Here is a 102,848-nt window from a genome sequence, read left to right as displayed (position 1 = left end):
ATGCGGTGATGTATGACAACAGCACCCACAACAACATTACCTTGGGCGGCAACACCTACGACAACAGCACGCACACCGGTGGCACCACTATCACCAACGTGGCGGATGGTGTCGCGCCAAGCGATGCGGTGAACTACTCGCAACTGACCGAAACCAACACCAACGTCACCAACCTGGGTGATACCGTCACCAACCTGGGCGATACCGTAGACAACATCTACAACACCGGGACCAAGTACTTCCACGCCAACTCCACCGGTATCGACTCTGTTGCGTCTGGTCTGGATGCGGTGGCAATCGGTATGGGTGCCATTGCCAGCGCTGATAACAGCGTAGCTTTGGGCGCGGGTTCTCTGGCCAACGGCAGCACCTTGTCTCACCAGGCGTATCTGGTTGGCGGGACTGCACGAGGTGAAGTGAACGTGGGTAATCGCCGTATTACCGGGCTGGCTGCGGGTGCAGACGCAACGGATGCCGTGAACGTGGAACAACTGACTTCGGTCATGAACCACTACTACAGCTTCAATAACGTTTCCATGTCTGATGCCAACTTCAATAACGATGGCGCCACCGGGGCCAACTCGATTGCGGCAGGTATCAACGCCGCCGCGAGAGGGGTCGGTGCGGTTGCTACCGGTGTGAATGCAATGGCAAATGGCGATCATTCAATCAGCCTGGGCTATAGCACCGTGGTTAACGGTGCACGTTCGGCGGCGATTGGTGACCCAACCGTGGTGAACGGTGATGACAGTTACTCACTGGGTAACAATAACCTCATCGACTCCAACAAAGTCTTTGTCGTCGGCAGTAACGTGAAAGTCGATGCCGGATTGGATGGCGCAGTTGTTTTGGGTGACAGTTCAACGGCCAGCGCTGCTGTGGCAACGACGGGTGTGAACCTCAATGGTAAAGACTATGCGTTTGCCGGTATTGCACCGACCAGTTCGCTCAGCGTAGGGGCAGTGGGTGCAGAACGTACTATCACCAACGTGGCCGCAGGCCGTCTGAATAAAGACAGCACTGATGCCATCAACGGTTCACAACTGTTTGCTACCAACCAGGCGATTGATGGCCTGCAAGGCGGCAGCGTTCAGTACGATAAGAATACTGACGGCAGCGTGAACTACAACAACGTGACCATGGGTGGCGACACTTATGACAACAGCACACATACCGGTGGTACCACTATCACCAACGTGGCTGATGGCGTCGCGCCAAGCGATGCGGTGAACTATTCACAACTGACCGAAACCAATAACCAGGTGAGTATCAACACCACCAACATCGCGGGTAACACCACGGCGATCACCAACCTGGGCGATACCGTAGACAACATCTACAACACGGGCACCAAGTACTTCCACGCCAACTCTACCGGCACGGATTCTGTGGCCTCGGGTATTGATGCGGTGGCAATCGGTATGGGCGCAGTGGCAAGTGCCGATGGCAGCATCGCGCTGGGTGCCGGTTCTCTGGCAGATGGCAGCACCATGGCTCATGAAGCCTACCTGGTTGGCGGCACGGCGAAGGGTGAAGTGAACGTGGGTGACCGTCGTATTACCGGGCTGGCTGCCGGTGCAGACGATGCGGATGCAGTGAACGTGGCACAGCTGAAACAAGTTGCCACCGAATCGGTAGCCGATGTCGTTAAATATGACAACAGCACGCATAACAATATTACCCTGGGTGGCGACACCTACGACAACAGCACGCATACCGGCGGTACCACCATCACCAACGTGGCGGACGGTAAGGCTCCAAGCGATGCGGTGAACTACTCACAGCTGACCGAAACCAACACCTCTATCACCAACCTGGGTGATACGGTGACCAACATCAACAACAAGGGCACCAAGTACTTCCACGCCAACTCTACCGGCGCGGATTCAGAGGCGACAGGTATCGACGCGGTGGCAATTGGTATGGGCGCAATCGCCAGTGCTGATGGCAGCATCGCCTTGGGCGCGGGTTCTCTGGCCAACGGCAGCACCTTGTCTCATCAGGCGTACCTGGTCGGCGGGACTGCACGGGGTGAAGTGAATATCGGTGACCGTCGTATAACCGGGCTGGCTGCCGGTGCGGACGATGCGGATGCGGTGAACGTGGCACAGTTGAAACAAGTGACCACCGAATCGGTAGCCGATGTCGTTAAATATGACAACAGCACCCACAACAGCGTGACCCTGGGTGGCGACATTTATGACAACAGCACGCATACCGGTGGTACCACCATCACTAACGTGGCGGACGGTAAAGCACCAAGCGACGCGGTTAATTACTCTCAACTGACCGAGACCAATAACCAGGTGGCGATCAATACCACCAACATCACTAACAACACCAATGATATTAATGGGTTGAAGGATGATGCGTTGCAGTGGAATGCCGGCAAAGGTGCCTACAGTGCCGACCATATGGGTAACGGCCCTGCCAAAATCACCGATGTAAAAGCTGGAGACATCAGTGCCGACAGTACCGATGCGGTGAACGGTTCGCAGTTGTTCGGTCTGCAAACTGAAATTACCAACATCAACAATGGTAAAGGGGTCAAGTACTTCCATGCCAATTCAACGCTGGCTGACTCTAAAGCGGTGAGTGCGGAGTCTATCGCGGTCGGTGGTAATGCGGTGGCAACGGGTACCAGCTCTATCGCCATGGGCAGCAATGCTCAGACGACGACGGATCACTCGGTAGCCATCGGTGGTTCTAGCAGCGTGAGCGGCAAGTCTGGTACTGCCATCGGTGATGGTGCCTCTGTGACAGCCGATAACGCTGTGGCATTGGGTGCTGGCTCGGTAGCGGATCGGGTTAACTCGGTTTCTGTCGGTTCGAAAGGCCATGAGCGCCAGATCACCAACGTGGCAGCGGGTACTGAGGATACCGATGCGGTGAACCTGGCTCAGTTGAAAGAGGTGTCCGGTAATATCACCAACATCGACAATTCAGTGAAGCAGAACAGCACGGATATCACCAATATCCAGAACGGTACCGACGGCATGTTCCAGGTTAAGAATACTGACAACCTGCCGAAACCGAGTGTGACCGGTAATAACTCGGTAGCCGGTGGTGCGGGCTCCAAAGCGTCGGGTAACAGTAGCATGGCGGTGGGGACATCCTCCACAGCGTCAGGTGCCAACTCCGTTGCTCTGGGTAACTCGTCCTCTGCTACGGCTGATAACTCGGTTGCTCTGGGCTCTGGCTCGGTCGCCGATAGAACCAACAGCGTATCCGTCGGTTCTGCCGGTAACGAACGTCAGATCACCAACGTGGCAGCGGGTACCAAAGGCACGGATGGCGTTAACGTCAATCAGTTGACCAGCGGTATCAACGAGTCGAAAGACTATACCAACAGCAAGTTTAACGACCTGAAAAACCAGGTTGACAAGCAAAACGACAAGTTGGAAGGCGGTATTGCCGGTGCGATGGCGATGGCCAGCATGCCACAGCCATACTCACCTGGGGCCAGCATGTTCAGCATGGGCGGCGCCAGCTACGGTAGCCAGGGTGCAGTCGCCATGGGGGTGTCAACCATTTCCGACAACGGCAAGTGGGTGACCAAACTGCAAGGGACCACGACCACGCAAGGGGATGTAGGTGTCGCAGTAGGGGTAGGTTATCAATGGTAATAGGTTGATTTAGTCGATAACCGAAATGTAACAGCTCTGGTGGCGGTAACGTCACCAGAGCAACAGTAAAAAACTCTTGAATTAGGCGGACTTATGTTTTCTCGTGCAAAAAGTGCTCGTGTTGTTCTGGCAGCAGCCATCGTGCTCTCCATGTCAGCATGTACCAGAAGTATCAGCCAGGTAGATAGTGCCGGGCATACTGCCAGCCCGGTGTTCCCACAGATGGACAGCGCAACCCGCCCAGAGGGGAGCTACGTTAATCTGGCTAACCTCAATGCGATCAAACCGGGTATGACCAAAAACCAGCTCTATCAACTGATCGGCACGCCGCACTTCTCTGAAGGCGTATTCGGGGTGAAAGAGTGGGATTACATCCTCAAGTTCAGAATGGCCAGCGGCAACGATCTGGTTTGTCAGTACAAGGTGGTGTTCGATAAGGATCTGATCGCTCAGTCCTTCTTCTTCCAACCGGAAAATTGCCTGGATCGATTGAAAGCTGCGCCTGCTGCGGTGGTAAAACAAGAGGTTCCTGCAACGCCGGTCACTTTCAATGCCAACATGCTGTTTGGTTTTAACAGCGCGGTGTTGTCAGCAGCCGGGGTGAATGAACTGACGGGCTTTGCTAACAAAATCAAGCAAACCAACCTGAACGAAAAGAGCATCCTGATTATCGGGCACACCGATCGTCTGGGGGGCGCAGCCTATAACCAGCGGCTTTCTTTACAGCGTGCCGAGTCGGTGCGTGACCTGTTGGTAGCAAACGGCATCAGCCGCCAGATTATTCAGGTGGAAGGTGCCGGCTCCTCCCAGCCGTTGGTCGCTTGCCCGGGTAAAAAATCGGCCAAAGTGGTTGAGTGTTTAGCGCCAAACCGCCGGATCGTGATTGAGTTCACCAGTAAATAAGTCATTCAGGACAGTAAGATGAAAGCGAAATTTTTAGTCAGATCTGCCGTATTACTGCTAGCCAGCGTTTGGGGTTTTAGCGCTCAGGCAGCGAGCAGGGATTATGTGGTTTCTTATCCTACCGCCTCACTTATCAGCGAAACGCTGCTGGAAATGACGCCATCGGTCAACAATGAACGTAATGACCTGATGATGAAATTGGTGTGCGATCTGGCTAGAAATGAGAAGAGTCAGGCTGAGGTAGAGACCTTCCTGCAAAGAAACGGTGTCGACGTCAGCCAAATTCCTGAAAGTGGTAATGCCTTGTCGTTGTTGGTTAATGGTGAAAATCAGAAACAGAAAGCCGCGTGTGCCAGCTATATTGCCACCTCGGTGATCGTAGCTGGCGATAATAAGGGCTTGTATAAAGCGGTGAATGTCACCAATAAAGACAAAACCCTCAGTGTTAAGCAAGAGATCGACCAGGATAAGCTCAATCAGGTGATGCGTACCCGAATGTCGATTGCCGAAGCCAACGCCGAGTTTTATTCGTTGATGGCCAATGCCCTGGCGAGCAGAGGCGCGATGAGCTACGCCAGTTACAAGAACCAGATATTCGATATGTTCTCCGAATTGGCTCCGTTCTATCTGGATCGCGTTAAGCAACTTTATGCGGGCAAAAAAGGGGATATTACCCTGTTAAGCCTGTCAAAGGGGGATTATCGCGTGATGGATGACAAGGGGTATGTGATGTCTTTCTCTCAGGGGGCGGTTGATCTGGAGGTTAAAGGCATTACCTGGTTTGGCAACGGCAAGATGTTAGGTAAAGAGTATTATCTGGATGTGCCTTATTTTAGTCAACCGGCGGCTAGCGCCGAGCCTAAAAGCAAGGCATTAAAAAAACGTAAGTAACATCTGCACCATAAGGAGGGTTGTCGTGGGTAGTCATGGCGACCCTCTCTCTTTACCCATCATCATGTTAATAATATCATTAAGTACCGGGTCGTCTTTATTGCTACGGTGTATATGGCAGCAAATGCTGAATCTATCATCGTCGAAGTCATTACAAGGCAGATAGCGCATTGAGAATAAGTCACAAAATAAAGGGGCGATAAACTCAGGTAGAATACTGATGGCATCAGAGTTCGCAGCATGTAACACGGCATTGATCAGTGAATCACTCAGATAAATTCTTTTGATGTTTTTTTCGGTAAACCAGGAGAGTAATGGGTTTTCCGCCGAATTTAATCCGTCGCGGCTAATCCAACCAAATTTATTTTCCTTTGCCAACTGGCTCAGTTCGACCTTATCACCTATTCTAGGGTGGTCCTTCCTAAACAGAAAAACTAACTTCATGTTAGATAATGTTTTTTTTATAATGGAGCGGTCGTTGCCCCAAGAAAAACCAATATCTAAATCAATTTGTTTATTCCTTAACAGTTCCAGACATTGTTCTCTGTCATTAGGGTAGGAAGTGAATTCGAAGGTATAACCATTTTGGTATCTTTTATCCTTAATCATTTGATGTGACAGCCAAAAATCAAAAATTGAATTGGTTCTGATGCGGATGGTTCTTGAGCGGGATGAGGGGAGAGCATTGCCTGCAAAATCGAGCGTATTTAATGTCGTATTAAGTTCGTCGAGCAGTGGTCGGGTGTTATTGTAGAGGTTCATTGCCAGCAGGGTGGGTTTGACGCCACTGCTGGTGCGTATCACGATAGGGTCAGAAAAATGTTGTCTGAGTTTATTGAGTGCATAACTGATTGATGAACTGCTTAACCCAAGCCGTTCTGCGGCAAGCGTTGCGCTGCTTGTTTCGATCACAGCAGCCAAGATAGTGAGCAGGTTTAAGTCTAATCCAGGGTTTTTGCCGTTATACGTCATGTTCGCCATTAAACCTAACCTTTTTATCTGGTGCCGGAGAGCGTTTTTACTTCTGCCAACGTTGCTCTCTTGCTGCTGTTTAACCGTTATTGTTGATGACTAGCAGTATAACATTGAAGTTGGATGTCATTGGTAACAAAATGAAATATAAACTTACATGTGGAGGCCCGTGTACATAACACATTTAACTGAAAGTATAGACGGTGTAATCAGTCAGATAGTATGGATTTTCAATCATTATATTTAACATTCTGATTAAAAAAGATAGCAAATGGGATAATACGTATCATTATCAATGCGTTTCTAAGAAAATTCCTGGTTGAATTATTTGGTTAAATGATTGATTTTATTGTGTTTTTTGAGAATTAAAAAACACATTTTTAGTCTCTGGTTTGCCGATAACGTCTTTGTCACGTTTAATAAAGCTCTCAAACAGGCTGACTAACTGTAAATTTTATTTATAGGATTTTTCCCATTTTTAATAAATGCATTCTTAATGACTCTATTGAGCTATTGAGAGATAGTGTTCAAAATGAAGGGTAAACCACAATAAAATTTCTTCGTTAGCCAGGATGCGCAGTTTTACTGAAAATGGAAAGATGATGATAAATATTATCATGTTTAGTGATTGTGACTTGATTCGTTACGCGTTTGACAAACTGGTTGACGATTTGGTCTCTTCCAATAAATACCTTGGCAAAGAAATTAATCTGACGCTGTGTAAAAGTGTCTCCAGCGTGACGGACGAGGTGATACAGAAAGAAAACTCCATGGTTATTTTAGACATGGATGAAGTTTTTTACTCCGAACGTATTGACTTTATTAATAAGCTGAAGGGAAATAACCAGGGCAGCGTTATCGTTACCTTATGCAAAGATGACGATGACAGCGACAGTTATCAACTGCTGTCACTTTTTTCTGATGTAGTCTTGAAGAAAAAATCTGATATTGAAACCATCACCCTTACCATAGAAAAATTGTTGACCAAAATGGGTAGCCAATTTGGCGAACTGCATAATGTTATCAATCATATCGGCAGCATGCGTTTCTTTGCGCTGACGAAAAGAGAGAATGACATACTGAAACGGATTTTATCTGGCATGAAGAATAAGGAAATTGCTCAGGAACTATTTATCAGCAGTAAAACAGTGGGTACACATCGCTCTAACATTTATAGCAAGTTCCATGTTAGAACCATTACCGAACTTTATTTTAAATTGAAATCAGATTCATTAATTAGGTAGTCAGGGATGTAATGTTATTGTAAATCCTCGAGGGATGAAATGAATAACCTGATGCTCATCAGTCGTTGCCAGTACCTATTGCTGGGGCTTAAGTATTTGTACCAACAAGAAACCGAGGGGGATGGCGAGTGTTTGCAGTACGACTCGTTAAAAGAATGTGAGGCATTCAACCTTAAAAATACGGCGGTGATTGTTGATATTCGTGATGATTATTTTGAGTCATTCCGCTTGCTACAGTCTTTCCGTTGTAAAAATCCTGATGCGAAAATTGTGGTGATATTATCTTGTCACTCAAGTATTTATTTTAAATTGACCGTCAACGGACTGGCCAACGGGATTGCTACTATCGACGATCCCATCGATGAACTGGTCGAACTTATCTTCTCGGTTTCTGGCGATGAAAGTATTATTACTCAATCTATTTTAAAAGAGAGAGACAGTTCCACCTCTAATCAAGTGGAAAAGATCTCCATGACCCCTTGTGAAATCACCGTGTTTGATTCCGTCATGAAAGGGATCAGCTTGACGACGCTGGCTTGCCTCGATGGTCGAAGTATTAAAACATTGAGCCATCACAAACGTAACCTGATGAGAAAGTTTGGTATTATTACCAACCTGGAGCTTTACCGGTTGGCCAAGGATCAACTAAGAATTTGACCTTCTCACCAAGGCCAGTTTGCCTGAGGGCAATTTTGTTCAATACTCTCCCCGCGTAACCCGGCACGCTGGCACCTGTAACTCTCTTACAGGTGCTAACTATGACGCTATACCTTTCGATGGCCGCTTTTGCGTTGGCCTCCTCCATAACTCCCGGTCCGGTGAACATCGTGGCACTTAGCTGCGGAGCGCAGTTTGGCTTTACTACCAGCCTGCGGCACGTGACCGGCGCGACCTTGGGTTTCACGTTATTACTGGTGTTGGTTGGCTTGGGACTGCATGAAGTGCTTGCCTGGTGGCCATGGCTGACAACCGCGATCCTGTGGGCTGGTGTCGTGTTTCTACTTTATATGGCCTATCAGCTTGCCGTGGATAACGGGCGGCTAAGCCAGGATGCACAGCGGCAGGCCCCTTCTTTTTGGTATGGCGCGCTGTTGCAATGGTTGAATCCCAAGGCCTGGTTGGCGTCGGTTGCCAGCATGGGAGCCTTTGTGGGGGACGGGGAGATGCGGCTGTTATGGCTGTTTGCCGGGCTCTATTTTGTGATTTGCTACCTGTCGATAGCCTGTTGGGCCTACGCTGGGGCGATGCTTAGCGGCCTGTTACAGCGGGCGCACAACCTGCGGCGTTTTAACCGCTTGATGGCGCTGCTGCTGGCGTTCAGTGCCTGTTACTTGCTGGCCGAGGGGATCTGATACTGGCCGGGGGTGGCTGCCAGCAACTGTTTGAAGGTGCGCTGAAAGTGTGCCTGATCGGCAAAGCCGCTTTCGCTGGCCGCGGCGGCAATCGACAAGCCCCGTTTCAATAGCCGCTGGCCGTGCTGTACCCGCTGATTGACCAGATAGGCATGGGGCGTCATGCCGTAGCGTTTCTTGAATGCACGGATCAGGTAAGAAGGGGAGAGTGCCGACGCCTGGCAGATTGCTTCCAGCGTTAGCGACTGGGTGCAATGAGCGCGGATAAACGCCGCCGCCGTTGCCAATTTTGGGGTCATATCCTGCTGCGTTTGCGAAGACTCGCCCAGCAACTGTGGCAGGTTACTGAAGTAATCCACCAGCGCGATCTGCTTTTCCAGGTGACAACACAGTGGATCGGTCAGAACGCCGTACAGTTGATTCAGGCCGTTAAATAGCGCCGGATCCTGGCTGATAATCTGCTTAAACGGCATAAAGCCGCTGCCAGCATCCTGCTGTAGCGTTGCCAACCAGTGCTGATCGATATAAAACATGATGTAGGACCAGCGTTGATCGCCAATCGGGTTGCAGCCATGCGCCTGCTGCGGGTTGATGATCACCACGTCACCGGTGCTAACCTGTAGGTGCTGGTCGCCATTAACGTAGGTGCTGGTACCGGCGGTGATGGTGCCAATACAGAAGAACTCATGGCTGTGCAGCGCATAACACAGCTTGCGGCCATCTTCGACGGCGCGGGCTTCAACGAACGGCAGGCGCTCATCGCGCCAGAATTGGGGGGCATAGGTGCTCATCGATTCTTCTTTGGCATGTTGACGGATAGGCTTTGTTATAGCGTAGTTTGTATGATGCGGTCGAGAGGGAACGGGATAATGATAGTGAGGTTGCAGCGGATGGTTTTGCCGCCGGTGGTGATGGTGGTTTGTGCTGTTGGTATGGCGATAACTCGTTGGCTAGGCGAGGGGAGTTGGCAACAGAACCCGCTTATTTTATTGGCCGCTGGCGTGTTGGCAGTGGTTGCCGTGACGATCATGATCGGCGCCAGCTATGCTTTTCATCGGGCGGGCACCACGCTGCATCCACAAAAATTTCAGCAGGTCAGCGCGCTGCTGGTCACCGGGATTTTTCGTTTCAGCCGTAATCCCGTGTATCTGGGGCAGATCCTGCTGTTGGCGGTTTGGGGGCTGGTACTGGGAGGCATCGGCGTCTGGCTGTGGTGGGGACTGTTTTTTGTCTATCTGGATCGCGTGCAGATCCCGCGTGAAGAGGCGTTTTTACGTGGCAATTTCGGGCAAGACTATCGGGTGTTTTGCCGCCGTGTGAGGCGTTGGCTTTAAGTGAATATTTCAAGTTTGTTCCCCTCACCCCAACCCTCTCCCAAAGGGCGAGGGAGCCAGTGTGGAGCCGTAGTCAGGAGCAGAGGTTAATCTGTAGAGTGTGGCAGAGGTGTTAAGTTGTGGCACGCTCAATCCCCTCTCCTTGGGGAGAGGGTTAGGGTGAGGGGCTTTGATACTGATGCAGGTGAAACTTACTCTTCGTTTTCGCTACGAGCCATCATCTGCCGCTGGTGCTCATCACTGGCGGCCTGGATCTCTTCCAATACCGAGTCAACATCAGCCCGTTTGGTGGTTTCGACAAACTTGCCGGTCAGCTCGGTCTCCGGCGTCAGGTTGCCTTCCTGGTAGAGCGCCCAAATCTCTTTGGCATACTTGCTGCCCAGCAGCTCTGGCGCATACTGGCCGTAATAGTGCGTCATGTTGTTAATATCGCGCTCAAACATGCTTTTGGCATGGTTGTTGGCGGCGGCATCCACTACCTGTGGCAAATCGATAATCACTGGCCCGTTCTTGTCCATCAACACGTTGAATTCTGACAGATCGCCATGAACCAGCCCGGCGCAAAGCATGCGCACCGCGTAGTTCATCATCAGGGCGTGATCGTGCAGCGCCTGCTCCGGCGTTAACGTTACGTCGCTCAGGCGCGGTGCTACCAGCCCTTCTTCATCGGTGATCAGCTCCATCAGCAAGACACCGTCCAGGCAGATATCCGGCTGTGGCACGCGTACGCCAGCTTTCGCCAGCAGATACAGCGCATCCACCTCGGTATTCTGCCAGGCTTCTTCCTGCTGCTGGCGGCCAAATTTGGAGCCTTTGCTCATGGCACGAGCATCACGGCTGTTGCGCACCTTGCGGCCTTCCTGGTAGTTCACGGCCTGCTTGAAGTTACGTTTGTCGGCTTCTTTGTAGACTTTGGCGCAGCGGATGTCATTACCGCAACGCACGATAAATACGTCGGCTTCTTTGCCACTTTTCAAACGGCGGATGACGTCGTCGATTAAACCATCATCAACCAATGGCTGGAGTCGTTTTGGAATTTTCATGCAGCCTTGTACCCTATTTAGGCTCCGCTGTGAATATTTGCTTATGCTCTAAACGAAAAATTAGACCAAAAAAGCAAAAATGGGTTTTGCCGCCGGGGGGGTACATTGCCGCCCCGGCGGACCTTACGCTTATTCGGCAATCACCCAGACGCTGACGCTGCCGCCATTGACCGGGAAGGCCGCGCTACCGTGCTCATCCGTCATGATATCGTCCTCGCGGTTGCCGAGGAAGTCACGCCAGGATTTATGGGCAAAATTTTCGCCCAACTCGATGGTTTTACTGCCTTCGGCCCCGTTGGTCATCACCACCACGCAACCCGGTTCTTCGGCAGTGCCACTGCGGCTGAAGGCGATACAGTGCGGATCGTCAAAATAGTCGTTCTGCTCGCCATTGGCAAAGCGCTGACGTGCCTGGATCAGCGTCTCCAGTTCGCCAATCACCGGCATTTCAATCTGATATTCCTGGCCATCATCGCCTTGATCGGTATAGCTGGCACCATACAGGTCTGGATAAAACAGGCAAGGAACGCCTTGCTCGCGCAGCAGGATCAGGGCATAGGCCAGCGGTTTGAACCAGGGTTCGACCGGGGCTTCGAGCGATTGCAACGGCTGGGTATCATGGTTGGCCACCAGGGTTACCGCATGAGCAGGATCGGCGGCGACCAGCGTATCGGTAAACAACTGCGACATATCGTAACTATCGCCCTGTTTTGACGCCAGATGGAATTTCAGCTGGAGCGGTACGTCGAACAGCATCACCTTACCATCGACCAACTCTAAATACTGTTGTAATGCCGCCAAATCGTGCGACCAGTATTCTGCCACGATAAACAGATCGCGCTGTGCCGCGTCGCGCACGTGATCCGCCCAGTCTTTAAAGAACCAGGCCGGGATGTGTTTGGTGGCGTCTAACCGGAAGCCGTCACAAGGCAGGGTTTCCATCAGCCAGCGCGCCCAGAATTTTAACTCTTCGACGACCGCGGTGTTACGAAACTCCACGTTGGCCCCCATCAGATAATCGAAGTTGCCGTTTTCGTCATCAACCTGATCGCTCCAGCCTTCTTCACCATAGTCATTGGCAATCTTGAAGATGCCTTTGTCTTCCGGCTGTTCGATATAATCGACGCCGCTGAAGCATTTGTAGTCCCAGATAAATTTGGAATAGGTACCCTGGCGCCCAGGGAAGGTGAAGCGGGTGTAGGCCAACGCGTCGAGACCTTCTTCGGCTATATCGTTACGGTTATCTTCATCTACCTTATAGACGTGCACCTGCTCTTTTTCATCGGCGCCGATTTTGTGGTTGAATACTACGTCATAAAGCACCCGGATTTGGTGTTCGCGCAGGCGATTAACGGCCTGGGTTAACGCCTCTTTGTCGCCATATTTGGTCGCGCGGGTGCCTTTTTGCTCAAACTCCCCCAGATCGAACAGGTCGTAGCTGTCATATCCCACCGAATAGCCCCCAGCGGCCCCCTTATAGGCCGGCGGCAGCCACAGATCGGTCACGCCTAGTTCGGCCAGGGCTGGGGCACGCTCGGCGACCTCTTGCCAGAGCTTGCCGCCGTCAGGGTAGTACCAATGGAAAAACTGCAACAGCGTGGTCTTTTTCGTCATCAGTCAGCATCCCGATTCATCAGCATAAGAGTATGTCAGGCTTAAGCATGGGCCAGTTTTGGCAAAAGGGAAAATCCGCAGTGCTAGCCTGTATGCAGAGTAGCCTCTTGGCGCAGGGAGAGTAGAGTCGATTTGCCTGCAGCCCGCGAACTGTGAGCCGTTTCACCCTACCAGCGTCTCAGTTATGTGAAGATATAACCGGTTGATAACAAAATACTAACGTTAACAGGGAGTCGTGATGATGGATTACCAGATGGGCGTTTCCGCGCTGGTAACTTTGGCGGTGATCGCCCTATGGGCAACGTCGCGTTTGCCGGAGTATCTGGTTGCGTTGTTGTTTTTTGCTGTGGTGATGATATTGCAGTTAGCGCCGACGGCGGTGGTGTTCTCTGGGTTTGCCTCCTCGGCATTCTGGCTGGTGCTGAGCGGTTTTGTATTGGGGACGGCGATCCGTGCTACGGGGCTGGCCGATCGGTTGGCCAACCGTATTTTGCCGCTGCTGGCCGGTTCCTGGCCAAGGCTGGTTGGCGGAGTGGTGGCCATCAGCTATGCGCTGGCCTTTGTCATGCCGTCGAATATGGGACGGATTACCCTGTTGATGCCGATCATCATGGCGTTAGCCGAGCGTGCCGGGTTGGCGGAAGGATCGCGTGGCCGTTATGGGCTGGCGTTGGCAGTTGGGTTTGGTACCTTCCAACTTTCGGCCAGTATTCTGCCTGCCAACGTGCCTAATCTGGTGATGAGCGGGGCGGCAGAAAGCGCTTACGGCATTCACTTTACCTATCTGTCCTACCTGTTGCTGCATGCGCCGATCCTGGGGTTGGCAAAAGGTGCATTGCTGACGTTATGCATCTGCTGGCTGTTCCGTGCCAAACCACGGCCGGTAGCAAAAACCACCGGGCAGAGTGCGCTTAGCGCAGCGGAATGGCGATTAATCGCGCTGTTGCTGATCACGGTGTTGCTGTGGATCACCGACAGTTGGCACGGTATTGCGCCCGCCTGGGTAGGGCTAACCGCCGCGTGCGTTTGCCTGTTGCCGCGTATTGGCTTTCTGACGGGGGAGCAGTTTGCTGCCGGTGCCAACATTCGCACCTGCCTCTATGTGGCAGGGATCCTTGGGTTGACGGCTTTGGTGAGCCATTCTGGGTTGGGGGATTGGTTAGGCACTGCATTGCTGAATGTCATACCGCAGACCCAGGATCGACCATTTACCGCCTTCGGCATGCTGATCGGCATTACGACGCTGCTGAACTTTGTGGTGACGGCCAATGGCGTACCGGCACTGTTTACGCCGCTGGCGCAGGTTTTGTCAGAAGGGAGCGGCTTGCCGTTAACCACGGTATTGATGACGCAGGTGATTGGTTATGCCACGCCGCTGCTGCCGTATCAGGCATCACCGATTGTGGTGGCGATGGGGATGGGCAAGGTTCCGCCGCGTGAAGGGCTGAAATTATGCCTGCTGCTGGCGCTGTTAACCTTTGGGCTGTTGGTCCCGTTGGACTACCTGTGGTTCGGGCTGTTGGGCTGGTTTGGCTGATCTCGCAACAGCAAAAGGCGGCACCAAGGCCGCCTCTTTGCGTAAAACGATTTAACGATTAATTATAGATGATCGCGGTGCCGTGCAGTTTATTGCTACCGGTTGTAGCGATGATCTGGAAGGATTTAGCACCAGCGGCATCCGCTTTGGCTGCCAGTCTGTTTTCCAGCGAGGTCAGGTCAGAAGCGCCACTCACGGAGATAACCCCGGATTTTTGCAGTTCGGCCGGTTGGCTATTGACCAATTCTGCGGCGAAACTACCGAAAGATACTGAAGCGAGTGCGATGGCTGCGAGGGTCATTTTCAGGTTTTTCATAATGGTTTCCTATCTCTACGTGAGCAGTAAAAGTTGTTGTGTTATGCCGTTTAATTACTTAACGGTCGATAACTTAATGTTAGGCCCCTGCTCGGGAGATTGCAAATGTTTTTTTAGTGGTCGTTAATTAAATTGTGCTGTCGTGGGCTATCTGCTGAGGCGCTTGATGATGCTGAATTAATATAATGCATTGTTATTTAATGGTTATTGTTATTTTTTGACGATTTTCTTCTGCCGGTCGGCAAGACACAGGCCGGATTGGAGAGGATTTGTTGCCCGATTTGGGGCATGATTGGCCACATTGCTTACCGATCGCTAATTAAACGTTGCTCGCTTATCATCAGCGGCGTACTATTTTTTATACCGATCGATAATTTATTTATTGCGCCCGAGTTGGGCGACCGGGAAAGTGAGGGTCTATGAGTATCAATAATGAAGAAGCATGCGCGAAGAAATCTCGCGGCAGGCCGAAGCAGTTTGATCGCGACCAGGCCGTTGAGCAAGCGCTTGAGCTGTTCTGGCGTCATGGCTATGAAGCTACCTCGTTAGCCGATCTGGTTGAAGCGACCGGAGCCAAAGCGCCCACTTTGTATGCCGAGTTTGGTAACAAAGAGGGGCTGTTTCGCGCCGCGGTTGAGCGCTATCTGAGCCGCTATGTCGAAGGCTACAACCACCTGCTGGCCCAGGAGTTACCGATCGCTGACATCGTTGAAGCCTATCTGCGCACGTCGGCAGAGGTGTTTACCGATCCGGAAAACCCAGCCGGTTGCTTTATGGTTTGTGCCAACGCCGCCTTGTCCGACGATTCCAACGATCTGGCCGAGATGCTGCGCAACAAGCATCATGCGCAGGAAACCAGCCTGAAAGCCTGCTTCGATCGCAAAGTAAAGCAGGGCGAGCTGCTGGCTCGTACCGACACCGCCTTATTGGCGAAGTATATTATTTGCATGATTGCCGGGATGTCGGCGCAGGCGCGCGAAGGGGCCAGCCGAGCAGATTTGTTGCAGCTGCTTGAAACCACCATGATGGTGTGGCCGCGTTTGAGCCAGGTGGGCAATAAAGTTTGAGCTGCGGCTAAACAGCCCCTCACTCGTTGCGAGCAAGGGGCCGTTTTATCTTGCTGCCAGCCGCATATGCAGCAATGGGAAAGGTTTGCCTTGGCCATCCAGTTCGCTGCGGCCAATCACCACGAAGCCATACTGCTGATAAAACGCCAATGCCTGCGGATTTTGCTCGTTCACGTCCAGCAACAGCTCGCCATACATAGCCTCAGCCTTGGCCAGTAGGGCTTTACCCATACCTTCGCCACGCCGCTCGTCATCAATAAACAGCATTTCCACCTTGTTGCCATCCAATCCGATAAAGCCGCATAGCTCGCCAGTGGGATCTGCGGCAACCCAGACGTTTACCGCCGGGAGGTAGTCGTTGAGGACTTGCGGGTACAGGCGGGCAATATCCTCTTCCTTCAGAAAATGGTGGGTAGCGCGTACCGAACGCAGCCAGATTGCTGCCAACTGTTCGTTATCCGCAGCCATGCGTGTTCTTATCGTTATCATCGAAATTCTCAATCTATTGTCATTGTTCGTTAAGCTATCTACATAGCGAGTTGAGCAGTCTCGGTCCCTCACTATGATAAACTGCGACATAGGCCGTGGACAGAGGGATGGAAGTGATACGTGCAGCGATAGAGAAACAGGTGCTCAGCCTGACCGGGCTGGCACTCGGCGGGATTGATTTTGAAAATCCGGCGGGTGACCCAGGGCTGTTTGGCCCGCAGTCGGTCACCTGGCAGGTGCATGGCGACTTTACCTCGATGCTATGCGGCGGCGTTAGCGCGCTGCTGTTGCAAATGTTGCACCCGCTGGCATTGGCGGGCGTGTGGGATCATTCCAACTTTCGTGAGGATATGCTGGGCCGCCTGCGCCGTACCAGCCAGTTTATCTCCGTCACCACGTTTGGCCCCAGTGCGGAGGCGCAACGCCTGATCGACAAAGTCAAAACCATCCATTTGCAGGTCAACGGAAGTGATAATAATGGCCAGCCTTATGCCGCCAGCGATCCGCATCTGTTGACCTGGGTTCATGTCGCCGAAAGCAGCCGTTTTCTGGCTTCGCATCTGCGTTATCGCAACCCACACTTATCTCCTACTCAGCAGGATACCTATTACCGCGAAGCTGCTCGCGTAGCGGAAGCCTTGGGGGCTGGCAATGTCCCTAAATCCCGTGCGGCGGTCGACGACTATCTGCAACAGATGCGTCCGCAGTTGGTCTGCGATGAACGCACTTTGGAGGTGGCGCGGATCCTGCTGACGGCTCCGGCTCCCAGCGCGCTGGCGCGGCCGTTTGGCACACTGGTGATGCAGGCGGGGATCGATCTGTTGCCGGATTGGGCGCAGCAGCAACTCGGATTTACCCCAGGGAACATCAGGCGTCGGTGTGTGCGTATTGGCGTTGGTGGTGTAGGACGGGTGCTGCGTGCTTCGGTACGAAATGGTTCTTACCATCGGGCGATGCGGCGGATGAATAAGGCTGCAGCGCCGCAATGTTAGCCTGCTCCTGCACTTTTGAGACTATTGCACGTGATCCCGATTAGCGATGCGTTCTACACTGGCCGAGAGAAATATTCTATTTTTAGCGTGCAGCCTGTTTCTGCGCCATCAACCCTTTGAGGTGATATGAACGAGTCAAACGTACTTGCTGAAGTGAATAACGAGAACCAGACGCTGGTCGCGGTAGTTCAGCAAGATAGCCGTGCCGCCTATTTTTATATCTACCCAACGGAAGAATACAGTGAGCGTTTCAAGGTGCGTGCCTGCTGGCTACGTAACCTGGGGACGGCTCCGCAGCAGGAAGATCGTGCCGCACTGGAAGCCGGGCAACCGCCAATGCTGGCGGCAGAGTATTGCCGTAATCTGGAAGGTGAGGCGCCGCTAGATCCCGCCGGGCTGATGGTGATCTGGACCGAAAGCGACGATGGTGCGGCCCTGTGGTATCACGGCCAACTGTTGGCCGTCATTCCCGGCTGGAGTTTATACATCGATCACTCGGTCTGTTATTCCGCCAGTTGCATCAAAGAAAATGCGTTGGCCTATCCGCTTGGCTCCGCTTCCACCAATACTCAATATGCGCTGGCGGAAAATACCCGGCAGTTCTGGCGGAGCTGGCAGCGGGAGGAAGGCAACCCCTGGCCAAAAATGCAGAGCGATTACCAGGCTCGGTACGAACAACACTTTGGCCCTTCGGTAAAATATTACGCCATCGACCAGGGTAAGTGGCCGCCAATGGCCATCACTCAGCATGAGCGCGACGGGATCTACTATTTTCTGACCATGGGAGCCAGCATCCGGCCAATGCCGTGGGTGGAAATCCTGTTCAATGACGAGGCAGCCAAATACCGCCGGATGGAAATGGCGATCGCCATTGATGGGCAGTATATGACCGAAGAAAACGCGGTGCAGATGGCCAGTGCGCTAGCCGGATTTGCGCATGTACCCTGGGCGAACCTCACCTGGTTTGGTGAAGGACATACGCTGGCTTCGGCGGTCGCTCCACAAGGTTATGAAGGCTATATTCTCTCTTCATCGTTTTACCCCTATAGTGAACATCTGGTGTTGCCCGCGCAGCATGGTGATACGGTGAATATTTTCTGGGCCAGCCCGGTGTTTGCCGCCGAGCGAGAGTTGGCGCAGGCGACACCAAACGGTGGTCACGAGCTGGTGAACAGGCTACGTGAGCAGGGCGTCGATCACATCTTCCGCCCACGCCAGCCGCTAGTCTAACTCGTGCTGGCATTGTCAATTTAACGATCCCTTTTGGAGCCAGCCATGAAGTCAGCGTTGTTAGTCATTGATGTGCAGCAGGGCCTGTTCGTGCCACCGCCAGCAGAGGCCGCAGAGGTTCTCCTGCGGATTAACCAACTGAGCGAGCGTGCTCGGCAGGCGGGCACCCCGGTGATTTTCATTCAGCATCAAACAGCGCATGAGGAGTTGGCTCACGGCAGCGAAGCCTGGCAGATCCACCCGGAGTTGCAGGTGAAAGCAGGCGATCACCGGGTTGATAAAACCACGCCGGATTCATTCTTACGCACCAATCTGGGCAAGCTGCTGATTGCCGAAGGGGTCACACAGCTGGTGATTTGCGGCTATTCCACGGAGTATTGTGTTGATACCACCACCCGCCGGGCTGCGGGTTTGGGTTATCCGGTGGTGCTGGCGGCGGATGCCCATACCAGCCACGACAAATCACATGCCAGCGGGCTGCAAATCCGCGCTCACCATAACGCTACCTTGTCGAGTATCGAGAGTTTTGGCGTGAAGATCCGCGCAGTGCCAGCCGCAGAAGTGAGTTTCTGAGGCTGGATGTCATCCTTGACGTGCTTGCTGGTGGGGAGTAACGTAGCCGCATGAATATCTTCCCGCAGTTCACATCTTGTTTTAGCTGGTGGCGCCTTTTCTAAAGGCGGCACGGGTATTCATCCCTCATTTTTAATGCCGCCGGTTTTGGCGGCATTTTTATCTGCGTTGATCCGGCGGTCTGTTTACTTCCAGGAGCAAGGCTATGAGTTACACCATTCTGACGGGCGATCGCGCCACCGGTTCACTGCATTTAGGTCATTACGTCGGTTCACTGCGTCAGCGCGTTGAGCTACAGCATCATCATCAGCAAACGGTGATGGTAGCCGATTTGCAAGGACTGACCGATAACGGCAGCAACCCGCAAAAAATCAGTGCCAACGTGCTCAACGTGGTGGCCGATTATCTGGCTGTGGGGATCGATCCTGCCAAGACCACGCTGTGCCTGCAATCGGCGCTTCCGGCGCTGGCAGAACTGACGATGTATTACCTCAATCTGGTCACCGTCGCACGCCTGGAGCGTAATCCCACGGTGAAAAGCGAAATCATTGAGAAAGATTTTTCACGCAGCCTGCCCGCTGGTTTCCTGATTTACCCGGTCAGCCAGGCGGCGGATATCACCGCCTTTGGCGCCACGCATGTGCCGGTCGGGGAAGATCAGTTGCCGATGCTGGAGCAAACCAACGAGATAGTCCGGCGCTTTAACCGTATCGTCGATCGCGAGGTGCTGGTGGAATGCCAGCCGTTGCTGAGCAGCGTGGGCCGGCTGCCGGGGTTGGACGGGCAGGGAAAAATGTCGAAATCACGCGGCAACACCATCATGCTGGGTGCCAGTGCCGACGAGGTGCATAAGGCGGTGATGAGCATGTTTACCGATCCCAACCATCTGAACGTCAGCGATCCCGGCCAGGTGGAAGGCAACATGGTGTTCACCTATCTGGATGCGTTTTGTGAGGATAAGGCGTTGGTGGCGCAGTTAAAGGATCAATATCGCCAGGGTGGGTTAGGGGACGTGAAGATTAAACGGCTGTTGGAAGACTGCCTGCAAACCCTGCTGGAGCCTATCCGCACCCGGCGAGCCGAGTACAGCGCCGATAAGGGCGAACTGATGCGCATCCTGCAACAGGGCAGTCAGCGGGCCAATCAGATCACCCAAGGCACTCTGGCACAGGTTAAATCCGCGTTGGGCCTGGACTTTTTTGCCCTGGATTAAGCGATACCCCCTCACCCTAACCCTCCCACAAGGAGAGGGAACCGATCAAGTGTGTTTGAAATTGTAGTGACACACCTTGGATGAGGGGGGAGGGCTCAGGCTACGCTGTCGGTGATGGGGTGTTTGACGATAAATACATAAGACAATGCACCGACCAAGGTGACGCAGGAACAGATGGTTAGCGCCAGGCTGAATGAGTTGGTGGTATCAAGGATCCAACCGGTGATCACTGGGGCAAACGAAGCGAACACAAAGCTGGCAAAGTTTTGAATGCTGCCCACCGAGGCGGTCATACGGGAAGTGACCGCCACGTGGATCAGCCCCCAGCAGGAGGTGCCGGCAAAGTGGATGCAGAACAGTGCCATACTGATTAACGCTACCGCGCTGGAGGTGGTAGTAGCCTGAGCCACGACGGAGGTAAAACCGGCGGACAGCAGCATCCCGGCGACGATGCAGATTTTACGACTCTTGAGCGGAGCCATGCCCCGGCGTACCAGGAAATCGGTGACAAAGCCATTAGACAACATGCCCGCAGCGCCAAACAGGAACGGGATTGCCGCCAGCATACCGGTACTTTTCAAGTCCAGATGGTAGGTGGTTTGCAGGTAGCCCGGCAGCCAGGCCAGATACAGCCAGGCGGTGTAGTTGATGCCGCTAAAGCCGATCATCATCCCCCACATGGTGCGGTTCTTGAACAGCGAACGCCATTCCTTGAAGTTCATTGGCTCGCGGCGTGCACTGACGCTACCGGCGTTGAGATAGCTTTGTTCCTGCTCGTTCAGGTCAATATCTTCACGGTTGCGATACAGCATGTACCAGCCGATGGACAAGGCAATGCCCAATAAACCAATAGTAATAAACATCCCGCGCCAGCCAAGCAACAGCATCATGGCGGTGAGGATCGGTGGGCTGATGGCCAGGCCGATAGTGGAGGCCGAGTTAAAGATCCCCATCGGCATACCGCGATCTTTAATGTTGAACCAGTCGTTGATCACCTTCACGCCGCATGGGTTCATGGGGGCTTCGCCGATCCCCAGGCCGATACGCACCCAGATAAACTGGGTAAAGTTGTGGATCATGCCAGACATCGTCTGGAACGCAGACCAGACAAACATCCCCAGGCCCAGCATGATACGTGGGCCTTTTCGATCCAGCAGTGGTCCGCAAGGTAATTGCGCAATCCCATAAGCCAGTGAAAAGGCGGAAAGCAACAGGCCAATCTCGGTACCGCTCAACCCCATTTCCTCACGAATGGTGGAGTTGGCGACGGAGAGCGAACTGCGATCGAGAAAATTAATCACGGCCGCAAAAAATAACAGGATCATAGCCGTAGTCTGGATTTTTTTAATTCTCGCGGAACGCTCGACTATTCCGCTTACGGGAATGGGATTAATGGTATCAGAGTAACGCTCTGCCGGTTTATTCCCATTGCTCACGGTGGTTATTTTTTCCATTACTCGCCTCTATTATTCCGTATTAATAATATTTATTCTGCCGGGGATGGCCCTGGAGAGGTGTTAACAACGGTATTAATTCGCCTATCGACAGTGAGCCTAGGCGGCGAAAATGGTTGATGGTGTCTTTTTTAACCGGTTCCGTGCGGCGGTTACGATTTTGCTGTATTTAATCGGTTTTAAATCTCGATTACTGTGGTTTTTTATCAATAAAAATCAGCAGGCATCCTGTTTGATCGAGCGGATCATTGACTGCTTGGCGGTATCCAGATGGCGGTGCAGCTCGCGGGCAGCCTCCTGATCGCTGCGGCAGATCAAGGCGCTCAAAATAGCCATATGTTCCTCAATAGCAATAATATTTCTTTGCTTCAGGTCGGTTTCATCCCACTGATAGTGGAAGTGAAAAATCACCGAAATGATTTCCAGCGACTGGTTGAAAAACGGGTTGTTGGCGGCCGACAGGATCAGGGTATGGAAGTCGCGATCCAACTGGGAGAACAGCCGATAATTGTCGCTGATGGTGTCCCGCAGTTGGCGGTGGCGGTTCAACAGCTCCTTGGCTTGCAGCCAGCGGCCATCCTGTGCGGGCAGATTGATAAAGCGGGACAGGGCGTGGGTTTCCAGCATTTGGCGCAGTTCAAACAGTTGCTCGGCATAGTTTTGGTCAAACTTTTTCATGCTCCATTGGCCACGGCGCACGTTGTCGATGAGATCAAAGCGGCTAAAGCGCAGCAGGAACTCGCGTACCACTACCGGGCTGACGTTCACCGTGCGTGACAGCTGCAATTCGGTGAAGGAATCCCCCGCGCGCAGCTGTTTTTGGTTGATCATCTGGTAGAAGGCTTTCTCAAACAGTTTAGCCTGCTCGTCCAGCGAGTGGCTCATGCATTCAAAACCGTCTTCCGCCAGTGGCATACGCAGGATCACGTAATCATCATTGACCTTCTCCAGTACGCCACGTTGATGTAAATGCGTTAGCGTGTGGCGCACCGTGGTACGGCTGATGTTATACATTTCTGCCAGCCCTGCCTGGGAGGGCAGCGGTGAACGGATATGGCCCTTGATGATGCCGTCGATCATCTGATTGATCACATTCTGTCGGAGGTTTTGCGTTCTGCTCATTGGCGTGCTCAGTGAGAGAAAATGTTTTTTAAGCATTTAAAACCCATTTAAACCGGTTTAATTTGTGCTGACTCACAAATTCTTCTCGTCAGCCCAATCGCGGACTCCTTTTTGCCGGATAACAGCTCCACATCACAGGAGGAAAAATCATGGCCACTATGAATACGCTAGTTTGTCTGGAGCCGACCCGGCTGGTTTACCAACAAAGGCCGCGACCCCAGCCTGCGCCGAATGAAGCGGTGCTAAAAATACTGACGGTTGGCATCTGCGGTACCGATATCCACGCCTGGTCAGGTCAACAACCGTTCTTTAGCTATCCACGGGTTCTGGGGCATGAAATATGCGGCGAGATTGTCAGCATCGGTGACCAGGTCAGTGAATTGCGCGTCGGGCAGCGTGTGGCGGTGATCCCCTATGTCTCCTGCCATCACTGTGGGGCCTGTACCAGCGGTAGACCCAATTGCTGTGAAAACATCTCGGTGATTGGCGTTCATCAAGATGGCGGCTTTAGTGAGTTTTTAAGCGTGCCGGTGAGCAACCTGCTGGCGGTGGATGATGTGGACCCACAAGCGGCCGCGCTGATTGAGCCGTTCTCTATCAGTGCCCACGCGGTACGTCGTGCGGCCATCGGGCAGGGCGATCATCTGCTGGTGGTGGGGGCCGGGCCGATTGGTCTGGGAGCTGCGGCAATCGCCAAGGCGGATGGGGCGAAAGTAATCGTGGCTGATACTAGCGCAGAGCGCCGTGCACATGTGGAAAACATGCTGGGGCTGACGACTCTGGATCCTTCGGATGCGGATTTTGAGGCCGCCTTAAGAGCGCAATTCTCTGGCATGCTGGCGGCAAAAATCATTGATGCCACCGGCAATCCGCATGCAATGAATAATAGCGTCAACCTGATCCGCCATGGCGGCAGTATCACGTTTGTCGGCCTGTTCAAAGGCGATCTGCAGTTCTCCGATCCGGAATTCCATAAAAAAGAAACCACCATGATGGGGAGCCGCAATGCGACGAAAGAAGATTTTATCAAGGTCGGGCAATTAATGGCTGCCGGAAAAATCACTGCCGAGATGATGCTTTCCCATCAATTCGAGTTTTCCACTTTGGCAGAAAAATATGAAGCGGAAGTGATTAATAATAAACAGCTGATTAAAGGCGTTATCCATTTTAACTAAATTGATGCTTTCCCCTGGCCTGGAAAATTATATTTTTCTTCCCGGGGGATCACCGGATGCAAGGAGCAATAATGAAACAACTAAATCGTAGCGAATTCCCTGGCGCACAGTATCCCGATCGCATTATCCAGTTTGGTGAAGGTAACTTCCTGCGCGCCTTTGTCGATTGGCAAATCGACCTGCTCAACCAGCATACCGGGCTGAATGCCGGTGTGGTGGTGGTGCGTCCTATCGACAGCGAGCAGCCGCCTTCGCTCAATACCCAGGATGGTCTGTACACTACCATTATCCGTGGACTGAACGAGCAGGGGGAGGCGGTTTGCGAGCCACGGCTGATCCGTTCGGTCAACCGTGAGATCAGCGTTTACCATCAGTATGACAGCTATCTGGCGCTGGCACGGGATCCGGCGATCCGTTTCGTGTTCTCCAACACCACCGAGGCGGGGATCAGCTATTTACCGGACGATAAGTTCAGCGATGCCCCGGCGGCCAGCTTCCCGGCCAAGCTGACGCGGCTGTTGTTCGAGCGTTTCAGCTATTTTGACGGGGCCGCAGACAAGGGGTGGGTACTGCTGCCGTGTGAGCTGATCGATTACAACGGCGAAGCGCTGAAAGAGTACGTATTGCGCTATGCGCAACAGTGGCAGTTACCACAGGCATTCACCGATTGGCTGAACGATTGCAACACCTTCTGCTCAACGCTGGTCGATCGTATCGTTACCGGCTACCCGCGAGATGAAGTTGACCAATGGCAGCAGCAACTGGGTTACCGCGATAGCTTCCTCGACACGGCGGAACATTTCTATCTGTTCGTGATCCAGGGCCCGCAGTGGCTGGCGAAAGAGTTGCATCTGGATCAGCTGGATCTGAACGTGCATATCGTCGATGACATCAAGCCATACAAAGAGCGCAAGGTGGCGATCCTCAATGGGGCGCATACGGCGCTGGTGCCGGTGGCGTTCCTGGCCGGTTTGAATACCGTGGGCGAGGCCATGAGCGACGAGCAAATCGGTGGCTATGTGGCGCGCACCATTGCCGAAGAGATTATGCCGGTGCTCGATCTGCCACAGGAAGAGTTACGGCCGTTTGCCGAAGCGGTGCAGAACCGTTTCCGTAACCCGTTTATTCAGCATCAACTGCTGTCGATTGCGCTCAATGGCATGACCAAATTCCGCACGCGTATTTTGCCGCAGCTGCTGGCTGGCCAGCAGAAAAATGGGGTGCTGCCAAAACGGCTGACGTTTGCCTTGGCGGCGTTGCTGGCCTTCTATCGCGGTGAACGGCAGGCGGGCAGCTATGCGTTGCAAGATGATGCCCATTGGCTGACGAGGTTCTCAACCTTGTGGGCTGGAGTGGAACATCATGACGTGACGCTTGCGGCGCTGGTAGAAAGCGTGCTGGCCGAAGAGGCGCATTGGGGGCAAAATCTTAACGCCGTTCCCGGCCTGACGGCTGCCGTGACCTCCGATCTGCAGGCTATTCTTGACCAAGGGATGCGTGCAGCATTGCTTGAACTGGATAATGATTAATCCTCCCCACCACGGGAAATGGCGTTGAGCGTCATTTCCCGGCCATAAAACCATCATCTGCGTGTCATACAGTTATTCGTTAATAGGTGCCCATAAGATTAGCCACTGAAATCAGAGAAATCATATGGCACAGGCACTGTTAAAACTTGCACCGGCCGGCTACCCAGGCCAGCAACCGATCCCGTTACGCAAGGTATTATCGGTAAAGGGGTTGGGTAAGGCTTATCAAGCCCAGCAACGCGTCCTCGATGACATCAATTTCGATCTGCACGCCGGGGAATTTGTGGCGGTGATCGGCCGCTCCGGGGCAGGTAAATCCACCTTGTTGCATACGCTGAACGGTACCATCCCTTCCAGCTGCGGCGAAATGCTGCATTTTGAAGACGACGGCGTGGCGCAGGATATCGCGCAGCTCTCGGCCCGTCAGATGCGCCAGTGGCGCGCCCGCTGCGGCATGATCTTCCAGGACTTTTGCCTGGTACCCCGGTTGGATGTGATCACCAACGTGCTGCTTGGCCGCCTCAGTCACACCTCTACGCTGAAATCCTTTTTCAAAGTGTTCGACGATGCCGATCGTGCGCGGGCCATCGAGCTGCTGCAATGGCTGAATATGCTGCCGCATGCGCTGCAACGTGCCGAGAATCTGTCCGGCGGCCAGATGCAGCGTGTTGCCATCTGCCGCGCACTAATGCAAAACCCGAAAATCCTGCTGGCCGATGAGCCGGTCGCGTCACTCGATCCGAAAAACACCCGCCGCATTATGGATGCGCTACAGAAAGTCAGCGAGGACGATATCGCGGTGATGGTGAACCTGCACTCGGTCGAGCTGGTGAGGGAATACTGTACCCGGGTGATTGGCATAGCCCAGGGCAAAATCATTTTTGACGGCCACCCGTCACAGCTTAACGAACGTATTTTGCATCAGTTGTATGGCGAAGAAGCCAATCAGATCCATTAATCACCTGAACGTCACCTTTACCTTTACACACAGGGCATGCGCAATGAAAAAAGTACTCACACTGACCACCATGATGGCCGGCGTAATGATGGTATTTAATGCAGGTGCAGCGGACGCGCCGAAAGTTTTGAACCTGGGGATCCTGGGCGGGCAAAACGCCACCCAGCAGATCGGCGATAACCAGTGTGTGAAAGATTTTCTGGATAAAGAACTGAACGTAGACACCAAGCTGCGTAACTCTTCCGACTACTCTGGCGTGATCCAGGGGCTGCTTGGGGGCAAGATCGATCTGGTGCTGAGCATGTCGCCTTCGTCGTTTGCTTCCGTCTATATCAAGGATCCCAAGGCGGTCGATCTGGTGGGGATCGCCGTTGACGATACCGATCAGTCACGCGGTTATCACTCGGTGGTGGTGGTGAAAGCGGATAGCCCTTACAAAAAGCTGGAAGATCTGAAGGGCAAATCCTTCGGCTTTGCGGACCCGGATTCGACCTCCGGTTTCCTGGTGCCAAACCAGGTGTTCAAGCAGCAGTTTGGTGGCACGCCGGATAACAAATACAACAACTTCTTCTCCAGCATCACCTTCTCCGGTGGCCATGAGCAGGACGTGCTTGGCGTGTTGAACGGCCAGTTTGAAGGGGCGGTGACCTGGGCCTCGATGATTGGTGATTACAACACCGGTTACACCAGTGGTGCCTTCAATCGTATGATCCGCATGGATCACCCGGATTTGATGAAGCAGATCCGCATTATCTGGCAGTCGCCGCTGATCCCGAATGGCCCGATCCTGGTGAGCAACTCTCTGCCAGCGGATTTCAAGGCCAAAGTGGTCACCGCCATCAAGAAACTGGATACCGACAACCATCAGTGCTTTATCAAGGCGATGGGTGGCAAGCAGCACATTGGCGACGTCAAGCTGGCGGAATACCAGACCATTATCGATATGAAGCGTGAGCTGACCAAGGGCGACCGCTAAGGTTTTCCCCATCGCAGATTCGATGCTGCAGTCAGATGCAAGGGATAACCAGTGGCACATTCAGTCCCCTTTCCCTGTGGGAGAGGGTTAGGGTGAGGGGACAACTCTTTCGCCACAATCTATTGGAACGCGATTTTGAATACAGACTTTGCACATTACTACCAGCGGATCCGCAGCAAGCAGAAGCGTGAAACCCTGCTCTGGTCGCTCGGGCTGGTAGCGCTTTATCTTGGCGCAGGCAATATCGCCGAGTTCAATCTGCATACCGTCTGGGTGTCGATCCCCCATTTCTTTGACTATCTGGCAGAAACCATCCCGGTACTGCGCTGGCCGCTGCTGTTCGCCGACGGCCATACCGAAGGTTCCTTCGCTTATTGGGGCTACCGGTTGCATATCCAATTACCGCTGATTTGGGAAACGTTACAGCTGGCGTTGGCGGCAACGATCCTTTCCGTGCTGGTGGCGGGCGGGCTAGCCTTCCTGGCGGCCAATAACACCCACAGCCCAGCGACGCTGCGTTTTGCCATCCGCACGCTGGTGGCTTTCTTGCGCACCATGCCGGAGCTGGCCTGGGCGGTGATGTTTGTGATGGCGTTTGGCATCGGTGCCATTCCCGGATTTATGGCGCTGGCGCTGCACACCATCGGCAGCCTGACCAAACTGTTCTACGAATCGATTGAAACCGCGTCTAACAAACCGGTGCGCGGGCTGGCCGCCTGTGGAGCTACGCCGTTGCAGCGCATGCGTTTCGGCCTGTGGCCGCAGGTGAAACCGATCTTCCTGTCCTACAGCTTTATGCGGCTGGAAATCAACTTCCGTCAGTCGACCATCCTCGGCCTGGTGGGGGCGGGCGGCATTGGTCAGGAACTGATGACCAATATCAAACTCGACCGTTACGATCAGGTCAGCATGACGCTGCTGCTGATTATCGTGGTGGTGTCGCTGCTGGACTATGCCTCCGGTGAATTACGTAAACGCGTTGTCGAGGGGAAAGCCTGATGTCCGTTCAACCGATATCGAACACTAACTTGCAACTGCTCAAGCAGCAGAACCCGGAAATCTTCGCCAGGCAAGGGCGCTATTTGCGTACGCTCGGTATTATCGCCGTGGCGATTGTGCTGTATTACGTGTTCTTCTTCCTGGTGTTTGGCATTTCCTGGCCGCAATTTGCCAACGGTTGTCAGCAGATTAGCCGCTACTTTTTGCGCATGTTTGTCTGGCACGATTTTGCCAACTGGCCGTTTGGTTACTATTTCCAGCAGATCTTTATCACCTTGGCGATTGTGTTTGCCGGCACCATCACCGCATCGCTGATTGCCTTGCCGCTGTCGTTTTTTGCCGCGCGCAACGTGATGTCCTCCCCCGTGCTGCGGCCGGTGGCGACGCTGGTTCGCCGGCTGCTGGATATTCTGCGGGGGATTGATATGGCCATCTGGGGCCTGATTTTCGTGCGCGCTGTGGGCATGGGGCCGCTGGCCGGGGTGTTGGCGATCGTGATGCAGGATATCGGTCTGCTTGGTAAACTGTATGCCGAAGGCCACGAAGCGGTGGATAAATCCCCGAGCCGTGGATTAACGGCGGTGGGCGCCAACGGGTTACAAAAACACCGTTACGGTATTTTCACCCAATCTTTCCCGACCTTCCTGGCGCTGAGCCTGTACCAGATTGAGTCCAACACCCGTTCGGCGGCGGTGCTCGGTTTTGTTGGCGCAGGGGGTATCGGCCTGGTCTATGCCGAGAATATGCGCCTGTGGAACTGGGACGTGGTGATGTTTATCACCCTGATCCTGGTGGCGATCGTGATGCTGATGGACAAGATCTCGGCGATCCTGCGTAATAAATATATCGTCGGTGAAGAAATTCCGCTTTACCCGAAAAATCATTAACCTCTGCGGGCAAACCCAGGTTTGCCCGTGGAAATTCCATTGAGAAACCCCCGCCGGATCCCTATACTGCCGCCATGCAAGGTGTGCAGCGCTGCACGCCTCTCCTGATTGACAAGCTAAAGGCAATTCCATGATTAACAATGATGTGCTGCGCAGCGTGCGCTACATGCTGGCTATTAACGACGCGAAGATGGTTGAGATCGTCAAGCTGGACGGTTTTGACGTCGATGTCGCAGCCATGGGGACCTACATGATCAAGGAAGGCGAACCGGGTTTTGCAAACTGCCCGGACGAAGTGATGGCGCATTTCCTCAATGGCCTGGTGTTCTTCAAGCGTGGTAAAGACGATAAATTCCCGGCACCGGAGATCGAGTTGCCGATCACCAACAACCTGGTGTTGAAAAAGCTGCGTGTGGCGTTTGAACTGAAAGACGTCGACCTGCATCAGATCTTTACCGCCGTGGAGTTCCGTATCTCCAAGCCTGAACTGAGCGCCCTGTTCCGCAAACAAGGCACCAAAAACTTCCGCCCATGCGGCGATCAGATGCTGCGCTACTTCCTGAAAGGGCTGACCCAGCGTATTCGCGGCGCATAATTCTGCCCCTCACCCTAACCCTCTCCCACAGGGAGAGGGGACCGAACGTGCTACAAATTGACATCTTTACCTGCCTGCGGCTCCAGACGCGCCCCCTCTCCCTATTACTGTGCGCAGGGTATTCCTGAACGCTACATCGGGAGAGGGTTGGGGTGAGGGGGTTTACCTGCCTTAATTGACAGTTCTTTTTTGTACGCGCCGGGTTTGTGGATCATACTTGATCGCATTACACGTCTGAACTTTCTTACTTTATTAAGGGACTTATGGCGACCGCATCCACCACGCTGCCACCGGCGCTGAACAGCACGGCAATAGAACAAAAAATCCTGCGCAGGTCGATCTTCTGCACGCTGTTTATCGCCAGCGCCGGGATCGTGTTTGGGATTCTCTGCGGTTCCATGTCGATCGTGTTTGACGGCATGTTCTCGGCCTTGGATGCGGGCATGTGTTCTTTATCCCTGTTGGTGTCCCGCCTGCTGGGTCAACCCCATAGTCGCCGCTTCCAGTATGGTTTCTGGCATGTTGAACCGCTGGTGCTGGCATTTAACGGCAGTTTATTGGCGTTGTTGTGCCTGTATGCCTTTGTGAATGCCGTCAAAGGTATTGCCGATGGTGGTCGCGAACTCGAGCTAGGTTGGGCGATTGTGTATGCCGTTACCGTCAGCGTTTTCTGCTTTACCCTCTACGTTAAGCAAAGCCGGCTGAATAAACAGGTCAAGTCGGAACTGATCGCGCTGGATAACAAAAGCTGGCTGATGTCGGCCTGCATCAGTTCGGCGCTGTTGGTGGCCTTCATTCTTTCCTGGATGATGGAAGGCACCCGCTATGAATATCTCAACGTGTATGCCGACCCTTTTGCGCTGGCACTGTTGACGCTGGTATTGATCCCGGTGCCCATCAAAACGGTAAAATCTGCCATTCAGGAGGTGTTGCAGATGACGCCGGACAGCCTGGATGCCAAGGTGGAAGCCATTATGGCGCAGCTGACGTTAGAATATGGCTTCCTGGACTATTCCAATTACGCCACCCGCGTTGGTCGCGGGCTGTTTATTGAGATCCATATCGTGATCCCGCCGAGCATGGAAAACTGCGGTGTGCACAAGCTGGATAAAATACGTGACCAGATAGCCGACGCCATTGGTGAAGATAGCCCGCACCGCTGGCTGACTATCTCCTTTACCCACAATGCCAAATGGCTATAGGTTTTTGGCCATTACCCACATCTCAACGGATTGGCTGACGCTGGTATAGCTGTCCTCGCCGACGACCGCCATACCTTGGCGCTGATAAAAGCGTTGTGCGGCAAGGTTGCTTTTCAGCACGTCCAGCCACAGCAGCGTTTGCCGTTGCTCAATGGCTCGCCGCTGTACTTCGGCATAGAGTTGTTCACCATAGCCACGTCCGGCAAATCCCGGCAGGAAATAGATTTTCTGTAGCTCGGCACCGGTAGTGGCGGTTGCCGCCAGCAGGCTATCGAGATTGAGCTTGGCAAAGCCTATCGGCGTGCCATCCTCATAGGCTAACAGCCAGCAAGTTTGGTTGCTTTGCAGTGAGCCGCTCAACGCTTCTGCGGAAAAATCCTTGGCCAGAAATGCCTGCAACTCCTGCGGGTTCTGCCAAAGCTCAGCAAAGTGAGCGACATAGCTGGCAATCCCGATTTCCCGCACGGTGGCTAAATCAGCGGGCAACGCCTGACGGATCGTGAACACGATAACCTCTCTGTGATTAATCCTGAGCGATCGGCTGGTTGCCGCTCAGTGCTCCCCATTCGCTCCAGGCACCGTCATACAACTTCACCTGCTTGGCACCCAGCGATTGCAGGCCAAAGGCTAGCACGGCGGCCGTGACGCCTGAGCCGCAGCTGACGATGGTAGGGGCGTCGATATCGACCCCTTTATCCGCGAAGGTTTTTTTCAGCGCGTCGAGTGATTTGAATCGGCCGTTTTCCAGCAGATCGCCATACGGGATATTGATGCTGCCCGGAATATGACCACGATGCAGGCCAGGGCGTGGTTCCGGCGCTTGGGCATGGAAGCGCGGCGCGGCGCGGGCGTCCAGGATCTGTAACCTGTCGTTCATCGCCTGCTCAACCTGCTGCATATTCACTACGGCTTCAGGCTTAAACTGCGCGCGGAAGGTGGCAGGAACGGGCTGAGCGGGGCCGGTTGCTAATGCGTTACCGCGTGCTGTCCAGCCCTGCAAACCTTCATCGAGCACGTAAACGTTTTGCGCACCGAAATTACGGAACGTCCACCAGCCGCGTGGGGCAGAGAACTGATTGCCTTCGTCGTAGAACACGATGGTCTGCTGATCATTGATGCCCAGCTTACCTACTGCGGCGGCAAAAGCTTCCGCCGTGGGCAGCATATGCGGCAGCGTGGTGTTTTTATCCGCGACATCGTCAATATCAAAATACACCGCGCCTGGAATATGACCGGCCGCAAATTCGGCCAACATATCTTTCTTTGGCACCAGGCCTACCGGTGACATGCGTACGTCAACCAGCGCCAGATTTTCATCGTTGATATGTTGTTCAAGCCATTGCGCGGTCACTAAAAAGGGAGAGTTCATCGCTATTGTTCGCCTGTGATGACAAAGAAGGTTTTCACTATACCTCAACGATCTTGCATATTGGTATGCTGCGGTTTGAAAGGGAGCGGGATGGATGATTGAGCAAGACTTTGGCGGGGCGAAAATTGCGTTGTTGTATCGCGGGCAGGTGCTGGTTTACCTGCGTGATGACAATCCGGAGATACCCTGGCCCGGCTGCTGGGACTTGCCCGGTGGCGGGCGTGAAGGTAGGGAAACTCCGGTAGAATGTGTACAACGTGAAACCGAGGAGGAGTTCGGTATTCTGTTGCCCACCCGGCAAATTGTCTGGCAGCAGCGTTTTGCCGGGATTGAAGCGGGCTTGCCGCCTACCTGGTTTATGGTAGGGGAGATCACCCTCGCGCAGATCGCGGCAATCCGCTTAGGCAACGAAGGTCAGTGTTGGCAAATGATGCCTGCGGATGAGTTTATCCGGCACCCGCAGGGTATTGCCCATCTGCGCCAGCGGTTAGCCGATCGCTTCGGCCTGCTCGGCTAGTTGGACACGCTCGATCAGCGCTTCGAGTTGATGCTCGGAAAACACTTCAATGCCATTTTGGCGCAGCAGCTCGGTGGTAACACCGCTGCCGGGCTGGGTTTGGCCGTTGAATGAACCGTCGTAAATCGTCTGGCTACCGCACGAAGGGCTGCGATCGCTCAGCAGGGCAAAACGGCAGCCATGCAGGCGAGCGGTATCCAATGCCAAATGGGCACCCAGCAGATAACTATCGGTAACATCCTCCCCTAATGCGTCGATCACTCTGGCCTGGTTAGCTATGACCTCTGCTCCATTGGCTGCGGCCGTAATCTCTGCCGGTGGGCGCGGCGTGGAGAAACCGGCAGCCAGTTCAGGGCAGCACACAACCAGCCGCCCCTCGGTTTGCCATCGTTGTAAGGTAGTATCGATAACGGTTTTGCTGGAGGCGTTGTAGCGCACGTTGAAACCGGCCAGGCAGGCACTGATCAAGATTTTCGGCGGCATGATGTGTCTTCTGTTGAGGGGGCGAAAGTGTGGCACCAAGGTCACACGCTCGGCTTTATCATAGCAGCGTCGTTTTACTGAATGCTAGCCGTACCCTCCCACTCTTTTGCCAACCCCTTGCTGTTTAGCCGCCGCATTTTATGAGGGCAGTCACGGATCTGGGGCAAAGTTGACGAACGACTGGTTTTTGAAATTTTAATTTCATATAAGATTAAATTGAATTTTAATTTCCATTAACGATTCGGGAGAACAGGATGAAACAGGTACGCGTCGGATTGATCGGGACGGGCTATATTGGCCGCTGTCATGCCATCGCCTATGCTCAGGTTGGCACGGTATTCCCGTTAAAAGGGGAACTGGTGCTGGAGATGCTGGCGGAAGTCACGCCCGAGCTGGCAGCCCAGCGGGCGGCGGAGTTCGGCTTCTCGCGCTCAACCGCCAACTGGCGCGAATTAGTGGCTGACCCCGCTATTGATGTCGTAGATATCTGTGCCCCAAACTTCCTGCATAAAGAGATGGCTCTGGCGGCGATTGCGCACGGTAAGCACGTTTATTCCGAAAAGCCGCTGGCATTGGATGCACAAGACGCGGCCGAAATGGTGCAGGCCGCGCGCGCCAAAGGGGTCAAAACGCTGGTCGGGTTCAACTATATGAAAAACCCGACCAGCCAGCTGGCGCGGGAAATCATCGCCAACGGTGAAATTGGTGACGTGGTGCATTTCTACGGCACCCACAATGAAGATTATCTGGCCGATCCCCGTACGCCGATAGATTGGCACTGCCGCAAAGCCACCGCCGGTCTAGGGGCATTGGGCGATCTGGCGGCGCATATCGTCAATATGGCGCATTATCTGGTGGGGGATATCGTCGCGGTGTCGGGCGACATGCAGACCCTGATCAAACAGCGTCCCGATGCCAATAACCCGGCCAAGCTGTGTGAAGTCGAAAACGAAGATCAGGCCAGTGCGCTGCTACGTTTTGCCAACGGAGCGATGGGCACGATCGAAACCTCGCGCATTGCCTGCGGGCGCAAAATGGGCCTGACCTATGTGGTAACCGGCACCAAGGGCACGCTGAGCTTCACTCAGGAACGTATGGCCGAGCTGAAGCTGTATCGCCATGACGAACCGGCAGAGCGGCAAGGCTTTAAAACCATCATGGTCGGGCCGAAGCACCCGGATTACGCTGCGTTCTGTGTCAGCGCCGGGCATGGGATCGGTTTTAACGATCAGAAAACGGTGGAGATCCGCGATCTGGTCAACGGCATTGCGGCGGGTGATCGGTTGTGGCCAGATTTTGAGGAAGGCTGGAAGGTGTCCTGCGTGCTGGATGCGATTGCCGCCTCTGCCGAAGAGCGCCGCTGGCTGGATATCAACCGCGACTGACTGGGCGTAAAAGTTGGCCCTGCAAGCAGGGCCAACTGTCGATTAAAACGCGAAGCAGGAACAGCCGAATGCGCCCCAGAAGGCATTGTCGTCACCAATAGGAATGCTGGAGCGACGGGCAATATCATGCTGGTGAGCATGAACGCCACAACGGCCACAACATTGGTGCGCCTGGCTTGATACGCCCACTCTGCTGGTGGCAACGGGCGGTGCCGAGCGGTAATGCCCTGGAACATTAATCACCGGCGACCATTCCGGCAGCACCGGCAACGGCGGCGGTGAGAGCGGCGAGAAACTGCCTGCGGCATAGACCACTTTGCCATCCACCACCGTCATTACCGACTCAATCCCCTTGATCTGCTCTTCCGGCACGCTGAAATAATCCTCTGACAGCACGGCCATATCCGCCAACTGTCCTACCTTGATCTGACCCTTTTTCCCCTGTTCGGTGGAGAACCAGGCGCTGCCCTGTGTCCAGAGCATCAATGCTGTTTCACGATCCAAACGCGCATGGTCGTCATACATCGCCATACCGCCAACAGTGCGGCCTGAAACCAGCCAGTATAGCGCCGTCCATGGGTTATAACTGGCGACGCGGGTGGCATCGGTGCCTAAGCCAACCGGCAGCTCGGCCGCCAGCATTTTAGCCACCGGAGGCGTCTGCTTGGTGGCCTCCAGGCCATAGCGTTCGGCAAAATATTCGCCTTGAAACGCCATCCGGTGCTGCACGGCAATGCCGCCACCGAGGGCTTTTACCCGTTCGATATTGCGCTCGGAGATGGTTTCCGCATGGTCAAAGATCCAATGCAGCCCGGCAAACGGGATCTCGCGGTTAACTTTTTCAAACACGTTCAGCATACGGCCGATCGATTCGTCGTAGGTCGCATGCAGGCGGAACGGCCAGCGGTGTTCTACCAGATGGCGAACCACGCGTTCCAGTTCGTCCTCGGTACCTGCTGGCAAGTCCGGACGAGGTTGCAGGAAGTCTTCGAAGTCGGCCGCCGAGAACACCAGCATTTCACCTGCGCCGTTGTGGCGGTAAAAATCTGTCCCTTGGCCGGGTTTAAGCATATCCGTCCACAGTTGGAAGTCTTCCAACTCCTGTTTTGGCCGTTGGGTAAACAGGTTATAAGCGATACGCAAAGTCAGCTGTTGCTTGTCGTGCAGCTCCGCGATGACCTGATAATCCTCTGGATAGTTCTGGAAACCGCCGCCTGCGTCAATCGCGCTGGTCAGGCCCAGACGGTTCAGCTCGCGCATAAACTGGCGGGTTGAGTTGACCTGCTGTGCCAGCGGCAGTTTTGGCCCCTTGGCCAGCGTGGCGTAGAGGATCATGGCATTGGGTTTGGCGATCAGCATCCCGGTTGGGTTGCCGTTGCTGTCGCGCTGGATTTCGCCCCCCGGTGGGTTTGGCGTGTCTTTGGTGTAGCCGACCACTTTTAGCGCCGCGCGGTTAAGCAGGGCGCGATCGTACAGGTGCAGAATAAATACTGGCGTATCTGGGGCGGCGGCGTTGATTTCATCCAACGTTGGCATGCGGCGTTCGGCGAATTGGAACTCGGTCCAGCCACCGACCACTCTTACCCATTGTGGGCTAGGCGTGCGCAAAGCCTGTTCCTTGAGCATACGCAGGGCATCGGCCAGTGACGGCACGCCTTCCCAGCGTAATTCCAGGTTGTAGTTTAATCCGCCCCGGATCAGGTGGAGGTGTGAATCATTCAGACCCGGTACCGCCGTATGGCCGTGCAGATCGATAACCAGGGTTTCCGGCCCGGCATGTTGCATGACGTCGTTCTCACTGCCGACGGCCAGAAACTTGCCGTCCTTGATCGCCACGGCCTGAGCGGTGGGGTTCTCACGATCCACGGTATGGAATTTACCGTTGGTCATGATCAATGAAGCTGTGTGACTCATAGCGTTTTCCTTTAATGGCGGGTGAGCCATTGGTGAAACAGACGGGTGACGAGCGGCATCCACAGGAATACCACCAGGGCGACGACGCTGGCATCATTGAGCAAATGCCCGGTCAGCGTGCCGCCAAGCTCTGGTAACAGCTTGCCCCAAAACCAGGGCACCAGATTGGTCGAAGGGAAGATCACCAGCAGGGTGATTAAAAACTGTTTCCACTTGGCCGGTGGCCGCACATTGGCGCTGGCTGGGGTGAACCAGAACTCGGCACCGGGGCGGATCTCGATATGATCGCTGCCTTGCAGTAATGGTGTGACTTCCGCAACGTATTTCATACGTTGCGGCGAGTGGATCCAGCGGTACAAATTGTCCAGACTATCGAAACGGACCAGTACCGTATAAGCCTGCTCACTGCCCGAGGGGCGAATGACGTTAACGCCCAGATGGCCGTCAAACTGGGCGGCATCGGGCATGATGCGTTTTAACCAGGCTTCATAGGCCGGTTCCTGACCGGGGGTCAGATGGTGAGTGATCACCAGCGTTACGTGTTGCTGATGGGGCATGGAACCGGCTCCTGAAAATCCCGGCGCGGGGCCGGGAAGGAAATGGGGGTCAGTTAAGGTGAATCCTTGGTTTTTATTTGGCGTTGCGGGCCGGAGCGTGATGCACCAGGGTATAAGCATAATCAACGCCCATGCCGTAGGCACCGCTGTGCTCACGCACCAGGTCCATTACTGCATCGTAGGTTTCCTTGCGTGCCCAGTCGCGTTGGTACTCGAGCAGCACTTGCTGCCAGGTCACTGGAATAGCGCCAGCCTGTACCATGCGATCGATGGAGCGTTCATGAGCATCTACCGAGGTGCCGCCAGAGGTGTCGGTGACGACATAAACCTCATAACCGGCTTCCAGTGCCATCAGCGCCGGGAAGGTCAGGCAGACTTCGGTCCACAGGGCGGAGATCACCAGTTTTTTACGGCCGGTGGCCTCTACCGCTTTAACAAACGCGGCATCTTCCCAAGAGTTCATCGAGGTGCGTTCAATCGGGGTGAGTTCAGGATGTACTGCCAGCAGTTCCGGCCAGATATAGCCGCTGAAGCTTTCGCTTTCGACCGAGGTAAAAATAGTAGGGACGTTAAAGATTCTGCCGGCCTTAGCCAGCCCAACCACGTTGTTTTTCAGCTGTTGGCGATCGATATTCGCCACGCCAAACGCCATTTGGGGTTGATGATCGATAAAGATCAGTGCGGAATTTTTCGGATCAAGCAGTTGAAACTTGGACATAATGTACCTTCCAGTAAGATTACCGTGAATAAGACAGATGCGCTGTATCAATGGAATGAATGGTAGGTAGGTGCCGTTTTCAAAGATAGCGTAGAATTTTTACCTTCTTGTTAAGTTTTTTTATACACGGGAGAACGTGGGTGAGATTAAACCTGGACGCGCTATTGATCCTGGATGCATTGGATCGACATGGCTCATTTGCCGCAGCGGCCGCCGCGCTGTTTAAAACGCCTTCTGCCCTGAGCTATATGGTGCAGAAACTGGAGAGCGATCTGGCCATCACGCTGCTCGATCGTTCCGGCCACCGGGCAAAATTCACCGACACCGGCAAGCTGGTACTGGAAAAGGGACGAATCTTGCTCCGTGCCGCCCAGGATCTGGAGCAGCAGGCACGTTATGTAGACAGCGGTTGGGAGAGCGAACTTACCCTGGCGGTGGATGCGTCGTTTCCTTTTGTTCGTCTGCTACCACTGATTGATGAGTTTTACCGCCATCACCATCACACCCGGCTACGTTTCAGCCATGAGGTGCTGGCTGGCTCCTGGGAGGCGCTGGTCCATGGCTGTGCCGACATTATTATCGGTGCGATCTGCGAGCCGCCTTCGCGCGTGGGCTATGCTTTCAGCCCGTTAGGACAATTGGAGTATGTGTTTGCCGTAGCCCCGAACCATCCGTTGGCTGCCGAGCCGGAACCGTTGCAGAAAAGCATCATCCGCCAGCATCGTGCGGTGGTGGTTCATGACACGTCACGGGTGAATATGCCGCAAAATCTGCATGTGCTGGATGAGCAGGATCAACTGACGGTTTTCAGTTTTGAGACAAAACTGCAGGCACAAGTTGCCGGGTTAGGCTGTGGCTATCTGCCGGTTTATCTTGCCGAGCCGTATCTGAAAACGGGTGAACTGGTGGCGAAAATCGTAGAAACGGAGCGTTACAGCGACACCGCCTATTTTGGCTGGCGAGAAAGTGCGACGGGTTTAGCCGCTGCCTGGTGGCGTGAGCGATTGCAGACTTATGCTGCGCAGAGCGTGGTGTAAGAATGAGGCTCAGTATGTACGCAGCGTGATTACCGGGGCGCCGCATGCTGCGCCCGCTAGCCGCTGATTTTTAACTTTGCTTTGCCACTTTTGTTATTTTGAGCGCCGATCCGCTTCGCAGATACTGAGAAAAATAGCCGCCAGCGAGCCGGAAAATGCCCTCAGCCAAACCCCATAGCCAGTACCTGCATGGCGAACAACGAGCCTGGATCCAACAGCTTAACCAGCAATGGGTCTGGCGGCTGGAGCTGCCGACCTGGGGCATTATGCTGCTGGTTTATGGCAGTTGGTTCGGCATAGTGAATTTCTGGCAACAGCTTGGCCCGTGGCTGGGAGCGCCTTTGTTGACGGTGGCTACCACCTGGTATCTCTCGTTGCAGCATGAGTTGATCCACGGCCATCCCACCCGTTGGCCACGCCTCAACCAACTGTTCGGCATGTTGCCCCTGGCGGTGTGGTATCCCTACGGCTTGTATCGCGACAGCCACATTAAACATCACCAAGATGATCACCTGACCCAACCTGCCGAAGATCCGGAAAGTTACTATTTCAGCCAGGCGCAGTGGCAACGTTTTCCTGCGTTGCTGCCCCTGCTGGCTAAGGTGCGTAATACCTTGATTGGCAGGATAATTCTCGGTCCTGCATTGGATATTATCACCACGTTGTTCGACGCGCTGAAAGCCATGCTGGCCGGTGATTGGCGTACGTTGACCATGTGGTTAGTACACGTTACGCTGCTGTTAGCGCTGCTTGCCTGGCTGCAGACTCAGGGCATTTCTGCCGCATTTTATCTGCTGGCGGTGAGCTACCCGGCGCTGGGATTGACCAAGATCCGTTCGTTTTATGAGCATCGCGCGGTGGAAGCTCCGCAGGCACGCTCTATTATTAATGAGGCAGCCTGGCCGTGGCGGCTGCTGTTTCTCAATCTGAACTATCATTTAGTACATCACGACCTGCCCGGTTTACCTTGGTATGGGTTACGAACAGTCTATCTGGCCGAACGTGAGGCTTACCGGCAACGCAGCCAGGGATTTGTGGTACAGGGCTACGGCAACTGGTTTATCAACCATGCCGTGGCGCCGATTACGGTTGAGGTACACCCGTTTGAACAGGAGAGTGCCGGGGCTCAGCATGAACTGCGATGGACCCATACTGCTCAGGATTTTCCAATCGATCTGGCGAAATAGCCGGAAAGCATCATCAAAGAGGATCAAGCATGGCGATTACCCCATTACGCGCGCGTTTTCTGGCATTGGCATTGACCGTTCTGGCGGGGGCTGGCGCAATAGCACAGGCGGCCGATACGGTACGCGTGGGTTCTAAAATTGATACCGAAGGTTCGTTGCTCGGCAATATCATCGTGCAGGTGCTGGAAGCCAACGGCATCAAAACCACCAACAAACTGCAGCTGGGTACCACCAAGGTGCTACGTGGCGCGATCACCTCCGGTGAGATTGATATCTACCCGGAATACACCGGTAACGGGGCCTTCTTCTTCTCCGATGAAAAAGATCCGGCGTGGAAAAACGCCCAGGCCGGGTTTGAGAAGGTGAAAAAACTCGATTATGACCAGAACAAGATCGTCTGGCTGGATGCAGCCCCGGCGAATAACACCTGGACGATCGCCATTCGCCAGGACGTAGCGCAGGCCAATCAGTTGAAAACCCTGGCGGATCTGGCCAAGTGGATCAATGACGGTGGCAAGTTCAAACTGGCCGCATCGGCGGAGTTTATCGAACGCCCGGACGCGCTGCCGGCTTTCCAGAATGCCTATGGCTTCAAGCTTAATCAGGATCAGTTGCTGTCACTGGCTGGCGGCGATACGGCGGTGACCATCAAGGCGGCGGCGGAGCAAACCTCTGGGGTTAATGCGGCGATGGCCTATGGCACCGACGGCCCGGTAGCGGCGCTGGGGTTACAAACCCTGGAAGATCCAAAAGGTGTCCAGCCCATCTACGCGCCGGCACCGATTATCCGTGAGGCAACGTTGCAGCAGCACGCCAATATTGCCGAACTGCTCAAACCGGTTTTCGCTACGCTGGATGGCCCAACCTTGCAGCAGCTGAATGCGCAGATCGCCGTAGAAGGGCAGGATGCCAAACAGGTAGCGGTCAATTACCTGAAACAGAAAGGGTTGATTAAGTAACTTTATTCGACGATGGAGGCCCCTCACCTACAGGGAGAGGGATTTGCCCTGAGCTGCATTCAGGTGCAGAAATTAATCTGCGACGAGGTTGATGTTGAAGGCGAATACTGTCGTTAAGTTGTAGCACATTCAGTCCCCTCTCCCTGTGGGAGAGGGTTAGGGTGAGGGGGGCATCAGGAGTCATTTTGATTATTTTTTTGAAAAACCGCGTATTACTAACCTTACTTGTTTTGCTGTTGTTGGCGGCCTTTGGCCTACCGTTCCTCAGCTATGCCCCTAATCGCCTGCTGTCTGGCAAGAGTATCTCCCTGATTTCACTGTTGCATGGCCCAGCCCTGTGGTTGCTGCTGCCCTTGCTGGTGCTGGCCGTTCTCAGCGTGCTGACGCCAACGCGTTATCGTGCGCTGCTGACTGCCTGCATTGCTTCCCTGCTCCTGGCCATGATCTTTTGGCTGAGCGGTTATACCGCGCAACAGTTGGCATTGCAGGGGTCCCCGCTAGCGCGCACCTCCTGGAGCAGCGGTTGTGCGCTGATGGCGGCGTTGAGCGGCCTGATCGCCGCCGATGCCATGACGCGCATCACGCCATCGCACCTGTGGCGCATTCTGGGTAACACCCTGGTGATGCTGCCTGCCGCGCTGTTGCTGTTTACTCACCAGTTGGACTACCTTTCCCTGCTCAAGGAGTATCACAACCGGCAGGAGGTATTTGATGCCGCGCTGCTACAGCACCTGACCATCTTGCTGGCGACTCTGGTGCCTGCATTGCTGATTGGCGTGCCGCTGGGCGTACTCTGTTTTCGCTCAAACCGCTGGCAGGGCCCGATCTTCTCGACGCTGAATATTATCCAGACCGTGCCTTCCATTGCGTTGTTTGGCCTGTTGATCGCTCCGTTGGCCGGCTTGGTAGCCGCATGGCCGTGGCTCGCACGGTTAGGTATCAGTGGCATCGGCATGGCTCCGGCGGTGGTGGCGCTGGTGCTCTATGCCCTGTTGCCGCTGGTGCGTAGCGTGGTCGCTGGTTTACAAAGCGTGCCCGCCAGCGTGATTGAGTCTGCCAGCGGGATGGGGATGACGCGCGGGCAGATTTTCTTTGGCGTACAGCTGCCGCTGGCATTGCCGCTGTTTCTGACCGGCGTACGGATCCTGGCGGTGCAAACCGTAGGGATGGCGGTGGTGGCCGCGTTGATCGGCGCCGGGGGTTTTGGGGCGATTGTGTTTCAGGGGTTGCTCAGCAGCGCGCTGGATCTGGTGCTGCTCGGGGTGATCCCGGTGATCGCCATGGCGGTGATCGTCGATTCGCTGTTTAAATTTATAATTTCAATGCTGGAAGTGACAGGCCGATGATTAACTTTGACCGGGTAAGCAAAATTTTTCAGGGGAAACCGGCGGTGGACGATCTCTCGCTGAATATGGCAGAGGGGGAGTTTACCGTGCTGATCGGCACTTCCGGCTCTGGCAAATCCACCACGTTGAAGATGATCAACCGTCTGATCGAGCATGATGAAGGCAAGATCCGCTTTGCCGGTGAGGAGATCCATAAGTTCAAGCCGCAGGATTTACGCCGTCGTATGGGCTACGCCATTCAGTCGATCGGCCTGTTCCCCCATTGGACCGTGGAGGAGAATATCGCCACGGTGCCAAAGTTGTTGAAATGGCCACGGGCACGTATCCGCAACCGGGTCACCGAGTTGTTGGAACTATTGCAACTGGAACCCGAGCTATTCCGCCGCCGTTATCCGCACCAGCTTTCCGGCGGGCAGCAGCAGCGTGTTGGAGTGGCACGGGCGCTGGCAGCCGATCCCGAGGTGTTGCTGATGGACGAACCTTTTGGCGCACTCGATCCGGTGACCCGGGCCTCGTTGCAGGCTGAAATTGCCCGTATTCATCAACTTTCCGGTCGAACCATCGTACTGGTGACGCACGATATCGATGAGGCTCTGGCACTGGCCAACCGCATCGTGCTGCTGGATCAGGGGCAGGTGGTACAGCAGGGCACGCCGCTAGAACTGCTGACCAACCCGGTCAATGATTTTGTGCGCGATTTCTTTGGCCGCAGCGATCGGGGGATCAAGCTGCTGGCGTTGGGCAAGGTAGCCGAAAGGGTCCGACCGGGCGAGGCGGAAGGAGAACCGATCCCAGCCATGATGAGCCTGCGTGAGGCGTTGTCAGTGTTTGTTGCCCGAGGCAGCGAACGCTTGCCGGTGATCGGCGAACAGGGGCAAGCGCTTGGCGTGTTGCATTTCAGTGATTTGATTACCCAAAAGGCCCTGTCATGAACATCGGGCGCTGGTGGCGCGATCCGCTGCCGTGGACATTTGCTCTGCTGGTGGCGTTGGTCTTTGGCATGAACCATCTACACTGGCTGTTTGCCGCCTGGTTCCCGGATCTGGCTAGACCGGTATATCAGCAGGACAGCTTTCTCTCGCTGGTGGAGGCGCACTTATTGTTGGTGGCGGTCTCGAGCCTGATTGCGGTAATGATTGGCGTAACCGCTGGCATTGCGGTTACGCGCAAAGCTGGGCGGGAGTTCCGCTCGTTGGTGGAAACCGTGGTTGCCGTCGGGCAGACCTTTCCGCCGGTCGCGGTATTGGCGGTAGCGGTACCGGTCATGGGCTTTAGTGAACAGCCTGCGATTATTGCGCTGGTACTCTATGGCTTGCTGCCGATCCTGCAAGGCACCCTGACCGGGATCGAATCGGTTCCTGCGGCCACGCGTGAAGTGGCGCAAGGGGTGGGGATGAATCGCTGGCAAATATTGTGGCGCGTAGAGCTGCCGTTGGCGGCTCCGGTGATTGTCGCGGGCATCCGCACTTCGGTGATTATCAATATCGGCACGGCAGCCATTGCCTCAACGGTTGGCACCAAAACGTTGGGCACGCCCATCATTATCGGGCTGAGTGGCTTCAACACGGCGTATGTGATCCAGGGGGCGGTGGTGGTGGCGCTGTTGGCGATCATCACCGATATGTTGTTTGAACGCTGGGTGCGCTACCTTACTGCCTGGCGTCAACAGCGGCTGACGGTCTCATCTTCTGCGGGGTAACTTCCATGGCGATAGTCTCTTTACCGATGTACGGCGTTAGCCACCAACAGGTGGAACCATTCTGGCAGGCGTTGCGCGATAAGCTGCGGCAACTGGGTCTGGTTGATGTTCCCCAGGAGCTGAGTTGGCCGCAAGATTTGCCACAACATTGGCAGCGGCCGGATCTGCTGCTTAGCCAGACCTGCGGCTATCCGCTGGTGACGACATTGCCACAGGTACAGTTGGTGGGCACTTACCATTATCGCGTGGAAGGTTGCAGCGGGGCGAACTACAGCAGTTGGCTGATCGTGCGAGAGGAAGAACCTGCTGGCCGTCTGGAGGATTTTCGCGATCGCGTGGTGGCGTATAACAGCCAGGATTCCCAGTCGGGGTATAACAGCCTGCGGGCCTTGATTGCACCGCTGGCACGTGAAGGCCGATTTTTCCTCCAGGCTATCGCCTCTGGCGCTCATTATCGCTCGCTGGAGATGATCAGGGATGGGCGGGCGGATATCGCGGCTATCGATTGCATCAGCCTTGCCCTGTTGAAGCGAGCGCGGCCACTGGCCGTTGCCGGCCTGAAGATTATTGGCCGTACGGCTGCGGTTCCGGGCTTGCCGTTGATCACCGCTGCGGATACGTCACCCTCACAGTTGTCCATTTTGCGCACTGCAGCCAGCGCCATGGTCAATCATGCGGCCAGTGAAAGCCTGTTAATCGGTGATTTCAGTGTGGTACCGCGCGCCGCCTATCAGCGGGTGACCGAGCTTGAGCAACTGGCGGTCAACGCTGGCGTAACGGCGTTATAACGCGGATTATTTAGCTTGCAGTGGTGCCGTTGGGGCGCTATCGGCAGCGGCGTCGTTGGTAGTCGTGGTCTCTTCTTGTGGCGTCGTAGAGCGGGTGTACATATTCAGCCCGGCCAGGAACACGCCGCCCAGAGAGCCGAAGGCACATAAGGCGATGACGATGAGAAACGCTTTTTTCCGCATAATTATTTTTTCGCAGGTTGTCCAGAACAGCGGGAATTATAGCCCCTTCGGCAGGTGAAACAACCCTCGTTTTGTTGGGGTATGTTGCTTTCAGGTTTGGTGCGGTGCCAGCTCAGACGCGAGAGTTAATATGGCGCACATTCGGTGCCCTCTCCTTTTGGGAGAGGGTTAGGGTAAGGGGCGTTTAGCTGATTGGTTGGACCTTTGCCGGGCGGCCAAACAGGTATTTACCCAGCGTCACCAACACCACCGCCGAAACGATGATCACCAGCGCCAGCCACTCACGTGGGCCCAGCGACTCGCCAGCAAAACCGACGCCGAGCAGCACCGCTACCACCGGATTAACGTAGGCATAGCTGGTTGCAACCGCAGGGCGGACGTTTTTCAGCAGGAACATATAGGCGCTGATCGCCAGCATCGAACCGAAAACAATCAGATAACCGAGCGCCATAAAGCCGCTGAAGCTCGGTATTTTCTCCAAACGCTCACCGCACAATTGACTGGCGATGGTCAGCACCACGCCCGCCACCAACATTTCTGCGGCACCGGCCATCGGCCCGGCGGGGAGCGAAATGCGTGAACCGAGTACCGAGCCAAAAGCCCAACTGGCGGAGGCCAACAGGATCAGCAGCGCGCCGGTCGGGTTGCCGATCAGGTTATTCCCGGTATTGAGCAGCACAATGCCCACCAGGCCAAGGGCGATGCCGGCCCACTCCAGTTTAGTATTACGGATACCCCAGAACATGCTGAAGCATAGGGTGAACAGCGGCACCGTAGCGACCATCACCGCGGCAATGCCGGAAGGCACATCCTGATGTTCGGCCACCGTGACCAGGCCGTTGCCCACGGCCAGCAACAGAATGCCAATGGTGCCAGCGGCAACCCACTGTTTCAGGGTTGGCAGGGCATGACCCCGTAGCAACAGGAAAACGAACAGGATGATACCTGCAATCAGGAAACGAATGCCCGCCATCATTAGGGGAGGCCAGCTTGCCACCCCAACTCGAATGGCAAAGTAGGTCGATCCCCAGACAATATATAAGGTAAACAGCGCCCCGATTAACGGCAGGAGATGACGATTTTTTTGGCTCAGCATGGGTTTATATTCGGTAGGGTGAAAAATCGTTAGGACACTCAGTAAACCTTAAGGCATAGCCGATAAGCAATGCTTTTCTACCCGTTTAATCGTGTCGTGCTGCCAGGCGATGCTCGCCAATCCCTGGCTAAAATCAAGGGATTATGCTGGAGAGATCTGATAGGCACAGCGGCGGGCACCGGTAAGAATATGTTCGCTGCGCTCCACCTTGGCCTGCAGCACCTCGGTAAATACGTTCAGCTCGGCGCGGCAAAAGCCTTGGCAAACCGCTGCGGCGGTACAGATGGGGCAGTGGTTTTCCACCAACAGAAACTCGCCGTTTTGCCCTTCGCTCCACTCGGCCATATACCCTTCACGGCAACGGATAGCCGCCAGACGTGCAACTCGTTCACGCAGATCGGCCGCACCGACCATCGCCTGTTTATAATTGATCCGGGTTTCCTGCTCCCGGCTGTCAATCAGCAAATCCATCGCTTGCTCACCCAATCTGTCACGCACCGTACGCAGCAGTTGGGCGGTTAACTCGGCGTGGGCGTCGGGAAAATGGGCGTTGCCAGCGGCGGTCAACTGCCAGAGCTGTACCGGGCGGCCAACGCCACGGGTTTCGGCCCTGGCTTCTACCAGCCCCTCTTTTGCCAGCTTGACGAACTGCTGACGGGCGGCTTCGCCGGTGGTGCCAAGCACTTTACCTGCTTCAGAAGCTTGCTGTGGGCCGTGAGTTTTCAACAGCTTAAGCAAGCGGTCACTGACCGAATGTGCGGTGCATTCGCCATTTTCCAAGTTAATTCTTGACATATTACAGCGCCTCGCCCTTAATTATTCCAAGATATTGCTTGTTAAATTTAGCCTAATAGCAAGATCAACTCAATGCCATTCCTCTGAAAACAGGACGATAACCGTGATAACCGATGATAACAGCCGTTGGCGAGATCTCTTTTCCGGCAAAAATGCCGCCAGTGCCATCGCACTGTCGCTCGGCGTCGCCTTACATGCGATCAATATTCTGGTCGCGACCACCATTTTACCCTCGGTGGTGCAGGATATCGGAGGGCTGGATCTCTATGCCTGGAATACCACTTTGTTTGTGGTGGCCTCGATATTAGGCTCGGCACTGTCAGCCCGTTTGCTCAGTGGCTATGGCGCGCGCAGCGCTTATCTGGTGGCCTCGCTGTTCTTTATCGTGGGAGCGATGCTGTGTGCGCTGGCTCCTTCCATGCCAGTGATGCTGATTGGCCGCACGGTGCAGGGGTTTGGTGGTGGCCTGATTTTTGCGCTGTCCTACGCAATGATTAACCTGGTGTTTGAACAGAAACTCTGGCCACGTGCCATGGCGCTGATCTCCGCGATGTGGGGGATCGCCACGCTGGTGGGGCCCGCCGTCGGGGGGATTTTTGCCGAATTAAACGCCTGGCGTTGGGCGTTCGGTATTCTGCTGCCGATCATGGTGCTGTACGCCGCCTTTACGTTCCGTATTCTGCCCAAGGGTAAGCCACAGCAGCACGCGGCACCACTGCCGTTGTTGCAGCTATTGTTGCTGGCTGGGGCGGTGCTGGTGGTGTCGGCAGGTAGCCTGGCCAACAACGGCTGGATTAACGTGGGCGGGATTGTGGTGGCGCTGTTATTGATGATTTGGCTAATCCGACGTGAGGGGCGTTCCAGCGCTCGTCTGTTGCCACATCAGGCGTTACGCCGTGGTTCGGCTCTGGCTTCGCTGTACGCCACGGTCACCTTGTTGGTGATCGGCATGACCAGCGAGATCTTTGTGCCTTACTTCCTGCAAACCCTGCATGGACAGTCGCCGCTGATTTCCGGCTATATCGCGGCCACCATGGCGGCGGGTTGGACCCTGTCGGAGATCCTCAGTTCCGGCTGGCGTGGAAAGGGGATCCGTTTGGCGATTATCAGCGGGCCGATCCTGGTGCTGCTTGGTTTGTTGGGGTTGGCGGTACTGATGCCGATGCCTTCTAACGGTCATTGGCAGGCGTTGGGGCCGATCGTGCTGGCCTTGACGCTGGTTGGTTTCGGTATTGGTTTTGGTTGGCCGCACCTGCTGACGCGCATTTTGCAGGTAGCTCCTCAGGCCGATAAGGACATCGCCGGGGCATCCATCACCACGGTGCAACTGTTCGCCACGGCGTTTGGCGCAGCACTGGCGGGGATGGTGACCAATCTGGCCGGCTTTACCACGCCGGGGGGCATTGAGGGCGCAGCCTCCGCCGCTCATTGGTTGTTCCTGCTGTTTGCCTTGGCCCCACTGTTGGCGATCTACAGCGCATGGCGCAGTGCGGCAATTAGCCAACCAACCGCAGAGTCTAGCCACGCTCCGAGCACATCGGTTTCCTGATAAAGAAACGGTGACTGAACCGATGTTAATCAACCGCCATCCTGGTTTTTGCCCGTAGATGGCGGTTGTTTAAACATGGCGCAAATAACTTTATGCAGCACAATAATAAAGCAAATTGAAAACAATAGTGAAACGACAAGTTTGGATATTCTCTCCGGGGCCGAGTAGAAATAACTGACCTCAATCCCAGCCCCGGACAGGAACATTGAGGATAAAACCAGACCGAGGATGACAGAGACGATTTTATAGAGTGTATTCATGTTGTTGTGTTTAGTCTGAAAGGTGTGTTTATTAATAACTCAGTTGCAAGCTGATATCAATATTTTTTGAGGAAGTCAGGTGTGATATTTTTATTTTTTAATGATTGCTGTAAGTTTTAAATGTAATTTACTAGCGTCAATAATCTCAGTGGTATTAGGCTGTTAGTGATTGCTAATATTAATTGAATGTTTAATTGAATCGTCTAAATGGTGATTTTAATTTTATTAGCTAACCTATTTAATAGGGGCGTTACGCTTTTTATCCGGTTCCTTTTACCGTGCCGCATTGTCTGGCGCAGGGGGGGAAGGGCGACATGGGCAATTTTGTACAAACGCCCGCTCTTGCCGAGTGCTAGAATGCGTTTCATTCAGCGGGGAAGGTAAATATGGCAGAGAGCATGAGCCGGAAAGGGCGTCAGGAACAGGCTAATTTTATGCACGTCGACGATCTCGGCGGGCTGGAAGTGCTACAGGCCACCTATCGCCGCCAGACCTTCTCCCGCCATAGCCACGAGGGGTTCTGCGTCGGTGTGATTGACGAAGGGGCCCAGCGTTTTTACCGCACCGGTGGCGAGCATGTTGCACCACTAGGTAGCGTGATCCTGGTTAATTCCGATGATATCCATACCGGCAGCTCTGCCAGCGAAGACGGTTGGTCCTATCAGGCCATGTATCCTAAACCTGAGCTGCTGGCCAACTTATCCCGCGATCTGAAAACCGTAGCTGGAGCCACGCCGTACTTCCCCAATCCCGTCGTACAGGACGCCGGGCTGGCCGGGCAACTGCGCATGGCCTTTGGCATGATGCGCAGTAACGAAAATCGCCTGGTGAAAGAGACATTGGTGTTTTCTGCACTGACCTGGCTGATGCTCCGCCACGGCAAAAGCCGCATAGAACCTGTCGCACAAAGTAAGGCACAAAGCCAGATCGCGCGGATCAAAGCCTTTCTGGACGATTTCCCCGAGGCCAATATCTCCCTGCTGGAATTGGCCGATAAGGCCGGGCTCAGCCCTTATTACCTGTTACGTCAGTTTCAACAGGCCACCGGTTTACCTCCTCATGCCTATCAGATCCAGGCACGTTTGCGTAAAGGGCGCCAGATGTTAAAGGCGGGCAGTGGTGTGCTGGAAACGGCGCTGGCCTGTGGTTTCCACGATCAGAGTCATTTCCACCGTCATTTTCGTAAGTCCATTGGCGTGACGCCCGGCGACTATGTCAAGTCGCTGAGATAAATGCGCAAATAGATACAATACTCATTCCCCATCCTGCGTTATTCTGATCCTTCGATCGAAGGAGAAAATAATGACTTACCAATCAACACTCACGGAGCCACCAACGTTGCGCCTGCGTCCGGCGTTGCAAGGGGCGGTGGCGATCCTGCCGCTGTGCCTGGCAGTGCTGCCCTGGGGGATCCTGGCAGGGTCAATGGCGATCCAGAGTGGCCTGACGGTGGCAGAAGGATTGGGGATGTCGGCGATCGTTTTTGCCGGAGCCTCACAGCTGGTAGCGATGGGCATGATCAAGAGCGGTGCCGGTATGCTGGCGATCCTGATTTCCACCTTTTTTGTCACCGCTCAGCACTTTCTCTACGGCCTGCGTATGCGAGAATGCATTGCTCCGCTACCGCTGAGATGGCGAGTGGCGTTGGCATTTTTGCTGACCGATGAGTTATTTGCCTTAACGGGAGATCACGGACCGGCGCGCTTTAACCGCTGGTATGCACTCGGGGCCGGTTTGGCCTTCTATCTGAGCTGGTTTTTTGCGACCTTGCTCGGCGTGGTGGCGGCCAGCAGCGTCAGCGATCTGGACAGCTACGGCCTTGATTTTTCGATCGCCGCCACCTTTATCGCCATTATCGTACCGCTGGTGCGTAATGTACCCGTGTTGGCCTGCGTAGTGACGGCGTTGGTGCTGTCTATTGGCCTGCACCATTATCAGGTGCCGGGCGCCTTGATTATTACCACCGTGGTGGCGATGTTGGTTGGGCTGTTGTGCAGCAGGGGGCAAGAATGATCTGGCTGACTATTGTGCTGATGGGCGTGATCGTCTTCTTCAACCGCTACTGTTTTCTGGCTCCCAGCCTGCCGGTGCGTTTATCGCAACGGATGAGAACCCTGCTGAGCTTCTCGGTCCCCGCGGTATTGACCGCTATCTGCGGGCCAATCATCGCCTTCAATGGGGACGAGTGGCGCGCCCTGCCTGAAAACCCTTATCTGTGGGGGGCATTGTTCGCCATTGTGCTGGCCGTGTTTCTGCGTAACACGCTGGTGGTCGTGGTGCTGAGTATGCTGATGTTTATTCTGTTGCGTACTCTGTTGTAACCCTTGCCCTGAACATTCCCCCAGGAGTCATTCTGGGGGCATCATCACAAAGCGATTGTCATTTCAAACTGCCGCAGTGGATCCTCACGCCAGCCCAGATGCTGGAAGAAGGGAGCAACATTGTCTGGAACAAACACGTTGGACGACAGCGCCAGTGGGGCAAACTGCGTTTGCAGTGCTTGCAACAGACGGTGTGCCTGGCCTTGACCGCGCAGCGCTGGTGGCACATAAATCATGCGTAGTTGGCACTGCTGTGCTCCCGGGATCACCAAAGCAAAAGCCTGTTGCTGCAAAGTGAAAGCGCGCGGGCTGGCGGGCAGTTTGTACAGTGATTCCGGGGCGATCAACCACGGCAGGCCACGTTCACCGTCGGCGGTCATCCGCTGGGCAAGTGCCAACGGGTCGATTTCTTGCAAGTCTACGGAGGTTTGCGGGGTCGCCAAGGGGGCGTGGAAACCCAACAGCGTGCGGGTGATGGCTAAACCAGCCTGTTGATAGAGCGCCAGTGCCGCCTGATTGCCAACGATCACCTCCAGCGAAAGCTGGCGGTCACCTCGCGTGTGGGCATCCGTCATAATGCGTTGCATCAACGCCTTGCCTAATCCTCTGCCGCGCATTTCCGGGCGGATAGATAAGGCCGCGACGCGGCTATGCAGGCCCCGGCGCGCGATCAAGGCCAGCGCCACCGGGTGCTGCTGGTGGGTGACGATAATGCTGTGATTCAGGCTGAGGTCTTCGGCGGCGAAGCGGCTAGCAAAGGTTTCTCCATCGATCACAAATGGGACTATGTAGTTCTCAAAGCAATGGCTGAGTATTTGCGCCAACTGCATACTGCTATAGGGCAAGGCGGTGTGAAACTCGAACTGGGTATCGATTGGCATGGCGGTTCCAAGGCAGCGGTGGGAACTCTATATCTAGCTGCGATCGGCCTATCAGGCAAGTAGTACGCTGTATTTAGCCAATGTTATCCGCTGTTGCAGCAGAGAGGGGGATGAAAAAACCGGGCGTTACCGCCCGGTAAAGAACGTTGAAATAGCCGAAGCTATAAATTGCAGTCGTGGTTATGAGTCACAGCGTCAATCAGAACTGATAGGTCAATGCTACGGCAACGACATCGTCGGTTTTCAAGCCCAGTTTGTTATTGTCATCAAGCTGGTTGATTTTATAGTCGACGTAAGTGGACATATTCTTGTTGAAGTAATAATAGGCACCGATATCAACATATTTTACCAGATCGGTATCGCCGATATTTTCAATATCCTTGCCTTTAGACTGGACATAAGCCAGTGACGGGCGCAGGCCAAAATCGAACTGATATTGTGCAACCAATTCTACGTTCTGGGTTTTATTGGCAAAGCCACTCACGGACGTTGCGGTATTATTAATCGTCGCGGTACCAGAAATTGGTGTCAGATTACGGGTTTCTGCATAAGTGGCAGCCAGATACACGCTATTGGCATCGTATTTCAGGCCGGTTGCCCAGACGTCGGCTTTATCACCTTTGCCAAAAGCGCTCTGCTTCTGGCCGCTAGTCCGGTTGGAAGAGGCGTATGCCCCCGTCACGCTGACGCCATCGATGATTTCGTAGCTGGAAGACAGACCGAAGCCGTCGCCGTTGGCCTTGCTGTTGGCGCGGCCGTCGTTTTCGTTCTTGCCCTGGTACTGCAAGGCAAACTTCAGGCCATCGACCATGCCAAAGAAGTCATTATTGCGGTAGGTGGCTACGCCGTTGGCACGGCCGGTCATAAAGTTGTCGGTTTTGATATAGGTGTCATCACCGAACTCGGGCAGCATATCCGTCCAGGCGGCAACGTCATAAATAACGCCATAGTTGCGGCCATAGTCGAATGAACCAAAGTTCTTTACTTTCAGGCCGGCAAAGCCAAGACGGGTTTTCGTGTCTTTGCTGCCATCGGCTTCGCTGTGGTTGGCGGCAATCTGATATTCCCACTGGCCGTAGCCGGTCAGTATATCGTTAATCTGGGTTGCGCCTTTAAAACCGATACGTACGTAGGTTTTATCACCGTCGTTGCCGGCATCATCGGAGAAATAATGCAGCGCTTTTACGCGACCATAAAAATCGAGCTTGTTGCCGTCTTTATTGTAGATCTCTGCTGCCTGGGCGGTCTGGGCAATGAAAAGTGCCGCAATAACGGCAAGAAGATTTGGTTTCATGGTGTTCCTTTATTTAATTATACCCTATAGATTTCAAGCTGCGGCTAGGCGACAAACTATCTCATCCTCAGGAGCTTACTTATAGTAAGTGACTGGGGTGAGATAGTGCAGGTAACAACGCTGCAGCTTGAAAGATGACGGGTATACGATTGAAAGACGCTTATCATCAGTTGTATCACTGTTTCAGTGTGCTGCCTGAGCTAGCGCAGCGCAGAATTTTTACCGCAGTTGTGTGATGTATTTATGACAGAGTATTCAAACTTGTATTGAATGGTGAAAAATAAGCTGGGAGCGGTGTTTTTTGTTGCAGATAGGCACAACGACGGTTGTTCAAACCTGCGAGGTTACACGTAAAACATTCAATGCCCTATTGTTGGCGAAAGGTGAGCCATGCGGTGCGTTTCGCAATGTTGGCAAACCGACCGTAACTCGGGCTGACGTCGCGGGCGGTCTGTGGGACAATAGCGCCATCATTTCGTTTAGATAAGAGTTGAATGGCGCTTTCCCCCGCAGTTAAAGATCAGATCGGCCAGTGGTACAAAGCTCTGCAGCAGCAAATACCGGATTTTATTTCCCGTGCCCCTCAGCGGCAGATGATTGCCGAAGTGGCGAAGACCCTGGCCGGTGATTATCCTCGCCATCTGGCGATCGAAGCGCCAACCGGCGTGGGTAAAACGCTTTCGTACCTGATCCCGGGTATTGCCGTTGGCCGTGCCGAAAGCAAACCGCTGGTGGTGAGCACCGCCAACGTGGCGCTGCAGGATCAGATCTACAGCAAAGATTTACCGCTGCTGAAAAAGATCATTCCCGATCTGAAATTCACCGGCGCGTTTGGCCGTGGGCGCTATGTTTGCCCGCGCAACCTGGCGGCGATGAGTACCGACGTGGCCGAACAGGGCGATCTGATGCTGTACCTGGACGAAAACGAACTGGCACCGTCCAACGGCGAAGAGCAGGCGCTGTGCCAAAAGCTGGCGAAAGCCCTGGCGCGCCATGAATGGGACGGGCTGCGCGATCACTATCAGCTATCGATAGCCGATCCCTTGTGGGGCAAACTGAGTACCGACAAGGCCAACTGCCTGGGGCGCAACTGCCACTATATTCGTGAATGTCCGTTCTATATTGCCCGTAAAGAGATCGAAACCGCCGACGTGGTGGTGGCTAACCATGCGTTGGTGATGGCGGCGCTGGAAACCGAGTCGGTATTGCCGAACCCGAAAGAGCTGCTGCTGGTGCTGGATGAAGGCCATCACTTGCCGGAGGTGGCGCGGGATGCGCTGGAGATAGACGGCGAGATCACCGCACTATCGACCAACCTGCAACTGGACATGATCGTGCGTCAGGTGGAACTGTGCATGACCCAGTACCGGCCAAAGAACCCGCCAGGGCTAGCCAATAGTGAACGGCTAAAAAACCACTGCGAAGAGCTGCGCGAACTGATCCAGATTTTTGAGCATCTGGCCAACGCCTACCTGCCGCCCGACAGCGGCAACGCCGAATATCGCTTCGAAATGGGCGAACTTCCGGCCGAAATGGTAGAGATCTGCGCACGCCTGTTCAAACTGACGGACGGCCTGCGCGGCCTGGCCGAATTTATTGTTAACGATCTTAGTGAGCAGACCGGCAAACACGATATCGTGCGGCTGCATCGCACCCTCATCCAGATGAGCCGTACGCTGGGCTATCTGGAGGCGATGAGCAAGCTGTGGCGGCTGGCGGCGATGGATAAATCCTCTAATGCCCCAATCTCCAAATGGATTGCGCGCGAACTGCGCGATAACGTTATCCATCTTTACCTGCATTGCGTGGGTATCCGCGTCAGCGATCAACTGGAGAAGCTGCTGTGGCGCAAGGTGCCGCACGTGGTGATCACCTCCGCAACGTTGCGCTCCCTAAATAGCTTTTCCCGGTTGCAAGAAATGAGCGGGCTGAGTGAGAAGGCGGGCGATCGCTTTGAAACGCTGTCTTCGCCGTTTAATCACGTTGAACAGGGTAAAATCGTCATTCCCAAGATGCGTTTTGAACCCGCAATGGCCAATGAAGCTGAGCATCTGGAAGAGATGGCGCGCTTTTTCCGTGGCGAGCAGGCCAGCGGCCAGCATAAAGGGATGCTGATCCTGTTTAGCAGCCATCGTGCGATGCAAACCTTCCTTAGCTATGTCACCGATCTGCGCCTGATGTTGTTGGTACAGGGCGATCAGCCGCGTTACCGGCTGGTGGAAGAGCATCGTAAGCGGGTGGAGAAGGGCTCCGCCAGCGTACTGATCGGGTTACAGTCATTTGCCGAAGGGCTGGATCTGAAAGGTGAGCTGCTGACCCAGGTCCATATTCACAAGATCGCCTTCCCACCGATCGACAGCCCGGTGATCCTCACCGAGGGCGAGTGGCTGAAGTCCCTCAACCGTTACCCGTTTGAGGTGCAGAGCCTGCCAAGCGCCTCGTTTAATCTGATCCAACAGGTGGGCCGCCTGATCCGCAGCAACGAGTGTCACGGTGAAATTGTGATCTACGATCGTCGCCTGTTGACCAAGAGCTACGGTTCGCGGTTGCTGGCGGCGCTGCCGGTATTCCCGATCGAACAGCGCGAAGTGCCGGAAGCAGACAAAGCCCATAAGGCGGCGTTGAAATCGGCGGCAGAGGCCGCCAAAAAAGAGAAAAAGCGCAAAAACCCGTTCGCTCGCCGCCGTGCCCGCTGATTAAAGCAGCGGGGGCAAACGGCGTTTCACCGGTGTGGTTTTCACGATGGAGGTGTTGCACTGCGCGCGTTCGGCCAGTTTATCCAAAGCCTGATCAAGCTGTTCCATCGAGTGCGATACCAGGCGGGCGATAAAGCAGTCTTCTCCCGTGACCTTATCGCACTCGATCACTTCTGGGATCTCCTGCAGCATGAGCTCCACTTTTTTCAACATTCCGGGCAACGGCTTGATGCGCACCAGCGACTGAAAGCTGTAACCCAGAGCCTGTAGGCTGACCTTAAGCGTGTAGCGTTCAATGACACCATTTTCCTCCAGGCGCCGTAATCGTTCGGCAGTACTAGGGGAGGAAAGACCTACCTGAGCGCTTAAGGCCTTCAATGAAATCCGCGCATCACCAGCCAAAATGGTCAGGATCTGGCGATCAATCGCATCCATAACATCTCCGTTAGGTAAAAACCACTTTTAACCTTAAATATAAATGTAATTAGTATTTTTTTCCTATTTTTCTCCATGGAAAGTTTTGCGAAAAAATCACAAGCTATGACGTAACGTTGGCGGTTGAGTCTAGCGAGTTCCCTTTGGGATAGGAGCGCAATGCCGCAATATCTCGCTGGCTTCAAACCAGTGAATACCCGATTTTTTTACCAGGAGTTTGCCATGAATACAGAGATAAAACGCGGTTCGCTGGAAATGGTGGCAGCCATGTTGATCTCCGGCAGCATAGGCTGGTTTGTACTGATTTCCGGGCAACCGGTGGTTAACGTAGTGTTTTGGCGTTGCGCAGTTGGCACTGTGGTATTGCTGGTGGTTTGTGGTCTGTTAGGGCAATTACACCGTGACCGGCTATCGCTTGCGGTGTTGTTGCTGGCCGCGGCCGGAGGTGTTGCCTTGGTGGTGAATTGGTTATTGCTGTTTGCCGCTTATTCTTATGCCTCCATCTCCATCGCTACCGCTGTCTACAATACCCAGCCATTTATGCTGGTGGGACTGGGGGCATTGTTTTTGGGAGAAAAACTTACTGCCAGCAAGTTATTTTGGCTACTACTGGCATTTTCCGGCATGGTGTTGGTCGTTTTGGCACAACCCAATGTATCGACTGGAAGCAGTCATTATCTGTGGGGCATCGTGTTGTCGCTTGGCGCAGCCTTTTTCTATGCCCTGCTGGCGCTGATTACTAAACGGCTGAAGGGGACACCTCCACATCTTATTGCCCTGATCCAGGTTATGGTAGGTACGCTGATGTTACTGCCGTTGGTCGATTTCTCTGCCCCTGCCAGCAGTACACAATGGGGCATGCTAGCCACGCTGGGTGTGGTGCACACTGGTTTGATGTATGTGCTGCTGTACGGCGCGATCCAAAAGCTGCCCACTAATCTGACCGGCTCACTGTCGTTTATCTATCCGATAGCGGCGATGATGGTAGATCGTCTGGCGTTTGGTCATCATCTTGGTGGGCTGCAAATTGTCGGTGCAGTTCTCATCCTGTTAGCCGCCGCTGGGATGAATCTGCTGGGAGAACGTAGTTTATCTCATCTCAAACATCTGCTGGGCAGCGTATTTACAGGGTTAGCTTACACGCTTAGCAGGAAATAGCTTAAAGCAGCGCTTCAAAGACGGCACTGGTGGGGCAATCAGGCTGCGCGCTGTACATGACCAGCCGCAGGTGATTTTCTTCATCAACAATAAATGAGGCGTGCTCAAACGTCACTTCGCCTGCCCCTGCAACCACAAAAGTGCGTTGTCCCTGGCAGCGGCCATGAATATCGTGCTGCTGCCACAACTGGCGAAATTGGGGGGAGATATCGCTCAGAGACTGAATGTGTTGCAACATGGTGGCATCTTGCGGCGCACGGGCGTAATCACGGCGAAAGCTGGCCAGGATCTGCGGAGCCTGCTCCTGCCAGCCCACCAAGCGCTGGTTGAGTTCGGGATCGGCAAACAGCATCCATAGCATATTGCGCTGCTGCGGCGGGCGTTCGCTAATGCTAAACAGGCGGTCTGCTGCCGGGTTCCAGGCGATGATATCCCAGCTCAGGTTCATCACATAGGCCGGGCGCAAAGTCAGATCGTCAAGCAAGCGGCGAACCAGTGGCGTGACTTGGCACCACTGATGGCCTGCAACCACCGGTGGCCGCTGATGCGCCAGTAAAAACAGATGATAGCGTTCGGCTGCATCCAACTTCAGTACCCGCGCCAGATCCTCCAGAAACTCCACCGAAGCATTGATTTCCCGTCCCTGCTCCAGCCAGGTGTACCAGGTCAGGCCTACTCCCGCCAGGGCGGCAACCTCTTCACGCCTTAACCCAGGCGTGCGCCGCCGCGTGCCGCTAGGCAGGCCAACGGCCTGGGGGGACAGTTTTTCACGCTTCATACGTAGAAAGTCTGCCAACTCCTGGCGAGTTCGATTAAGGGTACGTGGGGGCATCGGCGGTTCCTGTTACTCTTAGTAATAGTATAACTGGCTATATAGTAACAGTTTAAAGCATGTTCCATACTGCCGCCATCGTGTTTTCTGGAGGCGTTATGGAACATCCTTTGTCTGACAGTAAGGCCGGGTTACCGGGGCTGCCGGTATTGCTGCTCGGTGGGTTTGTCACCCTATTCGATTTGTTTGTGGTTAATGTGGCGGTGCCGGTGATCCAGCAACAGTTTAACGCCAGTTTTGCCGGGGTTGGGCTGATTATCGCCGGATATGAACTGGCTTTCGGCATCTTGCTGATTGCCGGTGGGCGATTGGGAGATCGCTATGGCCGACGGCGGATGTTCAGCTATGGCATGTTGGCTTTTGCGTTGACTTCAACCCTCTGTGGTTTTGCTGGGTCGCTATGGATGCTGATTGTTGCCCGCTTTCTGCAAGGCGCGGCGGCGGCGCTGCTGTTTCCGCAGATTTATGCCTTATTACGCGTCCTTTATGGCGAAGATCAGCGGCGAAGAGCCTTTGCTCGTTTGGGTATGACGTTAGGGCTGGCGGCGATTTGCGGCCAGGTGTTGGGGGGTTTTATTATCGAGGCCAATATCCTGGGCAGCAGTTGGCGGATGATTTTCCTCATCAACCTGCCTATTGGCGTGCTGGCGGTGATGGCGGCACGACGTATTCCTGAATCCAGGTTGGCACAGGCGCAAAGGCTGGACGTTAAAGGCTTGCTGCTGGCCGCTGGCGGTTTACTGCTGTTACTGTTCCCGTTACTGGAAGGCCCATCGCGACATTGGCCCTGGTGGATATTGCCAATGACGCTGGTAGCGATGGGGCTGTTGGGGTGGTTTATCCAGTGGGAACGCCATCTTGCCCGTCACTCCGGCGATGCGGTACTCGATCCTGCGTTATTTCGCCAAGGTCATTTTGCTCGCGGTACGGCCATCGTGCTGGTGATTTACTCCACCGCATCCTCCTTCTTTCTGTGTTTCGCCCTGCTGTTGCAGACCGGAATGGGATTGACACCGTTCCAGGCGGGCAGCCTGTTTGCTCCGGCCAGCGCCGCCTTTATGTTGGCATCATTCTTGGCCCCGGGCTGGGTGCAACGTAGGGGAAATAGTGTATTGGCAGGCGGTGTGGCGATCTATGCCGGTGGCATGTTATTGCTGGTGGTGCAGGTACTTATGGGCAAGGTGTTTGATGCGCCGCTGCAACTGCTGCCCGGCCTGGTCATTTTGGGGTTTGGCCAGGCATTGAGTATGACGCCATTGCTCAATTGGGTACTTGGCCTGGCCAAGGAACATCAAGCGGGTATGGCAGCAGGCTTGGTGTCAACGGTGCAGCAGGTTGGTGGCGCATTGGGCATTGCGGCTAGCGGTATGTTCTTTGTGCCGCTGCTGGCCGGTGGCGCAGAGCGGCAGCACTATGCCAGAGCCTTTGCGGGGGCTATGGGCTATAACCTGCTGGCGATGTTGATTGCCCTGGGGCTGTTGCTCTACACCCACTATCAGCTCAGTAGGGGGGATTAAGGCACCAGCGTGCCGGTTAGCCCGGCACTGCCTTCACCTCTACCAACCGCCGCCACCGCCGCCGCCCGAACCTCCCCCGGATGAACCGCCACCGGAAGACCCCGAGCCTCTGGAGCTGGAGCCCGATGAACTTGAGCCAGAACTGGAACTGCTGCTGGGCGTCGCCATGGACGATGCAATACAGGAATGGCTAAAACGATCCACGCGTTTCCAATCTGCGTCGGCAAAGGCTTCCGACATGGCACCGGATTGGCTCAGATACTCGGCAAAGGTATTGGCCCAGGTTTTGCCCACGCCGAGCGCCAGCGCCGCTGGAAGCATACTTTCAAAGTGTGCAACCAACCGATCGGGCGGGTACAGAGCCTGGTAGCGATGCCTCTCGGCGGTCCCAAGGTACAGTTTCAGCCCCTGGGCCGCGGCCAAGTCATTCAGCCCCCGCTGGGTGTAGCGCGGGATCATCCAGCCAAAGGCGATGCAAAACAGAATGGCGACCAGCAGCGCGCCAATATACCCGGCTGGAAATTGGGTCAGGGGTAACATGCCGAACATGAAAAGGCCGCTGGCAAAGGTGGCAAATGGGCCAAATATCAGCGAAATAACCAGGGGGATAAACCCCCAGGTGTTCCAGGTTTTTTTCGGGTTTACTATAAATTTCAGCGGTAAAGACAGCAGTGTGAGGCCGAGCAACAGGAATATCATGGCCGGAATGGTGATTGCCGCCGCACCGGGATTAAACAATACCCCGCAAATCAACGGTATCAGCAGCATGATATACACGGCGCGGCGCACCGGTTTACCCCATTTGCTGAATAGTTTCTCTCGCTGGTCCTCACTGCGTTTTTCCAACCATTTTCGGGCATTTTGCATTGGCCGCTGATAGGCCAGGCTCAGGTTGATGTTTTTGCGAGCGCCGCTAAATAACAGGCCTAGCAACTGCCTGTCGCTGGTAGTCAACCGCTTGTTTGAGTCTTCAGCTTGATACGATAACCATTGTTGGTCTGCCGATTGAAATTTGGAGAACCACGGGCTGGCGGATTTGCTGGCTTTGAGCGTAATCGCCGCGCCGCGTTTGGCGACCAGATCCAGCAGATCGCTGCTGAAGGCCACGTCGTCGTATTTACGCTGGGTAATAAACCGCAGATAGCCGGGCGATAGGTTGGTCGGCATCGCATACAGCGGCACAACCGGTGGCATCTTCAACCCGATATTGGTCACGTTTTTACGCCACCACCACAGACAATAGACCATGAGCAGCAGCACCGGTATCCAGATCGCGCTGGTTGCCAGCGTGGGCACTAGCAGATGCACCCACGGTGAGGAGGCTTGCGGGGCGGCGGCACCGGCCAGAATATCTCGCGGCCAGGTGTAGACGACGGTCAGGCCTTCACCCTGGTCGAGCGGCTGCGTGGTTTGTATGCTGCCATTGGCCAGGATCCGGGCATTGTGTGCTTTGGCCCCTCGTTCCCCGGTATAGACATCAATCGTGCGCAGGCGAGTATCTTTGCCTTCGCCATCGAGAAAGTTGCTGGCGTTTGGCAATTCCAACTGAAAACTGGCCTTGGCGATCGGGTAGGCCCAATCGTTCCCCGTGACGTTCCAGTAGAGTTCGTCCCACTCGGGGAAGCGGCTGAAGTGGTTGCTGACCTGATAGCGGATCTCATAGTTATAGATCGCCGGTTGCAGAACATGATCGGCACTACCGATTCGCACGGTCAGCGTTTTCGCGCTTTTATCGAGGCTAAACGGCTCGGCAACGCCGTCACGCAATACCTGTTTGACCTGATAATCCACGCTGAAAATTTTGCCGTCCTGGCGGTTCCAGGTCAGGGGCAGGGTGCGGAAAATCCCACGGCGTATCTCTTGCCCTAAAGACAGCACCTTGATGTTTTCCCGCATTTCCATACTGCCATCGGCATTAAAGCGTGCGTGGGTATCGAACGAGAGAATATGTTCATAAGCCCGAACCAGACGGGGAGCTCTTGGTGCGGGTGCTTCGTTGTCGGACGCTGCGGCAACCGACACGGCAATATCCACGGGGATATCATCAGTTGCGGCCTGCGCGGCTCCCGTCACCAATAGCGATAACACCCATAAAACTCGTACTAGCCAGCCAGATAATGCCTGCATGGTATTAGTCCATCCGTGGAACTTGTGCATCCTCGGGATCCTCGAGTTCGAAGAAAGCATCCGTGTTGAAATTGAACAGGCGGGCCAGCAGCAAGCTGGGGAACGACTCAACCAGAATATTTAAATCGCGCACCGTGCCGTTGAAGTAGCGGCGAGCCATTTGCAACTGCTCTTCGATTTCGGCGAGGGATTGCTGCAGGGAGAGGAAGTTCTCGTTGGCTTTCAGTTCCGGGTAAGCCTCCGCCAGCGCAAAAATGCGGCCCAAGGCTCCTGAGAGCTCCCGTTCATTCTCGGCAATCTGGCGGGTGCTGCCAACCAGTTCGCTGCGCTGACTTGAGAGGGTTTCAAACAGCTCTTTTTCATGCTGAGCGTAGCGCTTCACCAGGCTTAACAGGTTGGGGACAAGATCGTGGCGGCGCTTGAGTTGTACCGCTATACCGCTCCAGGCTTCGTCTTTGAAACGGCGCAGCGAGATAAAACGGTTGTAGGTCATCACGGCCCAGATCAGCACTACGGCGATCGCAGCCACAGCGATATAAATTTCCATTTTTTCATTCCATGCTTGACGGGGAATACATCATTCCATTGTATGTTTACGGATACTATCTTAATCCGCTATGTCGGGTAAATCCCTATACTCAGCGAGCCTCATTAATCAGGAAAACGTGAGCCATGTATCAGGTAGAGTCATTCCGTGAAGACGATTTAGACGCCCAGATTGCCTTGGTGCGTGCTAATCCGCTGGGGCTAATCGTTAGCCAGGGGCCACAAGGCCTGATGGCGGATCCGATCCCCTTTCTTATTGATAGCGATGAGCAGGGCCAGGTGACGCTCAGAGCACATTTGTCACGAGGCAACCCGCATTGGTCGGTGCTGCAAGCGGGGCAAGAGTGCCTGGTGGTATTTCAGGGGGCCGAAGGCTATATCTCGCCGGGATGGTATGAAACCAAACGGCGTACCGGTAAAGCGGTGCCTACCTGGGACTACGCCGCCGTACAGATGTGGGGCACGCCAACGGTCATACAAGATGGCGCCTGGCTGCGACAGCTGCTGACGCAACTGACGGCGGTGCATGAGGGTAGTCAGCCGCAGCCTTGGAAGCTTGACGATGCCCCCGCAGCTTATATTGCCGCCAATCTCCAAGGCATTATCGGTATCGAAATCGCCGTCACCCGGCGTGAAGGTAAATGGAAAATGAGCCAGAACCGCACCGCTGCGGATATCGATGGCGTGATCGACGGTCTGCGAGCTGGTGACGATAGCCAGCAGCGGCTAGCATCGGAGGTTGAGCGCCGCCGTAGATAAGGTAAGGTATGCTTAACGCAAACCTTATCCACGGAGCGAGCGATGGATTACAGCAAAATTATCAAAGAAATAGGCCGTGGCAAGAACCATGCGCGCGATCTGGATCGGCAAACGGCTTTTGAACTCTATCAGGCGATGCTGGCCGATGTCGTGCCGGCGCTGGAGTTGGGAGCCATCCTGATTGCCATGCGTATCAAAGGAGAGGCCGAAGAAGAGATGCTTGGCTTCTATCAGGCGATGCAACAGCAGGTGATGCGGCTGCAACCCCCGCAGGGCCGCCCGATGCCGGTGGTATTACCCAGTTACAACGGTGCGCGTAAACAAGCCAACCTGACGCCGTTGCTGGCGCTGCTGCTGGCCAGGGTCGGGTTGCCGGTCGTGGTTCACGGCGTATTGAACGACAGCACGCGCGTCACCAGCGCAGAGATTTTCCGTGAGCTTGGGTTGCCCTGGTCTGAAGATCCCCAGGCAGCCCAACGGCGTTTGGATGGCGGAGAACCGGTGTTTATCCCGGTGTCGGCGCTTGCACCCGCTTTGGAAAACCAACTTGGCCTGCGCTGGAAGATGGGGGTGCGCAACAGCGCCCATACGCTGGCAAAATTGGCCACGCCGTTTGGTGACCAGGACGTGCTACGCATTGCCAGCGTTTCCCATCCGGAATACGTCGAGCGTGTAGCCTCCTTTTTCTGCCAGATTGGTGCGCGGGGATTACTGATGCATGGCACCGAAGGGGAAGCGTACGCCAATCCGCAACGCTGCCCAAAAATCCACTATATCGTTGGGGGGGAGCAGCAGATTTTGCTGGAACGGCCAGAACAGGATGCGTTAGCCGAGGTGCCCAGCGCCAAGGATGCCGCAACGACGGCGCGCTGGACGGAACGTTGTCTGGCAGGCGAGATTGCCATTCCTGAACCTATCGCCCGGCAGGTTGCCTGCTGCCTGGTCGCTACCGGCCAGGTAGATACGTTGGAGCAGGGGATGGCCAGGCTGTGTGAAACTGCCTGATTATCACCACAGCCAGGGGCGAATATAATCGCCCCGAGTATTTATCACTGTTGTGCTGGCTATTTTTAGTAAAAAAAATCCCAAAGCAGAGGCTGTATATAATTAACCGCTTAAATTCTGCGACATACTAGTGGTAAATGCGAAAAACTTGAGTAAAAGCGTTTGAAACTCAGGTGTATAACTTGAAAGAAGTAGATTACACTCAGCTCATCAGCTTGGGGTCTTACATGACTTTCCATCGATAACGGGGTTCGCTCCGTCTTGGTTGTAAAAAGGGACTTGTAAGCTACTCTATCTAAATCATAAGAAGAGAGGCGCTTAAAATACATAGACCGTGGTCTATTATGTATTTGGGTTATAGGTCACGTTATTTTACATTCGTGATTTGTATGTATTCATAAAGTGCCAACTGTAATCTTATAGGTTTGGATTATGAGCAAATATGATGATGTCCAAGGGTTTAAAGATAAGACGAATCTGAAAGAGATTGATTATAAAGAATTTCCTCGTGAGGACGCCGCATCGGCTCCGCATCGCTGGTCAATTGTCGATCAGGTGGCAGGCCATGGTGTTCTCCCTGCTGGCAGCGCGCAGCCAACGCCGATCGCTAGTTCGGACCTGGCTGCCAGCGTGCCTTTGGGGGTCGTACCGCCTGCGCCGGCCACTACGGTGATAACAGAAAATACCGCCTTGCCTGGCCATATGACGCATAATTTTGCACGTTTCGCTCCGCCAGTAGAAACTACGCTCACCAAAACCGCTCAGCCGGAAAGCCCGCGCACAGCTCCTGCCCAGGGAAACTATTTTAATTCCCCTGCAAGCGCTCCGCCGCCCGTCTCGCAGCCGGAGAGCCAGCGTTTTAAACAAATGTTCAGTAAGAAAACCTCCATCACCGATGACGTCATGGAGGCCGATCGTAATACATTACTCAAACCACTTTTAGAGTCTATTGCCTCATGCCGTTAGTCTGTGTTTGTTCTCCGAAAGGAGGGGTAGGGAAGACCACGATAACCGCTAATCTGGCTTATGCATTAGCCCGTAGCGGCAGTAAGGTTCTGGTTGTCGACTTCGACACGCAGAATGCGCTCAGGCTGCATTTTGGCGTACCCATTTCCGATAACCGGGGTTTTGTTGCCCAGTCGGCGAGTTTATCCGATTGGAGCCAGTTTATTCTCAAGGTCGGGCCGAACCTGTTCGTTTTACCATACGGTGACGTCACCGATGAGCAGCGTATTCAGTTCGATGACAATTTGCTCAATGAGCCGATGTTTATTCAGCGCGGACTGAGTGCGGTGCTGAAAATTCCCGGCATGGTGGTGATCGCCGATATGCCGCCGGGGCGCAACGCGGCAGTCCAGGCCATGCAGGCCGCAGCAGATATGCGCATCATGGTGTTGCTGGCCGATACCGCATCGCTCAGTTTATTACCCAATATTGAGCAGCATAAATTTATGAGTGCACCTGCCAGTAGTGAGGTCGGCGAGTATTACGTGGTAAACCAGAGCGACATGCGGCGTACCTTGAGCAGAGATGTGACGCAATTCTTCGAGCAGCGTTTGCAAGACAAACTGTTGGGGACCATCCACCGCGATGAGTGTGTCCCGGAGGCCAACGCATCACAACGGGCGATCATGGATATTAGCCCGGTGTCGGCTGCCGCATTTGATATTGAGCAGATCAGCAAAAAGGTTGCAGTAATTTTAGGGCTTAGTGTTGGAGATGGTACGTATCATCATACTACGTCTATTTATGGCTCTTCGTAAGGATTGTCTGGTTAGCTATGAATAAAATACTCTTTTATTTCTTACTGCTGTTGGCCTTGCCTTTTATCCTGTTGATTATCATCGCCCCCATGAGCAGTGATAATCAGTATATCTTTGGCCTGATCTGTATTGCGATCGTGTTTATTTTGGGGGTAAGTAAAAGCAAGAAAGTTACCCTGGTAATGATTGTCTTATCGACTCTGATGTCATTACGTTACATCTACTGGCGCGCGACAGAAACCCTGCATTTCAATAGTACCCTTGAAGCGGTGCTGGGTATTGCCCTGTTTATCACCGAGCTTTATGCCCTGGTAATATTGCTGTTTGGTTATATTCAGACCACCTGGTCATTAAAACGCACCATAGAACCGCTGCCCGACGATACGTCGCTCTGGCCAACGGTAGATGTTTATATTCCCACTTACAATGAAAGTATGGACGTGGTGCGTGACACTATCCTGGCAGCACAGTGTATTGACTATCCGCAAGACAAGATGAAAATCTATGTGCTGGATGACGGCAAGCGCAATGAATTTGCCGTATTCTGCGCCGATGCGGGCGTGGGCTATATTACGCGTAATAACAACCTTCATGCCAAAGCGGGCAATCTGAATAACGCGATGAAAGTCACCCACGGCGAGTTGATTACCGTGTTTGACTGCGATCACGTGGCAACCCGCGCTTTCTTGCAGGCGACGGTAGGCAGCTTCCTGGTGGATGAGCGTTTGGCGTTGATCCAGACCCCACACTATTTCTATTCCCCGGATCCGTTTGAACGCAACCTGTCAGAGGCAAGCAAAGTCCCTAACGAGGGGGCGCTATTCTACGGGCCGGTACAGCAGGGCAATGACAACTGGAATGCTACGTTCTTCTGTGGTTCCTGTGCGGTGATCCGTCGTTCTGCGTTGGAAGAAGTCGGCGGTTTTGCGGTTGAAACGGTAACCGAAGATGCCCACACCGCGTTGAAGATGCAGCGCCGGGGCTGGAACACCGCATTCCTGGCGTTGCCATTGGCCGCCGGGCTGGCCACCGAGCGGCTGGGGCTGCACGTGATCCAGCGTACCCGCTGGGCGCGTGGCATGACGCAGATCTTCCGGGTGGATAACCCCTTGCTGGGGCGCGGCCTGACCTGGCAGCAGCGTCTATGCTATCTGAACGCCATGCTGCATTTCCAGTATGGTTTGCCCCGGGTGATATTCTGCGTGGCACCGCTGTTCTATCTGCTGTTCAACCTCAATATTATTGCCTCGTCCGCCGGGCTGATTTTCGCCTATGTATTGCCTCACCTGGTGATGTCGATCTACATCAACTCCAGAGCCAACGGGCGCTATCGCTATTCGTTCTGGGGGGAAATCTATGAAACCGTGATGTGTTTCCATTTGGTGATACCGACCTTGCTGACGATGATCTCACCCAAGCATGGCAAATTTAACGTGACGGACAAGGGCGCGTTGCTGGACGTTAACTACTTCGATTCTCATATTGTCCGGCCGCATATTATCGCCGTGTCCTTGTTATTAATCGGTACTGCCTGGGGCGTGATCCGCCTGCTGATGCCCGATCACTATGGCGCCAACCCGCAGGTTATTATGCTGAATATCGCCTGGGCCAGTTTCAGCATGATTATCCTGCTGGCGGCCATTGCCGTGGCGCGGGAAACGCGTCAGGTCAGAAAAACCATCCGCATCGATGCCGCCTTGCCTGCGGTGCTGTATTTTGCCAGCGGTGCGGCGATGCGTACCGAAACCCTGGATCTGTCGATGGGCGGGGTCAAAGTGAAAACGGCGGATGAGCGCTTCCTCAACGATCCGATCGAAGAGGTGGAGATATCGCTCAAGTCTGGTGCCGTCAGTTTCCCGGTCGAGCTGATCAATGCTGGCAAGTCGGTGACCCGCTTGATGTTCAAAGAAATGCCGATAGAAAAACGGCGGGAGCTGGTGCGGGTGGTATTGGCACGGGCGGATGCCTGGATCCGTACCAAACCCTTCCCACAGGATCGACCACTGCGTTCGTTGCTGGGTGTCCTGCGTTGCATTTTCGAGCTGTTCTATTTTTCCTGGCGCGATCGTCGGGAGAAAAAACAGCAGCAGAAACGGCCTGGGGTAAAACGGGATAAGGAACAAGCCCTATGAGCCAGGTGAAAACCACGCTGCCAACGGGCAGAGCTACGTTCATTGCCCTGGTCAGTGGCGTGATGTTGGGAATGGGGCTTTCTGGCATCGCGATGGCGGCCGATCCGCAGCCGGTCGCGTCTTTTGCCAGCGACAGTGCCGAGATGCCCGCTTTTCCGTTGTTACCACGGCCAGCCGATGCTCCACCAACCGCTGTACAGCCCGCCACGCCGAGTGCACCGCTTGATATCGCGACGCCGCCGGCGACGGTCTTCAACCAGTCGGTTGCTTCTACGCTCAGCGTCGGCGAGATGGGGCAGACCAAGGGCTTGACGTTGAGCAACTGGCAGCAGCAGTCTGGTTTCACCTTTTCGTTACCTGCTGATTGGGTGGTGACGGACGGTAACCTGGTGCTGGATATCGAAGTATCACCGGCTTTATTAGGCACGGATACCGAACTGCAACTGATGCTGAATGGGCAACCTTTAAGTACCCAGAAGCTGAGTCAGTTGCAAGAAGCCAAAGTGAGTTTGCAGGTCCCGATCCCCGCAGCCATGATTGTGGCGCGCAACAACCTGAGTTTCAGCATCGGCAACGGCAGCAAGGCGGGCTTGCTGTGCGAAAAGGGGGCGGCCAATAAATATTGGCTCAAGGTATTGCCGACCAGTCGCTTACATCTGGAAAATCAGGTGCTGAATATCGGCCCGAATCTCGGCCGCTTCCCGGATCCGTTCTTCGATCCTCACGCCATGCAGCCTACCCAGGTGGACGTGATCTTCGGGCAGGATAAACGCCCGGAGGAGGTGGCCGCAGCCGCGATCGTCAGCTCTTATCTGGGGAAAGTCACGCGCTATAACAACCTGGACTTTCAGGTATTACAGGATAATCTGCCCGAGCAGAACGGCATCATCTTTGCCCGCCCCGGCGAGCAGATAGGCCAGTTGACGCTGCCGCAGGCCGACGGTCCGACCTTGCAAGTGATTGATAACCCGCTGAACCCGGTTTACAAGCTGCTGCTGGTGATGGGCCGTAACGCCAGCGAGATGCGTCAGGCAGCCTATCGTCTGGTCAGCCAGCCGTTGCCGGAAAAAACCGCCTCGCTGGCGGTGAAGCCGTTGGCTATCCCGGTCAGCAAGCCATACGACGCCCCGCGCTGGATCGATACCAGCAAGCCGGTCAGCTTTGATAAGCTGGTGGCCAGTAATGAGGCGCTGACCGTCACCGGCGTTTACCATGACGCGGTGCGCATTGCTTTCCGCGCCGCCCCGGATCTGTTTATCTGGGATGGCAGAAACGTCCCACTGCAAATCGATTACCGTTTCCCTACCGACAACTGGATCGATGAGAATAAATCCCAGCTCAGTGCCACGCTGAACGGTACCTTCCTGCGTAACCTGTCGGTGAACAAGGGCGGGCTGCTGGAGCTGCTGTGGCACCAGTTTGGTGGCGATATTCGCCAGGAGCGCTATACCATGGCGCTGCCGCCGTATCTGATTTATGGCGACAACATGCTGGAACTCTATTTCTCTATCGTGCCAACAAACGGTACCTCCTGTAACCCGGCGGATAGCAACACGCTCAAGAGCCATATCGGCCCCAATTCGTATATTGATTTGAGCAAGACCTACCATTTCACCGAGTTGCCCAACCTCTCTTATTTCGTTGGGGCCTCCTTCCCGTTCTCCAGGCTGGCGGATTTCTCACAAACCGTGTTGTTAATGGCGGAAAAGCCAACGGTCAACGAAGTGCGCACCTTGTTGAACCTGACCGCTCGCTCAGGCGCGGCGACCGGTAGCCCGGTTGGCAATATGGATATCCGCTTTGGCCTGCGGGGCAACGAAAGTGAGTCGGACGACTTCAAGGGCAAGGACGTGCTGGTGGTCGCCTCATTGGCTCAGAGCACGCTGTATCAGCGGCTGTTACAGCAGGTTCCGTTCGTGCTGAACGATAGCGGCGGGTTGGCGGTGAAGGCTCAGCCTACGCTGGAAAAACTGCGGTCGTATCTCAAAGGCAACTGGCGGACGCAGGGGATCGACGCCGATCGCTATCTCTCCTCATTGACGGACTGGCGCGGGTTCTTCAGTTTCCGCTCAGAATGGGATCCGCAGCGGGTGGTGGTGGTGGCCAGCGCCTCTTCGGACGATGGCCTGAACAAAATCTATGGCGATCTGAAATCGTCCCGGATCAACGCCGGGGTGCGTGGCGATCTGGCGGTGATCACCGATCAGAACGGTGTACGCAGTTTCCAGGTTGGCGAACAGTTCCCTAGCGGAGAGCTGCCCTGGTATCTGATCTTTATCTGGTATGCCAGTAAACATGTGGTGCTTTTATCCCTGACCGGGTTGGGGATTTCCGTGGTGTTAGGGCTGGGGCTGTATATTTTGCTACGCAAACACGCCGCCAAGCGCCTGGGGAGAGATGCAGAAGATGAAAGTTAACACCAGTCTCGACCAGCAGTCAGACAGGAGCCGCCAATGAACCTATTGCTGAAAAAGAAATTGTATTGGGTCTCCCTGGCCGGGCTGACGATTTTTTCGGTGTCGGCGCTGGCGGATGACAACAATCCGGCGCTGAAGGCCCTGTTTCAACAGGCCGCTTACTGGCATGAAAAATCCCATGATGAGCTGGCTCAGGGGGCATTGCAGAAAATTCTGCTGATCGACGAGAACAACGCCGAAGCGATGTATCTCCTCTCGCTGTATGCCATGCAGGGTGGGGATAAAGCCAAGGCCGAAATCTGGCGCAAAAAACTGAGCGCCGTTGCGCCCAACGATCCTCGCCTGCAGGCGTTGAGCAGTACCGAGGCGGCTCCGTCGGTCTCGAAGAATCTGTTGGCACAGGCCCGGCAGTTGGCGGCCAAAGGGGAGTTTGCCCAGGCCGCTGCGGCCTATCAGACGGTGTTCAACGGGAAGACACCGATCGACAACCTCGCCAATGAGTATTACCTCACCTTGGCGGGGTCACCGGCGGGCAGGCAGGAAGCGATTGACGGCCTCAAGCAGCGGCTGGCTATGCAGCCCAATGACACGCAAACCCGCGTGGTGCTGGGTAAGGTGCTGACCTATCAGGAATCGACCCGCCGCGAGGGGATCGATATGTTGGCGGCGATGGCTCCCAACAATAACGAAGCGGATCAGGCGTTGAAACAGGCGTTGCTGTGGCTGGCACCGCAACCGGCAGACAAGCCATTGTATGATGCCTATCAGCAGCGGCACCCGGCGGACAAGGCCGTGGCGAACTATTTCCAACAGAATATTGCCGGTTCGGCCAAGGGCGTCGGATTCTCCGAGCTGAATAAAGGGGATCTGAGCAGCGCCAAAGATCAGTTTGCCACTATCCTCGCCAGCAACCCGAATGATGCCGATGCACTGGCAGGGATGGGATTTACTGCAATGCGCAGCGGCGACTTCGCACAGGCAGAAAACTACCTGACCCAGGCGGCAAAACAGGGGGGCCCACAGAGTGCGCAGTGGAGCGCATTGGCGCAGGAAGCGGCGTTCTACGCGACTCTGGACAAAGCCAAGCAGGCTGCCAACGCAGGCCAATTGGATGAAGCTTTGGCGATCAGTGCCCCTTTAAGCCGTGCCACTGGGGATAAAGGCAATGCGGCGACGCTGTTCCGAGCTGACCTGGCGCGTAAGAAAGGGGATTTCACGGCGTCCGAGCAGATGTATCGCGGCCTGCTGACGCAAAATCCGCAAAACAATGATGCCAAGTTGGGGCTGTATTATCTGTTGCAGCAACAGCGCGACAAAGGCCCACAAGCCGCACAGGTGCTGCAAACTATCCCAGACGACCAGCGGCCAAAAGTCCCACAGGCGGTGGTGGGGGTGAACGTCGAACCTCAGCGCAGGCAGGCCGAGGCCGCCATGCAGAATGGCGATCCGCAACGGGCGATGATGATCCTGCAACAGGCGCTGGAAAAGCAGCCCTCGAACGTGTGGGTCCGCCTGGATATGGCGCGCATCTTGAACAAACAGGGGCAAGAGTTGCAGGCGCAAACCTTGATCTCCCCGCTGATGCAGGTCGGTGCTTCACCAGACAGCCTGTACGCAGCAGCGCTGTTTGCCTCCGAGCGTGACGACTGGCTGAACGTTTCCACTCTGATGGCGCGCATTCCGGCGGCAAGGCAAAACAGCAGCATGCGGGCTCTGGCGGCAACGGCGTCGGCCAACCAGCAGCGTGCCAGCGCAGAGAACTATCTGCGTCAGGGCAATACGGCCAGCGCGGCGGTCATTTTGCGGCAGTTGGCGCAAAATCCGCCGGTTGAACCCGCAGCCCTTGGGGCCTTGGCGAAAGATCTGATGGCGGTGGGGGATACCTCAACGGCGGTACAACTGGTGCGTGACAACATGCGTCTGGGGGTTAAAGGCAATGCTGGCGACTATGCGGCCCAGATCGCGGTACTCAATCAGGCCGGACTAAGCCAGGAGGCCGATGCGTGGCTGAATAACCCGGCGCTGCGGGCGCGCAGCTCAACCAGCCAAATTGGCCAACTGCGTAACGGCAGCGTGATCAATGAGGCGGATAAGCTGCGTTTGCAGGGGCAGTACAGCGCCGCGTATGACAAGCTGATCGGCGCACTGCAAAGCGATCCGCAAAATACCGATATCATGCTGGCGATGGGGCGTCTCTATCAGTCTGGCAACATGAATAAAGAGGCCGGGCAGGTTTACAATTACCTGCTCAGCCGGGACAGCCTGAACCAAGGCGCGCGTGAAGGTGCCGTCGGGGTGGCGTTATCGGAAGGGGATGTCGATCGGGCCAAACAGCTGTTGCGTGGTTTGCCCGCGCTTAAAACGCCGGATCAGTTACTGTTGGCGGCACGGGTTGCCCAAGCTGACGGTAACTATCCCCAGGCCATGGTGTTTCTGCGCGAGGCAAAAAATCGGGTCAACGGCGTAACCGGTGCCCCAGGCGGCGGCCCGGCAGTGATTGGTGGATTGCGGTTGGCGGATAACCCGTTTGCTGCGCAGAGCACAACTTCATCGAGCGTTGACACGTCTTCCTCGGCCTATGGTGAGGTGCTGCCTTGGCAGGTTGCCGCTCCGGGTTACACCCGTGCGCCGGTGGCGGTGGCGAAAAACCCGACCTTGCAGCAAATCGACAACATGATCGACGAGGTGCAGAACAAAACGGCGACCTGGGTGCAGGGGAATATTTCCCTGCGTGATAACAGCAGCGGTGAAAATGGCCTGAGCAATATTACCGAAGTGCGCAGCCCGATCACCCTTTCCGGCATGCCGTTTGATAATGGCCGGCTCAGTTTTGATGTCACCCCGGTGATGCTGAAATCCGGCACGCCATCCGACAGCGCCAACAGCCGTTTTGGTACTGGAGCACTGCAACAGGCCCGGGCTATCGAGGCGGCGACTCAGGCCTCCATCGTGGCCTCACAAAACTCAGTAGCTGCCGCGCAGGCCGCCGATCTGCGTTATCAGCAGATCCACGCCACACGCGATAGCCTCTGTTCTATTGACGCCACTTCGCCAGAATGTGCCGCCGCCACGGTAGCGCAGGATCAGGCCTTTGCCGAAAGGCAGACGCTGGCGGGCCTGGTGACACAGCCGAAGACCTTTGGCCCTAATGATATCTATGCCGATTCCCCGGGGCAGCAGCAAGATACCGGGGTTGAGCTGGCGTTGGCGCTCGCCGGTGACAGCTACAAGCTGGACGTGGGCAGTACGCCGATGGGCAGCGGCATCAGCTCGGTGGTGGGTGGGGTGAAATGGTCGCCCAGGCTGACCGACCATTCAACGCTGGATCTGACGGTTGAGCGCCGTGCCGTCAAAGACAGCCTGCTCTCCTATGTCGGTACCGAAGATACCATTACCGGCAAGAAATGGGGGGCGGTGACCAAGAACGGCGGCGGCGTGAATCTGGGCTACGATGATGGCGTGCTCGGGGCTTACGGCGGTGCAGGATATTACAGCTACGTAGGTGATAACGTGGCCGATAACCATAGCGTCACCGGTATCCTGGGAGCCTACATCCGCCCTTATAAGGATGAAGACAGCGAGCTGAAGGTTGGCGTTAACGTCAACTATATGGATTTTGACAAAAACCTGAGCTACTTCAGCTACGGTCAAGGGGGGTACTTCAGCCCGCAGGACTATCTCAGCATCTCGCTGCCGGTGGAGTACACCAAAAAGCAGGATAACTTCACCTATATTCTGAGCGGCAACGTCGGTTATCAGACCTATAACAATCAGGAAAGCCTGTATTACCCGAACGATCCAGAGCTCCAGTCGCAGTTGGAAAAACTGGTTAGCCAAGGTTACGGCGCCGAAGCCAGGTATGCCAGCGAGGACAAGAGTGGCATTGGCTACAGCCTGAAGGCGGGGGGCACCTATAAGGTCACGCCAAGCGTGTTGGTTGGGGGGCAGTTGGGTTATGACACTTTCGGCAGCTATTCCGAGAGCACGGCTTTGCTCTATTTTAAATATCTGTTAGATGGAAAATAACCATGCAAGATATGGCTAATACCTCGTATGAGCTTGATTATTATCGCCAGCGTCAGTTTAAAGCGGGTTGGCAGGATCTGATTGAAGTGGTGTTCTCCGGCATTTTGGCTTCTGCGGATGATACCGACAGCCGGGATTTTCTACGCTTGATGGGCAGTAATCTAGCGAAGAAACTGCCGTTGCCGGAGGCGGAAACGGTGGGTGAGTTGGAGGATGCCCTTAACGCTTTGCTCCGCCAGTTTGACTGGGGCAGGGTGCAGATTGAGGCGAATGGCGAACAGCTGATCCTGACCCATCATGCCTACCCTCACAGCGCCGAACCGGCCAACGAAGACGCTTGGGTGCTCTCTTTTGCCACGGTGCTGGAGGGGGCCTATGACACCTGGCTGTTGGCTCAGGGCGGTGAACCCCATGTTTCCCTGCGCTGGCGCAGTCCGGCCAAGGATAACACGCTGGTCTTTTGCTACCGAAACGAGCAGCGAAGGTAAACATCATGGCGAAAAGCAGGTTTGGTAGGCTCCGCGTACTCCTGCTTTGGCTGGGGTTGGTGTTTTCCTTTGGCATTCACGCCGCAGATGGCGGCTGGGCGCAATACAAGCAGCGCTTTTTATTACCTGATGGGCGGATTGTCGATACCGGTAATAACAATGTCAGCCATACCGAGGGGCAGGGATTCGCCATGCTGTTGGCGGTGTTCAATGACGATCGCCCCACGTTTGACAAACTCTGGCATTGGACCCGCAACACCTTGTATCGGCAGGACATCGGCCTGTTTTCCTGGCGCTATGAACCTGCTAAGGCAGAGCCCATCGCCGATAAAAACAATGCCTCCGACGGCGATATCCTGATCGCCTGGGCGCTGCTGGAAGCGGGAAAACGCTGGCATGTTCCTGCCTATCTGACCAGCTCAACGCAGATACAGCAAGCGTTGCTCAAACACACCGTGATCGACTACGCCGGGTATCGGCTGATGTTGCCTGGCGCCAATGGATTCACTCAGGCCGGTTCGGTGACCGTTAACCCTTCTTATTTTGTGTTTCCCGCCTGGCACGCATTTTATCAACAGAGTCATTCGCCGGTATGGAAAAAACTCATTGACGATAGCATGACCATGGTCAGCAGAATGCGCTTTGGCAAACAGCATCTGCCGAGCGATTGGGTCACGTTAAAGGCTAATGGGCAGATGGTTCCGGCCAGCGATTGGCCGCCGCGATTTGGTTTTGATGCGGTACGGGTGCCGCTTTATCTCTATTGGGATAAGGCCGACAGCCTGTCGATGAGCCCTTTTGCTACCTTTTGGCGCAGCTACGATCGCCGGGCGACACCTGCCTGGCTGGATGTGCTGAGCGGCCAGCGGGCAGACTATAGTCAAAACAAAGGGATGAGATCTGTGAGGGATCTGGCCGTGGGGGATCGGGGGCCGCTGACTAATCATCTGAATCCGGATGAGGATTACTATTCCGCCAGCCTGCATCTGCTGGCCTATTGGGCACAGCGCAGCCAGCTATAGTGTTCGGCAATGGCTATTTCCCCTCTGCCCAACCCTCCCAAAGGGTGAGGGAGCCGATTCGGTGCTGAAGTCAGGCACAGGGGGCAAGTGGTGGCACGATCGGTCCCCTCTCCTTGGGGAGAGGGTTAGGGTGAGGGGCGTTACTTAACTGTCGCAAGCGTCTGACCGGCCTTTATGCTATCTTACGCGCCAGAAAACCCTTTCAGAGAGCCCGTCACGGTGGAAAAAAAGAAAAGCTTCCCGCAGCAGAAAAGCGGCCTGCATCCGCGCAATCGCCATCGCTCACGTTATGATTTCCCTACCTTGATCGCCACCTGTCCGGGGTTGGAACCCTTTGTGAAACCCAACGCCTGGGGCGATATTTCGGTGGATTTTGCCGATCCCGCCGCAGTGAAAATGCTCAACCGTGCCTTGCTGCAACATTTTTACGGCATCGAGCATTGGGATATCCCGGCTGACTATCTTTGCCCGCCGATCCCGGGGCGTGCCGATTATCTGCATCATCTGGCCGATTTGTTGGCGTCCAGCAACGGCGGCGAGATCCCGCGCGGTAAAGGCGTGGCGATCCTGGATATCGGCGTAGGGGCTAACTGCATTTACCCGATTATCGGCCAGCGCGAATATGGCTGGCGTTTTACCGGTTCGGAAACCGATCCGGTGTCGTTGGGGGCCGCCAAGATGATCGTGACGATGAACCCGACGTTAAAAAACACCGTGCGTCTGCGCCAGCAAAAACAGCTCGAGTGTATCTTCAACGGCATTATCGGCGTTGCCGAGCGTTTCGATGCCACCCTGTGCAATCCGCCATTCCACGGTTCCGAACAGGAAGCGCGCGCCAGCACCCGCCTTAAGTTGCACAAATTGGGCAAAGGGGCAGTGGCAGAAAAGCCGATACAAAACTTCGGTGGCAAGAACAACGAACTGTGGTGTGAAGGGGGCGAAGAAGCCTTTGTGCGCAAGATGGTGGAAGAGAGCGTCGGCAAGGCGAAAAACTGCCTGTGGTTCACCTCACTGATCTCTAAAAACACCACGCTACCCGCTATTTATTATGCGCTCAAACAGGCCGGTGCCGCGGAGGTGCGCACCATTGAAATGGCGCAGGGGCAGAAGATCAGCCGCTTTGTGGCCTGGACCTTCCTTGATGCCGAGCAGCAAGCCGCCTGGGCTGCCGAACGCTGGCAGTAATCGCTCGAACGTTGCCGGTACCCACACCGGCAACGACTATTTATTCTGTCGTTCCTTTCATTCTGCCTGGCTTGCGTTATCCTCAATACTGGTAATAAATGCTGACATTTATTATCAGGTAAAAAATCAATAATGACCTAATGAAATAAGGTTTTTTATCCAGTTCATCTGGAGCATTGTCGTGCGCCATTTTCAGGGAAATCGCGCTGGTTGGTGAGCAAATGATTCAGAAAAAATAGAGAGTGCTTGCCGTTAACTCCATCTGCAAGAAGGATCCACCCGATGTTTTTAAATCTCCGTCTGTCCAATAGCCCGTGGCGTGCCGAATTAGGTGCCATTGAAGATGCGGTAGCGATGATCGTATTTAAACCCGACGGCACCGTATTACGTGCCAACGATCTGTTCTTGCAAACGATGGGGTTTGAGCGCCGGGAAGTGATAGGCCAGCATCATCGTATTTTCTGCGAACCCACCTACGTTGCCAGCCCTGCCTATCAGCGCCACTGGCAAAGGCTAAATAGCGGTGAGGCGATTACCGATAATATTCGGCGTATTCGCAAGGATGGCGAAGTTGTCTGGCTACAGGGGACCTATACCCCGGTGTTAAATAAACACGGCGAGGTGGTGGAGATCATCAAGATTGCCAGCGAAGTGACCAGCCGTATTACTCAGGCTCAGGAGCATCAGAGTTTGTTAACGGCGCTGAACCGCTCAATGGCGATGATCACTTTTTCGCCCACGGGCATTATTCTGGATGCCAACGACAATATGCTTGACCTGATGGGCTATCGGCTGGAAGAGGCGCGCGGCCAGGCACATAGCATCCTGTGTACGCCGGAATTTGCCGACTCTGACGGCTATTACCAGCATTGGCAACGGCTGGCGCAGGGAGAGTTTTTGACTGGACGTTTCGAGCGTATCAACCGGCGCGGGGAGCGGGTGTGGCTGGAGGCCAGCTATAACCCAATTATCGATAACGAAGGGCGGGTACTGAAGGTGGTGAAGATCGCCCAGGACATCACCCGTCAGACGTTCCAACAGCAGCATGAAGAGGAAATGGTGCGTAACGTGCATCATCTCTCAATGGGTACCGATAAAACCGCAGCCCAGGGTGCAGCGATTGTTCAGCAGGCGGTACAGGGGATGCAGCAGGTTGAGGTGGCTGCCCGACAGACTTCGGACGTGGTTAGCGATCTAGGGCGCTGTTCGCAACAGATTGGCACCATTGTCGAGGCGATCCGCAAGATTGCCGCCCAAACCAATCTATTGGCGATTAACGCCTCGATTGAGGCGGCGCATGCGGGTGAGCATGGGCGCGGTTTTGCCGTAGTCGCCAATGAGGTGCGCACGCTAGCCGAGCAGTCACGCAAAGCCGCCAGCGAAATTGAGCAAGTGACCAAAACCATCCAGCAGGGGGTGACTGCCGCGATCAACAAGATGGTGACCTGCGTGGAACAGGCGGGCGGCGGCGTAGCGCTGGCCAAAGATGCCGGGGAGGTGATCAATCAGGTCAATGTCGGTATGCAGGACGTGGTCAAGTTGATGCAGGCGTTTACCTCGGTCAAACAGAGTGATGTGATCCACTGAGGTTTGGTATCTGATGCGGTTAAACGGGTGCACATGCAGCGCCCCTACGGCAGAACCTGTCATTGAGCAAAAGCCCCTCGCGGGGCTTTTTATTTTCGTTTCAGGAAACGTGCTGCAAGAACTCGCGCAGGCGTGGGCTAGGCGGGTTGTTGATCAGGTCATGAGGATTGCCATCTTCGGCGATCCGGCCCTTGTCGATGAAGATCAGGCGTGAGGCTACTTTTTCGGCAAAGCCGACTTCGTGGGTCACGATCACCATCGTCATGCCTTCTTCGGCCAGATCCTGCATGACCTTCAGCACTTCGTGGCGTAATTCCGGATCCAGCGCCGAGGTTGGCTCATCAAACAGCATCATTTTCGGCTTCACCGCCAACGCTCGGGCAATGGCTACCCGCTGTTGCTGTCCGCCCGAAAGCTCGGAAGGGTAGTGGTGAGCACGCTCTGCCAACCCAACCTTGGCCAATAGCAGGCGTGCCTGCTTCTCGGCTTCTGCCTTCTTCAGACCGCGAACGCGGATCGGGCCAAAGGCGACGTTTTCCAGCGCGGTCAAATGCGGGAACAGGTAGAACTGCTGAAACACCATACCGGCTTCCTGACGGATCAGACGATCGTCAACCTTCGGATCGTTCACTTTCAGGCCGTCTACCACCAGATCCCCACTGGTGATCTCTTCCAGCTTGTTGATGCAGCGCAGCAGGGTTGATTTACCGGAGCCGGAAGGCCCGATGATCACCACCACTTCACCCTGTTTGATATTCAGGTCGATATTGTGCAGCACCTGGGTCGGGCCAAAGTGCTTGGAGACGTTTTTAAATTCAATCACAGGATTTTCATCCTTCTTTCCAGACGACGCAGCACGAAGCTAAGCATCAGGGTAATAATCAGGTAAACCACCGCAACGGCGCTCCAGATCTCCAGTGCGCGGAAGTTTCCGGCAATAATTTCCTGCCCCTGACGGGTCAGTTCCGCTACACCGATCACGATGAACAGCGAAGTATCCTTGATGCTGATGATCCACTGGTTACCCAACGGTGGCAGCATGCGGCGTAGTGCCAGCGGCATGATCACATAGCGGATCGTCTCGCGGCGTGACAGCCCCAGGGCCAGCCCGGCCTCACGGAAACCGCTGTGGATCGACAACACCGCACCACGGGTAATTTCCGCAATATAGGCGCCCGAGTTGATCATGATGGTGACCACGGCGGCGGTGAAAGGGTCGATGCGGAAATCGCTAAAGGCCATTGGCAGGGCGAAGTAGATAAACATCACCTGCACCACAATCGGCGTACCGCGGATCACTTCAATAAAGACCAGCGCCACATGGTTGGCGATCCAGCCGCCATAGGTGCGGGCGAAGCCGGCAACCAGGCCGATGAACAGGCCGCCAATCAGACCGAGGATCGAAATCCACAGGGTCATCTTGGCGCCTTCTAACAAAAGTGGGATGGCGGGCCAAATGGCACTCCAATCGAATTGCATAGTGTTATCTCCCGGTGATCCCAAACGAGGGAATCAATAAACAGCAAAGCACAGGGGGTGGGTACACCTCCCCTGTGCTTAAGTAATAACTTACTGACTTATTAACTTCATCAATTATTTAGGTTCGGTACCGAACCATTTTTTGTAGATTTCGTTGTAAGTACCGTTGTCGCGCAGGGTTTTCAGTGCGCCGTTCACTTTTTCACGTAGTTCGTCGCTGCCTTTCGGGAAGGCGATGCCGTATTGCTGGGCTTCGATCGACTCGCCTACGGTTTTGAACTTGCCAGCGCCTGCGGTCTTGATGAAGTACAGGATGTTTGGCGTATCGTGCAGTACGGCGTCAGCACGTTTGGTACCCAGTTCCATGTAGGCGTTGTCGATGTTCGGGAACTGACGCAGGTCTTTGGTTTTGATGTGCTGCTTGGCGTAATCCACCGAACCGGTGCCGCTCTTCACTGCCACCACTTTGCCTTCCAGATCCTGGATGCCTTTCACTTTGTCGTTATCGGCGTTGACCATCACCAGCAGGCCGCTTTTGTAGTAGCCGTCGGAGAATTCGATCGCTTTTTTGCGTTCGTCGGTAATGGTGATACCGGCCAGCGCCAGGTCGACGTTCTTGGTTTGCAGCGCAGGAATGATGCCGCTAAAGTCCATTGGCTTCAGGGTGTAATCCAGTTTCAGCTCTTTGGCAATTGCCGCCCACAGGTCGATATCGAAGCCGACGTATTGGTCACCCTGTTTGAATTCGAAGGGGACGAAAGCGGTGTCCGTGGCGACAACCAGCTTGTCTGCTGCATGAGAGCTAACAGCGAAGGCCAGCGAAAGTGCGGCCAGGGAAACTTTAAAAATAGACTTCATGAGAGGAATTCCTGTACAGGTTGCGGATTACCCATTTTTTATGTTGCATTTTGTGCTATGGAAGAATCGTGCCAAGTTTGCAATCATTATAAAAACAAAGGGTTATATAGTGTTGTGGTGTTTGGATAGCCAATTAGAGTTTTTTATGCACCACTTATGGGCACCAAAATGGTGCAGTGCGGCTGTGGTGGTGCAATAGCGCTATCATCAACCAAACAATAGCCGGGAAACAACCGAAAATTAACAATTATCCATCAATAATGATAACTAACTCTAACTTTATAGCTATAGTCCGATTTCATTTGGTGCAACCCAACAGGTTTTGCCCAGGGGCTAACGTAACTGGCTGTCTTTACTGCCACGGCGGTTGAACAGGCTGCTGGCGGCCTGCTTTTTATCCATCTCTGCCTGGCAGCTCACACAGTAACGCACGCCTTTTAATGCCTGGCGGCGGGCGGCGGGGATCTCGGTGCCGCATTCCTGACAGTATTGCTCACTTTCGCCCTGGCCAAGCGCCTGACGAGCACGTTGCACGGCATCGTCTACCGTTGAGTCGATTTGATCCTGCACCGCGCCGTCCGCTGTCCATCCGCCTGCCATGTTCACCTCGCTATTCACTTTGCATCGCCGGTAAGACGTAAATCTTGCTGGCATAACATCAAGTGTAATTCAGCCTACTTTTTATACCACTCGGATTTCACATAAAAAAACAGGCTGGGGCAAGGAGCCGCAGCCTGTTGTTTAGCTCATGGCTACGTTGCTTTACTCGATATTGGATTCGATAAACCACAGGAACTTGTCCAGATCGCGCGATGCGGCGGTGAACATGTCGGCGGTATCTTCATCGGCGACTTCCGTGATGGCTTTACGGATGTCGTTGGCGACGGCCGCATAACGATCGGCCAGCGCTTTCAGGTGCTCTTGCACGCTGTGAATATTGGTTGGGTAGCTTTTCAGCGGAGTTGTGTCATTGACCACCTGTACCGTACCCAGCGCCACGCCGCCTAGTTGGACGACACGTTCGGCAAAAGTATCTTGGTGGTCGATAATGGCGGTGCGGAAGCCGTCGAGCATTTCATGCACGGCAATAAAATTGGCACCACGCATGTTCCAATGCGCCTGCTTGGTGATCAACGACAGATCGATAAATTGCACGACCTGATGGTTTAGTGCCTTGATTGCGGCCTGCTTGGTTTTCTCATCCACGTCATTACGTGTGTACAACAGGTCAGAAGATTTCGTTTTCACCAGTTTAGCGGTACTCATATCAGATATCCTCTTCTTGATGGGTATAGTCCTATTTTTGCTACGGGAGAAATTATAGCAGCTGAAATTAATTTTGCAGGGCGAAAGGAGCGATTAAATAAATAGGCAATAACCACTGGATATTCATCGGAGAAAGGAGTATGGCACTTTCAAGAGTGATTACTTATTGATTTTCAAGGTTTCACGCAATAGGGGTGAAATTCCCCACTAATAATAGACTCCGATTAATGCGGTATTTCAATAAGTAATTATTGCGAGGTGTTTCTGCAGAGGGAAATAGGATTTATTTTCCTCATTAATTCATGTTGATAGGTAACTATCCCTGGGCTAAAATTTCCTGCCTTGCCATTAACCGGGCCGATCGTAATGAAAATTAATGTGGTGGGCACCAGCGGCAGCGGTAAAAGCACCGTTGGCCGTCAATTGGCGCAGAGGTTTGCCGTGCCCTACATCGAGATGGATAAGCTTTACTGGCGGCCGAACTGGCAAAATGCCGCGGATGAGGAGTTCTTGCAACAGGTTGAACAGGCTTTGCAATCTGCCCCGGCGGGATGGGTATTGGATGGCAACTATACCCGCACCAAGGCCGTGAAGTGGCGGGAGGTTGACTGGGTTATCTGGGTTGACTACGGATTTTGTCGCACCTTGTATCAGGCGGTCCGCCGTGCCGTATGGCGGGCCAGGAACAAGATTGAACTATGGCCGGGCACAGGTAATGTTGACAGTTTTAGCCGCTGCTTTTTCAGTCGTGAATCGGTCATCCTGTGGACGATAAAAACCTACCGGCTAAACCGCAAAAAATACCTGGCAGAGCTTCAAAATCCCGACAATCGCCATATCCGCTTTATTCAGCTGCGCTCTCCGGCAGAAACGGCCGCTTTTTTGGCCAGTTTGCCAGAGGCAACTGGAAGTGAGCCGATCGGCTAACCGGCTCCAGAAGGGTCAGAGCAGCAGTTCGTAGTGTACTTTTACCACCACTTTCTTGATGTGTTTCGGCTCGGCAAGTTGGCAACCGGGTTTGTGTGGCTCCAGCGGGAAGAAGATCGCATACATGCCGGGCGTCAGGTTTAGGGTTTGCGGGTTGCGTTTGATATCCAGCCATTGCAGATCTTTGCTTTCATCGTAATGATCGCTGCTTTCCCAACTGTCTGGCAGGCCAAAATCGATCCGCTCTTCGCCACCGATCAGGATCTGGATATCCAGATACTCTTGGTGAAGCTCGGCGCGTTTGCTTTCTGCTGGTTCCGTCATCAACTCCATCACGTTCATAAACACCCGATCGCCATCGATTTCATGCCGCCCCAAGGGTAGGCCAGGCAAATCGTACTGACGTACGGTATTGAGGATATTGGCTAAAGCGGGTGAGAGGCCACGTCCGAAGCGGGGGTTGTACAAACTGCCAAATATCATCCTGATTCTCCCTTATACAATGGATACCCAAAAAAAGACCTGCGATGAGTATGTCTATTATGGCTAAGGAAAAAAGTTAACTGGCTTGCAATCATGCAACATTTTAAGCGTAGCGCCGGGGTATTTCCGCCTGGCGCCAACGGGATCAGGTGAGGCTTTCAACCTGGGGTTTGGGTTTGATGGTCAACGTGGCACCCATGGACGCGGTAATGATGGCAGCCAATGCCAACCATTGCGTTTGGTTTAGATGCTCGTTGAGGAAAATCATGCCGGAAAGGGCGGCCATCGCCGGTTCCAGACTCATCAGGGTGCCAAAGGTGCGGGCGGGAATCTTGGGTAACGCGATAATTTCCAACGAGTAGGGCAACGCGGTAGAAAGCACCGCAACGGCCAACGCCACCGGCAGAATATCCACGTTCAACAGCGCACTGCCGGCTTGCCAGGCACCGATTGGGCAGAACACGATGGCGGCAATCAATGATCCCACGGCGACGGTACCCGGCCCGTGATCCCCACCGGCCTTCTGGCCGAAAATAATGTATATCGCCCAGCAGGCTCCGGCCCCCAGCGCACAGGCAGCCCCTACGGGATCGATACTGCCCATGTCGTGGCCAAGCGGCAGCAGGAACCATAAACCGGCAATGGCCAGCGCCACCCAGAGAAAGTCGATCGGGCGTCGGGAAGAGAACATCGCCACCGCCAGCGGGCCGGTAAACTCCAGCGCCACCGCAATGCCCAGCGGCACCGTGCGTAAGGAAAGATAAAACAGGTAGTTCATCGCCCCTAGTGACAGGCCATAGATCAGCAATGGCAACCGGCTACCGGCGGCGAAGCGCATGCGCCACGGACGGAAGATAATAAACAGGATCAGCGTACCGATACTCAGGCGCAGGGTAGTGATCCCTTCGGCGCCGACCAGCGGGAACAGGCTCTTGGCTAATGAAGCCCCGCTCTGGATCGAGATCATCGCAATGATCAGTAAACACACGGGCACCAGCGTGGAAGACGCTTTGGTGGTGACAGACGAAGACATCCTTTCTGGCCTTATGGAACTCCCCAGCGTCTGGGAAGGTATGGAGTACAGGTGTTGCCCAGTGTAAAGGAATTGGCGGCAAGGTGTTGGCGAAAAACAGGGGGACGAGCTGGATCTGTCAAAAATATGCGCCAAGCTGGCTCAGATGACCAATAAGTGCGTTTTTTTTAAGAGTATTCTGGATATCAGATAGGTGATTGGCGTCACAAAAAAGGGTAGAATGCGCCGAAAGGATAGGAAAATTAGTATGATAGAGTGTTCTTGAAATCTCCTGTTACACGATATAAAGATTTAGACACTCTTTTAAAGGCAGAGTTTCACGCTAATTTTTGCTATATTTTCAATGTATGAGAAATTGAAGCACTTTAATAATAAAACGCGTTTGAGGTGGTTATGAAAAAAATTGCATGTCTTTCCGCAGTAGCAGCTTGTGTATTGGCCGTAACAGCAGGTACCGCATTTGCTGGTGAGAGCACCGTTTCTGCTGGCTATGCCCAGGGCGATCTCCAGGGCGTTGCCAACAAGGCCGACGGTTTCAACCTGAAGTACCGTTACGAGTACGACAACAGCCCGCTGGGTGTGATCGGTTCTTTCACTCACCTGGAAAAGAACAACTCTCAAGACGGCTTCTACAATAAAGCACAATACAACTCCATCACTGCGGGTCCAGCTTATCGTTTCAACGATTGGGCGAGCATCTACGGTGTGATCGGTGTGGGCTATGGTAAATTCACTTCCAACGCTCAAGACGGTTCCGACCATAACAACACCAGCGACTACGGCTTCAGCTACGGTGCTGGTCTGCAGTTCAACCCAATGCAACAGGTTGCTCTGGACGTGGGTTACGAGCAGAGCCGTATCCGCAGCGTTGACGTTGGCACCTGGAACGTGGGCGTGGGTTACCGCTTCTAAGAATTCCTCACGCTTTCGGGTGTGAGTGCGTGGCCTTGTTGGTCATGCTACTGAAAATCCGCCTTTAGGGGCGGATTTTTTTTGCCGGTCATTGATTGCCGCGGGTTACTGCTTGGCTTTACCCATTACCGTGGTCGGTTGCAATGAAAAACGGGCGGTACGAGGATCGCGCTCATATCCCTGGGGTTCGGTAAGCAGCTTATACAGCTCGGGCCGACGGCCGTGGATCCAGCGCCGCCCGCTGCTCATCGGGATTAGCGACAAATCTACATCGGCGGTGACCATCGCATCCTGTGCCGCCCAGGTTTCCGACAGGATACGGCCATAAGGATCGAGGATCATCGCATTGCCGGTGCGCACTTCGTCATCGTCCCGCCCCACGCCGTTGCTGAACAAAATAAACAGGCCATTATCATGCGCGCGGGAAGGCAGCCAGCGCAGCAGCCAGCCACGACCACTCTCACCACGAAAAGCTTCTTCGATCGCCGCTGGATTTTCTTTGCGTTGCTGCCATAGTGCCAGCGGTAGCGGCTTCATGCCGTGCGGGCTGCGCGAATGCGTTCCACCGGTCTGGTGCGGGGCAAACAGGATATCGGCACCCAGCAGCGTGGTGGCGCGCGCGTTCTCCACCAGGTTGTTGTCCCAGCAGATCAGGATCCCCATACGGACACCCCAAGGGGTATCAAACACGGTAAAGTTTTCGCCTTTGGCGATCAGTTGATGCTCAAAAGGGTGCAGCTTGCGGTGAACATGGGTTTGACCGTCCGGCAGGCACACTGCATAGGCGTTGTACAGTTGGCCGTCTTCACCCAGCTCAATCAGCCCAACGCCGATGGCCATATGATGCCGCTCAGCCAGCGGGCGGATGCGTGCCAGCGAGGGGCTGGTGGCAATAGGCTCGGCCAGCGCAGTTATTTCGCTGTCGGCCAGATGGCGTACGTGCCAGTAACCGGTAATGCACATCTCCGGGAAGGCGAGGACCTGTACCTTGTCAGCTGCGGCCTGGGCGATAAAGTCTTCCATGACGCCGAGATTGTAGTTCTTGTCGTTGGCGCGGTGCTGAAATTGTACCGATGCAGCACGAAGGGTAGTGGTCATAGCAAGCTCCTGTGATGGTTTGTGCGTTAATTACAGCAGCCGCATCGATTACTGTATAATCAATTAAAATCCTCTTTTGATAACCTGGTGGAATGGATAATCGACAATTACGCGCTTTCGTCGCGTTGGCCGAACTGGGGCGCTATCACCTGGCCGCCGAACGGTTGTGCATCACCCAACCCGCGCTGAGCAAACAAATTCAAGCCATCGAGCTGCAATTAGGTACCCGCCTGTTCGAGCGAGGCCGCCAAGGGGCACTGCTGACGGCCAACGGTGAGGCGCTGTTTCCCCGGGCGCGGGAATTACTGACCCAACATGAGCAGTTTCATCAGTACCAATTGCAGGTGGTGAAAGGGGAGGCCGGGCGTCTGGCGTTAGGTTTTGGCCTTTCCAGTTTTCATCTGGCCCCCCAGCTGGTGGCGGCCTTTCGTCAGCGTTTTCCGCAGGTGGTGGTTGGCCTGGAGGATCTGCCTTCGGAGCGGCAATGTCAGTTGCTGTTGGCCGGTAAGTTACAGGCGGGTTTTGTGCGCTTGCCCGTTCCAGCCCCTTTGCAGGCGCAGCCTTTGCTGAGCGATCGGCTGGTGCTGGCCGCGCCGCGCACCATGGCGTTGCAGGCGGAGAACCTGTTGGCGGACTTCTCTCTTTATCCTTTGTTGCAGTTGAAACCTTCCCGCGGGCGTGGTTTGAGTGAACAGGCACTGCGCTTTATTGCCGTTCAGGGGTTAAGGGCTAATGTGGTACAGCAGGCGGAGGATATCCAAACCTTGTTGGCGCTGGTGGCGGCGGGGATTGGTGTGGCGCTGTTGCCGCAAAGCATCGCGTTTATTGCGCCGGCAGGGGTCGATATTCTGCCGTTAAGCGGCGAGCAGACGCAGTGGCAGGTGGGATTGGCCTGGGATCCGCAGCGGCCTGATGCGCTGCGGGATAATTTTGTTCAGGGGGTAATCAGCTCACCATTGGCGTTACAAGGGCCGGTATAACACCACCGTGGGTAAACCGTGGTATTCGCTGCGGTGGCTTGCCACAAAGCCGACTTTTTTTGCCAGGCCGAGCGAAGGGCGGTTTTCCGGCGAGATGATACAAACGACCTTCTCCTGCGGAAAATTATCTTTGGCCCAGACCAGAGCGGCGTTCAGCGCTTCGGTGGCGTAGCCTTTGCCATGGGCGGAGGTGACTAGTGTCCAGCCCATTTCCGGTACCTCAAGAGCGGGTTGGATGTCACGGTGAAAGTCTGCGAAGCCAATCCCGCCAATATAGTTGCCGCTGCTTTTCTCCCGTACGGCCCAATAACCATAGCCCAGCAATTGCCAATGGCCGATGTAGCGTAGCAGGCGGCCCCAGCTGTCTTCCTTGTCGCGTGGCAGGCTACCGATATAGCGTACCACCGCAGGATCGGCCCACATGGCGGCCAAATCGTCAAAGTCTTCCAGCCGGTGGGCGTCCAGGATCAGGCGCTCGGTGATCAACGTGGGGGCAGCGGTATGGCGGGTCATGGCTTTCTTCCTGAATAAGGGAAAGGCGCTGCCGGAGCAACGCCTCAGATGCCAACTACTGTAGCCGAACTGCTTTGGCTCAAGCAATACCGGGAATTTACACTGCCAACCACAGCAGCCAGGTAAAGGCAAAACCACTCAACCCGAGCAGGGTGGTTAATACCGTCCAGGTTTTCAGGCCATCGGCGACTGAAAGTCCGAGGTATTTGGTGACGATCCAGAAACCAGAGTCGTTGACGTGGGATAACCCCAGACCACCAAAGCAGGTGGCGAGCGTGACCAGAACCAGCTGCATCGGGTTAAGCCCGATAACCGCTTCGGCGAGCAGCCCGCCAGTGGTCAGGATGGCGACGGTGGCCGAACCCTGCGAGGCACGCAGCGCCAACGAGATGATAAACGCTGCCGGGATCAGCGGCAGGCCAATCGTGGTCAGCACATCTGCCAGCGCTTTGCCCACGCCGGATTCTACCAATACCTTGCCAAATACGCCGCCCGCACCGGTAACCAGGATCACTACTGCTGCGGTGGGTAGTGCGCCTGCCATCACGTCGCTGGTGTGTTGCAGTGTCCAACCGCGGCGAATGGCCAGAAAATAGAACGCCAGCCCCAGGGCAATCATCAGCGCAACGGCCGGAGAGCCGATTAACGAGAAGGGATCGCGCAATGCAGAACCCGGCTCCAGCAGGGTGGCTGAAACGGTGCCCAGCATGATGATGGCGATCGGAATAGCGATCAGCGCAGCAATTAAGCCTGCACTCGGTGGATTGATTCTATCGCTGAGAGGAGCCTTATCTTCTGGAGCCGGCTCCGGCGCGGCCAGCTGTAGCTGTTCCAACACCTCGATAGAAAGCGGATAGGTCTTACGGTTGAGGTATTTAGCGGCAAAGTAACCAATCACACCCACCGGGATACAGACGATCAACCCGATAATGGTCAGCCAGCCGATATCGGCATTCAGCAGCCCCGCAGCCGCAACCGGACCAGGATGTGGCGGCAGCGCGACGTGAACGGCTAACATCACCCCAGCCATCGGCAGGCCAAACTTCACCGGCGAGACTTTGGCGACTTTGGCAAAACCGTAGATGATCGGGGCCAGAATGATAAAGCCGACGTCAAAGAATACCGGGATACCGAGGATAAATGCGGCAATCGTCAGGGCAGCGATGGTGTGCTTCGGCCCCATGGCTTTGCTGAAACGTTGTGCCAGCGATTCGGCACCGCCAGAGTGTTCGATCATTCTGCCCAGCATGGCACCCAGGCCGATGATAATCGTCACCGAACCGAGCACACCGCCCATGCCGGCAGTCATTACTTTCATTACTTCACCGGTGGGAATGCCACTGGCAAGCGCGACCAGCAGGCTGACCACCAACAGGGCGACAAACGGCTGAATTTTTGCCTTGATCACCATCAGCAGGAGCAGCACCACACCCAATACGGCAATAAGCAGGAGCATAGAAGTCGACATAGCATAGCCTTTATAAGGTAAGAGTCCGGCACCGCGATCGCCCGGAGGCGATACGGGTGCGTTTAATTTTTATGTTGTTGAAAACTGGTGTTGGCGCTTTGAGCGCGGGATCACAGGTAAGGTTTCACCCAACCCAGGCCCGCCGTTGTTTCCCCACGGGGTTTATATTCACACCCGATCCAGCCTTGGTAGCCCACCTTGTCCAACTGGGCGAATAGCCAAGGATAATTCAGTTCACCGTCATCCGGTTCATTACGGTCTGGCACCGAGGCGATCTGGATATGGGCATAGCGCCCGGCCAGCGATGCGATCAGATTACTGATATTGCCGTCCACCAACTGGGCGTGGAAGAAGTCGAACTGAACAAACACGTTCGGGCGATCGATCGCGGCCACCAGATCTGCCGCCTGATGCTGGCTGGAGAACAGGTAGTTGGGTTTGATCGGTGGGCTGAGCGCTTCAATTAACACCTTGATGCCGTGAGGGGCAAAGGCGTCGGCGGCGTAACGGATATTGCTGATAAAGGTTTCCCGATAGCGGGCAATATCTTCCCCTGGCGGCACGACGCCAGCCATCACGTGAACGTTAGGGCACTTGAGGGCGATGGCGTATGCCAGAGCACGATCGATATCCGCACGGGCATCCTGCTCGCGGCCCGGCAAGGCTGCCAGCCCCCATTCGCCTGCGCCAACATCACCCGGCGCGGTATTGAACAGCACCTGCTGCAAGCCGTTTTGTTGCAGTTTCTCCACCAGTTGCTCGGCGGGATAGTCATAAGGAAACAGGAATTCTACCGCTTTAAATCCGGCCGCCGCGGCCGCCGCAAAACGATCCAGAAACGCGTGCTCGGTAAACATCATTGATAAATTGGCTGCAAATTTTGGCATGGTTCAGCTCCGTAACTCGGCAATTTCATCATCGGTTAAATAGCGAATTGGGCGGTTGCCGAGGGTGAAAATCAGCTTGGCCGCATCTTCCATTTCTTCAGTATTGTTCGCGGCTTCCCGCAGGCTCTCGCCGGTAACCACGGGGCCGTGGTTCGCCAACAGAAAAGCCTTGTAGCTTGGGGCCAGCTTGCCCAGATCCTCCGCCAGCCGCAGATCGCCGGGACGGTAGTAAGGCACCACCGGCACCTGACCAACGCGCATCACCACATAGGGGGTGAAGGGCTTGATGGCATTTTCCGTATCCAGCCCTTGCAGGCAGGAAAGCGCGGTCAGATAGGTGCAATGCAGATGGACCACCGCTTTGCACGCTGGGTTGTTCTGGTACAGCGCGCGGTGAAAGCTGATCTCCTTCGAAGGCTTGTCGCCGGAGATCCATTCACCGCTCAGGCTGACTTTCGACAGCTTGTCTGCCTGCAACTCCCCCAGGCAAGAGCCGGTCGGGGTGGCCAGCAGAGTGCCGTCTGGCAACAACAGCGAAAGGTTGCCCGCTGAACCGGTAGCATAACCGCGCTGGAAGAACGAAGCCCCCAGGCTCACCATCTCTTCCCTTGCCAGCCGTTCAGCGTCAGCGTTCATTGTCATACTGGAAACTCCGTTTGTGCTCTGGCGAAAAAGTTGTCATCGCCGAAATTGCCCGATTTCAGGGCCAGTGATACCGGTTGTTCGATTGCGCGTACCCAAGGCACGCCTGGTGAAATACAAGGGCCGATATGGAAGCCACGGATCCCTAATGCCTGGGTGACTACGCCAGAGGTTTCACCACCGGCAACGATAAAGCGGCTGAAACCCTGCTGTTGCAGGCGTTTGACCACCTCGGCGAACAGGGCTTCTACCGCCTGGCTGGCGGCTTCGGTGCCGTATTGCTGTTGGGTTTGTTGCAGTTGTTCAGGTGCGGCGGTGGCATACAGCAATGGAGCCAGCGAGTTTGTGGTGTGTTGTTCAACCCAGGCACTTAGTTCTGCCGCGTAGGCGCTGCGGTCATCGGCTTTGATACAGCGCGAGACATCGATACTTTGCGCCGGAGCCTGTTGGCGATAGCGAGCCACCTGCGTGTTGGTCATGGTGGAGCAGGAGCCGGAAAGCACCACGGCTTTCTCCCCTTGCGGCGCTCCAGCCGATTGGGCCTTTTGTTGGCCCGGCTGCGCCCATTGGCGGGCAATGCCGATCGCCAGTCCTGAACCTCCGGTCACCAGCTTCATGGTTTTCAGCGCTTCGCCCTGGGTGAGCAGATGCTGTTCATTGAGGGTATCCAATACCGCGTAGCGTACGCCCTGTTGTGCCAGCTGCTGCAGTTTGTCCTGCACCGCAGCGGCTCCACGATCCATCTCTGCCGCGTTGACCAGCCCACAGCGCCCGCTAGCCTGGGCTTCCATCAGCCGCATCAGATTACTGTCGGTCATCGGCGTCACCGGATGGTTGCGCATACCGGATTCCGATAGCAGCTGATCCATAACGAACAGGTAGCCCTGATACACCGTACGGCCATTCACCGGCAGTGCAGGGGAGATCACCGTTTGCTCTTCACCCAGTGCATCGAGCAAGGCGTCGGTGACCGGCCCGATATTGCCCTGGGCCGTGCTGTCGAAGGTGGAACAGTATTTAAAATAGAACTGGCGGCAGCCCTGGCGCTGTAACCAGGCCAACGCCTGCAATGACTGCTCTACCGCCTGGTCGACCGGGCAGGAGCGGGACTTGAGGCTGATCACCACCGCCTGCGAGTCGACAGGAGTATCATTCTGCGGCACGCCATTGAGTTGGACCGTAGGTAAACCGTTTTCCACCAGGAAACTGGCGATATCGGTGGCCCCGGTAAAGTCGTCTGCGATCACTCCGAGTAACATTATCAATTCTCCTTATTCTTGGGGAGCTCGATCCCGGCGAAGATCTTGATCACTGCGCTGTCATCTTCTTTGCCGAAACCTGCGTTGCTGGCAGAGGTGAACATATTGAACGCCGTAGAGGCCAATGGCAGTGGGAAGTGCAGCGCTTTGGCGGTATCGGCCACCAGACCAAGATCCTTGACGAAGATATCTACCGCAGATTTTGGCGAGTAGTCGCCATCCACGACGTGGCGCATGCGGTTCTCAAACATCCAGGAGTTGCCCGCGGCGTGGGTGACCACATCGTACATGACGTCCAGTGGGATACCGGCGCGGGCGGCCAGCGCCATCGCTTCGGCACCGGCGGCAATATGCACGCCTGCCAATAGTTGATGAATGATTTTTACCGTCGCGCCCAGGCCGATCTCGTCGCCGATGCGGTATACTTTTCCGGCCACCGCATCCAGCACCGGTTGCAACTGGGCAAAGGTGCTTTCACTCCCCGAGGCCATCACGGTCATTTCGCCAGCTGCGGCCTTGGCAGCGCCGCCGGAAACCGGGGCATCCAGCATCGGCAGGTGATAGGCCTGCAATTTTTGTTCGATCTCTTTGGCATCGGCTGCCGCAATGGTCGAGGACACCATCACCGGTGTGTTGGGTTTGAGCTGCGCGGCCAGGCCGTGATCACCGAACAGGATCTGTTTTACCTGATTGGCGTTAACCACCAACAGCAGCACCGCATCCAGTTCGGCAGCAAAATCTGCTGCGCTGGTGGCAGCCTGCTTGGCACCGGCCTGCTGTAGTGCTGCCAACGCCTGTGGGTTGAGATCGACGCCATAGGTCGTCAGTCCGGCATTGATGCATGATGTTGCCGCCCCCATCCCCATAGAACCCAAACCGACGATACAAACTGCATAGTTTCCTGGTTGTGTCATGGTGCACCTCTGTTAATTTTAGTGATTATTTGTTTTGATGTGTTAAATGTAAGCGTTATTGACGGCGATATCGGTGATCATCTTCACAATTATTAACAATGCGATTTACGGTAGTAAAAACGGTTACTGTTGCTAACATAATGCTTTTAAATGTTTTTTATGATTATGACCGGCTTCACAGCCTGAAAAGCTTTGCTTCCGCTGCACGAAAATTGACGTAAAATCACAATTATTATCATCGCAGTATGAAAAGGGGGAATCGTGATACCTGTTGAACGCCACCAACAAATTTTGGCACTGGTGTCCGAGCGCGGCGCAGTCAGCATTGCTGAGTTGACCGAACGGCTGGGTGTCTCGCACATGACCATCCGGCGCGACCTGCAGAAGCTGGAGGAGCAGGGCAGCGTATTGGCCGTCTCCGGCGGCGTGCAGTCGGCCGAACGAGTGGCGATCGAACCTTCGCATCAGGATAAGGAAGGGATGTTCAGCCAGCAGAAAGCCGCCATCGGACAGTTGGCCGCCCGGCAGATCCCGGCCAACAGCTGCATCTATCTGGACGCGGGGACCACCACCTTGGCTCTGGCTCGTCAGCTTGGCGATCGTGATGATATCACCGTGGTGACCAACGATTTTGTTATCGCCGCCTATTTGCTGGAACATAGTCAGTGCAAGCTGATCCATACCGGCGGCACGGTATGCCGGGAAAACCGTTCCTGCGTGGGGGCCGCAGCGGCTCAGGCATTGCGGAATCTGTTTATCGACCTGGCATTCATCTCTGCCTCTTCGTGGAGTATGCGGGGTTTGTCTACCCCGAACGAGGATAAGGTGGTGGTAAAAAACGCCATCGTTGAGGCCAGCCGCCGCCGTATTTTGCTGAGTGATACCTCCAAGTACGGCAAGGTGGCCACCTACCTGGCGCTGCCGATTACGGTATTTGAAGTGATTATCACCGACGACCATCTACCAGAAGCGGCGCGTGAGGCGATTATGCAGGCTAATATTAGCCTGCTGACGGCTGCGGGTTGAATGGCGATACTGCGGCAGGATAAATCCGGCTAAACCCGTTTTGCCTGCTTTTGCTGGCGAACCCGTATTGAATCAGCTTGCCAGATTTGCTCGCCTAAACGGGCTCTTGCCGCCCGTTAATTCAACAAATTGCCAACTTAATAATCGTCCTGAAAACTACCCTATGATTTTATTCGGATTTATCCTGGAGTGCGCGAAATGCCGCAAGAGGAGCAGTGACAGCTATAGTTGGAGAGGGTCGGTTTAACCTGACTTTTTCACTTTTATGCTTTTTTGTTATGCCGCGCTGGTGAGGGTTATGCGGGTTCTTAATCACTTTCAGCCAGCGCTTTGAAGTTTACAATGCTATTGATTTCAAAAGGTAATTACCTTTGGCAACTGATTCGTTTGCCTGATTTTCAGGCATTGGTAGCCGAGGTTAAGGTTAAATGTACCCTATATTTACATTAAAACGGGCTTATTTAAGTGATATATCTCTGTTTTTGACTGAAAACATGTTATTTTCGATATAAAAATCTAACCTTATGGAATTTTACCAGTCAATATATCAATGTTGGGCGTCTTTCTATAATCTCTGCCTTGGGTCATGAGAAAATTCTTATTCCAAGGAGAAGGAAAATGCCAAGATTAGCCAAAGTTGCCAGGGGACTTTTCACTAACAGTAAACCGGGTTCAAGAAGGTGTTTATTTAAGTTTTAGTTAATGAGTTTTATTAACAGATGATGCCAGTTTGGTTGCTTTTATAGTGAAAACCCGTGAATAAAATGAAATATAGATTTAATGACCGCATTACTTTCGATGTTGATAGCGGAACGCTGAACCTGGGCGAGTTGCATGACGATTCTGTCACCATCTCCAACCCATCCAAGCGTCTGTTACAACTGTTGATTGCCTACCAGGGCGAAGCCGTAAGTCGTGAAGTGATCTTCAAAAAGGTATGGGATGATTACGGGATGATTTCCAGTAATAATAATCTCAACCAGTGTGTGAGCAAGTTACGCAGAGTCATCAAGGCATTGGGCATTGATGAAGAGGTGATCGTCACGGTCCCCAAGATGGGTTTTATGCTGCACAGCGAAGTTCAGGTTGAACTTTGTGAGGGGCAGGAGGATACGCCGATTTTTACTGTCGAGCCGGCTGCATTAATCGCTGAGCCTTCGTCGGTAACCGCAATCGCAGGCAAAAAAAAGTTCTCCCTGGCTTCTATTCGCTACGGCTGGGGGATTGTGGGCTTTCTGTGTATGGTGCTTGCCAGCATTGCGTTCTATGTTTTTAGTCCCAACACCCGGCAGGAAACCTATCTGGGCAAGTCGGGAAACTGCGCCGTGTTTATGTCGAAATCGGTAGTTCCGGCGGACCAGGAATTAATCGATGACGTGTTGACGCACGTGGCGCAGCAAAATGTCCAATGCCAGCCAGATGAATACTTGTTGCTAATGCGAGGGAGTCATGTGAAGTCTTATATCTCCGGGATCTCGCGGCTGTTTTTTCTACGCTGCAAGATTTTGCGTGAACGTAAGATTGAGATTTGCGCCGGATTGGATAGTGAAAACCCTCAGTTATTGGAATGATTCTTATTTTAAATAAGGATGCCGCGCAAGTGACCGCCTCGTTACCATATTAACTCGTCCATGGGCTCTGGGATCCTCCCGAGAGCTCACTTCTATGTTTATTATTTCTCACTGCGCAGATTCTCTGCGAGCAAGTTTGCACCTATGCTGGTTCGCCGCATAGGGCTGCTTGCCATCTGATAAGCGTCGTTGTCTCACCTTTAGCAATATACTGTCGCTACTGTTCCCCTGTGATTTATTGATTGCCAACCATTGCCCGCTGCTACCTCTATTGATGTAGAGCTTTACCGAATTTTATCCAGTGTCATCAATATGCTGGACTGTTGTTTTCTGCACGGCAGTTTGATGGTGGATGAGATTTTCACCCGCTGCCCACCCCCTTTGTCTGGATACAAAAACATAGCGTGCTGGAAGAAGGGAGAGTTATTAGCTGATTTTTGTACCAGGAAGACCAGGCGGACAAGGTAAATCATGACTGGTTTATTTTTGCACGTTTTAACTTAGGACTATTCTGCTATTGAGTATCAGGCTTAAGTCTTTTGTGCCTTAAATGAGGTTTAAAAATCTTAAAACCAGCATTTAAAACCATATATTTGCCAGTCGGTAGTTAATGGTTATTTTTTGCGTTTTTTTGGATAAGATTTTTCTCGTCAAGTGACATGACAGCAACATTCAGTTTGCCTATCGAGTCACTCGGCGTTATCCCGCTAGCAACTGGCAAGACCGGAGTGAGTGGGGATGACAAAGCTCGGCACATTTAACGGACAATATAGATATCTATAATCAAGGGAGTTTCACAATGAAAAAAATCACACTTGCTCTGGCAATCGTTTCTGCATTCGCAGTAGTTGGCACCGCTCAGGCAGCAGAAGTTACCGCACAAGCGTTGGCTACCTGGTCCGCAACCGCGAAGAAAGACACCACCAGCAAGTTGGTTGTGACGCCAATCGGCAGCCTGTCTTTCCAGTATGCTGAAGGCATCAAAGGCTTCAACAGCCAGAAAGGGCTGTTCGACGTGACTATCGAGGGCGAAGGAACCGCAACCGATTTTAAACTGACCTCTAAGCTGGTTTCCAATACGCTGACTCAGCTGGACACTTCTGGTTCTACCCTGGAAGTTGGTGTGAACTACAACGGTGCAGTCGTAGATAAAACCGCTGAAACCACCATGATCGACGTCAATGCCGGCATTCTGGGCGGCAACCTGAGCGCGCTGTCTAACGCTTATAACACCGCAGCTCGTACCAGCGCGCAAGACCAGTTCACTTTCAGCATCATCGGCGCGACTAACGATGGTACTACCAATGTGACTGACTTCAGCACCCTGCCTGAAGGTATCTGGAGCGGTGACGTCAGCGTAGAGTTCAACGCTACCTGGACTACCGCATAATCGTTTCCCCAGAGTAATGCGTCTAACAGGGGGGAAACCCCCTGTTTTTGTCTACCAAGGATTGTGGAATATCGCTATGAGTCGTTTCTATTTTTCTATTCCCCTGCTGCTGTCCTGCTGCCAAACTGCGCTGGCGCTGGATGTTGGCGCAGTCAGCTCTTTTATGCCCAGCAATGCCGCGACGTTAAGTAAAGAAATTAAAAATACGACGGATAATGGCCGCCTGGTGAATATAAAAATAGAACGGATTTCTGATCCGACGGAATCAGGTACCGTGATCCCGATGGGATCGAAAGATGAAATGCTGTTGTCACCAGCCAGCCTGATGATGCCCGCCAATGCCAGAGATGTGATCCGTTTTTATTATAAGGGCCCAGAGGATAATAAAGAGCGTTATTACCGCATTGTCTGGTTGGATCAGGCATTAACGGAGGCAGGGCAGAATACGGCCAAACGCAATGGGGTGGCGACCACCTCCGCACGCATTGGCACCATCCTGGTGGTAACCCCACGGCAGGTGAATTTCAATCACCAATTTGCCAATAACAGAATCACCAATACCGGCAATGCCACGTTCAAAATGGTGGCCTATGGCGCGTGCAAAAACAAACAGGAAGGCAGCAACTGTAAGGAAAATTACTTCGTCATGCCGGGCAAGGATCGTGGCCTATCCAAAGTGGATATTAATGATAAGAAAAGCCACGTTGCGCTTTGGTATGGAGAGCAATTTATTCAAGTCAAATAAGACACTGCTGGGCTGCCACGGGATGTTGCAGTAAAGGGATGCATAAGAGTTCAAGGAGTTAGACGTGAAACTAGCACGGGATAGTGCATTACTCAAGATTTCGATAGCCGTGGGAATGAGCGCTATTCCTGCCGTTATGATCCCTGGACAGATGGCCGTCGCCGCTGGGCTGACCCAGATTGACGGCGTGCTGATCCCGCAGACTTTCAGCATGGCGTTGCGTGAAGGGATGAGTATCCCGTTATTACTGCACTTTGAAAATAACAGCGGCCTGAAGGACGATCAGCGTATTGGGCATGCGCTATTGCTGCTCGAAAATAACCAATTGAAAATCAGTAACATTACCTTGGAAGAGAATGAGGGTGGAGCACAGTTGACGGAGGCGATCGCCAAGCAGCTTAATGCGCTCAAGAGCGTTGATTTTGACGATAAGCAGCAGATCGCGCTGTCGGATGACGCCTGGTTGGCATTGGACTTTCGCCAGTTGAACCTGCAATTAGTGGTAAAAGAGTCGGCCCTGGGCACGGTCTTTCGTGAGCGCTCCAGTGATATTGGGGCGTCGAGCGTTGATGCCATAAGCAGTACCCTCACCTATAACCTGGGCGTCTATGACAATCGCAGCAAGGCCAGTGAAGGCTTCACCTCCAGCTACCTATCGTTGAATAACGTCACTTCTCTGCGTGAACATCATGTGGAAGTGAACGGCTCGGTCTATGGGATTGGCAGCAGCAACCAGGAATCCACCTTATATAAGTTGATGTATGAGCGTGATTTTTCAGGGCGGCGTTTTGCTGCAGGCATGCTCGACAGCTGGAACCTGCAGTCGCTGGGTCCAGTGACCACCATCAACTCCAGTAAAATCTACGGCCTGTCTTATGGCAACCGGGCCAGTTCGACGGTGTTTGATAACACCCAATCGCTAACCCCGATCGTGGCCTTCTTCCCGTCGGCCGGTGAGGTACACCTGTCGCGCGATGGCCGCTTGCTCAGCGTACAGAATTTCGCCATGGGTAACCACGAAGTGGATACCGGCAATCTGCCCTTTGGTATTTACGATGTGCAGGTTGAGGTAGTGGTTAATGGTCAGGTGATCAACCGCCGTACCCAACGAGTGAATAAGCTCTACAGCCCGGTTCATGCCGCGGGTGCGCCGCTGTTCTGGCAATACTGGGGCGGAATGGTGCGTATGGACGAGTGGCGTGGTGACAACGAACGCCGTCGTGAGGCCAAAGACGCTTATTTGCTGGGGGCGTCTGCCGCGGGCAATTTGTCTCGTTTGAACTGGGCGCTGTCCGGCTATTCGCTCGATGGGACTTCGGTAGCGGAAGGCCGCTTGAACGTGCCGATCACCGAAGCTATCCAGGTGAGCACGCAGACTATGGGGGCAACTGACAACTCCTGGAGTTTGGTCACTACCGTGAGCGCTTCACTGCCTGGTGGTTTCAGTACGCTGTGGGCCAACGAAGAAAAAACGCGCATCGGCAGCCGACTACGCCAAAACGATGCCCATAATCGGGCCATCGGGGGTTCGCTGAATCTGGGCGCTGTAGTGCCGAAACTCGGTACGCTCAGCGTGAGCTACAACGATGACAAGAAAAATGACAGTCATTACTACAACGTCGATTACTACCAGAATCTGTTTACTGGCCGTTACGGCACGCTGGGCGTTCGGGTCGGGATGCAACGCTACAATAATGGCAATTCCGGGGGCAATACCGGCAAATACGTTGCGCTCGATTTCTCGATGCCGCTGGGCAACTGGTTCAGCGCCGGGGTTTCCAATCAGAACGGCTATACCACGGCCAATATTGCGGCCCGTAAAGAGATCGCCGATGGGCCGATCCGTACCGTAGGTGCCAATCTGTCACGAGCCATCTCTGGAGACACTCACGGGGATAACAGCTTTAACGGCGGTGCCTATGCCCGGTTTGACACTAAATACTCCACCGGTACGGTTAACGTGAGCAGTTCCGCTGATGGCTACGTGAATACCAGCCTGACCGCTAACGGCAGCGTCGGCTGGCAGGGGCGGCATATCGCGGCGAGCGGGCGGAGTGAAGGTAACTCGGGGATCATCATCAATACCGGTCTGGAAAACGACGGCATGTTGACCGCCCGCGTGGATGGCCGCGTCGTCAAGTTGACCGGTGACAAAAACTACCTGCCGTTGTCCCCGTATGGCCAGTATGTGGTTGAACTCATGAACAACCAGAACTCGGCGGAAAGCTTCGATATCGTCACCAAACGTAAAAGCAACCTCACACTGTACCCAGGCAACGTGGCGGTGATTGAACCGCAAATCAAACAGATGGTGACGGTCTTTGGCCGCATCAAGGCGGAGGATGGCACGTTGCTGGCCAACGCCAATATCAACAACCACATCGGGCGTACCCGCACGGATGCGAAAGGGGAATTTGTGATGGATGTCGATAAGAAATTCCCGGTAATCGATTTTAGCTACAGCCTGAATAAAACCTGTGAGGTAGCGCTGGATCTGAGTAAGGCACAGGGTGCCGTCTGGGTTGGTGACGTGGTGTGCCGTGGGCTGAAATCTTATGCCAACCGCGACCAAACAGGAGAAATGAGTCATGAAGGATAAATGCGCAGGTTTGGCAATCTTGCTTGCTGGGGTGATGTTCAACGGCTCGGCACTGGCGGTTAACCCGACCAATCTTGGCGATGCTGCGACGATGAAGTTTGTCTTTGTTGAGAACAATGCGGACGATGACTTCTTTGTCACCCCCGCAGGAGGACTGGATCCGCGTATGACTGGTGCCAATAAGTGGACCGGGCTGAAATATGGCGGCTCGGGTACCATTTACCAGCAGAGCCTGGGCTACGTTGATAATGGCTATAACTATGCGCTGACGGCCAACAACCGCTTTGATATGTGGTTGGAGAATGCGCCGATTAAAAACCCGTTCCTTGGCCTGCGCTGTATTAACTGGTATGCCGGTTGCGACATGGATACCAGCCTGATCCTGCCGGAAACCACCGATGAGAAAGGGTTCTACGGTGCCATCGTCACCTCTGGTGGCGCAAAATGGATGCACGGCATGATGTCACCGAGTTTTTATCAGTACCTTAAGCAGATGGGAACCGGTCAGTCATTCGGTATGCAAATCAACGGTTGCCAAACTAACGTGGTCTACAATGCCAGCAACGGTGAACGTTGTCAGGATCAGGTTCGTGGTAACTGGTATCGGCGTAACGTGACACACAGCAAGGCCGCTCATCTACGCTTTATCAATACCAATGCGGTGTCGGAAGTGTTCGTCAACAGCGATGGGATACCGATCATCGGCGAAGGGAACGCGGATTGCAAAAACCAGACCATTGGTGCTCGCAGCGGTATCATGTGCAAAATGGTCAGTTACGATCTGCAAACGGATGGTAGCGTCAGCAACACCTCGATCCATATTTTCCCCTCGATCAACCATGCGGCATTGGCATCGGCGGCCGCAGCGGCCGATCTGCAGTTCAGTTTGAACGGCAACAGTTGGAAAAATACCTCGGGTACCGCCAGCTACTATACGTTTAATGAGTTGAAGAGCAGCAATGCGGTTTACGTGTTCTTTTCCAGCAACTTCTTCAAACAGATGGTCAACCTGGGGATCACCGACGGCGGCACGCACAATCTGATTAACTTCCGTTTCCAGAACACCACTTCACCGGAATCGGGCTGGTATGAGTTTTCAACCTCAAACCAACTGATCATCAAGCCCCGTGATTTCAGCATCAGCATTATTTCCGAGGATTACGATAACAATCCGCACCGGGAAGGCTATGTAGGCCCCTCAGAACCGCCATTGGAATTTGGCTATATTGTGACCACCAGCGCCAAGACCAACGCCGATGAGGTGAAGGTGAAGGTTATCGGCCCATCGCAAATGGTGAACGGCAACAGCTACTGCATTTTCTCGTCGCCAGACAGTACGACGCAGGTGCCATTCCCGGCCCAACTCAGTATTACCAACAGCCTTGGGGCGGAGCAGGTAATGCACACGGGCTGTGAAGGTAATTGGCACGATATGACCAATGCGCTGTGGAGCAGCACGCCCTGGAACGATA

At 54.4% G+C, this 102,848-nt stretch carries 94 protein-coding genes (1 of these 94 cut by a window edge); 57 read left to right on the top strand and 37 right to left on the bottom strand.

The window, feature by feature from the left end; all coding sequences use genetic code 11:
• From ACRDCA_RS24240 to ACRDCA_RS24230, 3 genes are all read left to right on the top strand, one after another.
• Positions 1-3,626: YadA-like family protein (locus ACRDCA_RS24240; RefSeq protein ID WP_438691835.1), on the top strand; the 3,626-nt coding region annotated here is incomplete at its 5' end.
• A 93-nt stretch (positions 3,627-3,719) separates the two neighbouring features.
• Positions 3,720-4,529 carry an OmpA family protein gene (locus ACRDCA_RS24235; protein WP_438691834.1) on the top strand — a complete coding sequence of 270 codons (810 nt, stop codon included), beginning with the start codon at positions 3,720-3,722 and terminating at the stop codon, positions 4,527-4,529.
• Positions 4,530-4,547: 18 nt separating this feature from the next.
• Positions 4,548-5,420 (top strand): hypothetical protein, encoded by an 873-nt coding sequence (locus ACRDCA_RS24230; protein ID WP_438691833.1) that lies wholly within the window; start codon positions 4,548-4,550, stop codon positions 5,418-5,420.
• Positions 5,421-5,453: 33 nt separating this feature from the next.
• Here ACRDCA_RS24230 and ACRDCA_RS24225 read toward each other — a convergent pair whose 3' ends face one another.
• On the bottom strand, positions 5,454-6,401 hold the full coding sequence (locus ACRDCA_RS24225; protein WP_438691832.1) for a LysR family transcriptional regulator: 948 nt from the start codon (positions 6,399-6,401) through the stop codon (positions 5,454-5,456).
• A 590-nt stretch (positions 6,402-6,991) separates the two neighbouring features.
• Between ACRDCA_RS24225 and ACRDCA_RS24220 the strand changes: the two genes are divergently transcribed.
• The 3 genes from ACRDCA_RS24220 to ACRDCA_RS24210 all read left to right on the top strand — a co-directional run bounded on the left by ACRDCA_RS24220 (position 6,992) and on the right by ACRDCA_RS24210 (position 8,988).
• Positions 6,992-7,636: a response regulator transcription factor gene (locus tag ACRDCA_RS24220; RefSeq protein WP_438691831.1), complete on the top strand. Its 645-nt coding sequence runs from the start codon at positions 6,992-6,994 to the stop codon at positions 7,634-7,636.
• A gap of 39 nt (positions 7,637-7,675) precedes the next feature.
• Positions 7,676-8,293, top strand: a complete 618-nt coding sequence (locus tag ACRDCA_RS24215) for a hypothetical protein (RefSeq protein WP_438691830.1) — start codon at positions 7,676-7,678, stop codon at positions 8,291-8,293.
• A 101-nt stretch (positions 8,294-8,394) separates the two neighbouring features.
• Positions 8,395-8,988 (top strand): LysE family translocator, encoded by a 594-nt coding sequence (locus ACRDCA_RS24210; protein WP_438691829.1) that lies wholly within the window; start codon positions 8,395-8,397, stop codon positions 8,986-8,988.
• Here ACRDCA_RS24210 and ACRDCA_RS24205 read toward each other — a convergent pair.
• The gene (locus ACRDCA_RS24205) at positions 8,964-9,779 is read right to left on the bottom strand and encodes a helix-turn-helix domain-containing protein (protein ID WP_438691828.1); all 816 of its coding nucleotides are present in this window, start codon (positions 9,777-9,779) and stop codon (positions 8,964-8,966) included. The two genes, ACRDCA_RS24210 and ACRDCA_RS24205, sit on opposite strands and share 25 nt — an antisense overlap.
• Before the next feature lie 78 nt (positions 9,780-9,857).
• Here ACRDCA_RS24205 and ACRDCA_RS24200 point away from each other — a divergent pair, with 78 nt between their 5' ends.
• On the top strand, positions 9,858-10,322 hold the full coding sequence (locus ACRDCA_RS24200; protein WP_438691827.1) for a methyltransferase family protein: 465 nt from the start codon (positions 9,858-9,860) through the stop codon (positions 10,320-10,322).
• Between the two features lie 191 nt (positions 10,323-10,513).
• Here ACRDCA_RS24200 and ACRDCA_RS24195 read toward each other — a convergent pair whose 3' ends face one another.
• Together ACRDCA_RS24195 and amyA are read right to left on the bottom strand one after the other, a co-directional pair.
• Entirely contained in the window at positions 10,514-11,365 is an 852-nt protein-coding gene (locus tag ACRDCA_RS24195; protein ID WP_438691826.1) for a PA4780 family RIO1-like protein kinase, read from the bottom strand.
• A gap of 129 nt (positions 11,366-11,494) precedes the next feature.
• Positions 11,495-12,979: an alpha-amylase gene (gene amyA / locus ACRDCA_RS24190; protein WP_438691825.1), complete on the bottom strand. Its 1,485-nt coding sequence runs from the start codon at positions 12,977-12,979 to the stop codon at positions 11,495-11,497.
• Positions 12,980-13,217: 238 nt separating this feature from the next.
• On the opposite strand from amyA, the gene ACRDCA_RS24185 reads away from it, so the two are divergent.
• Positions 13,218-14,516, top strand: coding sequence for an SLC13 family permease (locus tag ACRDCA_RS24185; RefSeq protein WP_438691824.1), 1,299 nt, complete (start codon positions 13,218-13,220; stop codon positions 14,514-14,516).
• A gap of 58 nt (positions 14,517-14,574) precedes the next feature.
• On the opposite strand, the gene bhsA is transcribed toward ACRDCA_RS24185, so the two are convergent.
• Entirely contained in the window at positions 14,575-14,832 is a 258-nt protein-coding gene (gene bhsA / locus ACRDCA_RS24180) for a multiple stress resistance protein BhsA (protein WP_438691823.1), read from the bottom strand.
• Positions 14,833-15,251: 419 nt separating this feature from the next.
• Between bhsA and ACRDCA_RS24175 the strand changes: the two genes are divergently transcribed.
• Complete coding sequence (locus ACRDCA_RS24175) at positions 15,252-15,899, top strand: TetR/AcrR family transcriptional regulator (protein WP_438691822.1); 648 nt, start codon at positions 15,252-15,254, stop codon at positions 15,897-15,899.
• 45 nt (positions 15,900-15,944) lie between these two features.
• Here ACRDCA_RS24175 and ACRDCA_RS24170 read toward each other — a convergent pair whose 3' ends face one another.
• On the bottom strand, positions 15,945-16,388 hold the full coding sequence (locus tag ACRDCA_RS24170; RefSeq protein WP_438691821.1) for an acetyltransferase: 444 nt from the start codon (positions 16,386-16,388) through the stop codon (positions 15,945-15,947).
• 107 nt (positions 16,389-16,495) lie between these two features.
• Between ACRDCA_RS24170 and ACRDCA_RS24165 the strand changes: the two genes are divergently transcribed.
• From ACRDCA_RS24165 to trpS, 4 genes are all read left to right on the top strand, one after another.
• Entirely contained in the window at positions 16,496-17,380 is an 885-nt protein-coding gene (locus tag ACRDCA_RS24165) for an oxygenase MpaB family protein (RefSeq protein WP_438691820.1), read from the top strand.
• A 126-nt stretch (positions 17,381-17,506) separates the two neighbouring features.
• Positions 17,507-18,610, top strand: coding sequence for a suppressor of fused domain protein (locus ACRDCA_RS24160; RefSeq protein ID WP_438691819.1), 1,104 nt, complete (start codon positions 17,507-17,509; stop codon positions 18,608-18,610).
• Positions 18,611-18,655: 45 nt separating this feature from the next.
• Positions 18,656-19,183, top strand: coding sequence for a cysteine hydrolase family protein (locus tag ACRDCA_RS24155; RefSeq protein ID WP_438691818.1), 528 nt, complete (start codon positions 18,656-18,658; stop codon positions 19,181-19,183).
• 205 nt (positions 19,184-19,388) lie between these two features.
• Positions 19,389-20,396 (top strand): tryptophan--tRNA ligase, encoded by a 1,008-nt coding sequence (gene trpS / locus ACRDCA_RS24150; protein WP_438691817.1) that lies wholly within the window; start codon positions 19,389-19,391, stop codon positions 20,394-20,396.
• Positions 20,397-20,491: 95 nt separating this feature from the next.
• On the opposite strand, the gene ACRDCA_RS24145 is transcribed toward trpS, so the two are convergent.
• Together ACRDCA_RS24145 and ACRDCA_RS24140 are read right to left on the bottom strand one after the other, a co-directional pair.
• Complete coding sequence (locus tag ACRDCA_RS24145) at positions 20,492-21,850, bottom strand: MFS transporter (RefSeq protein WP_438691816.1); 1,359 nt, start codon at positions 21,848-21,850, stop codon at positions 20,492-20,494.
• 216 nt (positions 21,851-22,066) lie between these two features.
• Positions 22,067-22,972: a GntR family transcriptional regulator gene (locus ACRDCA_RS24140; RefSeq protein ID WP_438691815.1), complete on the bottom strand. Its 906-nt coding sequence runs from the start codon at positions 22,970-22,972 to the stop codon at positions 22,067-22,069.
• Positions 22,973-23,121: 149 nt separating this feature from the next.
• Here ACRDCA_RS24140 and ACRDCA_RS24135 point away from each other — a divergent pair, with 149 nt between their 5' ends.
• From ACRDCA_RS24135 to ACRDCA_RS24100, 8 genes are all read left to right on the top strand, one after another.
• Complete coding sequence (locus ACRDCA_RS24135; RefSeq protein ID WP_438691814.1) at positions 23,122-24,147, top strand: zinc-binding alcohol dehydrogenase family protein; 1,026 nt, start codon at positions 23,122-23,124, stop codon at positions 24,145-24,147.
• Between the two features lie 71 nt (positions 24,148-24,218).
• Positions 24,219-25,676, top strand: a complete 1,458-nt coding sequence (locus ACRDCA_RS24130; protein ID WP_438691813.1) for a tagaturonate reductase — start codon at positions 24,219-24,221, stop codon at positions 25,674-25,676.
• A gap of 124 nt (positions 25,677-25,800) precedes the next feature.
• On the top strand, positions 25,801-26,634 hold the full coding sequence (gene phnC / locus ACRDCA_RS24125) for a phosphonate ABC transporter ATP-binding protein (RefSeq protein WP_438691812.1): 834 nt from the start codon (positions 25,801-25,803) through the stop codon (positions 26,632-26,634).
• Between the two features lie 43 nt (positions 26,635-26,677).
• Positions 26,678-27,610: a phosphonate ABC transporter substrate-binding protein gene (gene phnD / locus ACRDCA_RS24120; RefSeq protein ID WP_438691811.1), complete on the top strand. Its 933-nt coding sequence runs from the start codon at positions 26,678-26,680 to the stop codon at positions 27,608-27,610.
• A 135-nt stretch (positions 27,611-27,745) separates the two neighbouring features.
• On the top strand, positions 27,746-28,609 hold the full coding sequence (gene phnE, locus ACRDCA_RS24115) for a phosphonate ABC transporter, permease protein PhnE (protein ID WP_438691810.1): 864 nt from the start codon (positions 27,746-27,748) through the stop codon (positions 28,607-28,609).
• Positions 28,609-29,496, top strand: a complete 888-nt coding sequence (gene phnE, locus ACRDCA_RS24110; RefSeq protein ID WP_438691809.1) for a phosphonate ABC transporter, permease protein PhnE — start codon at positions 28,609-28,611, stop codon at positions 29,494-29,496. Before phnE (ACRDCA_RS24115) ends, phnE (ACRDCA_RS24110) begins: the two co-directional genes overlap by 1 nt.
• A gap of 130 nt (positions 29,497-29,626) precedes the next feature.
• Positions 29,627-30,091 (top strand): DUF1456 family protein, encoded by a 465-nt coding sequence (locus tag ACRDCA_RS24105; protein WP_438691808.1) that lies wholly within the window; start codon positions 29,627-29,629, stop codon positions 30,089-30,091.
• Positions 30,092-30,354: 263 nt separating this feature from the next.
• Positions 30,355-31,293: a cation diffusion facilitator family transporter gene (locus tag ACRDCA_RS24100; RefSeq protein ID WP_438691807.1), complete on the top strand. Its 939-nt coding sequence runs from the start codon at positions 30,355-30,357 to the stop codon at positions 31,291-31,293.
• Here the strand turns inward: ACRDCA_RS24100 and ACRDCA_RS24095 are convergent.
• Positions 31,288-31,800, bottom strand: coding sequence for a GNAT family N-acetyltransferase (locus tag ACRDCA_RS24095; protein ID WP_438691806.1), 513 nt, complete (start codon positions 31,798-31,800; stop codon positions 31,288-31,290). The genes ACRDCA_RS24100 and ACRDCA_RS24095 overlap by 6 nt on opposite strands.
• Positions 31,801-31,816: 16 nt before the next feature.
• Positions 31,817-32,662 (bottom strand): 3-mercaptopyruvate sulfurtransferase, encoded by an 846-nt coding sequence (gene sseA / locus ACRDCA_RS24090; protein WP_438691805.1) that lies wholly within the window; start codon positions 32,660-32,662, stop codon positions 31,817-31,819.
• Positions 32,663-32,756: 94 nt separating this feature from the next.
• Between sseA and ACRDCA_RS24085 the strand changes: the two genes are divergently transcribed.
• Positions 32,757-33,179 carry an NUDIX hydrolase gene (locus ACRDCA_RS24085; RefSeq protein WP_438691804.1) on the top strand — a complete coding sequence of 141 codons (423 nt, stop codon included), beginning with the start codon at positions 32,757-32,759 and terminating at the stop codon, positions 33,177-33,179.
• On the opposite strand, the gene ACRDCA_RS24080 is transcribed toward ACRDCA_RS24085, so the two are convergent.
• Entirely contained in the window at positions 33,150-33,662 is a 513-nt protein-coding gene (locus tag ACRDCA_RS24080; RefSeq protein WP_438691803.1) for a DUF523 domain-containing protein, read from the bottom strand. The two genes, ACRDCA_RS24085 and ACRDCA_RS24080, sit on opposite strands and share 30 nt — an antisense overlap.
• Positions 33,663-33,916: 254 nt before the next feature.
• On the opposite strand from ACRDCA_RS24080, the gene ACRDCA_RS24075 reads away from it, so the two are divergent.
• The gene (locus tag ACRDCA_RS24075) at positions 33,917-35,047 is read left to right on the top strand and encodes a Gfo/Idh/MocA family protein (RefSeq protein WP_438691802.1); all 1,131 of its coding nucleotides are present in this window, start codon (positions 33,917-33,919) and stop codon (positions 35,045-35,047) included.
• 42 nt (positions 35,048-35,089) lie between these two features.
• On the opposite strand, the gene ACRDCA_RS24070 is transcribed toward ACRDCA_RS24075, so the two are convergent.
• From ACRDCA_RS24070 to ACRDCA_RS24060, 3 genes are all read right to left on the bottom strand, one after another.
• Positions 35,090-36,961 (bottom strand): amidohydrolase, encoded by a 1,872-nt coding sequence (locus ACRDCA_RS24070; protein ID WP_438691801.1) that lies wholly within the window; start codon positions 36,959-36,961, stop codon positions 35,090-35,092.
• An 11-nt stretch (positions 36,962-36,972) separates the two neighbouring features.
• Positions 36,973-37,518 carry an antibiotic biosynthesis monooxygenase gene (locus tag ACRDCA_RS24065; RefSeq protein ID WP_438691800.1) on the bottom strand — a complete coding sequence of 182 codons (546 nt, stop codon included), beginning with the start codon at positions 37,516-37,518 and terminating at the stop codon, positions 36,973-36,975.
• A gap of 73 nt (positions 37,519-37,591) precedes the next feature.
• Positions 37,592-38,236, bottom strand: a complete 645-nt coding sequence (locus ACRDCA_RS24060; protein WP_438691799.1) for a hydrolase — start codon at positions 38,234-38,236, stop codon at positions 37,592-37,594.
• A gap of 140 nt (positions 38,237-38,376) precedes the next feature.
• Between ACRDCA_RS24060 and ACRDCA_RS24055 the strand changes: the two genes are divergently transcribed.
• The 7 genes from ACRDCA_RS24055 (at position 38,377) to ACRDCA_RS24025 (ending at position 45,252) form a co-directional block, all read left to right on the top strand.
• On the top strand, positions 38,377-39,273 hold the full coding sequence (locus ACRDCA_RS24055; protein WP_438691798.1) for a LysR substrate-binding domain-containing protein: 897 nt from the start codon (positions 38,377-38,379) through the stop codon (positions 39,271-39,273).
• Between the two features lie 155 nt (positions 39,274-39,428).
• Positions 39,429-40,460 (top strand): fatty acid desaturase, encoded by a 1,032-nt coding sequence (locus ACRDCA_RS24050; RefSeq protein WP_438691797.1) that lies wholly within the window; start codon positions 39,429-39,431, stop codon positions 40,458-40,460.
• Between the two features lie 29 nt (positions 40,461-40,489).
• A complete protein-coding gene (gene osmF / locus ACRDCA_RS24045; RefSeq protein WP_438691796.1) occupies positions 40,490-41,419 on the top strand; it encodes a glycine betaine ABC transporter substrate-binding protein OsmF in 930 nt (309 codons plus the stop codon).
• Between the two features lie 191 nt (positions 41,420-41,610).
• Positions 41,611-42,765 (top strand): ABC transporter permease, encoded by a 1,155-nt coding sequence (locus ACRDCA_RS24040; RefSeq protein WP_438691842.1) that lies wholly within the window; start codon positions 41,611-41,613, stop codon positions 42,763-42,765.
• On the top strand, positions 42,762-43,697 hold the full coding sequence (locus ACRDCA_RS24035; protein WP_438691795.1) for an ABC transporter ATP-binding protein: 936 nt from the start codon (positions 42,762-42,764) through the stop codon (positions 43,695-43,697). The genes ACRDCA_RS24040 and ACRDCA_RS24035 overlap by 4 nt, the downstream gene beginning before the upstream one ends.
• Complete coding sequence (locus ACRDCA_RS24030; RefSeq protein WP_438691794.1) at positions 43,694-44,464, top strand: ABC transporter permease; 771 nt, start codon at positions 43,694-43,696, stop codon at positions 44,462-44,464. Before ACRDCA_RS24035 ends, ACRDCA_RS24030 begins: the two co-directional genes overlap by 4 nt.
• A 5-nt stretch (positions 44,465-44,469) precedes the next feature.
• A complete protein-coding gene (locus ACRDCA_RS24025; RefSeq protein ID WP_438691793.1) occupies positions 44,470-45,252 on the top strand; it encodes a phosphate/phosphite/phosphonate ABC transporter substrate-binding protein in 783 nt (260 codons plus the stop codon).
• Between the two features lie 6 nt (positions 45,253-45,258).
• Here the strand turns inward: ACRDCA_RS24025 and ACRDCA_RS24020 are convergent, their stop codons facing one another.
• The 3 genes from ACRDCA_RS24020 to ACRDCA_RS24010 form a co-directional block, all read right to left on the bottom strand.
• Positions 45,259-45,435 carry a hypothetical protein gene (locus ACRDCA_RS24020; protein WP_438691792.1) on the bottom strand — a complete coding sequence of 59 codons (177 nt, stop codon included), beginning with the start codon at positions 45,433-45,435 and terminating at the stop codon, positions 45,259-45,261.
• Positions 45,436-45,619: 184 nt separating this feature from the next.
• Entirely contained in the window at positions 45,620-46,531 is a 912-nt protein-coding gene (gene yedA, locus ACRDCA_RS24015) for a drug/metabolite exporter YedA (RefSeq protein WP_438691791.1), read from the bottom strand.
• A gap of 141 nt (positions 46,532-46,672) precedes the next feature.
• Positions 46,673-47,326 carry a helix-turn-helix transcriptional regulator gene (locus ACRDCA_RS24010; protein ID WP_438691790.1) on the bottom strand — a complete coding sequence of 218 codons (654 nt, stop codon included), beginning with the start codon at positions 47,324-47,326 and terminating at the stop codon, positions 46,673-46,675.
• A gap of 103 nt (positions 47,327-47,429) precedes the next feature.
• Here ACRDCA_RS24010 and ACRDCA_RS24005 point away from each other — a divergent pair, with 103 nt between their 5' ends.
• From ACRDCA_RS24005 to ACRDCA_RS23990, 4 genes are all read left to right on the top strand, one after another.
• Entirely contained in the window at positions 47,430-48,875 is a 1,446-nt protein-coding gene (locus ACRDCA_RS24005; protein WP_438691789.1) for an MFS transporter, read from the top strand.
• 646 nt (positions 48,876-49,521) lie between these two features.
• Entirely contained in the window at positions 49,522-50,367 is an 846-nt protein-coding gene (locus ACRDCA_RS24000; protein WP_438691788.1) for an AraC family transcriptional regulator, read from the top strand.
• 70 nt (positions 50,368-50,437) lie between these two features.
• Entirely contained in the window at positions 50,438-51,148 is a 711-nt protein-coding gene (locus ACRDCA_RS23995) for an AzlC family ABC transporter permease (RefSeq protein WP_438691787.1), read from the top strand.
• On the top strand, positions 51,145-51,456 hold the full coding sequence (locus tag ACRDCA_RS23990) for an AzlD domain-containing protein (RefSeq protein WP_438691786.1): 312 nt from the start codon (positions 51,145-51,147) through the stop codon (positions 51,454-51,456). The genes ACRDCA_RS23995 and ACRDCA_RS23990 overlap by 4 nt, the downstream gene beginning before the upstream one ends.
• A 44-nt stretch (positions 51,457-51,500) precedes the next feature.
• On the opposite strand, the gene ACRDCA_RS23985 is transcribed toward ACRDCA_RS23990, so the two are convergent.
• Positions 51,501-52,337, bottom strand: coding sequence for a GNAT family N-acetyltransferase (locus ACRDCA_RS23985; protein WP_438691785.1), 837 nt, complete (start codon positions 52,335-52,337; stop codon positions 51,501-51,503).
• A 199-nt stretch (positions 52,338-52,536) separates the two neighbouring features.
• The gene (gene ompC / locus ACRDCA_RS23980; protein WP_438691784.1) at positions 52,537-53,631 is read right to left on the bottom strand and encodes a porin OmpC; all 1,095 of its coding nucleotides are present in this window, start codon (positions 53,629-53,631) and stop codon (positions 52,537-52,539) included.
• 494 nt (positions 53,632-54,125) lie between these two features.
• On the opposite strand from ompC, the gene dinG reads away from it, so the two are divergent.
• Positions 54,126-56,327, top strand: a complete 2,202-nt coding sequence (gene dinG / locus ACRDCA_RS23975; RefSeq protein WP_438691783.1) for an ATP-dependent DNA helicase DinG — start codon at positions 54,126-54,128, stop codon at positions 56,325-56,327.
• Here the strand turns inward: dinG and ACRDCA_RS23970 are convergent, their stop codons facing one another.
• A complete protein-coding gene (locus ACRDCA_RS23970; protein ID WP_438691782.1) occupies positions 56,328-56,762 on the bottom strand; it encodes an Lrp/AsnC family transcriptional regulator in 435 nt (144 codons plus the stop codon).
• Between the two features lie 222 nt (positions 56,763-56,984).
• Between ACRDCA_RS23970 and ACRDCA_RS23965 the strand changes: the two genes are divergently transcribed.
• The gene (locus tag ACRDCA_RS23965) at positions 56,985-57,920 is read left to right on the top strand and encodes a DMT family transporter (protein ID WP_438691781.1); all 936 of its coding nucleotides are present in this window, start codon (positions 56,985-56,987) and stop codon (positions 57,918-57,920) included.
• Position 57,921: 1 nt separating this feature from the next.
• On the opposite strand, the gene ACRDCA_RS23960 is transcribed toward ACRDCA_RS23965, so the two are convergent.
• The gene (locus ACRDCA_RS23960; RefSeq protein ID WP_438691780.1) at positions 57,922-58,752 is read right to left on the bottom strand and encodes a helix-turn-helix transcriptional regulator; all 831 of its coding nucleotides are present in this window, start codon (positions 58,750-58,752) and stop codon (positions 57,922-57,924) included.
• A gap of 98 nt (positions 58,753-58,850) precedes the next feature.
• On the opposite strand from ACRDCA_RS23960, the gene ACRDCA_RS23955 reads away from it, so the two are divergent.
• A complete protein-coding gene (locus tag ACRDCA_RS23955; protein WP_438691779.1) occupies positions 58,851-60,269 on the top strand; it encodes an MFS transporter in 1,419 nt (472 codons plus the stop codon).
• 39 nt (positions 60,270-60,308) lie between these two features.
• On the opposite strand, the gene ACRDCA_RS23950 is transcribed toward ACRDCA_RS23955, so the two are convergent.
• Together ACRDCA_RS23950 and ACRDCA_RS23945 are read right to left on the bottom strand one after the other, a co-directional pair.
• The gene (locus tag ACRDCA_RS23950) at positions 60,309-62,396 is read right to left on the bottom strand and encodes a DUF2207 domain-containing protein (protein WP_438691841.1); all 2,088 of its coding nucleotides are present in this window, start codon (positions 62,394-62,396) and stop codon (positions 60,309-60,311) included.
• Between the two features lie 4 nt (positions 62,397-62,400).
• The gene (locus ACRDCA_RS23945; RefSeq protein WP_438691778.1) at positions 62,401-62,943 is read right to left on the bottom strand and encodes a LemA family protein; all 543 of its coding nucleotides are present in this window, start codon (positions 62,941-62,943) and stop codon (positions 62,401-62,403) included.
• Positions 62,944-63,068: 125 nt separating this feature from the next.
• Here ACRDCA_RS23945 and ACRDCA_RS23940 point away from each other — a divergent pair, with 125 nt between their 5' ends.
• The 11 genes from ACRDCA_RS23940 to ACRDCA_RS23890 all read left to right on the top strand — a co-directional run bounded on the left by ACRDCA_RS23940 (position 63,069) and on the right by ACRDCA_RS23890 (position 79,326).
• Complete coding sequence (locus tag ACRDCA_RS23940) at positions 63,069-63,701, top strand: FMN-binding negative transcriptional regulator (protein ID WP_438691777.1); 633 nt, start codon at positions 63,069-63,071, stop codon at positions 63,699-63,701.
• A 42-nt stretch (positions 63,702-63,743) separates the two neighbouring features.
• Positions 63,744-64,706 carry a DNA-binding protein YbiB gene (gene ybiB, locus ACRDCA_RS23935; RefSeq protein ID WP_438691776.1) on the top strand — a complete coding sequence of 321 codons (963 nt, stop codon included), beginning with the start codon at positions 63,744-63,746 and terminating at the stop codon, positions 64,704-64,706.
• Positions 64,707-65,138: 432 nt separating this feature from the next.
• Complete coding sequence (gene bcsO, locus ACRDCA_RS23930; RefSeq protein ID WP_438691775.1) at positions 65,139-65,672, top strand: cellulose biosynthesis protein BcsO; 534 nt, start codon at positions 65,139-65,141, stop codon at positions 65,670-65,672.
• The gene (gene bcsQ, locus ACRDCA_RS23925; protein ID WP_438691774.1) at positions 65,663-66,469 is read left to right on the top strand and encodes a cellulose biosynthesis protein BcsQ; all 807 of its coding nucleotides are present in this window, start codon (positions 65,663-65,665) and stop codon (positions 66,467-66,469) included. Before bcsO ends, bcsQ begins: the two co-directional genes overlap by 10 nt.
• 17 nt (positions 66,470-66,486) lie before the next feature.
• Positions 66,487-68,601: a UDP-forming cellulose synthase catalytic subunit gene (gene bcsA, locus ACRDCA_RS23920; protein WP_438691773.1), complete on the top strand. Its 2,115-nt coding sequence runs from the start codon at positions 66,487-66,489 to the stop codon at positions 68,599-68,601.
• The gene (bcsB, locus tag ACRDCA_RS23915; RefSeq protein ID WP_438691772.1) at positions 68,598-71,018 is read left to right on the top strand and encodes a cellulose biosynthesis cyclic di-GMP-binding regulatory protein BcsB; all 2,421 of its coding nucleotides are present in this window, start codon (positions 68,598-68,600) and stop codon (positions 71,016-71,018) included. The genes bcsA and bcsB overlap by 4 nt, the downstream gene beginning before the upstream one ends.
• Before the next feature lie 36 nt (positions 71,019-71,054).
• Entirely contained in the window at positions 71,055-75,044 is a 3,990-nt protein-coding gene (locus ACRDCA_RS23910; protein ID WP_438691771.1) for a cellulose synthase subunit BcsC-related outer membrane protein, read from the top strand.
• 2 nt (positions 75,045-75,046) lie between these two features.
• Positions 75,047-75,532 (top strand): cellulose biosynthesis protein BcsD, encoded by a 486-nt coding sequence (gene bcsD, locus ACRDCA_RS23905; RefSeq protein WP_438691770.1) that lies wholly within the window; start codon positions 75,047-75,049, stop codon positions 75,530-75,532.
• Positions 75,533-75,537: 5 nt separating this feature from the next.
• Entirely contained in the window at positions 75,538-76,554 is a 1,017-nt protein-coding gene (locus tag ACRDCA_RS23900) for a glycosyl hydrolase family 8 (RefSeq protein WP_438691769.1), read from the top strand.
• A gap of 219 nt (positions 76,555-76,773) precedes the next feature.
• Complete coding sequence (gene rlmF, locus ACRDCA_RS23895) at positions 76,774-77,739, top strand: 23S rRNA (adenine(1618)-N(6))-methyltransferase RlmF (RefSeq protein WP_438691768.1); 966 nt, start codon at positions 76,774-76,776, stop codon at positions 77,737-77,739.
• Between the two features lie 282 nt (positions 77,740-78,021).
• Positions 78,022-79,326 (top strand): methyl-accepting chemotaxis protein, encoded by a 1,305-nt coding sequence (locus ACRDCA_RS23890; protein ID WP_438691767.1) that lies wholly within the window; start codon positions 78,022-78,024, stop codon positions 79,324-79,326.
• A 100-nt stretch (positions 79,327-79,426) separates the two neighbouring features.
• Here the strand turns inward: ACRDCA_RS23890 and glnQ are convergent, their stop codons facing one another.
• The 5 genes from glnQ to dps all read right to left on the bottom strand — a co-directional run bounded on the left by glnQ (position 79,427) and on the right by dps (position 82,929).
• Complete coding sequence (glnQ, locus tag ACRDCA_RS23885; RefSeq protein ID WP_438691766.1) at positions 79,427-80,149, bottom strand: glutamine ABC transporter ATP-binding protein GlnQ; 723 nt, start codon at positions 80,147-80,149, stop codon at positions 79,427-79,429.
• On the bottom strand, positions 80,146-80,805 hold the full coding sequence (gene glnP / locus ACRDCA_RS23880; protein WP_025122926.1) for a glutamine ABC transporter permease GlnP: 660 nt from the start codon (positions 80,803-80,805) through the stop codon (positions 80,146-80,148). The genes glnQ and glnP overlap by 4 nt, the downstream gene beginning before the upstream one ends.
• 114 nt (positions 80,806-80,919) lie before the next feature.
• Positions 80,920-81,663 carry a glutamine ABC transporter substrate-binding protein GlnH gene (gene glnH / locus ACRDCA_RS23875; RefSeq protein ID WP_438691765.1) on the bottom strand — a complete coding sequence of 248 codons (744 nt, stop codon included), beginning with the start codon at positions 81,661-81,663 and terminating at the stop codon, positions 80,920-80,922.
• Between the two features lie 333 nt (positions 81,664-81,996).
• Positions 81,997-82,263, bottom strand: coding sequence for a DksA/TraR family C4-type zinc finger protein (locus ACRDCA_RS23870; RefSeq protein ID WP_438691764.1), 267 nt, complete (start codon positions 82,261-82,263; stop codon positions 81,997-81,999).
• A gap of 162 nt (positions 82,264-82,425) precedes the next feature.
• Positions 82,426-82,929 (bottom strand): DNA starvation/stationary phase protection protein Dps, encoded by a 504-nt coding sequence (dps, locus tag ACRDCA_RS23865; protein ID WP_438691763.1) that lies wholly within the window; start codon positions 82,927-82,929, stop codon positions 82,426-82,428.
• A gap of 366 nt (positions 82,930-83,295) precedes the next feature.
• Between dps and ACRDCA_RS23860 the strand changes: the two genes are divergently transcribed.
• Positions 83,296-83,856 (top strand): shikimate kinase, encoded by a 561-nt coding sequence (locus tag ACRDCA_RS23860; RefSeq protein WP_438691762.1) that lies wholly within the window; start codon positions 83,296-83,298, stop codon positions 83,854-83,856.
• A gap of 15 nt (positions 83,857-83,871) precedes the next feature.
• Here the strand turns inward: ACRDCA_RS23860 and nanQ are convergent, their stop codons facing one another.
• Together nanQ and rhtA are read right to left on the bottom strand one after the other, a co-directional pair.
• Positions 83,872-84,339: an N-acetylneuraminate anomerase gene (gene nanQ / locus ACRDCA_RS23855; protein WP_438691761.1), complete on the bottom strand. Its 468-nt coding sequence runs from the start codon at positions 84,337-84,339 to the stop codon at positions 83,872-83,874.
• Between the two features lie 145 nt (positions 84,340-84,484).
• Positions 84,485-85,372: a threonine/homoserine exporter RhtA gene (gene rhtA / locus ACRDCA_RS23850; RefSeq protein ID WP_025122937.1), complete on the bottom strand. Its 888-nt coding sequence runs from the start codon at positions 85,370-85,372 to the stop codon at positions 84,485-84,487.
• Between the two features lie 393 nt (positions 85,373-85,765).
• Between rhtA and ompX the strand changes: the two genes are divergently transcribed.
• Entirely contained in the window at positions 85,766-86,284 is a 519-nt protein-coding gene (ompX, locus tag ACRDCA_RS23845) for an outer membrane protein OmpX (protein WP_438691760.1), read from the top strand.
• Positions 86,285-86,389: 105 nt separating this feature from the next.
• On the opposite strand, the gene ACRDCA_RS23840 is transcribed toward ompX, so the two are convergent.
• Positions 86,390-87,382, bottom strand: a complete 993-nt coding sequence (locus ACRDCA_RS23840; protein ID WP_438691759.1) for a nitrilase family protein — start codon at positions 87,380-87,382, stop codon at positions 86,390-86,392.
• Positions 87,383-87,474: 92 nt separating this feature from the next.
• On the opposite strand from ACRDCA_RS23840, the gene ACRDCA_RS23835 reads away from it, so the two are divergent.
• The gene (locus ACRDCA_RS23835; RefSeq protein ID WP_438691758.1) at positions 87,475-88,362 is read left to right on the top strand and encodes a LysR family transcriptional regulator; all 888 of its coding nucleotides are present in this window, start codon (positions 87,475-87,477) and stop codon (positions 88,360-88,362) included.
• Here ACRDCA_RS23835 and ACRDCA_RS23830 read toward each other — a convergent pair.
• The 6 genes from ACRDCA_RS23830 to ltnD form a co-directional block, all read right to left on the bottom strand.
• On the bottom strand, positions 88,345-88,875 hold the full coding sequence (locus ACRDCA_RS23830) for a GNAT family N-acetyltransferase (protein ID WP_438691757.1): 531 nt from the start codon (positions 88,873-88,875) through the stop codon (positions 88,345-88,347). The two genes, ACRDCA_RS23835 and ACRDCA_RS23830, sit on opposite strands and share 18 nt — an antisense overlap.
• 97 nt (positions 88,876-88,972) lie before the next feature.
• Complete coding sequence (locus tag ACRDCA_RS23825) at positions 88,973-90,343, bottom strand: GntP family transporter (RefSeq protein WP_438691756.1); 1,371 nt, start codon at positions 90,341-90,343, stop codon at positions 88,973-88,975.
• Positions 90,344-90,453: 110 nt separating this feature from the next.
• Positions 90,454-91,230 carry an HPr family phosphocarrier protein gene (locus tag ACRDCA_RS23820; RefSeq protein ID WP_438691755.1) on the bottom strand — a complete coding sequence of 259 codons (777 nt, stop codon included), beginning with the start codon at positions 91,228-91,230 and terminating at the stop codon, positions 90,454-90,456.
• 3 nt (positions 91,231-91,233) lie between these two features.
• Positions 91,234-91,866 (bottom strand): 3-oxo-tetronate 4-phosphate decarboxylase, encoded by a 633-nt coding sequence (otnC, locus tag ACRDCA_RS23815; protein ID WP_438691840.1) that lies wholly within the window; start codon positions 91,864-91,866, stop codon positions 91,234-91,236.
• A gap of 2 nt (positions 91,867-91,868) precedes the next feature.
• Positions 91,869-93,131, bottom strand: a complete 1,263-nt coding sequence (gene otnK, locus ACRDCA_RS23810; RefSeq protein WP_438691754.1) for a 3-oxo-tetronate kinase — start codon at positions 93,129-93,131, stop codon at positions 91,869-91,871.
• A gap of 2 nt (positions 93,132-93,133) precedes the next feature.
• Entirely contained in the window at positions 93,134-94,045 is a 912-nt protein-coding gene (gene ltnD / locus ACRDCA_RS23805) for an L-threonate dehydrogenase (protein WP_438691753.1), read from the bottom strand.
• Positions 94,046-94,306: 261 nt separating this feature from the next.
• Here ltnD and ygbI point away from each other — a divergent pair, with 261 nt between their 5' ends.
• The 6 genes from ygbI to ecpD all read left to right on the top strand — a co-directional run.
• Entirely contained in the window at positions 94,307-95,071 is a 765-nt protein-coding gene (gene ygbI / locus ACRDCA_RS23800) for a DNA-binding transcriptional repressor YgbI (RefSeq protein WP_438691752.1), read from the top strand.
• A gap of 764 nt (positions 95,072-95,835) precedes the next feature.
• Positions 95,836-96,642, top strand: coding sequence for a winged helix-turn-helix domain-containing protein (locus ACRDCA_RS23795; RefSeq protein ID WP_438691839.1), 807 nt, complete (start codon positions 95,836-95,838; stop codon positions 96,640-96,642).
• A 799-nt stretch (positions 96,643-97,441) separates the two neighbouring features.
• Positions 97,442-98,032 carry a common pilus major fimbrillin subunit EcpA gene (gene ecpA / locus ACRDCA_RS23790; RefSeq protein WP_438691751.1) on the top strand — a complete coding sequence of 197 codons (591 nt, stop codon included), beginning with the start codon at positions 97,442-97,444 and terminating at the stop codon, positions 98,030-98,032.
• A gap of 76 nt (positions 98,033-98,108) precedes the next feature.
• Positions 98,109-98,777: a hypothetical protein gene (locus ACRDCA_RS23785; RefSeq protein ID WP_438691750.1), complete on the top strand. Its 669-nt coding sequence runs from the start codon at positions 98,109-98,111 to the stop codon at positions 98,775-98,777.
• Between the two features lie 115 nt (positions 98,778-98,892).
• Positions 98,893-101,376: a CS1-pili formation C-terminal domain-containing protein gene (locus ACRDCA_RS23780; RefSeq protein ID WP_438691838.1), complete on the top strand. Its 2,484-nt coding sequence runs from the start codon at positions 98,893-98,895 to the stop codon at positions 101,374-101,376.
• Positions 101,366-102,848, top strand: the 5' portion of a protein-coding gene (ecpD, locus tag ACRDCA_RS23775) for a fimbrial adhesin EcpD (protein ID WP_438691749.1). It continues 161 nt past the right edge of the window; the window shows 1,483 of its 1,644 coding nt (coding positions 1-1,483); it begins with the start codon at positions 101,366-101,368; the stop codon falls past the right edge of the window. Before ACRDCA_RS23780 ends, ecpD begins: the two co-directional genes overlap by 11 nt.

The sequence above is a fragment of the Serratia sp. (in: enterobacteria) genome, assembly GCF_051654945.1.
In the GTDB taxonomy this organism is placed as follows: Bacteria; Pseudomonadota; Gammaproteobacteria; order Enterobacterales; family Enterobacteriaceae; genus Chania.
This window is presented reverse-complemented; position numbering and strand designations above follow the sequence as displayed.

What these genes read in the sequence shown, in the direction of transcription:
- ACRDCA_RS24235 (WP_438691834.1), top strand. Translation starts at nt 3,720, where the DNA reads ATGTTTTCTCGTGCAAAAAGTGCTCGTGTTGTTCTGGCAGCAGCCATC.
- ACRDCA_RS24230 (WP_438691833.1), top strand. Translation starts at nt 4,548, where the DNA reads ATGAAAGCGAAATTTTTAGTCAGATCTGCCGTATTACTGCTAGCCAGC.
- ACRDCA_RS24225 (WP_438691832.1), bottom strand. Translation starts at nt 6,401, where the DNA reads ATGGCGAACATGACGTATAACGGCAAAAACCCTGGATTAGACTTAAAC.
- ACRDCA_RS24220 (WP_438691831.1), top strand. Translation starts at nt 6,992, where the DNA reads ATGATGATAAATATTATCATGTTTAGTGATTGTGACTTGATTCGTTAC.
- ACRDCA_RS24215 (WP_438691830.1), top strand. Translation starts at nt 7,676, where the DNA reads ATGAATAACCTGATGCTCATCAGTCGTTGCCAGTACCTATTGCTGGGG.
- ACRDCA_RS24210 (WP_438691829.1), top strand. Translation starts at nt 8,395, where the DNA reads ATGACGCTATACCTTTCGATGGCCGCTTTTGCGTTGGCCTCCTCCATA.
- ACRDCA_RS24205 (WP_438691828.1), bottom strand. Translation starts at nt 9,779, where the DNA reads ATGAGCACCTATGCCCCCCAATTCTGGCGCGATGAGCGCCTGCCGTTC.
- ACRDCA_RS24200 (WP_438691827.1), top strand. Translation starts at nt 9,858, where the DNA reads ATGATAGTGAGGTTGCAGCGGATGGTTTTGCCGCCGGTGGTGATGGTG.
- ACRDCA_RS24195 (WP_438691826.1), bottom strand. Translation starts at nt 11,365, where the DNA reads ATGAAAATTCCAAAACGACTCCAGCCATTGGTTGATGATGGTTTAATC.
- amyA (WP_438691825.1), bottom strand. Translation starts at nt 12,979, where the DNA reads ATGACGAAAAAGACCACGCTGTTGCAGTTTTTCCATTGGTACTACCCT.
- ACRDCA_RS24185 (WP_438691824.1), top strand. Translation starts at nt 13,218, where the DNA reads ATGATGGATTACCAGATGGGCGTTTCCGCGCTGGTAACTTTGGCGGTG.
- bhsA (WP_438691823.1), bottom strand. Translation starts at nt 14,832, where the DNA reads ATGAAAAACCTGAAAATGACCCTCGCAGCCATCGCACTCGCTTCAGTA.
- ACRDCA_RS24175 (WP_438691822.1), top strand. Translation starts at nt 15,252, where the DNA reads ATGAGTATCAATAATGAAGAAGCATGCGCGAAGAAATCTCGCGGCAGG.
- ACRDCA_RS24170 (WP_438691821.1), bottom strand. Translation starts at nt 16,388, where the DNA reads ATGATAACGATAAGAACACGCATGGCTGCGGATAACGAACAGTTGGCA.
- ACRDCA_RS24165 (WP_438691820.1), top strand. Translation starts at nt 16,496, where the DNA reads ATGGAAGTGATACGTGCAGCGATAGAGAAACAGGTGCTCAGCCTGACC.
- ACRDCA_RS24160 (WP_438691819.1), top strand. Translation starts at nt 17,507, where the DNA reads ATGAACGAGTCAAACGTACTTGCTGAAGTGAATAACGAGAACCAGACG.
- ACRDCA_RS24155 (WP_438691818.1), top strand. Translation starts at nt 18,656, where the DNA reads ATGAAGTCAGCGTTGTTAGTCATTGATGTGCAGCAGGGCCTGTTCGTG.
- trpS (WP_438691817.1), top strand. Translation starts at nt 19,389, where the DNA reads ATGAGTTACACCATTCTGACGGGCGATCGCGCCACCGGTTCACTGCAT.
- ACRDCA_RS24145 (WP_438691816.1), bottom strand. Translation starts at nt 21,850, where the DNA reads ATGGAAAAAATAACCACCGTGAGCAATGGGAATAAACCGGCAGAGCGT.
- ACRDCA_RS24140 (WP_438691815.1), bottom strand. Translation starts at nt 22,972, where the DNA reads ATGAGCAGAACGCAAAACCTCCGACAGAATGTGATCAATCAGATGATC.
- ACRDCA_RS24135 (WP_438691814.1), top strand. Translation starts at nt 23,122, where the DNA reads ATGGCCACTATGAATACGCTAGTTTGTCTGGAGCCGACCCGGCTGGTT.
- ACRDCA_RS24130 (WP_438691813.1), top strand. Translation starts at nt 24,219, where the DNA reads ATGAAACAACTAAATCGTAGCGAATTCCCTGGCGCACAGTATCCCGAT.
- phnC (WP_438691812.1), top strand. Translation starts at nt 25,801, where the DNA reads ATGGCACAGGCACTGTTAAAACTTGCACCGGCCGGCTACCCAGGCCAG.
- phnD (WP_438691811.1), top strand. Translation starts at nt 26,678, where the DNA reads ATGAAAAAAGTACTCACACTGACCACCATGATGGCCGGCGTAATGATG.
- phnE (WP_438691809.1), top strand. Translation starts at nt 28,609, where the DNA reads ATGTCCGTTCAACCGATATCGAACACTAACTTGCAACTGCTCAAGCAG.
- ACRDCA_RS24105 (WP_438691808.1), top strand. Translation starts at nt 29,627, where the DNA reads ATGATTAACAATGATGTGCTGCGCAGCGTGCGCTACATGCTGGCTATT.
- ACRDCA_RS24100 (WP_438691807.1), top strand. Translation starts at nt 30,355, where the DNA reads ATGGCGACCGCATCCACCACGCTGCCACCGGCGCTGAACAGCACGGCA.
- sseA (WP_438691805.1), bottom strand. Translation starts at nt 32,662, where the DNA reads ATGAACTCTCCCTTTTTAGTGACCGCGCAATGGCTTGAACAACATATC.
- ACRDCA_RS24085 (WP_438691804.1), top strand. Translation starts at nt 32,757, where the DNA reads ATGATTGAGCAAGACTTTGGCGGGGCGAAAATTGCGTTGTTGTATCGC.
- ACRDCA_RS24080 (WP_438691803.1), bottom strand. Translation starts at nt 33,662, where the DNA reads ATGCCGCCGAAAATCTTGATCAGTGCCTGCCTGGCCGGTTTCAACGTG.
- ACRDCA_RS24075 (WP_438691802.1), top strand. Translation starts at nt 33,917, where the DNA reads ATGAAACAGGTACGCGTCGGATTGATCGGGACGGGCTATATTGGCCGC.
- ACRDCA_RS24070 (WP_438691801.1), bottom strand. Translation starts at nt 36,961, where the DNA reads ATGAGTCACACAGCTTCATTGATCATGACCAACGGTAAATTCCATACC.
- ACRDCA_RS24065 (WP_438691800.1), bottom strand. Translation starts at nt 37,518, where the DNA reads ATGCCCCATCAGCAACACGTAACGCTGGTGATCACTCACCATCTGACC.
- ACRDCA_RS24060 (WP_438691799.1), bottom strand. Translation starts at nt 38,236, where the DNA reads ATGTCCAAGTTTCAACTGCTTGATCCGAAAAATTCCGCACTGATCTTT.
- ACRDCA_RS24050 (WP_438691797.1), top strand. Translation starts at nt 39,429, where the DNA reads ATGCCCTCAGCCAAACCCCATAGCCAGTACCTGCATGGCGAACAACGA.
- osmF (WP_438691796.1), top strand. Translation starts at nt 40,490, where the DNA reads ATGGCGATTACCCCATTACGCGCGCGTTTTCTGGCATTGGCATTGACC.
- ACRDCA_RS24035 (WP_438691795.1), top strand. Translation starts at nt 42,762, where the DNA reads ATGATTAACTTTGACCGGGTAAGCAAAATTTTTCAGGGGAAACCGGCG.
- ACRDCA_RS24030 (WP_438691794.1), top strand. Translation starts at nt 43,694, where the DNA reads ATGAACATCGGGCGCTGGTGGCGCGATCCGCTGCCGTGGACATTTGCT.
- ACRDCA_RS24025 (WP_438691793.1), top strand. Translation starts at nt 44,470, where the DNA reads ATGGCGATAGTCTCTTTACCGATGTACGGCGTTAGCCACCAACAGGTG.
- ACRDCA_RS24020 (WP_438691792.1), bottom strand. Translation starts at nt 45,435, where the DNA reads ATGCGGAAAAAAGCGTTTCTCATCGTCATCGCCTTATGTGCCTTCGGC.
- yedA (WP_438691791.1), bottom strand. Translation starts at nt 46,531, where the DNA reads ATGCTGAGCCAAAAAAATCGTCATCTCCTGCCGTTAATCGGGGCGCTG.
- ACRDCA_RS24010 (WP_438691790.1), bottom strand. Translation starts at nt 47,326, where the DNA reads ATGTCAAGAATTAACTTGGAAAATGGCGAATGCACCGCACATTCGGTC.
- ACRDCA_RS24000 (WP_438691788.1), top strand. Translation starts at nt 49,522, where the DNA reads ATGGCAGAGAGCATGAGCCGGAAAGGGCGTCAGGAACAGGCTAATTTT.
- ACRDCA_RS23995 (WP_438691787.1), top strand. Translation starts at nt 50,438, where the DNA reads ATGACTTACCAATCAACACTCACGGAGCCACCAACGTTGCGCCTGCGT.
- ACRDCA_RS23990 (WP_438691786.1), top strand. Translation starts at nt 51,145, where the DNA reads ATGATCTGGCTGACTATTGTGCTGATGGGCGTGATCGTCTTCTTCAAC.
- ACRDCA_RS23985 (WP_438691785.1), bottom strand. Translation starts at nt 52,337, where the DNA reads ATGCCAATCGATACCCAGTTCGAGTTTCACACCGCCTTGCCCTATAGC.
- ompC (WP_438691784.1), bottom strand. Translation starts at nt 53,631, where the DNA reads ATGAAACCAAATCTTCTTGCCGTTATTGCGGCACTTTTCATTGCCCAG.
- dinG (WP_438691783.1), top strand. Translation starts at nt 54,126, where the DNA reads ATGGCGCTTTCCCCCGCAGTTAAAGATCAGATCGGCCAGTGGTACAAA.
- ACRDCA_RS23970 (WP_438691782.1), bottom strand. Translation starts at nt 56,762, where the DNA reads ATGGATGCGATTGATCGCCAGATCCTGACCATTTTGGCTGGTGATGCG.
- ACRDCA_RS23965 (WP_438691781.1), top strand. Translation starts at nt 56,985, where the DNA reads ATGAATACAGAGATAAAACGCGGTTCGCTGGAAATGGTGGCAGCCATG.
- ACRDCA_RS23960 (WP_438691780.1), bottom strand. Translation starts at nt 58,752, where the DNA reads ATGCCCCCACGTACCCTTAATCGAACTCGCCAGGAGTTGGCAGACTTT.
- ACRDCA_RS23955 (WP_438691779.1), top strand. Translation starts at nt 58,851, where the DNA reads ATGGAACATCCTTTGTCTGACAGTAAGGCCGGGTTACCGGGGCTGCCG.
- ACRDCA_RS23950 (WP_438691841.1), bottom strand. Translation starts at nt 62,396, where the DNA reads ATGCAGGCATTATCTGGCTGGCTAGTACGAGTTTTATGGGTGTTATCG.
- ACRDCA_RS23945 (WP_438691778.1), bottom strand. Translation starts at nt 62,943, where the DNA reads ATGGAAATTTATATCGCTGTGGCTGCGATCGCCGTAGTGCTGATCTGG.
- ACRDCA_RS23940 (WP_438691777.1), top strand. Translation starts at nt 63,069, where the DNA reads ATGTATCAGGTAGAGTCATTCCGTGAAGACGATTTAGACGCCCAGATT.
- ybiB (WP_438691776.1), top strand. Translation starts at nt 63,744, where the DNA reads ATGGATTACAGCAAAATTATCAAAGAAATAGGCCGTGGCAAGAACCAT.
- bcsO (WP_438691775.1), top strand. Translation starts at nt 65,139, where the DNA reads ATGAGCAAATATGATGATGTCCAAGGGTTTAAAGATAAGACGAATCTG.
- bcsQ (WP_438691774.1), top strand. Translation starts at nt 65,663, where the DNA reads ATGCCGTTAGTCTGTGTTTGTTCTCCGAAAGGAGGGGTAGGGAAGACC.
- bcsA (WP_438691773.1), top strand. Translation starts at nt 66,487, where the DNA reads ATGAATAAAATACTCTTTTATTTCTTACTGCTGTTGGCCTTGCCTTTT.
- bcsB (WP_438691772.1), top strand. Translation starts at nt 68,598, where the DNA reads ATGAGCCAGGTGAAAACCACGCTGCCAACGGGCAGAGCTACGTTCATT.
- ACRDCA_RS23910 (WP_438691771.1), top strand. Translation starts at nt 71,055, where the DNA reads ATGAACCTATTGCTGAAAAAGAAATTGTATTGGGTCTCCCTGGCCGGG.
- bcsD (WP_438691770.1), top strand. Translation starts at nt 75,047, where the DNA reads ATGCAAGATATGGCTAATACCTCGTATGAGCTTGATTATTATCGCCAG.
- ACRDCA_RS23900 (WP_438691769.1), top strand. Translation starts at nt 75,538, where the DNA reads ATGGCGAAAAGCAGGTTTGGTAGGCTCCGCGTACTCCTGCTTTGGCTG.
- ACRDCA_RS23890 (WP_438691767.1), top strand. Translation starts at nt 78,022, where the DNA reads ATGTTTTTAAATCTCCGTCTGTCCAATAGCCCGTGGCGTGCCGAATTA.
- glnP (WP_025122926.1), bottom strand. Translation starts at nt 80,805, where the DNA reads ATGCAATTCGATTGGAGTGCCATTTGGCCCGCCATCCCACTTTTGTTA.
- glnH (WP_438691765.1), bottom strand. Translation starts at nt 81,663, where the DNA reads ATGAAGTCTATTTTTAAAGTTTCCCTGGCCGCACTTTCGCTGGCCTTC.
- ACRDCA_RS23870 (WP_438691764.1), bottom strand. Translation starts at nt 82,263, where the DNA reads ATGGCAGGCGGATGGACAGCGGACGGCGCGGTGCAGGATCAAATCGAC.
- dps (WP_438691763.1), bottom strand. Translation starts at nt 82,929, where the DNA reads ATGAGTACCGCTAAACTGGTGAAAACGAAATCTTCTGACCTGTTGTAC.
- ACRDCA_RS23860 (WP_438691762.1), top strand. Translation starts at nt 83,296, where the DNA reads ATGAAAATTAATGTGGTGGGCACCAGCGGCAGCGGTAAAAGCACCGTT.
- nanQ (WP_438691761.1), bottom strand. Translation starts at nt 84,339, where the DNA reads ATGATATTTGGCAGTTTGTACAACCCCCGCTTCGGACGTGGCCTCTCA.
- rhtA (WP_025122937.1), bottom strand. Translation starts at nt 85,372, where the DNA reads ATGTCTTCGTCTGTCACCACCAAAGCGTCTTCCACGCTGGTGCCCGTG.
- ompX (WP_438691760.1), top strand. Translation starts at nt 85,766, where the DNA reads ATGAAAAAAATTGCATGTCTTTCCGCAGTAGCAGCTTGTGTATTGGCC.
- ACRDCA_RS23840 (WP_438691759.1), bottom strand. Translation starts at nt 87,382, where the DNA reads ATGACCACTACCCTTCGTGCTGCATCGGTACAATTTCAGCACCGCGCC.
- ACRDCA_RS23835 (WP_438691758.1), top strand. Translation starts at nt 87,475, where the DNA reads ATGGATAATCGACAATTACGCGCTTTCGTCGCGTTGGCCGAACTGGGG.
- ACRDCA_RS23830 (WP_438691757.1), bottom strand. Translation starts at nt 88,875, where the DNA reads ATGACCCGCCATACCGCTGCCCCCACGTTGATCACCGAGCGCCTGATC.
- ACRDCA_RS23825 (WP_438691756.1), bottom strand. Translation starts at nt 90,343, where the DNA reads ATGTCGACTTCTATGCTCCTGCTTATTGCCGTATTGGGTGTGGTGCTG.
- ACRDCA_RS23820 (WP_438691755.1), bottom strand. Translation starts at nt 91,230, where the DNA reads ATGCCAAAATTTGCAGCCAATTTATCAATGATGTTTACCGAGCACGCG.
- otnC (WP_438691840.1), bottom strand. Translation starts at nt 91,866, where the DNA reads ATGAACGCTGACGCTGAACGGCTGGCAAGGGAAGAGATGGTGAGCCTG.
- otnK (WP_438691754.1), bottom strand. Translation starts at nt 93,131, where the DNA reads ATGTTACTCGGAGTGATCGCAGACGACTTTACCGGGGCCACCGATATC.
- ltnD (WP_438691753.1), bottom strand. Translation starts at nt 94,045, where the DNA reads ATGACACAACCAGGAAACTATGCAGTTTGTATCGTCGGTTTGGGTTCT.
- ACRDCA_RS23795 (WP_438691839.1), top strand. Translation starts at nt 95,836, where the DNA reads ATGAAATATAGATTTAATGACCGCATTACTTTCGATGTTGATAGCGGA.
- ecpA (WP_438691751.1), top strand. Translation starts at nt 97,442, where the DNA reads ATGAAAAAAATCACACTTGCTCTGGCAATCGTTTCTGCATTCGCAGTA.
- ACRDCA_RS23785 (WP_438691750.1), top strand. Translation starts at nt 98,109, where the DNA reads ATGAGTCGTTTCTATTTTTCTATTCCCCTGCTGCTGTCCTGCTGCCAA.
- ACRDCA_RS23780 (WP_438691838.1), top strand. Translation starts at nt 98,893, where the DNA reads ATGAGCGCTATTCCTGCCGTTATGATCCCTGGACAGATGGCCGTCGCC.